Raw genomic sequence first — 112438 nt, forward strand, 5'->3', positions numbered from 1 at the left:
GACGAGTGCAGGGCATTGACGTTTCCGGGAGACGGAGTCCATCATCCTCGCCAGGCAGTGTCAACGATGACATAAGTCAACGATGACACCCCGGAATGCTTTTCAGGGGCGCGGGGAACTGCGCGATCAGCCCCCACCGGGCCCGCGGCCGGGGGTCGAAGGGGCGCAGCCCCTGGGAAGGGACGGGTAGGGGCGGCGGGGGCGGAAACGTACGCCCTACTCCCCCGCGGCAGCGGTCGCCTTCAACGCCAGCCACAACTCCATCCGCGCATCGGGATCATCCAGCGACCGCCCCACGATCTCCTCCACCCGCCTCATCCGATAGCGCAACGTATGCCGGTGCACCCCCAGATCGGCGGCAGCCGCATCCCACTGCCCATGCCGCGACAACCACGCCCGCAGCGAAGCGACGAGATCCCCCCGCCCGGTCGCGTCGTGCTCACGAAGCGGCCGCAGCAGACTGTCCGCGAACGCCCGCACCGCATCGTCACCGAGCAACGGCAACACGGACCCCGCCGCCAGCTCCTCGTGCTCGACGAGACAGCGCCCCCGCCTCCGGGCCACGGACAGCGCCTGCTCGGCCTGCTTGTACGCGGCGGCGGCCGCGATCGGCCCGGCGGGCGCCGACAGCCCGACGACAAGTTCCTCCTCCTCGACGGAGACCGGCACGGGGACGGGGCCGAGGCCGCCCCCGGACACCGGTTCCCGCCCGGCCGCCCGCGCCGTCTCCAGCCCCGCCGCGAACACCCCGCACGCGGCCACCGCCGCACCCCCGTCCACGGCGAGCACCACCAGCCGCTCCCCGTCGGGCACGACGAGCACCGCCTCCCCGGCCCGCGCGGCGGCCGCCTCGACGACCTCGACGAGCTGTCCGAGCAGATCGCCCCCCGGGCCGGTGGCGACCGATGAAGAGGTGGACTCCGCCAGGATCAGCCGGAAGGGGGCGTCCAGCAGCCCCCCGTACAGATCGCCGGCGACGGCGCGCGCATGGTCGCACTCCCCGGCCAGCAGCATCCGCAGCACCGCCGCGCCGATCCGCTGCTCGGCGGCGTGCAGCGGACGCGACCGCTCCGTGGTGAGGGTCAGCAGGGCGATCGCGGAGTGGACGGCGTACCGCTCGGCCGTGCCGAGGGCCGCCGCCGTACCCACGGCGAGGGCGGCACGGGCCCCGCGCCCGCTGCCGAGGGAGTGCAGTTCGACGCGGTCCTCGCCGCCGACGACCGCGCTGGCCGGCGCGGGCCGGTCGCGCAGCCGTTCGACGTCGGCGGTGAGCCGGCCGGCCCGCCGCTCCGCCCAGTCGGGCGCCACCGCGACGACCGCGCCGGAGGCGTCGTACAGGGCGGCCCACCCGTCGATCTGCCCGGCGAGCGCGCCGAGCAGCCCTTCGGGGCCGTCGGTCAACGCCTGCCGGGTGAGTTCCCGCTGGGCGGCGAATCCCGCCGTGACCGCCCGGTACTGCTCGGCGGCGATGGCGGCCGACACGGCCTTGCTGATGGCGAGGAACGGCGTACGCCGGGGCACTTCCAGCAGGGGCAGCCCCTCCCCCTCGGCCGCCGCGACGAGCGCCTCGGGGATGTTCTCGTAGTGCACCCCGACGGCGAAGCCGAGCCCGACGACCCCGGCGCCCACCAGCCGCCGCACATAGCGCCGCATCGCCTCCGGATCCTCCGCGTCCAGCTGCAGCGCGGTGATGAGCAGCAGCTCCCCGCCCTCCATGTACGGCACGGGGTCGGCCAGCTCACTGGCGTGCGCCCAGCGCACCGGTACGTCCAGGCGGTCCTCGCCCGCCCGCACGGTCAGCTTGAGCGTGGAGTGGTGGACGAGCGAGGCGAGCGTGGGGGGCATGGGACCTTCACGTCGACGGGAACTTTTGGCCGCCGCGTATGAACGGCTGCCCCGATTCTGCCTCACCGTACGGTCACGAGCCCCCCGCACCGCACACCGATCGGCTGGAACCGAACGGCGCTCCGGCCCGCCGTTCAGCCCCGCAGGTCCACCAGCAGCGGCGGCGCGTGCTCGCCCCGCACGGTCGTCAGCGACAGCACCGCGTGGCCCGGCGGCACGCCGTGCGCCAGTTCGGAGGCGGACCAGCGCTCCCGTTCGACCTGCCGTACGGTCACGGCCCGCGCGGTCGGCGCGTGGCCGGTGATCGCCCGGCGCAGCGCGTGCCAGGCCTTGCCCGCCGGGGAGTCGGCGATGATCTGCCGGTCGGTGACGTCCCGCGCCTCGGTCCACTCCTTGCCCCAGACCTCGGCGAAGTCCTGCCCGTCCCACGGGGTGAGCCCGGACAGCGCCATCCGGCAGCCGGTGGCGCCGAGGAGCGGCCCGCGCAGCGGCCGGGGCACGTCGTCGAGGGTGCGGAGGGTGAGGACCGTGCCCGCGTTGGTCGAGCGCAGCCGCTGGATGCCGCGTACGGCCTCCGGCGTGACGACCCCGGTCGCGTCGTCGAGCACGAGACAGGCGAACAGCGACCGGTCCTCCCGGACGGCGACGCTCGCGGTGAACTGCGCGAGCACCAGCCGGGCCAGGATGCGCGAGGCGTCGGAGTGGCCGCGCTCGGGGAGGTCGATACGGACCCGTACCGGGTGGTCGAGGGCGCGCAGGGAGAAGGGCCGGGACTGGCCGGAGGTGTCGAAGAACGTGGCGAAGGCGGGCCGGTCGAGGAGGGCGACCCGGTCGGCGAGGACGGAGCCGACGTCCCCGGGGTGTCCGAGCTGGCGTTCCCGCGCGTCCAGTTCCCGCAGCAGGGACTCCTGTCCGGCGGCCTGGAGGGCCTTGCGCAGCTCGCCCAGCGGGCCGGGCGAGCCGTCGAGCAGCTGGCGCAGCTGCGGCACCGACGGGAACCGCCCGTGCACCGCCCGGTAGGGGCCGAGCAGCTGGGCGAGGACGGTGGTGGAGCGCCGGCTGTCGCCGCCGGGGTGCGGGTCGGCCAGGTCGCCGACGAGCGCCTCCGCGAGGACGGCCGCGGCCTCGTCGGGGTCCGTGGTCCCCCCGTAGAGGTCGAGGTCGTAGACGGACTCCGGGTTCCCGATGCGCACCACGACGTCGTACGCGTCGGCCGGACCGAGGCCCGCTCCCGCCGCCCCCACGACCACCACCGCGGCCCGCCCGGCGAGCGCGTGCAGACACAGCGACTCGGCGACGGGCCAGACCACGCTGCCGGTCTTGCCCGATCCGGCGGGTCCGACGGCCAGCAGGGACGTGCCGAGCAGGTCGGGGCCCAGGGCGAGGCCCGTGCCCCGGTAGGCGTAGGGGTTACGCGGGTCGTCGACGGTGCCGCCCAGGCGGACCTGACCGGTGACCAGGTCGTGCCGGGCGAGCCGGGCGGGCAGGTCCCGCTCCCCGGACGGGTGCAGACACGCCGCCGCGCCGTCCTTCAGCACCGCCCCGGTGAACGTCGCCAGACTGTGCCGCCCGCTCCGCACGCCCTGCCACGCCCGCATGATCCGCGCATGATCCACATCCCGCATGAGCCCGGCCGCCCCCTCCACGACCAGCCGCTCGGCAGCGTCGACGGCCCCGGCCTCCCGGAGCTGGTTCCACTGGGCGGGGTCGTCCTCGGGCGGCGGTACCACCTGTCGGGTCCGGGGCTGCCGGAAACGCGGTGCTCCGTACCGGCGCCAGACCTCGCCCCAGCGGCCGAGCCGTCCGACACCGACCAGAATCGCCAGGGCGACGACGGTGTACCAGACATAGCTGATGACCACGGCGGAGTACGAGTGGGCCGGCGCCCAGGAGTCCGGGATCATCGCGAAGAGCGGCACCAGCCACCAGCCGCCGAGGTAGCCGTTCCAGAGCAGGGACCAGATCAGCCAGCCGACGAGGAAGGCGATCAGGGCGCCGCCGAGCAGCTGCCGGGCGGGGACGGTCTCGGGCTCCTCCTCCGGGCGGGGCCGGTGCCCGAACCGCCACACGCCGGGGGCCGCGTCGGGTCGCGGTGTCCGCAGCCAGGACAGGAAGGCGTTGCCGTCCGGCCTGGGCGGCGCCCCGGGAACCCCCGCGGGCCGGGGTGGCAGCGGAGGTGCCGCGGGCATCTCCGGCGACCCCGCCGGACGCGGCACGGGATTCGCATGTGTCCCTCGCGCGTCCCGCGTTCCGTCGCTGTCCATCGCGCCTGCCCCCTGACCAGCCGTTCCGTCCACCATCAGCGAGTCAATCTAACGCTCCCGCAAGGGGAGTTCACCGCTTACGCGGCCGGGTGTCCCGCCGTGCTCACCGTATTACGCGGTCGGACGCCCACCCGTGCCCCTGTTGCTCTCTGTCCAACGCGGACAAGACGAATCCTCGACAACGCCCACATGGAGCATGCCCACCCCCCGCCCGTCGCCCTAGCCTGCGAGAAAAGAAGGCAGGCGTCCGAGAAAACACCGTCACCGGTCGACGCGCGCGCCGACCCGCCCCCCGTACGCCCCAAGTCGTACATACGCACGATCACCAGGGAGCTCCCATGACCGCCCTTCCGCCGCTTCCCCAGGAGCGCCGCGTAGTCACCGCCATCCCCGGACCGAAGTCCCAGGAGCTGCAGGCCCGTCGTGTCGCCGCGGTCGCGGCGGGGGTGGGGTCGGTGCTGCCGGTGTTCACCGCGCGCGCGGGCGGCGGCATCATCGAGGACGTCGACGGCAACCGGCTGATCGACTTCGGCTCGGGCATCGCCGTCACGAGCGTCGGCGCCAGCGCCGAGGCCGTGGTCCGCCGGGCCACCGCCCAGCTCCAGGACTTCACGCACACCTGTTTCATGGTCACTCCGTACGAGGGCTACGTCGCCGTCGCCGAGGCCCTCGCCGAGCTGACCCCGGGCGACCACGCCAAGAAGTCCGCTCTGTTCAACAGCGGTGCCGAGGCCGTCGAGAACGCCGTGAAGATCGCCCGGTCGTACACCAAGAGGCAGGCCGTGGTCGTGTTCGACCACGGCTACCACGGCCGCACCAACCTCACGATGGCCCTGACCGCGAAGAACATGCCGTACAAGCACGGCTTCGGCCCGTTCGCGCCCGAGGTCTACCGCGTCCCGGTGGCGTACGGCTACCGCTGGCCGACCGGCCCGGAGAACGCGGGCCCCGAGGCCGCCGCGCAGGCCATCGACCAGATCTCCAAGCAGGTCGGCGCGGAGAACGTGGCCGCGATCATCATCGAGCCGGTGCTCGGCGAGGGCGGCTTCATCGAGCCGGCCAAGGGCTTCCTGCCCGCGATCCGCGAGTTCGCCGCCGACAACGGCATCGTCTTCGTCGCCGACGAGATCCAGTCGGGCTTCTGCCGCACCGGCCAGTGGTTCGCCTGCGAGGACGAGGGCATCGTCCCGGACCTGATCACCACCGCCAAGGGCATCGCCGGCGGCCTCCCGCTCGCCGCCGTCACCGGCCGCGCGGAGATCATGGACGCGGCGCACGCGGGCGGCCTGGGCGGCACCTACGGCGGCAACCCCGTCGCCTGCGCGGGCGCCCTCGGCTCGATCGAGACGATGAGGGAGCTGGACCTCAACGCCCGGGCGAAGAGCATCGAGACGACGATGAAGGCCCGCCTCACCGCCATGGCCGAGAAGTTCGACATCATCGGCGACATCCGCGGCCGCGGCGCCATGATCGCCATCGAGCTGGTCAAGGACCGTACGACGAAGGAGCCGAACCCGGAGGCGACCGCCGCGCTGGCGAAGGCCTGCCACCAGGAGGGCCTGCTGGTCCTGACCTGTGGCACCTACGGCAACGTGCTGCGCTTCCTGCCGCCGCTCGTCATCGGCGAGGACCTCCTGAACGAGGGCCTCGACATCATCGAGCAGGCCTTCACCCGCGCCTGACGCACGCCGGACGGTGCCGGACGCCCCTTCCAGCGGGGCGCCCGGCACCTTCTCGCGTGGCGCCCGCGCCCTTCATACGGAACGCCCGCCCTCTTCTTGCGGGGCGCCCGCATACGGAATGTCCCACCCGCCTCCGACGTCCCACACTTCACGGGACCTGAACCGGAACCGGAATCCGATCCCGGATTCCGGTCCCTGTGGACAAGCGTCGGAGCGCGTGAAGAAGGTGTGCAAGGTGCATGGCGGGTCGCGATTCCGGCTGTCGTGGCCGCGTCCCCTGTCGTAGGTTCTTGAGCAGATGAGAGATACACCCCGCCCACAGAGGACTGTGGGCGACACCGGGTCGGGGCCTCCCCAGCTTCGCCCTGGTCGTGCCCTCGCGCACACACCCGGAGCTTCCGGCTCCGGATCTCCTCACCGATCGGACGGCCGCCCGCCCCAAACCCCCCGGGGCGTGCGGCACACCGATCCGGACGGCCGTCCTCGAACCACCCCCCCTGTTCGAGGACGGCCGACCATCCTCCCGGGCCGCCGCGCCGCCCTCCTCCTTCTCGGCGCCTCGGCCCTCCTCTTCGCACTGATCACCTGGCAGGTCCTCGCGCACGGCCCCCTGGCCCGCGCGGACGAACGCCTCAGCGACGTGCTCGTCCACCGCGGCGCCCCCACACAGTTCCTCGCCGACCTCGGCAACATCACGGTCGCCGTCCCGGTCCTCGCCCTCGTCCTGCTGTACGTCGCGTGGCGTGCGCGGGCCGCAGGCCGGGACCACTGGTGGCGGCCGTCCGCCGCGGCCGCGCTCCTGCTGGCGGCCGTACCGCTCTGGGTGATCCCGCTGAAGGAGCTCATCGCCCGGCCCGGTCCGCCGGTCATGGGTCCGGGCACCGGTTTCTACCCGTCCGGCCACACCGCGACCGCCTCCGTCGCGTACGGCGCCGCCGTCCTGCTCCTGCTGCCCCTGCTGCGCGGCGCCCCCGCGCGCCGTGCGGCCGTCGTGCTCGCGGTCGTGCTGAACACAGGGGTCGGCTTCGGTCTGGTGCGCCAGGGCTACCACTGGCCGCTCGACGTGGTGGCGAGCTGGTGCGTGTGCGTGCCGCTGCTCTCCTCGCTGTGGTCCGGGGTACGCCGGAGTTCTCCCGCGTGACGTCCGCGTCGGCCGCACGGGCGGCCGACAGGTGCGCGCGGCCGGGCAGGGCCACCGTCACCACATCGGGGTGGCCGGGGGACGGCCGCCGTCACCGCACGGGGTCCTCAGTTCCCCGGCCGGCGCTCCTCGTCCCTGGCGAGGCTCGCCGCCGCCTCGTGCATCGCCAGTTCGAGCAGTGCCGGATCGGTGAGGGTGCCGCTGCCGTCCGGCGGGATCAGCCAGCGGACTCCGCCGGTCTGCCGCCCCGGGTACGGCACCACGATCCAGGTGCCGCCGCCCGCGCTGCGCACCCCCGTGCCGAGCCACCGCGACGCCGTGCCCGGCGGGACGAAGAACCCCATGCGGTCGTCGCCGAAGTCGGCGAGCACGGGTCCGGGCCGGTCGATGATGCGGGTCAGGACATCGAGGGTGGGATAGCCGAGCAGGCCCGGCAGGATCAGCACGTCCCACGCCCTGCCGGCCGGAAGCAGGGCGACCCCCAGGGGGTTGCGCTCCCACTCCCAGCGGCAGGCCTCGGGATCCGGTGATACGGATGCCAGCCACTCGGCCGCCGTCTTGGCCCCAGTCATGACAGGGACCTTCCTCTCTCTAGAGCTCCGTCGGACGCGTTTTCGCGTCAGGAGCACAGACAGAGGTTCCGGCCGGGCATTACGCGGGTTCCGCCCACTTCTTGGTGGTGAATGGAGTAGCACGGCCCAGCAGGGCGTACGCCCGTTGATCACGCGCACGCCTGCACGCCCCGCTGAGCACGGGATTCCGGTCCGCCCGCCTCAGCTGTCGAAGCCCAGCCCCAGCCGGTCCATGGCCTTCAGCCACAGGTTGCGGCGCCCGGCGCGGGAGTCGGCGCGGGCCAGGGACCACTTGGTGAGGGCGATACCGGTCCAGGCGAAGGGCTCCGGCGGGAACGGCAGCGGCTTCCTGCGGACCATCTCCAGCTCGGTGCGCTCCGTGCGCTCGCCCGCGAGCAGGTCGAGCATGACGTCGGCGCCGAACCGGGTGGCGCCCACCCCCAGCCCCGTATACCCGGCCGCATAGGCGACTTTGCCCTGGTGGGCGGTGCCGAAGAACGCCGAGAAGCGGGAGCAGGTGTCGATCGCGCCGCCCCAGGCGTGGGTGAAGCGGAGACCCTCCAGCTGCGGGAAGCAGGTGAAGAAGTGCCCGGCGAGCTTGGCGTACGTCTCCGGCCGGTCGTCGTACTCGGCCCGCACCCGGCCGCCGTACTGGTACACCGCGTCGTAGCCGCCCCAGAGGATGCGGTTGTCGGCGCTGAGCCGGAAGTAGTGGAACTGGTTCGCCGAGTCCCCGAGCCCCTGCCGGTTCTTCCAGCCGATCGACGCCAGCTGCTCGGCGGTCAGCGGCTCCGTCATCAGGGCGTAGTCGTAGACCGGGACGGTGTACGCGCGGACGCGCCTGACCAGGCTGGGGAAGATGTTCGTGCCGAGCGCCACCTGCCGGGTACGGACCTGACCGTAGGGAGTGCGCACGGCCATGCCGGGGCCGTACGCCTTCAGGTTCAGCGCGGGGGTGTGCTCGTAGACGCGGACGCCGAGGTTCAGGCAGGCCCGCTTGAGGCCCCAGGCGAGTTTGGCGGGGTGCAGCATGGCGACGCCCCGGCGGTCGTACAGGCCCGCCCGGAAGGTCGGAGAGGCGACCTGCTCGCGGACCGCGTCGGCGTCCAGGAACTCGATGCCGTCGGCGAGGCCCTTGCCCGCGATCTCGTCGTACCAGTCCCGCAGTTCCCAGGCCTGGTAGGTCTCGGTGGCGACGTCGATCTCGCCGGTGCGTTCGAAGTCGCAGTCCAGGCCGTGCCGGGCGACCGCCGCCTCGATCTCGTCGAGGTTGCGGGCGCCCAGTTCCTCCAGCTTGTGGATCTCGTCGGGCCAGCGGGCGAGCCCGTTGGCCAGGCCGTGGGTGAGCGAGGCGGCACAGAAACCGCCGTTGCGGCCGGAGGCGGCCCAGCCCACCTCACGGCCCTCCAGCAGGACGACGTCCCGTCCCGGGTCGCGCTCCTTGGCGAGCAGCGCCGTCCACAGTCCGCTGTAACCACCGCCGACGACCAGCAGATCGCAGGTCTCCGCGCCGGTGAGCGCGGGCTCGGGGCGGGGTTGGCCCGGGTCTTCGAGCCAGTACGGGACCGGCTGGGCTTCGGAGAGCGACTTCGTCCAACGGCTCATGGCGCTCGGGGCCATGATTTCAACTCCCTACGGAAGGTGCGCGAAAGGCCTATGCCTTCTGCTTGCTACGGCGATTGCCGATGACCATGGAGACCAGCACCAGCAGGACGGCGACCAGGAACATGGCCGTACCGATGACATTGATCTGGACGGGTGTGCCGCGCTGCGCCGAACCCCAGACGAACATGGGGAAGGTGACGGTCGAGCCCGCGTTGAAATTGGTGATGATGAAATCGTCGAAGGAGAGTGCGAAGGCGAGCATCGCGCCCGCGGCGATTCCGGGGGCGGCGATCGGCAGGGTGACCCTGAGGAAGGTCTGGAAGGGCCCGGCGTAGAGGTCCTGGGCCGCCTGCTCCAGGCGCGGGTCCATCGACATCACGCGCGCCTTGACCGCCGTGACGACGAAGCTCAGGCAGAACATGATGTGCGCGATGAGGACGGTCCAGAAACCCAGCTGGGCGCCCATGTTGAGGAACAGGGTGAGCAGCGAGGCCGCCATGACGACCTCGGGCATCGCCATCGGCAGGAAGATCAGCGAGTTCACGGCACCGCGGGCCCGGAAGCGGTAGCGGACCAGCGCGAAGGCGATCATCGTGCCGAGGACGGTCGCGCCGAGCGTCGCCCAGAACGCGATCTGGAGGCTGAGGGAGAGCGAGCCGCACATGCCGGCGACCCCGCAGGGGTCCTGCCAGGCGTCCGTGGAGAACTGCTGCCACTGGTAGTTGAAGCGGCCCTTCGGCTTGTTGAAGGAGAACACCGTGACGACGACGTTCGGCAGCAGCAGATAACCGAGCGTGCACAGTCCCGCGATGACGACGAGATGGCGCTTGAGCCAGTTGACGAAGGCCATTTAAACCAGATCCTCCGTCCCGGACCGGCGGATGTAGAGCGTGACCATGAGGAGAATCGCGGCCATCAGGATGAAGGAGAGAGCCGCGGCCGTCGGGTAGTCCAGGATGCGCAGGAACTGCGTCTGGATCACGTTTCCGACCATACGTGTATCCGTGGATCCGAGCAGGTCCGCGTTGACGTAGTCGCCGGCCGCCGGGATGAAGGTCAGCAGCGTGCCGGAGACCACGCCCGGCATCGACAGCGGGAAGGTCACCTTGCGGAAGGTGGTGACCGGTCTGGCGTACAGGTCGCCCGCGGCCTCGTGCAGCCGTCCGTCGATGCGCTCCAGCGAGGTGTAGAGCGGAAGGATCATGAACGGCAGGAAGTTGTAGGTCAGACCGCACACCACCGCGAGCGGCGTGGCCAGCACGCGGTCGCCTGCCGTCCAGCCGAGCCAGTCGGTGACGTCCAGGACGTGCAGGGTGTTGAGGGCGCCGACCACCGGGCCGCCGTCCGCGAGGATCGTCTTCCAGGCGAGGGTGCGGATCAGGAAGCTGGTGAAGAACGGCGCGATCACCAGGATCATGATCAGGTTCCGCCAGCGTCCCGCGCGGAACGCGATGAGGTATGCGAGCGGGTAGCCGAGGACGAGGCACAGGATCGTGGCGGCGCCGGCGTACAGGATCGAGCGCAGGAACTGCGGCCAGTACTCGGACAGCGCGTCCCAGTAGGTGGCGAAGTGCCAGGTGACCTTGTAGCCCTCCTCCAGGGAGCCCGTCTGCACGGACGTGGAGGCCTGGTAGATCATCGGCAGCGCGAAGAAGACGACCAGCCAGAGGATGCCGGGCAGCAGCAGCCAGTACGGCGTGAGCCGGCCCCTTCTGCGTGGCGGCTTCTTCTCGGGCGCGGTCGGGGTCAGAGGCGGCGGCGCCTCGGTGAGCGTCGCCATCAGAGCGTCGCCTCTTCCTGGATGCCGGCGTCGATGTCCTGGGCGGCGTCCAGGCCGAAGGTGTGGGCCGGGTTCCAGTGCAGGACGACCTCGGCGCCGGGCACCAGCCGTTCGTCCCGGTCGATGTTCTGGGCGTAGACCTCGAACTCGGGACAGACGGGGCTGTCGATGACGTACTGCGTGGAGACGCCGATGAAGGAGGAGTCGGCGATCTTGCCGGTGATCCGGTTGCGGCCCACGGGGATCTCGCCCGCCTCGTCGGCGTGGGTGAGGGAGATCTTCTCGGGGCGGACGCCGACCAGCACCCTGCCGCCGGTCGCGGTCGGCCCGGAGTACCGCGCCTCGGGCAGCACCAGCTTGCCGCCGCCCGCCTTCAGCACGATCTCGCCGCCGCTGCGGGAGTCGACCTCGGCCTCGATGAGGTTGGAGGTGCCGAGGAAGTTGGCGACGAAGGTGGTCTGCGGGTTCTCGTACAGGTCGGTCGGCGAGCCGAGCTGCTCGACCCTGCCGCCGTTCATCACGGCGACCGTGTCGGCCATGGTCATGGCCTCCTCCTGGTCGTGCGTGACGTGCACGAAGGTGATACCGACCTCGGTCTGGATGCGCTTGAGCTCCAGCTGCATCTGGCGGCGCAGCTTGAGGTCGAGGGCACCGAGCGGCTCGTCCAGGAGCAGCACCTTGGGCGTGTTGATCAGCGCCCGGGCGACGGCGACGCGCTGCTGCTGGCCGCCGGAGAGCTGGTGCGGCTTCTTGCGCGCCTGCTCCCCCAGCTGCACGAGCTCCAGCATGTCCTCGACCTGCTTCTTCACGCTCCTGATGCCGCGCCGGCGCAGCCCGAAGGCGACGTTCTCGAAGATGTCCAGGTGCGGGAAGAGGGCGTACGACTGGAAGACGGTGTTCACCGGCCGCTTGTAGGGCGGCAGCCGGGTGACCTCCTGGTCACCGAGGTGCACGGTGCCCGTGGTGGGCTCCTCGAGGCCGGCGATCATGCGCAGGGTGGTCGTCTTGCCGCAGCCGGAGGCGCCGAGCAGGGCGAAGAAGGAGCCCTGGGGAACGGTCAGGTCCAGCGGGTGTACGGCGGTGAAGCCGTTGTCGTAGGTCTTGCCGATGCCGGAGAGGCGGACGTCCCCGCTGTGGTCGGTGGTCTTGTTCGTCACGGTGATCACGCCCCCGTCAGCTTCGCGAACTTCTGTTCGAATATCGTCTCTTCCTTCGAGCTCAGCGAGCGGAAGGCGTGCGACTTCGCGGCCATGGCCTTGTCGGGGATGATCAGCGGGTTGTTCGCCGCATCCGGGTCGATCTTCTCCAGCTCGGGCTTCACCCCGTCGACGGGCGACACGTAGTTGATGTACGCGGCGAGCTCGGCGGCCGGCCGGGGCTGGTAGTAGAAGTCGATCAACCTCTCGGCGTTCGTCTTGTGACGGGCCTTGTTGGGGATCAGCATGTTGTCGGTCGACGTCATGTATCCGCTCTCGGGGATGATGAAGTCGATGTCCGGGCTGTCCGCCTTCAGCTGGACCACGTCACCGGCCCAGGCGACACAGGCCGCGAAGTCGCCGCTGGTCAGGTCGGAGGTGTAGTCGTTGCCGGTGAAGCGGCGGATCTGCCCCTTGTCGACGGCCTTCTGAAGCCGCGCGATCGCCGCGTCGTAGTCGTCGGCGGTGAAGTTCGCCGGGTCCTTGCCCATGTCGAGCAGGGTCATGCCGATGCTGTCGCGCATCTCCGACAGGAAGCCGACCCGGCCCTTGAGCTTGTCGTTGTCGAGCAGGTCGGAGATCGACTTCACCTCCTGGCCGTCGAGGGCCTTCTTGTTGTAGGCGATGACGGTCGAGATGCCCTGCCAGACATAGGAGTAGGCCCGCCCCGGGTCCCAGTCCGGGTCGCGGAACTGAGCGGACAGGTTGGCGTAGGCGTGCGGCAGGTTGGAGGCGTCCAGTTTCTGGACCCATCCGAGGCGGATCAGCCGGGCGGCGAGCCAGTCGGTGAGGACGATGATGTCGCGCCCGGTGTCCTGCCCCGCGGCCAGCTGCGGCTTGATCTTCCCGAAGAACTCGACGTTGTCGTTGATGTCCTCGGTGTACTTGACCGAGATACCGGTCCGCTTCTTGAACTGGTCGAGCGTGGGGTGGTGCTTCTCGCTCTCGTCCACGTCGATGTACTCGGTCCAGTTGGAGAAGTTGACGGTCTTCTCCTCGGCCGAGTGGTCCTCCGCGGAGACGCCGCCCCGGGTGGTGCCGGCCGCGGGGATGCCGCAGGCGCTCAGCGTCCCGAGGCCGCCGACCGCGAGCGCGCCGCCCGCGGAGGCCCGCAACAGGGACCGCCGTGTCATGGCGGCCCGGCCGTTGCGGAAGCTGCGCCGCACGGCGGCCACTTGGGCCGGCGACAGGCGGTCGGGCTCGTACTGCTCCATGCGCTGATGCCCTTTCGGGAAGGTGGGCGGCCGCGGGTCGGACGGCCTGAGAGTGGCTAGCGGTCCCCGAAGATCGTGCGGTGCCAGTCCTTCCTGGCAATCGCCGTATTGTCGAACATGACGTGCTTGATCTGGGTGTACTCCTCGAACGAGTACGCGGACATGTCCTTGCCCCAGCCGGATGCCTTGTAGCCGCCGTGCGGCATCTCGCTGATGATCGGGATGTGGTCGTTGACCCACACGCATCCGGCCTGGATCTCCCGTGTGGCGCGGCCTGCCCGGTACACGTCCCGGCTCCAGGCGGAGGCGGCGAGCCCGTACGGGGTGTCGTTCGCGAGCCGGATGCCCTCGTCGTCGCTGTCGAAGGGCAGGACCACGAGTACGGGTCCGAAGATCTCCGACTGGACGATCTCGCTGTCCTGGGCCGCGTCCGCCACGAGCGTGGGCCGGTAGTACGCGCCGTCCTTCAGCTCTCCCCGGGGCGCCTCGCCTCCGGTGACCACGCGCGCGTACGCGCGTGCCCGCTCGACGAACCCGGCGACACGGTCGCGCTGGACGTGCGAGATGAGCGGTCCGAGGTCGGTGCCCGGGGCGAAGGGGTCGCCGAGCCGGACGGTCTCCATGAGGGCGGCCGTCCGCGCGACGAACTCCTCGTACAGGGGCCGCTGCACGTACGCCCGCGTGGCGGCCGTGCAGTCCTGGCCGGTGTTGATGAGGGCGCCCGCGACCGCGCCGTTGGCGGCGGCCTCCAGGTCGGCGTCGTCGAAGACCACGAACGGGGCCTTGCCGCCCAGCTCCAGATGGAGGCGCTTGAGGGTCGCGGTGGCGATCTCGGCCACGCGCTTGCCGACGGCCGTGGACCCGGTGAAGGAGGTCATGACCACGGCGGGATGGCCGACGAGGTGCTCACCGGCCTCCTTGCCGGTCCCGGTGACGATGTTGATCACGCCGTCGGGAATGCCGGCGTCCGTGGCCGCCTGCGCGAACAGCAGCGAGGTGAGCGGGGTCGACTCGGCGGGCTTGAGCACGATCGTGTTGCCCGCCGCGACCGCCGGGAGGATCTTCCAGGCCGCCATCTGGAGGGGGTAGTTCCAGGGTGCGATGGAACCCACCACCCCGAGGGGCTCACGGCGTACGTAGGAGGTGTGGTCGCCCGAGTACTCGCCGGCCGACTGGCCCTGGAGGTGCCGGGCGGCGCCCGCGAAGAACGCGATGTTGTCGATCGTGCCGGGCACGTCGAACTCACGCGTCAGTTTGAGCGGCTTCCCGCACTGCAGGGACTCGGCCCGCGCGAACTCCTCCGCCCGGTCGGCCAGCACCGCGGCGAAGCGGTGCAGCGCGTCCGACCGCTCGCCGGGTGTCGTGGCGGCCCAGCCCGGGAAGGCCGCGCGGGCCGCGGCCACGGCCGCGTCCACGTCGTCCGGTCCGGCCAGCTCGTAGGCGAGGACCTCGTCACCGGTCGCGGGGTCGACGACCGCGTGGGTGCGGCCCGAAGTGCCCTTCGTCAGGCGGCCGGCGACGTACTGCGCGCCGACCGCGAAGCGGTCCTGTGCGGGGAATCGGTCCGGGGTCGCGGTGCCCGGGTTCTGCATGTCGCTCTCCTCCGCCTGTGCCCCCTCTGTCCCCGGGGGCGGGTGGCGTAGCTCCAGCTCGATTTGAGTGCCGATCCTGACAGAGCCATGCGGCACCAACAAGTGATTCCGTTGTTGCCTTTTGGTTACGCGACGGAATCTGTCGACCAGGTGTCGAGTCAGGACCGAAAATCAAGGACGGAATGTCAGTGGCGGCTGCCAGACTCGTCGACATGGAGAAGATCGATTCCTGGGACGCGCTGACGGAAGCGGTCCGCGCGGGGGCGAGGATCAGGTACCTGCACTTCTGGGGGCACCGGCCACGGCCCGACGGCCGGATCGGCGCGAGCTGTCTGAGTCAGTGGTGGCCCTCGCCGTTCACGGTGGACGGCGTGGAGTACGCCACGGCCGAGCACTGGATGATGGCGTCGAAGGCCCGGCTGTTCGGGGACACGGAGGCGGAGCGCAGAGCCGTCGCCGCGGCGGGCCCCGCGCAGGCCAAGAAGATCGGGCGGCTCGTCCGCGGCTTCGACGACGCCCTGTGGGAGCGGGAGCGCTTCGCGATCGTCGCCGAGGGCAGCTTCCACAAGTTCGCCGCCCACCCCGACCTGCGGGCCTTCCTGCTGGGCACGCACCACCGCGTCCTCGTCGAAGCGAGCCCCCTCGACCGCGTCTGGGGCATCGGCCTCGCGGCGGACGACGAACGCGCCATGGACCCCGCCCGGTGGCGGGGCCCCAACCTGCTGGGCTTCGCGCTGATGGCGGCCCGTGAGCGGTTGCTGAGCGGGGTCGACGCCTGAGCGCTCCGCCCGAGGGCGGGTGACGATGCGTCGTGGCTGCCCCCGCGGGCCCCTGCGCCCGGTGGGCGCGGGGTGTGGGACCCGCTAGAGCGAGAGCGAGAGAGAGGTGGAGTAGCCGTCGTCGAAGGGGTCGGTGTCCGAGTCGGTGTCTCCGCTGCCGGGCGCCACGACGAGCAGGACGATGAAGCCGATGCCCAGCAGGATGCCGACCACTCCGCAGATGATCCCGGCCAGGGCGTGCCCGGGGTTCGTCGCCTCGCCCCGGCGGGCCTTGACGCGGCCGATGGATCCGAAGATCACGGCCATGATCCCGAGCAGGATCGCCAGCGGCCACAGACAGAACAGCGCGGCGGCACAGATGCCGAGCACCATCGCCGCGATGCCCATCCCGTTGCTCGGCGGCGCGGCCGTCGCGGGCCAGGCGTAGCCCGCGCCGGGAGCGGGGTACGGGTACCCCATGCCGGGGTGCGCGTGGTCGCCCGGGTACGCCGCCGGGTACTGCGGCGGGTAGCCGTACGGCGTCGGCCCGGGCCCCTCGGGGCTGAGGGGCGGGGGCGGGACGGCGGCGTGGGGCACCCCGACCGCGGGCGGCGGGTAGGAGGCGTGGGGCGGGTAGGACGCGTGGGGCACGGGCGGGGCGAACGGGTCGGGGGCCGCGGCGGAGGGCACACCGGGCAGTGGGCCGCCCGGTGGCGCGAACGGGCCGGGGCCGGCCCAGGGCGCCGGCGTCCCGGGAGCCCGGGGAGGCGTCGGTCCGCCGGCACCGGCCGGTACCGGGCCGCCCGGCTGCACACCCGGCATGGACGTGACCGTCATCTGATCGTGCACCGAGGGTGGAGCGGGCGGGAGTCCCGCCCCCGGCGCGGCCTGCTTGTCCAGCGCGACCCTGGCCCCCGGTATCGCGTCCCCGGCACCGGCCGGCGTCGGCGGTGTCGGGGCCCGGTCCTGTGGCGGTGCCCACGGGTCCGGTTGCGGGTCGGCAGGTGTCTTCGGAATCGGTGCCTCGTCCGACGGCATGAGCGGTTCCCCCTGTTGTCACGTTCGTGCCGATCCGCGTCGGCTTTTCGGCCGCACGCGCTCAGCTGTACGTTCGGTCATGCTAGAGCCCGGGGTCAGCGCGGGGATCGCCGCCTACGATGATCCCGAGTCATCGATCAGCCGATCACCCGCGTCCCCCGACGCAGACCACGGTCCGGGGCGGACGCCGTTCCCGGGGAGGAACCTTGACCGACCGCCGCACCACGCAGGGCGTGCCCGTGACCCCCGCCGTTCCCGGCGCTCGTGGCACCCGCGACCTGTCCGACTTCATCGCCGGTCTGCCCAAGGCCGAACTGCATGTGCACCACGTCGGCTCCGCCTCCCCCCGCATCGTCTCGGAACTGGCCGCCCGCCACCCCGACTCCAGGGTGCCGACGGACCCCGAGGCGCTCGCGGACTACTTCACGTTCACGGACTTCGCCCACTTCGTCCAGGTGTATCTGTCCGTCGTCGACCTCATCCGCACCCCGGAGGACGTCCGGCTGCTGACCTTCGAGGTGGCGCGGGACCTCGCCCGGCAGCAGGTGCGGTACGCCGAGCTGACCATCACCCCGTTCTCCTCCACCCGGCGCGGGATCGACGAGCCGGCCTTCATGGCCGCGATCGAGGACGCCCGCAAGGCGGCGGAGGCCGAGTTCGGGACCGTACTGCGGTGGTGCTTCGACATCCCCGGCGAGGCGGGGCTCGAAGCCGCCGAGGAGACGACCCGGCTCGCGACCGAGGACCGGGTGCGCCCCGAGGGGCTGGTGTCGTTCGGGCTCGGCGGTCCCGAGATCGGCGTACCGAGGCCCCAGTTCAAGCCGTACTTCGACCGGGCGATCGCGGCCGGGCTGCACTCCGTGCCGCACGCCGGCGAGACGACCGGCCCCGAGACGATCTGGGACGCGCTGGTCGAACTCCGCGCGGAGCGCATCGGACACGGCACCAGCGCGGCCGGCGATCCGAAGCTGCTCGCCCACCTCGCCGAGCACCGGATCGCCCTGGAGGTCTGCCCGACCTCGAACATCGCCACCCGCGCGGTCCGCACCCTCGACGAACACCCCCTCGCGGACTTCGTACGGGCCGGAGTGCCGGTCACCATCAACTCCGACGACCCGCCGATGTTCGGCACCGACCTGAACACCGAGTACGCGGTGGCCGCTCGCCTGCTGGACCTCGACGAGCGGGGGCTGGCCGCGCTCGCGAAGAACGCCGTGGAGGCGTCCTTCCTCGACGCACCGGGCAAGGCCCGGCTGTCCGCCGAGATCGACACCTACACCTCGGCCTGGCTGACCCCCTGACCCGATCGGGACACCTCACCCCATGCGCACCCTGACAGCCGTCGCCCACCGCGGCGCCCCCTACCGCCACCGCGAGAACACGCTCGACTCGCTGCGAGCCGGGCTCGAACTGGGCGCGGACGCCGTCGAGTTCGACGTGCGCACGACCCGCGACGGCGTGCCCGTCCTGCTCCACGACTCGACGCTGAACCGGCTCTGGGAGGTGGAACGGCCGCTGTCGGCGCTCTCCGCCGCGGAGCTGCGCGGGCTGACGGCCGACGGGGTACCCACGCTGGCCGACGCGCTGCTCACCACCAAGGACAGCCGGGTGATGGTGGACCTGCCGGGCGCGGTGAACCGTCGGGCGGCGCGTCAGATCCTCGACGTCGTACGGGAGTACGACGCCGAGGACCGGGTCTACTACAGCGCCGATCCGCCCACCCTGCTGGCCCTCCGCGCCGCCGCCCCCACCGCCGAACTGGCCCTCACCTGGAAGACTCTCGCCCCACCCCGCCCCGCCCTCCTCGCCGCGATCCGCCCCCGCTGGCTCAACTACCGCTTCGGCCTCGTCACCCGCCCCCTGGCGGACCGCGTCCACCGGGACGGCTACCTCCTGTCCGTCTGGACCCCCGACACCCGGCGCTCCATGCGCCGCCTGATGGACCTGGGCGTCGACTCGATCACCACCAACCGGGTCGACGCGCTGTGCGAGCTGCGGCCGCGCGGGCACTGAGCCGGCTCCGGTGACGGCCCCTAGACCCGCGACCGCTGCGCCACCGTCGCCGCGTCCTGCGGCTCCTCCCGTGTGACGTACTGCGGTACCGGGGCCGAGTCCTCGCCGTTGTCGCGGACGAGGCCGTAGCGGATGGCGCCGCGGTCGGGGCCGTGGGCGAGGTCCTCGGTGACGGCGGTCCAGGTGGAGGGGGCGACGGTGATGCCGTAGTCGGCACCGCGCTCGTTCTGGGTGAGGGTGACGGTGCCGTCGAGGTAGAAGTACTCGTTCTGCCACATCTGCTGGGTGCCGTCGGGCAGGACGGTGTATCCCGTGGCGGGGCCGCCCATGCCGGAGGTCCGGCCGTCGGCGGAGAGCGGGTCGTCCATCCTGCGGCCGCCGCCCGAGGCGACATGGAAGAGCCTGCCCTTCAGGCCCGTCCAGGACGGCATGACCAGGCCGCCCGGCCGGTACTGGGGCGAGATCTGCCAGCGGACCAGGACATAGCCCTCGCCCGTGAAGGTCACGTGCTCGCCGCGGTGGTTCATCACGGTCCGCGGGCCACCGCTGCCGGTGATGCCGGACTCGGGCCGGCGCGGGAGGGCGGCGGGCGGGGTGTCCGGGTCCGGCGCACGGTCCACCGCGTCGACGACGGTGCCGTACGGATCGGCCTTCTCGGTCACGGACGGGGCGGCCGAGGGGGACGGGGACGGCGAGGGCGACCGTGACGCCGCGGGCGCGGGGGCGCGGGGCGCGGCGGCCACCGGCGCGCGGGCCGTGCTCAGCGCGGTCGGCGCGACCTGCGGGGTCCGCTCCCCCGGGGGTTGTGTGACCACGTACGCGCCCCCGGCGACCATCGTCGCGCCCGCGGTCACCGCGACGGCGGGCTTGGTGAGGACGCCGAGCACCTTGGCGGACCAGCCCACCGAGGCGGTCGCGGCGGTCGCCGCAGCGGCGGTCTTCCCGCCGAACGCCAGCGACAGGGTGAAGCCGACGGGGACGGGCACCAGGGCGAGGCCGACGAGGAGGCGTTCGGCGGGGACGACGACCTCGCCGGGGACGGCGTCGCCGTCGCAGCGGGCGCAGTCGCGGATGTGCCGGGCGATGCGCTTGCGCCACACCGAGTCGGGCCGTCCGCTCCAGCGGGCGGTGACCCGGCCCAGGTCGGAGCAGGAGGAGTCGAGGGCGCGCACGATGCCGCGCGCGGTCTCCAGGCGGGCCTTCATCCGCTGCACACGGACGGCGGCGTGCTGTCTGCTGATGCCGACGGCGGCGGCGAGTTCGCGCCGGGTCAGTTCGCCGGCGACCTCCAGCCACCACAGGGACAGCAGTTGGCGGTCCTCGTCGTCGAGCCAGCGGACGGCTTCCGCGACCTCCTTGCGCTGGCCCTCCAACTGCAGCCGTAGCACGGTCAGTTCGGCGAAGTCCGCCGCGCCGCGGGCGTCGGCGTCGGCGTCGGCGTCGTCGAGCCGGTCGGCGGTGCGGCGGCGCGCGCGGTCCCGTATCTGCCGCATCGCGATCGCGACCAGCCAGGAGCGGAAGCTGTCCGGATCACGCAGCGTGTCGAGGTTGTCGACCGCACGCAGCATGGTCTCCTGCACGACGTCGTCGACATCGGCGTGACCGTTGAGAGCCCGGCCGACGATGTTGTAGACGAGGGGCAGCCAGCCGGCGACCAGCTCGTCGAGGGCGCGCCGGTCCCCCGCCTGCGCGGCCGCGATGGTGGAGCGCCACTGCCGCCCGTCCACGTACGTTCCCTCCGGTCCCGCCGGCCTCACCTTGTTCACCCGGCCGCGTTCCGAACCTTCTCAGCCATCGCGGTGACGTGGGGAACCTCCGAGGCGGAGATCACACTGCTCATGGGGCTCGCTCCTGTGCGGGGGAGACAGGGGGTCCCTACGGAGACGGTGTGGAGGCGGCGGGGATAACAGTTTTCCGCGCGTCCCACCCGCCGGTGAGCGCCTCCAGCCGCTTGATCCGCTGCCGTACGACGTACAGCGGGATCACCCCGAGCACGCCGAACGACATGTCGATCACCGTCCACCAGAAGGGGATGCCGCGGATCGGCCCGCAGATCAGGGCCAGCGGGACGATCCCCGCGCAGGCGATCATCCCGAACTCGACCACCCAGATGTTGCGGACCGGGTCGCGGTAGGGGCCGTAGAAGGCCACCGCGATCACCAGGTGCGCGAAGGCCAGCCAGTCGGTGCCGTACAGGAGGAACGGGTACTCGGCGTCGGCCTCGTCGAGCCCGGCCCGTACGCGCTCGATCCAGTCCACGAACGCCGGCAGGTACTCCCCGACGGACAGCGACCGCAGCAACTCCTCGGTCCACCGCAGCTCGTGGACCAGCGGGAACGCCGTGGCGCCGCTCAGCACCAGACAGATGACGAAGAAGACCAGCCACGCACGGATGCCCTTCAACAGGGCGGCTCTGTCGCTCATACGGGGAGCGTACGCCCCTCCTTGAACGTGTTCAAAAATGGGGGCCCGGCAACGGCCGGGCCCCCACGAGAACGCGACAGGGCGTCAGCCTCCGGGGATCGAGCGGATCACGGCGAGGTCGAACTGCAGCCGCACCTTCTCGCTCACCATGGCACCGCCCTCCGCGAGCCGCTGGTTGTAGGTGAGGCCCCATTCGGAGCGGTTGATGGTGGTCGTCCCGTCGAAACCGACCCGCTCGTAGCCGAACGGATCCATCACGTGCCCTATGTAGGTGAGTTCGAGATCGACGGGACGGGTGACGTTCTTGATCGTGAGTTCTCCGGCCATGCGGTAGACATCGTTGCCCACCGGGCGCACGGCGGTACTCACGAAACGCATCCGCGGATAGGCCGCGGCGTCCAGGAAGTCGCGGCCCATGAGATGGCCGTCGCGTTGTTGCACTCCGGTGTCGACGGACGCGGTGGACAGCACGATCTCGGCCCGTGACCGCGCGGGATCACGACCGTCGAAGTAGAGCCGGCTCTGATATTCGGTGAACGCCCCGCGCACGGTCGTCACCAGGGCGTGCCGGACGGAGAATCCGATACGGCTGTGCGCCGCGTCGATCATCCATTCGCCGGTCAGCATGGCCAGGCCGGGAGCGGACGGGCCGGTGGAAGGGAACGCCTGCGACTCGTGGGGGAGTTGCGAGGCCGTGGGGGATGCCGGGCGGCGCAGGGACGCAGCACGGGTGAACAGGTTCATGGTTCACGTAACTACGGCACGACGGAATACGCCGCAACCCTTCTGCCGTGGATCCGTCGCGTCCTGATCGACTCCGAAAGGCTGATAAAGCGCCACCACGCGGCAGACAATTGCACTATCTCCACAACGTCGCCATGAATTACCCGTGATGATTCGCCTCGCGGTGACCGGAAATACACCCTCGGAAGCAGCGGCGCCGACCGAGCACCTTCTCGGCGCTCCGGAGCTACGGCCCAGGACCGGCACCGGCACCGGCACCGGCACCGGCGACCGTAGGGGCGGAGATCCGCGGCGCCGACCTGGCCGCTCCGGGGCGTACGCGGGCGGCAATGCCGGCAGAGGTGCGCCCGTATGCGGCGACGGAATCCAGCCGTCGTCCCGCTCGGCGACGGGGGTGACCGATCGGCAGATCGCCTCCGGTGCCGCGCGGGCGGTACCTGCGAGCGGCATGCCACCGCGGGTCGGTTCCCGCCCCACGGGCCGCAGCCACGTACAGGGCGGGGAGCGCACGACCGGCCGCGACGGAGACGCGGCCGGTCGGGGCAGGCCTCAGCCCAGCGACGTCATCACGTGCTTGATCCGCGTGTAGTCGTCGAACCCGTAGCCCGAGAGGTCCTTGCCGTACCCGGACTTCTTGAACCCGCCGTGCGGCATCTCCGCGACCAGCGGGATGTGCGTGTTGATCCACACGCAGCCGAAGTCCAGCGCCTTGGACATCCGCATCGCGCGCGCGTGGTCCTTCGTCCACACCGACGACGCGAGCGCGTACTCGACACCGTTCGCCCAGCCGACGGCCTGCGCCTCGTCCGCGAACGACTGCACCGTGATGACCGGCCCGAAGACCTCGTTCTGGATGATCTCGTCGTCCTGTCGCAGCCCGGAGACGACGGTCGGTGCGTAGAAGTACCCCTTGTCGCCGACCCGCTGACCGCCGGTCTCGACCTTCGCGTGGGCCGGGAGCCGCTCGATGAACCCGGAGACCTGCTTGAGCTGGTTGGGGTTGTTGAGCGGGCCGAACAGCACGTCCTCGTCGTCCGGCTGCCCGGTCTTCGTCTCGGCGGCGGCCTTGGCCAGCGCGGCCACGAACTCGTCGTGGATGGACTCCTGCACCAGCACGCGCGTGGCGGCCGTACAGTCCTGCCCGGCGTTGAAGAAGCCGGCCACGGAGATGTCCTCGACGGCCTTGGCGATGTCGGTGTCGGCGAAGACGACGACCGGCGCCTTGCCGCCCAGCTCCAGGTGGACGCGCTTGACGTCCTTGGCCGCGGACTCGGCGACGGACATGCCGGCCCGCACGGACCCGGTGATGGACGCCATCGCCGGGACGGGGTGCTCGACCATCAGGCGTCCGGTGTCACGGTCGCCCGTGATCACGTTGAAGACGCCCTTCGGCAGGATCGCCCCGATGATCTCCGCGATGAGGACGGTCGAGGCCGGCGTCGTGTCCGACGGCTTCAGCACGACCGTGTTGCCGGCGGCGATCGCCGGCGCGAATTTCCACACGGCCATCATCATCGGGTAGTTCCACGGCGCGACCTGGGCGCAGACGCCGACCGGCTCACGGCGGACGATGGAGGTCATCCCCTCCATGTACTCGCCGGCCGACCGGCCCTCCAGCATCCGCGCGGCGCCGGCGAAGAAGCGGATCTGGTCCACCATCGGCGGGATCTCCTCGGAGCGGGTCAGCCCGATCGGCTTGCCCGTGTTCTCCACCTCCGCCGCGATGAGTTCCTCGGCCCGGTCCTCGAACGCGTCGGCGATCTTCAGCAGGGCCTTCTGGCGCTCGGCCGGGGTCGTGTCGCGCCAGGCCGGGAACGCGGCCTCGGCGGCGGCCATCGCCGCGTCGACATCGGCCTGGCCGGACAGGGGCGCGGTCGCGTAGGCCTCGCCCGTCGCGGGGTTGACCACCTCGGTGGTCCGTCCGTCGACGGCGTCACGGAACTCACCGTCGACGTAGTTTCGTAGCTTACGCAGTCGACCCAGCTCGGTGCTCACTGCCGGCCCTCCAGATGTGGGTGTCCATTCCTTGAGACACCAGCCTAATCGGCGGCCCCACGTTTTCAACACCCCCGACACCTCACTTGCTGCGAAATCCGCAAGCTGCAGGCCCGTAAACAACGAATTACATCGATCCAGCCTTGCGGAACTGTCGAGACGTCGTGCACAGTGACCCCGTGGCCAGTCGAAGCTCAGACCAGAAGGACTCCAGGGAGCCCAGGAACGGCACTCCGCAGCTGGACGCCGTGTCCCTCGCCATCGTCGAGCAGCTGCAGGAGGACGGCCGACGGCCGTACGCCGCGATCGGCAAGGCCGTCGGCCTCTCCGAGGCGGCCGTGCGCCAGCGCGTCCAGAAGCTGCTCGACCAGGGCGTGATGCAGATCGTCGCCGTCACGGACCCGCTCACCGTGGGCTTCCGGCGGCAGGCCATGCTCGGCATCAACGTCGACGGCGACCTGGATCCCGTGGCGGACGCGCTGACAGCCATGTCGGAGGTCGAGTACATCGTGATCACCGCCGGCTCCTTCGACCTGATGGCGGAGGTCGTCTGCGAGGACGACGACCACCTCCTGGAAGTCATCAACAAGCGCATCCGGACCCTGCCCGGCGTGCGGTCGACGGAGAGCTTCGTCTACCTCAAGCTCAAGAAGCAGACCTACATGTGGGGAACCCGATAACCGTGAGGACGCGATACCCGTGAGCCCCAAGGATCTCAGCCAGACCGCGTACGACCACCTGTGGATGCATTTCACCCGCATGTCCTCGTACGAGAACTCCCCGGTGCCGACCATCGTCCGGGGCGAGGGCACGTACATCTACGACGACAAGGGCAGGCGGTACCTCGACGGTCTCGCGGGTCTCTTCGTCGTCCAGGCGGGCCACGGCCGCACCGAACTGGCGGAGACCGCGTTCAAGCAGGCGCAGGAGCTGGCCTTCTTCCCGGTGTGGTCCTACGCCCACCCGAAGGCCGTCGAACTGGCGGAGCGGATCGCCCATCACGCGCCCGGCGACCTGAACAAGGTCTTCTTCACCACCGGCGGCGGCGAGGCGGTCGAGACCGCCTGGAAGCTCGCCAAGCAGTACTTCAAGCTCACGGGCAAGCCGACCAAGTACAAGGTCATCTCGCGTGCCGTGGCCTATCACGGCACTCCGCAGGGCGCCCTGTCCATCACCGGTCTGCCGGCCCTGAAGGCCCCCTTCGAGCCGCTGGTGCCGGGCGCGCACAAGGTCCCCAACACCAACATCTACCGGGCCCCGCTCTTCGGCGACGACCCGGAGGCCTTCGGCCGCTGGGCCGCCGACCAGATCGAGCAGCAGATCCTCTTCGAGGGCCCGGAAACGGTCGCGGCGGTCTTCCTGGAGCCGGTGCAGAACGCCGGCGGCTGCTTCCCGCCGCCGCCCGGCTACTTCCGGCGGGTCCGCGAGATCTGCGACCAGTACGACGTGCTGCTGGTGTCGGACGAGGTCATCTGTGCCTTCGGCCGGCTCGGCACGATGTTCGCCTGCGACAAGTTCGGCTACGTCCCGGACATGATCACCTGCGCCAAGGGCATGACCTCGGGCTACTCGCCGATCGGCGCCTGCATCGTCTCGGACCGCATAGCCGAACCCTTCTACAAGGGCGACAACACCTTCCTGCACGGCTACACCTTCGGCGGCCACCCGGTCTCCGCGGCCGTCGGCGTGGCCAACCTCGACCTGTTCGAGCGCGAGGGCATCAACCAGCACGTCCTCGACAACGAGGACGCGTTCCGGTCCACGCTGGAGAAGCTGTACGACCTGCCGATCGTCGGCGACGTCCGCGGCAACGGCTTCTTCTACGGGATCGAGCTGGTCAAGGACAAGGCGACGAAGGAGAGCTTCGACGAGGACGAGACCGAGCGGATCCTCTACGGCTTCCTGTCGAAGAAGCTGTTCGAGAACGGCCTCTACTGCCGAGCCGACGACCGCGGCGACCCGGTCGTCCAGCTCGCGCCGCCGCTGATCTCCGACCAGTCGACCTTCGACGAGATCGAGCAGATCCTGCGTGCGACGCTGACGGAGGCGTGGACCCTGCTCTAGGTCCGGGCGGGCACCGCCGACAGGTGCGGCCCGCCGCCGAACCGGTGCGCACGGCCCGCGCCGCCACACGCCCGCGAACGGCCCGGGACACCCCCATCCGAGTGAGATGGGGGTGTCCCGGGCCGTGTGCTGTCCGGCCCCCGCCGCCCTGACTCCCTAGCGTGCCCCTGTAACCGATCGGCCCTGCCTTCGTTCCCCCGGACGGGGGGCTCCCCCGGCAATCCTGATCCGAACCGAGGTGTACGCCCATGGTGGCCCCGCCGGACAACGACGTGCTCTGGGCACGTGGTCTGACCTACGCGCACGACGGCTCGCCCGCCCTGCAAGGCGTGTCGCTGGGCGTCCGGGAGGGCGAGATCCTCGCCGTCACCGGCCCGCGCGGCAGCGGAAAGACCACGCTCCTGCGGTGCCTGTCCGGCCAGCTGCGGGCGCAGCGGGGGGAGGTGTGGTTCAACAGCGTTCCCGTGCACACCATGGGCCCGCTCGCCCGGGAACGCCTGCGCCTCGACCGCTTCGGCTGGATCGACCCCGAGCCGGTCCTCGTTCCTGAGCTGAACGCCTGGGAGAACACCGCCCTGCCGCTGATGCTGCGCGGCACCGGGCGCCGGGCCGCCAAGGCCGCCGCCCTGGAGTGGCTGGAGCGCCTCGACATCCGCGACACGGCCCGCAAGCGGCCCCACGCCCTCCTGCAGTCCGAGCGCCAGCGGGTGGTCGTGGCCCGGGCCCTGGTCGCCGCCCCCACGGTGCTCTTCGCGGACGAGCCGACCGCCGCGCTGCACCGCGCCGAACACGCCCACGTCCTGCGCACCCTCACCACCGCCGCCCGCTCGCACGACATCACCGTCGTCCTCGCCACCCACGACCCCGCGATCGCGTCCCTCGCGGACCGCACGCTGACCCTGCTGGACGGCCGCCGGGTGCAGACCCTCCAGCTGCCTCCGGCCTCGACGACCGCGGGCGGCCACCCACCGGCCGCCGCGCGGGATCCCCGGCCCACCGTGGTGGCGGAAGGGGGGTCCGCCGCCGGGCGAGGAGGCCGCTCGCCCGCCGGCCCCGGGCGGTCCACCGTCGACGGGGGCGACGAGGCCGTCGCCCGGCGGGGAGACGAGCCCTCGGGCGAAGGGGAGGCCCCGGACGTCGGGACCGCCGGGTACCGGGCCGCCGCCGACGGGGAAGGCCGGGCCGCGTGCTCGCTCTCCGCCTAGCCCGCCGGGCCCACCCCGTCGTCCAGCTCCGCCGGCTCCTGGTCGCCGCGGCCGCCGGGGGTACGGGATTTCTGCTGCTGTGCGCGCTCGGGCACGCCATGGCCCACCCGCACGCCCCGGCCGGCTCGGTGCTGCGGCTGGCCTGGTGCGTCGCGCCCGCCGCCGCGACCGTGTACTTCGCGGTGACGGTGGCCCGCACCGACCCCGGCACCCGGCCCCGCCCCGGCCTGTCCGCGGTCGGCCTGGGCCCCGGCCGGCTGATGGCCGTCTCGGCGGTCACGACGGCCCTGTCCACCGTCCTCGGCTCGCTCCTGGCCCTGCTGTTCTTCCTCCATCTGCGCGGCGACCTCACCGGCATGCCCTTCGACGGCGCCGCCGCCGACGTCCTCGCCGCCGACCGCCCCCTGCCCCTCCCGGCCGCCCTCACCCTCCTCGCCCTGGTACCCGCCGCCGCCTCCGTCGCGACCGCCCTCGTCCTGCGCCCCGCGAACACCGGACCCCGGCCCGCCGGCCTCCGGACGCGCTTCATGGCGTACGACACCTTCGCCGTCGGCCGACGCGCCGCGTCCCCGGCGGGCGCCACCCGGTACGAGGAGGAGCCCGACGACACGGTCGACGCCCCCTCGGCCGCCCACGAGCCGCCGGGACCGACGGCTCCGCGCTCCGCCCCCGGCGGCCTCCCCTGGGGCATCACCGTGCTCGCCGTCGGCCTCGCCGTCGAGACTTACGCGGGACAGTCCCACGACGGCTCCGGCCTCTCCCTCCCCGGCGGCTTCGCGGACAGCCCGGCCGGGGTCCTCGGCGGCTGGCTGCTCACCGCCCTGGGGCTGGTGCTCATCGGACCGGGGCTCGCCCACCTCACCGGGCGCCTGCTCCAGTCCGCCCGCCCCGGCGCGCTGCGCCTGCTGTCCGGGCGCGTGCTCCAGGAAGAGGCCCGGCGCATCGGGCGCCCGCTCGGGGTGGTCTGCGCGGTGGCCTCCGGGGCGTACGCCATGGTGACGCTGTCCTCCGGTGTGCGCCCCACGGTCGGCCCGCTCACCACGCTGGGTGCGCTCGTGGTGGCCGGCTGCGCCGTGCTCACCCTCGCGACGGCCGCCGTGGAGGCCCGGAGGGCGCGCGCGGACACCACGGCCGCGCTGGTGCGGCTGGGGGCGTCCAGCGCCCTGCCCCGGCAGGCGGCCCTGCTCCGCGCGGGAGCCCTGCTCGCCGTGTTCGGCCCTCTGACCTGGACGGTCGCCCAGCTGGCCGCGCTCCCGCTGGCAGCCTGAAAGCGCGTACGAAAAAGTTCGCGCGCACCGATGAGTTCCGCGGGGCACCCCGGTCTACCCCTTCGAACGGACCGGAACCGAACGGACCGCAACGGACGGAAGAGACCTCGCCATGTACCAGCAGATGATCTTCATCAACCTGCCCGTGAACGACCTCGACGCCTCGAAGAAGTTCTTCACGGAGCTGGGGTACACGCTCAACCCCCAGTTCAGCGACGAGAACGCGGCCTCCGTCGTGATCAGCGACACCATCGTGGCGATGCTGCTCACCAAGCCGTTCTACTCGTCCTTCACCAAGAAGGAGATCGCGGACGCCACCAGGACCAGCGAGGTGATGCTCTGTCTGAGCGCCGAGAGCCGCGCGAAGGTGGACGAGCTGGTCGAGAAGGCGGTCGCGGCCGGCGGCACCGCGTCGGAGAAGGTCCAGGAGATGGACTTCATGTACGGCCGCGCCTTCGACGACCTCGACGGCCACACCTGGGAGGTCGTCTGGATGGACCCGGCCGCGATCGAGGGCTGAGGCAGCCGCGCCGCAAGGGGCGCGGGGCACGGCGTGAGCGACCACCCGCCCACCCACGGCCGTTCACACGCGGTCGCCCCCACCCCCGTAGGGGCAGGTCCCTGCCCGCCGGAGCGCCCTAGCATGGGCGGGTGCAGACGATGCCCGCCCACGCGGCCCACCACGACGACCACGAGATCGAGACGATCGAGGAGTTCGACGCGATCGTCTCGGCACGTGCCACCCTCCGCGGATTCCGGGTCCAGGCCGTCGACCTGACGGACCGTACGCGCGAACTGCTCACCACCGCCACGGCCGGAGCCGTCTTCCTCGGCTGCCCGATGCGCGAGGAGGCCGCGGCGAAGATCCGCACGGACGGCGCCCTGGTCTTCCCGCCCGTCCCCGGCCTGCCCTTCGACCCGTACCGCGGCCTGCTCTACTCCCCCGACGAACTCTTCGCGTCCCTGGCGGACGGCGGCTACGAGACGACACCCGACGCCCTCGCGTACGCCTGGTTCCAGCGGACCAAGGCCGACCGGGACGTCTACGCCTCCCTGCTGCGCGCCGTCCACGACGACTCCGTCTCGGACGCCCTCGACGAACTCCTCTCCGGCGCCCGGGTGGTGGGCGTGATGGGCGGCCACGCGATGGCCCGCGGCACCGAGGCGTACGAGGGCGCCGCCCGCCTCGGCCGCACCCTGGCCCGCTCGGGTCTCACCGTCGCCACCGGCGGCGGTCCGGGCGCCATGGAGGCGGCGAACCTGGGCGCCTACGCGGCCCCGTACGACGACGGGATGCTCGCCGAGTCGCTGCGACTCCTGGCGAAGGCACCGAAGTTCACGCCCTCGATCACCGAGTGGGCGAGCGCCGCCTTCGAGGTGCGCGCCCACTGGCCGAGGGGCGGCACCTCCGTCGGCATCCCCACCTGGTTCTACGGCCACGAGCCGCCGAACCCGTTCGCCTCGCACATCGCCAAGTACTTCGCCAACGCCACCCGGGAGGACGGCCTCCTCGCCCGCTCGAACAGCGGCATAGTCTTCCTTCCGGGCGCCGCCGGAACCCTCCAGGAGATCTTCGACAACGCGACCCCCAACTACTACGAGTCGCGTGGCGAACCGACCCCCATGGTCCTCGTCGACCGCGCCCACTGGACCGAGAGGCTGCCGGCCTGGCCGCTGCTCCGGTCGCTGGCCCAGGGGCGCTCGATGGAGGCCCGGATCGCGCTGGTGGACCGGATCGAGGAGGCTCCGGAGGCACTGGCGCGTCTCGGGGGGTGAGATGCGCATGGGTCTTTGACCCCGCGTCAACCCCGCGGAGGGCCGGTCAGCGGGCACAGCGGGCCGCTCAAACAGTTCTTCGGATTGACAGTCCTTACAGCGCGCTTATAAACCTGTGAGGCACATGGGGAAGCCGCCCCTCCGGCGGCCCTCCGTCACCCCCACTCCCCCGTGCTTCCCGTGAAGGGCAAAAGTGTCCATATCTCTCCGTACCGCGCGGACTTCGCGCTATGTCGGTGTTGCCGTCGTGTCCGCCGCACTCGTGTTCGGCGCCGCGGGCAACGCCATGGCCTGCAGCATCAAGGACTTCTCCGCCGTCGCCGCGTGCGACGGTGACAAGGGCGTCATCCGCGTGACCGACGTGGACCCCCTGGGCGTCGAGGCCGAGGTCACCGTCTATCTGGAGAACAACGGGGCCGACCTGCGTCAGGTCGGCAGCAAGACGATCACGGACTCCACCGCCGACGGTGTCACCATCACCTTCGAGGAGGACTGGGAGCCGAAGGCCGAGTACCGCGTCCACGTCACGGCGGAGAACTACGTCGACGACGACATCGAGCCGAACCTGATCGCCCCCGCCAAGGCCTGCGGGACCAAGGCGGACACCCCGCCGGCCGCCTCCAAGGGCCCGGAGAAGCCCTCGGACGGCAAGGGCAAGGGTGAGGACAAGGGCAACGGCAAGGGCGAGGACGAGCCCTCCGAGACCAGGACGTCCCCCACGCCGTCCGCGTCCGAGGGCACCACCCCCGTCGACTCGAACGACAACAACGCCCCCTCCCCCGAGGGCGACTCCAGCCTCACCGAGACCGGCGGCGAGTCCAACCTCGCCGAGACCGGCAGCGACGCGAACACCGGCCCGATCGCCGGTGCCGCGGCGGCCCTGGTCGTCCTCGGCGCCGGCGCCGTGTACTACAGCATGCGGCGGCGTGGGGCCTCCACACGCTGATCAGGCGCTTGTCAGGGCTGTGGCCCGTGTCCCTCCCGGAGGGGCACGGGCCACACGCTCGTTCTCCCACGCATCGCCACGGCGCCTGCCTACGCGGCCGGACCGGCCCCCAGCACGACGATCTCGGCCGAGTCGAAGCTCACGCCCACCCGCTCCCCGGGCTCCGGCGCGTCCCGCAGCGCGCACGCCGCCTCCAGACGCGGCGCGCCCTCGGGCTGGAGGTGCACGGCGACATGGGTGCCCCGGAAGGTGCGCGCGGCGACGGTGCAGCGCAGTCCGTCCGCCGCGTCGACCAGACGCACCCCGGCGGGCCGCACGAGCAGCGCGCACGCCCCCTGCGGCGAGCCCTCCGGCACCGGTACCTTGCCCCACGCCGTGTCCGCGGCCGCCCCGGTCACGGTCGCCTCGACCACGTTGTCGAAGCCGAGAAAACGGGCCACGAACTCGTCGGCCGGCCGCTGCCACACGTCGAGAGGTGTGCCGGACTGGGCGATCCGGCCGTCCCGCATCACCACGACCCGGTCGGCCAGCGCGAACGCCTCACCCTGGTCGTGCGTGACCGCCAGCACGGTCGTGCCCAACTCCGCGAACAGCTGCCGCAGTTCGACGACCAACCGCTCCCGCAGCGAGCGGTCCAGCTGGCCGAGAGGCTCGTCGAGCATCAGCAGCCGGGGGTGCGGGGCGAGGGCCCGGGCCAGCGCGACCCGCTGCTGCTCACCGCCGGACAGCTCCCCGACCGGCCGCCGGGCCGCTCCGGGCAGCCCGACCAGCTCCAGCAACTCCCGCACCCGTAGCGCCCGTTCACCCTTCGCCGCGCCATGCATCCGGGGACCGAAGGCGACGTTCCCGGCGACGTCCCGCTGCGGGAAGAGCTGATGGTCCTGGAACATCAGACCGACACCGCGCTTGTGCGCGGGCACACCCGCCTGGTCGTTCCCCGCCAGCAGCACCCGCCCGCCGTCGAGCGGTTGCAGCCCGGCGACCACCCGCAGCAGCGTCGACTTGCCACTGCCGCTGGGCCCCAGCACACACACGATCTCGTGCTCGGCGACCTCCAGATCGACCGCGTCGAGCACGGGCCGCCCGTCGAACCGTACGGTCGCGCTCTCAAGCCCGAGCAACATCAGAACTCCCCCGTGCGATCGGTACGCAGGCGCTCCAGCACCAGCAGGGCCACCGCGCACACCACCATCAGAATCGTCGAAAGGGCCATCGCCTGGCCGTAGTTGAGGTCACCGGGACGGCCGAGCAGCCGTGCCACGGCCACCGGGAGCGTGGGGTTGTCGGCGCGTGCGATGAACACGGTCGCCCCGAACTCCCCGAGCGAGACGGCGAAGGCGAAGCCGGCCGCGATCAGCAGTGCCCGCCGCACCAGCGGCAGGTCGACCTCGCGCCACACCCGCCAGGGCGAGGCCCCGAGCACGGCCGCCGCCTCCCGCAGCCGTTCGTCCACCGCCCGCAGCACGGGCAGCATGGTCCGTACGACGAAGGGGACGCCCACCAGGGCCTGGGCGAGCGGCACGAGGATCCACGACGACCGCAGGTCCAGCGGCGGCTCGTCCAGCGCGATCAGGAACCCGAAGCCGACGGTCACCGCGGACACCCCGAGCGGCAGCATGAGCAGCGCGTCGAAGCCCCGGACGAGGCGGCCGGCCGTGGGGGTCCCCCCGTGCGGACGCCGCCGGGAGCCGGGGAGGGTGAGCGCGGCGGCGGCGAGCCCGCCGACCAGCAGGGCGATGCCGGTCGCGGCGAGCGCGTACAGGAGCGAGTTGCCGACCGCCTCGATCGGCGCCACCAGGAAGATCCCGCTGTCGTCGCTGGTCAGCGCCTTGTAGTAGCCGAATCCGGGCGCGTCGAGCGACCTCTGCACCAGCACGCTCAACGGCAGCAGGATCAGCACGACGACGGTGACGAGCACCCCGCCCAGCAGTGCCCACTGCCCGGCTCCGCGCGGCCGCCGGGCCGTCAGCGAGGCGTCCACCAGTCGCAGCGCGGTCTCCCGCCGCCGTACGGTCCACGCGTGCACGGCGAGGATCAGCCCGACGGCGACGAACTGCACGAGCGTCAGCACGGCGGCCGCCGACAGGTCGAAGATCTCCGAGGTCTGCCGGTAGATCTCCACCTCCAGCGTCGAGAAGGTCGGCCCGCCGAGGATCTGCACCACCCCGAACGAGGTGAAGGTGAAGAGGAAGACCATCAGGGCGGCTGCGGCGACGGCGGGCGCGAGCGCCGGGAGCGTCACCTTCCGCCAGGCGGCCAGGGGCGACGCCCCGAGCATCCGCGCGGCCTCCTCCTGCCGGGGGTCGAGCTGCGCCCACAGCCCGCCCACGGTCCGTACGACCACCGCGTAGTTGAAGAACACATGCGCGAGGAGGATGGCCCATACCGTGGTGTCCAGCCGTACGCCCCACAGCTCGTCGAGCAGCCCGCCGCGCCCCACCAGGGCCAGGAAGGCCGTGCCGACGACCACGGTCGGCAGCACGAACGGCACGGTCACGACCGCCCGCAGCAGGTCCTTGCCCCGGAAATCGAAGCGTGCGAACACATACGCGCCGGGGAGCGCGATCAGCAGCGTGAGCGCGGTCGAGACGAACGCCTGCCAGGTGGTGAACCACAGCACGTGCCGGATGCCGGAGTCCCCCAGCACCTCCCCGATCCGCCCGAGGTCCCAGGTCCCGCCGTCCTTCAGCCCCCGGACGACGATCGCGGCGACGGGATGGGCGAAGAACACCCCGAAGAACGCGACCGGCAGCACCATGAGCCCGAGCCGCGCCGCGCTCCCCGACCGACGGGGGCCGCGCGGCGCGGTCCCGGCCGACGTCTTCGCTACTTCAGTACGAGCGAGGTCCACGACTTGACCCACTGGTCACGGTTCTCGGCGATCTTCTTCGGCGCCATGGTCTCGGGGTCCTTCGCCGCGGGTCCGTACTCGGTGAACTCGGCGGGTACGGAGGCGCCTTCGACCACCGGGTACACGAACATGTTGAGCGGCATGTCCTCCTGGAACCTCTTCGAGATCAGGAAGTCGATCAGCGCCTTGCCGCCCTCGGCATTCTTCGCGTTGCTCAGCAGCCCCGCGAACTCGATCTGCCGGAAGCAGGTGCCCTCGGCGACCCCGGTCGGCGCGGTCTTCGGCCGCGGGTCGGCGTAGACGACCTCGGCGGGCGGCGAGGACGCGTACGACACCACGAGCGGCCGGTCGCCGCCGGCCTTCCTGCCGTCCGTCGACCCGGAGAACTCCTGGTAGTACGCCTGCTCCCAGCCGTCGACGACCTTCACGCCGTTGGCCTTGAGCTTCTCCCAGTAGCCCTCCCAGCCGTCGTCCCCGTACCGGGCGGCCGTACCGAGGACGAAGCCGAGCCCGGGCGAGGAGGTGGAGGCGTTCTCGGTGACGAGGAGATCCTTGTACTCGGGCTTGATCAGATCGTCGAACGACGTCGGCGGCTCGATCTTCTTCTCGCTGAAGTACGCCTTGTCGTAGTTGACGCAGATGTCACCGGAGTCGATGGGCGTCACCCGGTGCTCGGCCTTGTCCAGCTGGTAGGCGGCACCGACCTTGTCGAGTCCCTTCGCCTCGTACGGCTGGAAGAGGCCGTTGTCGAGCGCGCGGGAGAGCAGCGTGTTGTCCACGCCGAAGAAGACGTCGCCCTGCGGGTTGTCCTTGGTGAGGATGGCCTGGTTGACGGCCTGCCCCGCGTCCCCGCTCTTGAGGACCTTGACCTTGTACCCGGACTCCTTCTCGAACGCCTTCAGCACGTCCTTGGAGTAGGCGAAGGAGCCGTGGCTGACGAGCGTGACGGTTTTGGAGCCGCCCGACCCGGTGTCGTCGGACGAGGAGCCGCACGCGGACAGCGTGACGAGCCCGAGGCCGACGGCCGCGGCGACGAACGTTCTGATGTGCACTGGATTCCTCCTGGAGTGACCAGGAAGAGACGCGGCCCTGCCCGGGTGCCTCCGGCACTGGCGAAGGCACCCGGGCAGGGCGCAACAGCTTGAGTGATGACCGAACTTCCTACCCAGAATGACCTGGGCGAGGTTCAGAGGGTCTGCGGCCCGCTTGCCGCACTCTCAGCGCTGTGGCGCTCCCCTGTCGGAATATGAAGATGTGTGTACGGGGGTCAGAGTACCCCGTGGCCGGATTCCGACTCCTGCCGGTGGCCACGAGCTGACCCTCGTCCCCGTCCCCGCCCCCGGTTCCCCGGTCTGCGCGGTCTACCTCTCGGTGGCGGCCAACTGCCCGCACGCCCCGTCGATCTCCTGCCCCCGGGTGTCCCGGACGGTCACCGGCACCCCGTGGGCCGCGATGGCCTCGACGAACGCCTTCTCGTCCTCGGGCCGGGATGCGGTCCACTTGGACCCCGGAGTGGGGTTCAGCGGAATCAGATTCACGTGCACCGGCTTGCCCCTGAGCAGCCGGCCCAGCCGGTCACCGCGCCACGCCTGGTCGTTGATGTCCCGGATCAGCGCGTACTCGATGGACAGCCGGCGCCCGGACCTGGCCGCGTACTCCCATCCGGCGTCGAGGACCTCACGCACCTTCCACCGCGTGTTCACGGGGACGAGGGTGTCGCGCAGTTCGTCGTCCGGCGCGTGCAGGGAGATGGCGAGCCGGCACTTGAACCCCTCGTCGGCGAACCGGTGGATGGCGGGCACCAGCCCGACCGTCGACACCGTGATGCCGCGCTGCGACAACCCCAGCCCGTCCGGCTCCGGGTCGGTGAGCCGGCGAATGGCGCCGACGACCCGGTTGTAGTTGGCGAGCGGCTCGCCCATCCCCATGAAGACGATGTTGGAGAGCCGCGCGGGCCCACCCGGGATCTCTCCGTCCCGAAGCGCCCGCATCCCGTCGACGATCTGATGGACGATCTCGGCGGTGGACAGGTTCCGGTCCAGCCCCGCCTGCCCGGTGGCGCAGAACGGGCAGTTCATCCCGCACCCGGCCTGCGAACTGATGCACATCGTCACCCGGTCCGGGTACCGCATCAGCACCGACTCGACGAGCGTCCCGTCGAACAGCCGCCACAGCGTCTTGCGCGTGGTCTCCTGGTCGGTCGACAGATGCCGCACGACCGTCATCAGCTCCGGAAGCAACGCCTCCCGCAGCTTCTCCCGCGCCCCCGCGGGGATGTCGGTCCACTGCTCCGGGTCGTGCGCGTACCGCGCGAAGTAGTGCTGCGAGAGCTGCTTGGCGCGAAACGGCTTCTCCCCGATCGCGGCAACAGCCTCCTTACGCTCCACAGGCGAAAGATCAGCAAGATGCCGCGGCGGCTTCTTGGCTCCGCGGGGGGCGACGAATGTGAGTTCTCCGGGCTTCGGCATAACCCTCCCAGTGTCGCAGATCAACTCGGGGAGCCCAGGCCAGAGCGGGGTGGGGGTGGTCACCTGTGGGTGCCGACTGTCAGCGTTGGTCGACCTCGGACGGCCCAGGGACGGCCCAGGACTCAGCCGTGATCACTGCTCTGTGTTGGCCACTGTCAAAACCGGAGGAACTCAAGCCTGAGCCCGAGCATACTGGCGGCATGGAGATCACAACTGAGGCCGGACATCGACTCCTCGCATACATCAGTGCCGCCACTCGGCGCGGAGCCACGCTAAACCCCGAGCATTTGGAAGCTTACGCGAAGTCCCCTTTCCGGCGCGCGCGACGCCTCGGTTCGCTTCAAGACATGGTGGCCTCATTCGGCAACTTCGGTGGTCGGACTGAGTATCTTGAGACCTGGACCGATTATCTCAGCCGCGTAGGTTGGATCTCGATCTCTGACAACTCCGTGAAGCTAACAACGCTAGGCCACGCAATTCTGGCTGATCTTTCGGCACCCAAGATCGAGATGACGAGCGACGACAGCTCAGAGGTCATTCTTGACCCATCCGACCCATTCGCTTACGTCAAGGTTATTGGCGCTCTGGCGGACATCGGCGAGGGCCTATTGGTCGACCCGTACTTCCGATTCGATCAGCTGGAAACGGTGGTCGAGCACACCCAGATCAAGCGAATTCTTACCAGCAAAAAGATTGGGGCTCCAGCGATCTCGCAGCTGGCCCTCGCCCTTGCGGTCTTCGAGGAGTCACAGAGGCCCGAGGTGCGCGTAGCTAGCGAGCTTCACGACCGTTTTGCCATTTCGACGGGCGAAAAGGTGATCGCCATCGGAACTTCCCTCAACTCGGTGGGGCGAAATCTGAGCATCGTCGTCCCACTGGCAAGCATCGCGGGAAGCGCCATTCGGAGCAGTCACGAAGACCTCTGGGCCAAGGCGCAAGTTTTGGCGCCAAAGAATCCGCCGACTTCCAGTAATGCAAGCTCCTGATGGAGGCAACAGTCACCTCTGCAGCAGAAGATTACGCAACCAGTTTTATCGCAACGCGAGGTCGGCGGAGCGGCTTTGGGCTGGAGCCGCTTTGGGGCGAGTGATCATGGCTTCGTTGCTGTACTTCGCTGCTGCACCACACCGGCATGCCGTCTGCTACCGCTGTGGCCACGGACGGCACACAGAGGCACTGATGGCGTAAGCATGCAGGAAATCTATTAGACGTCTTCTGGACCTAGAATCCCAACTTCCTCGCACACGGCCAGATGCAGGTCGGTAGAGGCCTCCGAAAGCTCGCCTGCGATATCACGCCTACCCAGACTTCGGGGTGCGGGAAATGCGCTACCACTTAGCTCGTCGGCCCAGTCGCCCACGTGGTAAAAAATGGCACCAGCAATGCCATCAGCTCGGGTCCCTTTCCAGCGACTATGGAAGTCTAGTGCGGAAATAAATACACTCGCGAAAGTGTCCGCTGTCAGATGTCTCGCTTGTTCGACATCCTCAAGGGTTGCCTTCCGCTTTGACTTGACCGCACCGAACTCCTGCAAGCTGCGCACCCATGCGCCGAACTGGACCCTAAAATCTTGATATGCACCAATCCTCCGCATCTGGTCTCCTTTGTCAACTTCTAGCGACAGCAGCGGATTTAGATTGGCTTTATATTGCCGCATGGCCTTGCGGTCCAATGGGTTATGCGGATCATCGAATCGCGTGTGACATGTGGGGCACAAGGCGATCAAATTCTTGAACTCATGTTTTTGCACCTTCACCCACGGGGCTACGTGTGCAATTTCCACGGGCGTGGCCCGACATGCGGGAATCGCACAACGATGGCCAGCCTCAATCAGAACACGCCTTCGAAGCTCTCGCGGGATTGCAGGTCGACTGCCAGTCATGGCGGCATGCTAGCGACTGGTACTGACAGCTGAGCAGGGGTGCGCTTGAGGCTAACGCGAGGTCGGCGGAGCGGCTTTGGGCTGGAGCTGCTTTGGGGCGAGTGATCTTGGCCCCGTAAGCTGATGGCGAGTCGGGCAGTCTGTGGACCTGCCCGGTAAAGCACGACGTTGGGGCCAAGATCTTAGAGGCTCGCCCCAAAGTGGCTGCCTAAAGCCGTGGAGCCGACCGCCCCAGCCATAGAGGGTGTCTCCCACTTCATGCCCGCAGCCGCCGAGCGCGCCGCCGGGCGCGGCCAGCCGGGGCGCAGACAGGAGGCAGGCCGCGCCGCAGAGGCGGCGCGCGCCCGCGCCGTGCGCGGGCTCTTGATGATGTAGGGAAAGTTGTACCGCACCATGATCGAACTGCTCGATCGTGGCCTGTCGGCTCCGCGCCCGTCTCGGCTACCGTTTCATCCATGCCTTCTGCACTGGACACACCCCAAGGGGCGGCGGCACTCGCCGAGTCCCTGCTTCCTCCGCTCGGGAACCGCTGGCTGCACACTCAGTCTGTGGCCGCTCGGGCGCAAGAGATCGCCGTGGCTGTGTCTGAGGCTGACCGGAATCTCCTCGTCGCCGCCGCGTGGCTGCACGACATCGGCTACGCCCCCGAGCTGCGGGACACCGGCTTCCACCCCATTGACGGCGCTCGTCATCTGGAAACGTTGGGTGCGCCGGCACGCCTCGTACGGCTGGTCGCCCATCACTCGGGGGCAGTGTACGAAGCAGAGCAGCGAGGACTCACGGCGGAGCTGGCCGTCTACGAGCGGGAAGACTCGCCGGTCCTGGACGCCCTGATCATGGCCGACATGACGACGGGCCCCGCCGGGCAGTCCTTCGACTTCGACACCCGTATTGACGAGATCCTCGTCCGTTACGAACCGGGCAGCGAAGTGCACAACGCGATCAGCAAGGCGCGGCCGTACCTCAAGGACGCTGTCGAGCGGACCCGTGCCCGCATGGCTCATCAGCCGATGTAGGGCTCTGCCCGGTCGGCCAGGCCGTGATCGATCCTCATACGCATGGACGGGTGGATGTTCAGCTCGTCCAGCCTGCTCGGGTCGACGAACGCAACCTCCTTGCTCTCGCTGCTCGTCTGCGGTTGGCCGCCAATGATGCGAGCGTGGAAGCAAATGGAGAACTGCTGTCGGACCTCGCCGTCGTCGTACGCCATGACGTGGCCGGGGTTCGTGTAGATCCCGACGAGGCCGGTCACCTCCACGTCGAACCCTGTCTCCTCCTTCGTCTCGCGTACGGCCGCGCTGGGGGCAGACTCACCGAGGTCGATGCCGCCACCGGGGAGGGCCCAAAGGTCGTTGTCCGTCTTGTGGATCAACAGGACCTCCCCGGCCTCGTTAAGGGCCACTGCGGTCACGGAGGGGACGAGGCTGTTCGCCTTCGGGGCATTGGGGTCGTTGAAGTAGTCGATGCGGGCCATGCATCCAGCCTCGCACGGCTACTGAGGTAGTCAGGTTCGCTGTGCGGCTGGTCCGAGGTCTCTCCCGTCCAGAACCTCGATACCCACGATGACCGTCGCGGTCGGATCGAGACTGAGCCAGATCAGAACTTCGTCGTGTTCCTCAAGCTGGCAGAGAAAGGGAGTGGGCGAACCTTGCGCTGCCGTCAGGAGGCTGCGGCAGGTAGGCGCACACGTGCATACGCCGTGGTACCGCAAGGCTGGGATCTGCTCGATCAGGACCGTGTCATCGGGGTCGAGTAGGCGCAGGATGTCTGCCGTCAACTCGGGGAAGACGTCCGCGAGCAGCGGTAGACCTTCGGCGGTCACGGTGCAACGGGAGTCCCGCGCTCCCACGTGTAGTCGAAGCTCCGCATGTAGTGCCGGAACGTGCGGGCCCCCGGGATGTAGCGGAAGTGCAGTACCGGGTTCTGCCCGGCCGGGGCTCCGAGCACGTGCGGATTCACCAACACGTCCTCGTCGAACCGATAGATCGAGTTGTAGAGGATCGTGTCGTGCAGGCGGACTTCGACGCCCGGCGTTTTCATCGCTGGTACGAGGTACCGCCGCGTGATCCGCGCGCGTGCCGCCAGGTCATCGCCTATGCCTTCCTCTTCGCCGCGCTGCCGGACCATCTCCGAGTCGGGGTCGCCGAGGAGGACGCGTACCTGGGCACCGGCCTTGGCCTTCTCGGCCAACTCGTATGGCAGGTCCGGATGGTTGTCGAAGAGGAACAGTCCTGCGTACACAAGGATGTCCACCTGGTCCGCGGCCTTCTCGATGAGCGATGACCACAGAGCGGCCGGCACCGCGCCCCGGTGCGGGTAGTACGTGATCAGCTCGGACGTGCTCGCCGTCTCGGCTTGCTTCTCGACGGTGGGCCACAGGTAGACCTCGTCTACGCCTAGGAAGCTCGCGGCCTTCCAGCGGTGCCCCCGGTGCGGAGTGCGGTTGGTCGTGATCCATCGCTCCACGCTCTTGGGGTCGACCCCGACGTGATCGGCCGTGGACTGGATGGTCTCCCCCTTCGCTGAAATCGCCGCGCGCAGACGCTCGTTCGCCATGGCTGCCTCTCTCGGACGTTTCGGGGACGTTTTGACGATAACTCAGACGTCCCTAAACGTCCATACGGACCGTGATGCGTCCACCCCCTCTCGTCGTCTCCTTGTCTCACCGGCAGGCGCTGGACAACTCCCATCAACAGCAGGAGAACAGACGATGCGTCAGATCCCCGTTGACACCTCCGCCGCAACCGTGATGATCGCCAAGGCTCCGCAGCCGAAGGTCAAGGACCGCCGTACCGGTGAGATCGCCCTCGACAAGGACGGCGTGACCCTGATGACGGTGGAGGTGATGTTCTCCACCCCGGACGAGGTCGAGATCCTCAAGCTCACCGTTCCGCAGCCGGGCGTCTCCGAGGACCTGGCCATGGGCACCCCGGTCGCGCTGACGGGTCTGGTCGCCTCGGCGTGGGAGAACGAGTTCAACGGGCAGAAGCGCCACGGCATCGCCTTCCGCGCGGTCGCGGTCACCTCGCTGGCCGCTGCTGCCTCGAAGCCCAAGGCTGCCTGATCATGACCTGGTTCACGGTCGCTCTGGTGCTGGTCGCCGCTGCCGCAGTGATCCTGCGGTGGCGGCGCCCCGCCTGGTACTGGCTGACCTTCGGGGTCACCCTCGCCACGGTGCGGGTCCTGGTCCGCTACGCCTCGGTCATGGACGCCTGCGGGCTGACCGTTCCGCCTTCCCGCTGGCGTCTGGCCCTGGCCCGTATCGCCAACCGGGAGGTCCCGCAGTCCCGCCCGCCGCGCATCCTGCGTATCCGCCCGACCCGCACCGGCCTGGTCCTGCGCCTGGGCCTGCGCCCCGGACAGGACGCCTTCGACGTCGCGGCGTCCGCTGACCGGCTGCGCCACTCCTTCGGCCTGTACGGCGTCACCTCGCGTGAGCTGCGCTCGGGTGTGGTGGAGGTGCGGATGACCGGCTACGACGTGCTCAGGCGGGTGCAGATGCCCGCGAAGACCGACGCCCGCCCGACGCGGGTCCCGGTCGCCCTACGCGAGGACGGCTCGGTGCACTACCGCGACTACCGAACCGTCCCGCACGGCCTCACCCTCGGCGCCACGGAATCGGGAAAGTCCGTCTACCAGCGCAACCTGGTCGCCGGACTGGCCCCGCTGGATGTCGCACTGGTGGGCATCGACTGCAAACAGGGCGTGGAACTCTTCCCGCTGGCACGCCGGTTCTCCGCACTCGCCGACAACCCCGACACCGCCCTCGCCCTGCTCGAAGCGCTCGTCACGCACATGGAGGAGGTCTACCAGCTGATCCGGGCCAACCAGCGGATCACGGTGAACGTGCCGGATGCGGAGATCGCCGCCGACATCTGGGACCTGCCTGAAGACCTGCGCCCGGTCCCGGTCGTGGTCCTGGTCGACGAGGTCGCCGAACTCGCCCTCTTCGCTTCGAAGGACGACGAGAAGCGACGCGACCGCATCATCACCGCCCTGGTCCGGCTCGCCCAGCTCGGCCGCGCCGCCGGCATCTACCTGGAAATCTGCGGGCAGCGCTTCGGCTCCGAACTCGGCAAGGGCATCACCATGCTCCGCGCCCAGCTCACCGGCCGCACCGCCCACCGCGTCAACGACGAATCCTCGGCGAACATGGCCTTCGGCGACATCGCGCCGGACGCCGTCCTCGCCGCCATCCAGATCCCCACCGACACCCCCGGCATCGCCGTCACGGGCGACGCCTCCGGCGGCTGGGCCCGCATCCGAGCCCCGCACACCTCGCTGCGCGAGGCCGTGAACATCTGCAACAAGCACGCCGACCGCACCCCGGACCTGCCCGCCCTGGCCCCGTTCCGCCCGGCACTCGCCCCGGCGCCCTCGGCCCCGGTGCCGCTGTCCAAGACAGCCCCCGCCACCGCCTGACACTCCCGCTTCCCCCGCTCGGCGCGACCGCTTCGCGCCACGTCCCTACCCCCTCCATGCCTCCAGACAGGAAGGAGCGCCCCGTGTTCTGCGAGCACTGCGGCGACGTCGACGGCGAAGAGACCGGCATCGACCACGACGAACGTGACTGCCCCTGGTACGACACCGACAACGGCACGGTGACCATCGACCCCGACCAGCTGACCCTCACCCTCCAGACCAGCGCCGACGGCTCCCCGGCCCTGCGAGCCGCGATCAACCTCCTCATCGACCACGGCCTGTGGATCAAGCGCCTGGCGGAACGGCCCGAACTGCTCCTGATCGACTACTCCGAGCCCGACCCCGAGCCGTACGGCGTCGACTGGCTCAAGGTCGTCGAAGCCCTGGCAGCCAACGACCTGCCCGCCTCCAGCGGGGAACTGCGCATCCTGGCCCTCGCCGCATCGCTCGCCGACACCACCGCCCGCATCCCGCTCGGCGACGCCGTCACCGGCCTCGACACCACCAACCTCGCCCTGGTCCTGAAGGCCATCGTCACGGCCAACGGCCGCCCCGTGGCGGGGTGACCGTGATGGCCTCGCGACTGCGCATCGACGCCGTGCTGGTCCAGGCGGTCATTGCCGGGGCGCTGTCCTTCGCCCACCTGCACGACCTGGCCGCCGCTGCCGGACAGGACGGCTGGAAAGCCTGGGCCTACCCGGTCTCAGTTGACCTGCTCCTGGTCGCCGCCTGGCGACGCCTGCGCACCGATGGACCGTCCCGGCTGGCCTGGTGCTGGTTCGTGATCGCGCTCGTGGCCTCGCTCGGCGCCAACGTCGCCACCGCCGGACTCCTCGACCTCGGCCAGGTCCCGGCCTGGCTGCGGATTCTCGTCGCCGCCTGGCCCGCACTGGCCTTCATGGGCGGCACGCTCCTCGCCCACTCCGCCGAAGACCCGGTGCCGGATCCGCCGGCACCCGCGCTCCACCTCGACCCCGAACCCGAACCGGTCACCGAATCCCCGGAGTTGGACGCCTCGACCTCGCTGCCGCCTGCGGTCGAGGAAACTCCGGCCCTTCCCGCACCTGAGCCCGCCCCAGCTCCGCCCGCGGTTCCCGCTCCGCCGGTCCCGGCCGCGCTCGTCGACCACGCCCGCAAGGTCGCCGACGACCACCAGGCCCGGACCGGATCGCCGATCGACCCCGACACCCTGCGCGCCCGCCTCGGCGTCCCGCCGCAGCTGGCCGACGCCATCGCCGCCCAACTCGCCTGACCCGAAGGGAGAACCACCGACATGCCTGCCCGCGATCACTTCCACTCCGTCATGCGGATCGGCCCCGTGCAGATCGGCACCCACCGCGACCGCAACGGCCGAACCAAGCACGCCGCCGTGTGCACCAACGACCGCTGCGGCTGGTCCGCCGACTACTCCAGCCAGACCGCCGCACAGCTCGCCGCCCGCACCCACCGCTGCACCGCCCGATAGGAGGCCACCACCCGTGGACGTCCCCCTCTGGTTCGCCCTCGCCGCCATCGGCTACCTCGGCATCAAGCTCATCCGCCCGCCGCTCTGGCTGGTCCTGGTCCTCCTCCTCGGCGGCTACCTCATCGCCGACAGCCTCCTCGCCCCCGTCATCGACACCGCCGTCAAGTAACCCGCCGCGAAAGGAGATCCGCTGATGTTCCGCCCGAAGATCCCGACCATGCCCCAGCCGACCGGCCTGATCACCCCGCCCGCCGCCATCGAGCCGACCGCCGTCATCCAGCACCAGCCGACCACCACCCCGGTCGCCCCGGCCCCTGCTGCGATCTCGGCCCGGCCCACGGTCCAGCTCACCCCGGGCTCCGTGCTCGCCCTGGTCGGTGGCGGCACCGCCGTAGTCCTGGTGGTCGGCGCCGTTCTGGTCTCGATGCTCCTCGCGGTCGCCATCACCGGCGCCTCGGTCGCAATCTGCGCCCTGGTCATCCGCTCGCTCATCAACACCGAAGCCAAGCGCCACTGACCAGCCCCCGGGCGGCCTCAACCGCCAAGTCTCCGCCGCCCGGGAGCCCTGCCCCTGCCGAACCCCGAAGAGCCGGAAGGAACCCCCAGCATGACGCACCCCACCACGCCCCGCATCTGCCCCAACTGCGACGGACACGCCTCCGCCGCCATCACCCTCGGCGGCCGCGACCACCACGGCCACCTGCGCACCATCACCGCGCACTGCCCGGCCTGCCACGGCACCGGCACCGCCCGCACCCGCAGCACTCGGGAGGGCGCCCGTGCCTGACCTGCTGCTCGACCCGACCACCCTCGGCGACCTGCTGAGGGTGGCTTCGGCGTCCGACTACGACCGCTGGCACGAACAGATCCGCCGCACCGGCGGCTGCGCCGACCCCATCCACCTCACCGGCTGGACGATCGCCAAAGACAAGACCACCGGCGAGACCCTGCACCACTACTCCACCGAGAACGAGCCGGGCGGACGCCTCCGCCTCGCCTGCGGAAACCGCCGCGCCTCCCGCTGCCCCTCCTGCGCCTGGACCTACGCGGGCGACACTTACCACCTCATCCGTGCGGGTCTCGCCGGAGACGACCGCCGCGACATCCCCGCCACCGTCCGCGACCACCCCCGCGTCTTCGCCACCCTCACAGCCCCCTCCTTCGGCCGCGTCCACAACCGCCCCGACCGAGGAACCTGCCGCTGCGGCACGCACCACGCCGCCGACGATCCCGCCCTCGGCACCGCCCTCGACCCGACCAGCTACGACTACGCGGGCGCCGTCCTCTTCAACAACCACGCGGGCCAGCTGTGGCAGCGCTTCACCAACCGGCTCCGCCGCGAGATCGCCGCCCGCGCGGGCCTGACACAACGAGAACTGAAAGAAGCCGCTCGCCTGTCGTACGGCAAGGTCGCCGAGTTCCAAAAACGCGGCGCCCTGCACTTCCACGCCGTGATCCGCATCGACGGACCCGACGGACCCAACACCCCACCGCCGTCCTGGGCGACAGTCGACCTCCTCACCGACGCCATCCGCGCCGCCACCGCGCACAGCTACACCTCGGTCTCGGTCCCCGCCGCCGACGACCAACCCGCCCGCACCTTCCGCTGGGGCGGACAGCTCGACGTACGCCCCGTCAAGGCCTTCGGCGACGGCTCCGACATCACCGAACAAGCCGTCGCCTCCTACGTCGCCAAGTACGCCACCAAAGCAGCCGAGAACACCGGAACCCTGGACCGCCGCATCGGCGAACTCTCCGAACTCGACCGCCACCAGGTCCCCGACCACACCCGCCGCCTCATCGAGGCGTGCAAGCGGCTCGACCCGATCTACCCCGACCGCCGACTGTGGGCCTGGGCTCACATGCTCGGCTTCCGCGGCCACTTCTCCTCCAAGTCCCGCCGCTACTCGACCACCCTCGGCGCCCTCCGCCAGACACGCGCCGACTACCGCGCCGCCCAGGAACGCCAAGCCCTCGCCCTGGACGACCGCGAGCCGGACACCGTCCTCGTCCTCACCGACTGGCAGTACGCCGGACACGGCCACACCCCCGGCGAATCCGCCCTCGCCGCCACCATCGCCCGCGACCTCCAACGCAACCGCGAAACCGCCCGCGAAGCCCTACGCGACCAGCTCGCCGACGAAAGGGAGTGCTGACCATGGCCGCAGAGCTGCCGAACCGGTTCCTGACTCCCGAGGACCTGGTCGAGATGTTCGAACTTCCCAGTGTCGAGACGGTCTACCAGTGGCGTCGCAAGCGCACCGGCCCCCGCGGCTTCCGGGTCGGCCGGCACCTTCGCTTCGACCCGAGCGACATACGGGCCTGGGTGGATTCGCAGCTTGGGGAGGCTGCCTGATGGCTGGGCACATCCAAGACCGCTGGTACAAGACGGAGCCCGGGCCGGACGGCAAGCCGGTGAAGGTCAAGACCGACCGCTACGGCAACGGGCTCCGCTACCGGGCCCGGTACGTCGGACCTGACGGCACCGAGAAGAGCAAGTCCTTCCCGGACCGGCAGAAGCGCCGTGCCGAAGAATGGTTGGCCGAGACGGCTGCCGACATGTCCCGTGGTCAGTACGTCGACCCCAAGGCTGCGCGCACGACCTTCCAGCAGTACGCGGAACGCTGGCTCGCCGGGCAGACGACCGACCTCAATACACGCATCGGAACGGAGTACCGTCTTCGGCTGCACGCCTTCCCGCGACTCGGGGCGCGTCCTCTCGGTTCCTTCCGACCGGTCCACATCCGCGAGTTCGTGCGCGACCTGGAGAACGGCTCCATCGGCGGCACCTACGCCCGCAACATCTACGCCAACGTCCGCGCGGTGCTCTCGGCCGCCGTGGATGACGGCCACCTCGCCCGGAATCCTTGCTCGGCCGCGTCAGTCCGCCCACCCGCTGTCTCCTCCGCCCGGGTCGTCCCCTGGCTCCCCTCCCAGGTGCGTGCGGTCCGCAACGCTCTGCCCGAGCGCTACCGGACCATGGTCGACGTAGGCAGCGGCTGCGGGCTCCGACAGGGCGAGATCATCGGACTGGCCGAAGACACTTCGCAGCTCGACAGCGACACCCTTCGGGTCACCACTCAGGTCAAGCTGATCCGGGGCGTCGCCGTCTTCGCCCCGCCCAAGGGCAACAAGGAAAGGGACGTACCGCTCCCCTCCTCGGTCGCCTCCGCCCTGCGGCAGCACATGAAGAGTCACCCGCCCGTGACAATCAAACTGCCGTGGATGCGACCGGACGGCCCGCTCACCGAACGGCGTCTGATCTTCACCAACACAGCCGACGGGGTCGTCTGGCGCAGCAACTTCAACGCCTACGAGTGGAAGCGCGCCCTGGCCGCCGCCGGCCTTATCTCGACCCCCGAACCCGGCCAGCGGCACGCCTCCGCCCGGCACCACGGAATGCATGCCCTGCGCCACTTCTACGCCTCGGTCCTCCTGGACGCGGGCGAGAGCATCAAGGCCGTCAGCGAATACCTCGGGCACTCCGATCCGGCGATGACGCTGCGGGTGTACGCACACCTGATGCCGAGCAGCAGTGAGCGTGCCCGCCGGGCCCTGGATGGGGTCTTCGACACGGCCCAGGAGCCCTGACGGCCCAGAGACGGCCCGGCGGACACAAGACAGCCCCCTACTGGCGACATCATCGCTGGTGGGGGGCTTCTTCGTGCCCGGCGTACATCAGTTCTCCGGGCTTCGGCATAACCCTCCCAGTGTCGCAGATCAACTGCAGTGGCCCTCCCCGGCGGTGCGGCCCGAGGATCCCGCTCGTCCGCGGCTGCCTGCGCCGCCCGCCCCGCCCGACCCGACGGCGCCCCGAGCGGCAACAGCAGTGGGCCCCCGCCCTGGCGAACCAGAACAGGGGCCCACTCGCGTCCCGTACCTACGGTCGGCCCGTCAGCCGGAGCCCACGAACAGCACCAGCAGCAGCCACACCACGGGCGCCGTCGGCAGGAGGGAGTCCAGGCGGTCCATGATGCCGCCGTGGCCCGGCAGCAGTGTGCCCATGTCCTTGATGCCGAGGTCCCGCTTGATCATGGACTCGCCGAGGTCGCCCAGCGTGGCGCTGGCCGCGACGGCGAGGCCGAGGAGCAGGCCCTGCCACCAGGCTCCGCCGTCGATGACGAACTCCATCAGCAGCGCGCCCGCCACCATGGCGAAGGCGATCGCGCCGAGCAGTCCCTCACGGGTCTTGCCGGGGCTGATGCGCGGCGCCAGCTTGTGCGAGCCGAAACGCCAGCCGACGGCGTACGCGCCCGTGTCGCTGACCACGGTCAGCGACAGGAACACCAGGACCCGCTGCGGCCCGTCGTCGGCGGTGAGCATGAGCGCGACGAACGTGGCGAGGAACGGCACGTAGAAGGCCGCGAAGACCCCCGCCGTGACGTCCTTGAGGTAGTTCTCGGGCGGCTCGGTCATGCGCCAGACGAGGACGGCGAGTGCGGTGAGGGCCATGGCCACCCACGCGCCCTCGGGCCCGCGCACGTACCCGGCGACGACCATGGCGGCCCCGCCGACCGCGAGCGGTACGAGGGGCGCCTTGATGCCCTTGCGTTCCTGCAGACGTGAGGTGAGCTCCCACAGCCCCACCACCACGGCGACCGCTATCACGCCGACGAAGGCCGCCTTGACGATGAACAGCGACGCGACGATGACCACACCGAGGCCGACGCCGACTCCTATGGCGGCGCCCAGGTCACGGCCCGCGCTCTTCTTCGGCGGGGCGGGCTGCGGGGCGTGGGGCATGGGCTCCGGCTTCTGCGGCGCCTCCCCGTAGGGGTGCGCCGACGGCGTCTCGTCACGGAACGGGGGGCCGGCCTGCCGAGCCGCCCCCCGGTCGTCGTCCTGGTTCCCGCCATGCGCGGGTACGTCGGGCACGATGGGCATGGGCTGAGTCTGCATCGGATGCAGGCTCTCAGCCGCATCGTACGGGGGACCCGCCGGGGCATGCCCCTGGACAGGTCCCCGGTCGGTCGGCGCCCAGTACCCGGCTGGTTGCGGCGCGCCCCAGGAAGAGTCGTTCATCAGACCTCGAGGAGCTCCGCTTCCTTGTGCTTGAGCAGCTCGTCCACCTGGGCGACGTACTTCGCCGTGGTGTCGTCGAGCTCCTTCTCCGCACGACGGCCCTCGTCCTCGCCGACCTCGCCGTCCTTGACGAGCTTGTCGATCGCGTCCTTGGCCTTGCGGCGGACCGAGCGGATGGACACCTTGGAGTCCTCCGCCTTGCTCTTGGCGACCTTGATGTAGTCGCGGCGGCGCTCCTCGGTCAGCTCGGGGAACACCACTCGGATGATGTTGCCGTCGTTGCTCGGGTTGACACCGAGGTCGGAGTCGCGGATCGCCTGTTCGATGTTGCGCAGGGCGGTCTTGTCGAACGGGGTCACCACGGCCATGCGCGGCTCCGGCACGGAGAACGAGGCCAGCTGGTTGATCGGCGTCAGCGCACCGTAGTAGTCGGCCACGATCTTGTTGAACATCGCCGGGTGCGCACGACCGGTGCGGATCGCGGCGAAGTCGTCCTTGGCGACGACGACGGCCTTCTCCATCTTCTCCTCGGCCTCGAGGAGGGTCTCTTCGATCACCACTTGCTCCTGCGTGTCTTGAGTAGGCCCGGCAGCCGCACTTGGTCGGGTCGGCGGCCGGCTGCGTCGCGTCTTGTTCCTGCACGGTTCCCGACCGGCAGGACATTGTCCATCCCCCGGTCAGGCTCCGTCCCCCGGGCAGGGAAAGGACCCGGTCAGGCCCGGCTTCCCTGATCACCCACGAGAGTGCCGATCTTCTCACCCTTGACGGCCCGCGCGATATTGCCCTCCTTGAGAAGCTCGAACACAAGGATCGGGAGCTTGTTGTCGCGGCAGAGCGTGATCGCGGTGGCGTCGGCGACCTTCAGTTCGCGGGTGATGACCTCGCCGTAGCCGAGGGAGTCGAACTTGACCGCGTCCGGGTTGGTCTTGGGGTCGGAGTCGTAGACCCCGTCCACGCCGTTCTTGCCCATCAGCAGCGCCTCGGCGTCGATCTCCAGGGCGCGCTGCGCGGCGGTGGTGTCGGTGGAGAAGTAGGGCATGCCCATACCGGCGCCGAAGATGACCACGCGCCCCTTCTCCAGGTGGCGCACGGCGCGCAGCGGGATGTACGGCTCGGCGACCTGGCCCATGGTGATGGCGGTCTGGACGCGGCTGTCGATGCCTTCCTTCTCCAGGAAGTCCTGGAGGGCGAGGCAGTTCATGACCGTGCCGAGCATGCCCATGTAGTCGGAGCGGGCCCGGTCCATGCCGCGCTGCTGCAGTTCGGCGCCGCGGAAGAAGTTGCCGCCGCCGATGACGACCGCGATCTCCGCGCCGTCACGGACGACGGCCGCGATCTCACGGGCGATCGCGTGCACCACGTCGGGGTCGACGCCGAGGCCACCGCCCCCGGAGAATGCCTCTCCGGACAGCTTCAGCATGAACCGTCCGCGGTCCGCTTTGCGTACGTCGCTCTTCTCGGGCTTGGTGGTCATGGAGATCTCGCCTCTTCACGTGTCGCACATACGAAGAAGGCCATTGCCGCTGGGGTGGTGTTCGCATCCCATGCTCGGCAATGGCCTCCTCGTCAGATCTGCTGTCGTCCGCATCGCGTCACGCGCGCACGGGGCGGCGTACGCGAACGACTGCACCCGACCCTATCGGGGCCGGACGCCCGTCGCGTAACGGACTCAGATGCCGACCTTGATGCGCGTGAAGCGCTTCAGGGTGACACCGGCCTCGTCCAGGACCTTCTGGACCGACTTCTTGTTGTCCAGCGCGTACGGCTGGCCGAGCAGCGTGGCGTCCTTGAAGAAGCCGTTGAGGCGACCCTCGACGATCTTCGGCAGGGCGGCCTCGGGCTTGCCCTCGGCGCGGGTGGTCTCCTCGGCGACGCGGCGCTCGGACTCGACGACCTCGGCCGGCACGTCCTCCTTGGAGAGGTACTTCGGCGCGAAGGCGGCGATGTGCTGGGCGATGCCCTTGGCCACGGCGGCGTCGGCCTTGTCCAGCTCGACCAGGACACCGATCTGCGGGGGCAGGTCGGGCATGGTGCGGTGCATGTAGGCGAAGACGAAGCCGTCGGCGTACTGCGCGAAGCGGTCGAGGACGATCTTCTCGCCGAGGTTGGCGTTGGCCTCGTCGACGTACGCCTGGACGGTCTTGCCGGCCTCGATCTCGGAGGCGAGCAGCGTCTCCAGGTCGGCCGGGGAGGTCTTGGCGACGTGCTCGGCGATCGCGGAGGCGGCGGCCTGGAACTTCTCGCCCTTGGCGACGAAGTCCGTCTCGCACTTCAGCTCGACCAGGACACCGGAGGTGTTGTCGTCGGCGATGAGGGAGACCACGGCGCCGTTCTCGGCGGAGCGGCCCTCGCGCTTGGCGACGCCCTTCTGGCCCTTGATGCGCAGGGCCTCGACGGCCTTGTCCACGCTGCCCTCGGCCTCGTCCAGGGCCTTCTTGCAGTCCATCATGCCGGCGCCGGTGAGCTCACGGAGCTTCTTGACGTCGGCGGCGGTGTAGTTCGCCATGATCTGTGAATCTCTTCTCGGAGTTCGAAGTCTCGAAGTCGGCGTCCGCCGCCGCTCGTAGGGCGGGCGCCCGCCGAAGATCTACGGGCTGAGGGTGAACGGCGGGTGGCGCGCTCGGCGCCACCCGCCGTCGTCCCGACAGCGCTACGACCGTGAAGGTCAGGCCTGCTCGGCGTCCGCGGCCGGAGCCTCGGCGGCGGCCGGGGCCTCCTCGGTGGCGGGAGCCTCGGCAGCGGGAGCCTCGGCGGCAGCCTCGGCCGGAGCCTCGGTCTCGGCGGGGGCCTCGGCGGCAGCCGGAGCCTCAGCGGCGGCGGGAGCCTCGTCGGCCTTCTTCTCGCCCTCGAGCAGGTCGCGCTCCCACGCGGCCAGCGGCTCGCCCGCGGCCTTGTCGCCCTTGCCCTCGGTGGCGACCCGGGAGCGGGAGATGAGGCCCTCGGCGACCGCGTCGGCGATCACACGGGTGAGCAGCGTGACGGAGCGGATCGCGTCGTCGTTGCCCGGGATCTTGTAGTCGACCTCGTCGGGGTCGCAGTTGGTGTCGAGGATGGCGACGACCGGGATGTTGAGCTTCCGGGCCTCGCCGACCGCGATGTGCTCCTTCTTGGTGTCCACGATCCAGACGGCGCTGGGCACCTTCTGCATCTCGCGGATACCACCGAGGGTCTTCTCCAGCTTGGCCTTCTCGCGCGAGAGCACGAGAAGCTCCTTCTTGGTCAGACCCGACGCGGCGACGTCCTCGAAGTCGATCTGCTCGAGCTCCTTGAGGCGCTGCAGACGCTTGTAGACGGTCGAGAAGTTGGTGAGCATGCCGCCCAGCCAGCGCTGGTTGACGTAGGGCATGCCGACGCGGGTCGCCTGCTCGGCGATCGCCTCCTGCGCCTGCTTCTTCGTGCCGACGAACATGACCGTGCCGCCGTGGGCGACGGTCTCCTTGACGAACTCGTAGGCGCGGTCGATGTACGACAGCGACTGGAGCAGGTCGATGATGTAGATGCCGTTGCGCTCGGTGAAGATGAAGCGCTTCATCTTCGGGTTCCAGCGACGGGTCTGGTGACCGAAGTGGACGCCGCTTTCCAGCAGCTCCCGCATCGTGACGACGGCCATGGCCGTTCTCCTTGATTTGCTCGGTTGTGCCGCGGGAACCGGACGGCTCCCGCGCCTGACGCCCGCGTTGCGCCGTTGCCACTAGGGACCGAGGGGCGCTGATACGGACCACAGACGGGCCTCGTACCGGGGCGTGCGAAGTCGACCCGGTGACCCGGATCGCCACCAGAAGTGTACGGGACCCGCGAGGCCCCGGGTGACGCCGATATCCACAACCGGCCGGTACTCCACAGATCCCGGTTGTGATCGCCCGGTGCACGGGACGCTTCCCCCATGTCCGACGAGATGACCCAAGAGCGAACGGTCCGCCGACCCGCCGGAGTGTGGACGATCCTGCTGCTGTGCCTGACGACGACCCTCCTGGCCACGGCCTGGACGGCGGCCCCGCGTGCCGCCCCGGGGCCACCCGTTTCCGGTGATCCCGTACGCGGGGAGCCCGTACCCGGGGAGCCCGTCCCCGGCGTGGGCCGCGTCTGGCCGGTGGGCCTGCGCCCCCTGGTGGTCCGCGCCTGGGAACCGCCGCCCACCCCCTACGCGCGAGGGCACCGGGGCGTCGACCTGTCCGCCCCGGCCGGCTCCCCGGTACGGGCGGTGGCGGCGGGCCGTGTCTTCTTCGCCGGCCGGGTGGCGGGCCGGGGAGTCGTCACGGTCGAACTGACCGGCACCGGCGACCCGCCTCTGCGCACGACCTACGAACCGGTCAGGACCACGGTGAGGAAGGGCGACGAGGTGACCGCGGGCACCCTCCTGGGCACCCTGGAGGGTGCCCCCTCCCACTGCCCGACGGCCTGCCTCCACTGGGGACTGCGCAGAGGCGAGACCTACCTGGACCCCTTGTCGCTGTTGCCGCCGTGGCTGCTGCGCAGGGGCCCGTCACGCCTGCTGCCGGTGCCCGAGTAGCCGCCCTGCCGACCTCACCCCCGCCGACCTCACCCCGGGCGGCACGAGTGGGCGGGCGGCACGAGTGGGCGGGCGGCACCCCACGGCGTCGACGAATGCAGACTGCCCTTCCTGGCCCCGGCAGAGGGCACCGAACCACGAGGGCTCAGCCCCGCACACCCCGCAGTGCCATCCCCACGGCCGCCTCGGTGACCACGGAGGGATCCTCGGCGGCCCCCAGTTCGATACGCCGCACAGCCGCGTCCACGACCCCCTGCAAGAGCATCGCGGCCAGCCGGGGCTCCTCCTGCCCGAGGGCCGCGAGCGCCTCCACGATCATCGCGACGAGCCCACCGTGCGCGGCCCGGATCTTCTCCCGCGCCCCGGCGTCCAACTCGCTCGCCGAGATCGCCACCACGGCCCGGTGCCGCCGGTCCCCGACCAGCTCCAACTGTTTGCGGACGTACGCCTCGACCTTGTTCTCGGGCCGCTCGACCGCGGCCATCGCCGCCTCGACCTCCGCCGCCCAGAAGGGAAAGTCGACCTCGCACAGTTCCTCGACCACGGCGGCCCGCGACCGGAAGTACTCGTACACGGAGGACCGCGCCAGACCGGTCCGCTCGGCGAGCGCCGGGAAGGTCAACGCCTCCGTCCCGCCCTCGGACAACAGGCATCGCGCCGCGTCCAGCAGGGCGGCTCGCTGCATCGACCGGTGCTCGGCCACGGAGGCCGCTCGAATCCTTGGCACGTAAACCACTCTACGGACGGACCGCCGCGCACGGGAGTGCCTTCCCCCGGCCGGCCCCCCCACGGAAGCGTCCTCGACACCCACGGTCGCCGGTCGTCGGCCGTCGGCCATCGGTTCGCCGGACGCCGATCGCCGGACCCGGTCGCCGGTCGCCGGTCGCCGGTCGCCGGTCGCCAATGGCCGGACCCGTCCGCCCGCACCGCACCGCACCACGCCGCACCGCACCGCACCGATCCGTGCCCAACCAGGTCAACGGCCGAAACTCGCCAGCTTCGCCCGCAGCTGCAACACGGACTTCGTGTGGATCTGGCTCACCCGGCTCTCGGTGACCCCCAGCACGTTCCCGATCTCCGCGAGGGTGAGCCCCTCGTAGTAGTACAGAGTGACGACGGTCTTCTCCCGCTCCGGCAGCGTGTTGATGGCACGCGCCAGAAAGCGGCGCAGCTCGCGGTCCTCGGCGACCTCGACCGGGTTGTCCGCGGCGGTGTCCTCCAGCGTGTCCATCAGGCTCAGCCGGTCACCGCCCTCGCCCCCGACGTGCAGCAGCTCCTCCAGCGCCACCACGTTGGCCAGCGACAACTGGCTGAACACCGCGTGCAGTTCGTCGACCGCGATCCCCATCTCGGCGGCGACCTCGCCCTCGCTCGGGGTGCGTCTGAGCCGTGACTCCAGGGTGGCGTAGGCCCGCTCCACGTTGCGCGCCTTCTGGCGCACCGAACGGGGAATCCAGTCCAGCGCACGCAGCTCGTCGATCATGGCGCCGCGGATCCGGGTGATCGCGTACGTCTCGAACTTGATCTCGCGGTCGATGTCGAACTTCTCGATCGCGTCGATGAGCCCGAAGACCCCGGAGGAGACGAAGTCGGCCTGCTCGACGTTGGCCGGCAGCCCGACGCTCACCCGTCCCGCGACGTACTTCACCAGCGGCGAGTAGTGCAGGATCAACTGCTCGCGCAGCCGCTCGTCGCCGCTCGTCTTGTACGTCCGCCACAGCTCGTCGAGTGTGGAGGGGGCGGGCGGGCGCACGGTGCCGCGAGCGGCGGAGGGTGCCGCCGCCCGGTCAGACCCGGAGGTGTGCTGGGGCATACGTCGCCTTGTGCCGTTCTGCCGTGAACTGGGGATGCCTGGGTGAGTCGTCGGTCTGATGTCGAGTTGCCTGTCCTGAGTCGGAATCCTCGTGAGCGTAGCGTGACTGGGGAGTCGCAGTGCGCGAAGGCCGACGGATCGCCGGTGCGCAGATACGTTCCGCTGGACGACACGCTGGGCCCGGGTGAGCGGGCTGTGTGACCGGCACGAGAGGCCAACTGCCGGAAACCGCAAGGCTGTCGGCGTTCCCCCGGACGGCCGAACACCCTCGGTCAACTTCGTGCGCGATCCGGCGAGACGGAGATCATCGCCTGGCGTGTCAACTTCCAGCCGTCGCCGTGTCGTTCGACGTATCCGAGTGCGCGGAGTTCGTACAGTCTCCCGACCGCGTCGTCGACGGTCGTCCCCGCGCCCCGGGCGACCTCGTCGGCGGCCGCGGCCCCCCGCCCCGGCAACGCGGCGAGAACCTGCCGCGCGCCGGGTTCCAGCAGGTCACGGGGGAGCACGGGCCCCCGCCGGTCGGGCGCCAGCTCTCCCATGTCGCCCACCAGCTCGACGACTTCGGCGGCATCGGACACGAGCTCGGCCTCACCCCGCAGCAGTTCGTGCACCCCCGCCGAGAGGGCCGAAGTCGCGGGACCCGGCACACCCATCGTGATGCGGCCCAGCCGCTGCGCCGCCCGTGCCGTCACCAGCGCTCCGCTGCGGTAGGCCGCCTCCACGACCACGGTCCCCCGGGTGAGCGCGGCGATGACCCGGTTGCGCAGGATGAACCGGCTCTGCGTCGGATGCTCCCCCGGCGGCAACTCCCCCACCACCAGACCCTGTTCGGCGATCCGGCTGATCAACTGCACATGCCCCCTCGGGTACGGCCGGTCCACCCCGCAGGCCAGCACGGCGATCGTCGCCCCACCGGCCCCGAGCGCCCCCCGATGCGCGGCCCCGTCCACGCCGTACGCGCCGCCGGACACGACCACCCAGCCCCGCTCGGCCAGTCCCGCCCCCAGCGTGGCCGCCATATGGGCCCCGTACTCCGTACAGGCCCGCGCCCCCACCACAGCCACCGACCGCAGCGCCCACATCCGCACATGGGCCTTCCCCCGCACCCACAGCCCCACGGGCCGCCCGTCCCCGAGGTCATCGAGCTGCCCGGGCCACTCGGCGTCCCCGGGTACGAGGAACCGGACTCCGGACTCCCGCGCGGCGGCCAGGTCCCCTTCGGGGTCGGCGCGGGCGGAGCGGGCGCACAGCCCCGCCCACCGCTTCTCCGAGGCGCCCGGCAGGGGGCGCCCGCCGTCGGAGAGCCTGCGCACCAGTTCCCTGGCGCCGAGCTCCCGTAGCCACCGCCCACCGAGTTCGTCCCCGGGTTCGAGGACCCGGGCCAGGAAGGCCCGGTCGTGCCGCTCGGCATCCGGCGCCCCCTTGCCGGTCAGGGCGCATCCGCCGCCGGTCACGGCTCACCCGCCGACGAGCCCGGGTCCGCCGTCCTCATGTCAGCGCCCCGATCGCCATCGGCACGCCGCGCGGGACACCGGTGCGCAGTTGCAGGGCCAGGTTGACGTCCGACGCGTCCGGGCGGTCGTGGCCGACGAGGTCCGCGACGGTCCAGGCGACGCGGAGCACCCGGTCCAGGCCTCGCGCGGTCAGCACTCCCCGTTCCAGGCAGCGCTCGGCCTCGTCCATCGCACCCGGGGTCGCGTGCCACCGGCTGCGCAGTTCACGCCCCGGCACCTCGCTGTTCGTCCGCCAGGGCGTCCCGAGCAGACGTCCGGCCGCCCGTTCCCTGGCCGCGCGCACCCGGTCGGCCACGGTCGCCGTGGACTCGCCCCGGGCGCCGCGCCGGGTCAGTTCGGACCGGGTGACGCGGTCGATCTCGACCCGCAGGTCGACCCGGTCGAGCAGCGGCCCGGAGAGCCGGGCCTGGTAGCGGCGGACGGACGCGGGCGGGCACTCGCACAGGTCGTCCGTCCGCGAGAAGCGGCCGCAGGGACAGGGGTTCGCTGCCAGCACCATCAGGAACTTCGCCGGGAAGCGGACCACTCCCGCACTGCGTGCGATCACGACGTGCCCCGCCTCCAGCGGCTGCCGCAGGGCGTCCAGGGCCTGACTGCCGAACTCGGGGGTCTCGTCGAGGAAGAGGACCCCCCGGTGGGCCAGGGAGACCGCGCCCGGCCGCGCGATGCCCTGGCCGCCGCCGACGAGTGCCTGCATCGTGGCCGAATGGTGCGGGGCGCAGTAGGGCGCCTCGTCCACCAGCGGTTTCCCCACCGGCAGGAGACCGGCGATCGAGTGGACCGCCGTTACCTCCAGCGACTCCTCACGGGACAGCCTCGGCAGGATGGCCGGCAGCCGCTCGGCGAGCATCGTCTTGCCCGCGCCCGGCGGGCCTTCCAGGAAGAGGTGGTGTCCGCCCGCCGCCGCCACCTCCACGGCGGTCCGTGCCGCGAGCTGACCGACGACGTCGGCGAGGTCGTGGCCCAGGTCCTGCTGCGCGGCTCCCGCGGTGTGCATGCCGGTGGCCGCCCCCGTGCCGGGCAGCCGAAGGCCCGCCAGGAGGGGGCCCGGGCGGCCCTCGTCGGGTTCCTCGTCCGGCACCGGTTCGTCCGCCAGCACGGCGATCAGCTGCCGAAGGGTGCGCACGCCCAGTACCGAGACGCCGGGCACCAGCGAGGCCTCGGCTGCGGCGCACTCGGGCACCACCACCTGCTCGTATCCCGCTTCGGCGGCGGCCAGCACGGCGGGCAGGATCCCCCGTACCGGCCTGATGCGGCCGTCGAGTCCCAGCTCTCCGATCATCACGATGTCGGAGAGCACCCGCGGGTCGATCCGCTCGGAGGCGCCGAGGACCGCGCTTGCGACCGCCAGGTCGAACCCGCTGCCGGCCTTCGGGACCGAGGCGGGACTGAGCCCCACCGTCAGCTTCTTCTGCGGCCACTCGGCGCCCGAGTTGACCACCGCCGCCCTGACCCGGTCCCTGCTCTCCGTCAGGCTCTTGTCCGGCAGCCCCACCAGCGTGAAGGCCGCCACCCCCGGTTCCAGGTCGGCCTGGACCTCGACGACGACGCCCTCGACACCCACGAGGGCCACGGAGCACGTGCGGGCGAATCCCATCACGCCACCCCCCGTACGTGTTCCACGACGGGGGCGCCGCGGTCGGGGAGGAGGACGCCGACGACGTCGATGCGGACGCCGCCCGGCGGACTCCCTCCGTGTTCCTGGAGCCAGCGTTCGGCGAGGCCGCGCAGCCGTTGTGCCTTGGTGGTCGTGACGGCCGCCATCGGGTGTTCGAAGGAGCCGGCCCTGCGGGTCTTCACCTCACAGACGACCAGCGCGTCCCCGTCGCGGGCCACGATGTCGATCTCGCCGGTCCTGCCACCGCGCCAGTTGCGCTCCAGAACCGTCATCCCGGCCTGGACCAGCCGCCGCGCGGCCAGCTCCTCGCCGTATTTGCCGAGTGCACCTCGTGCCTTGCTCATGTCGGCACCACCTCCGGCGCCAACAGTGAGGGCAGCTCGATCCGCCGGGGGATCTTGGTGGACAACCAACCGATTGTGGACAACTTCGTCACCCACACGGATGGTGGCCCACCGCCCCCGAGGACCCGTCAGCTGCCCGGCAACTCCAGATCGCTCTTGTTCAGCTCCTCGATGTTCACGTCCTTGAACGTGAGCACCCGCACCTGCTTCACGAACCGAGCCGGCCGGTACATGTCCCACACCCAGGCATCCGCCATCGACACCTCGAAGAACACTTCACCCTGGACCGAGTGCACCTGCATCTCGTAGTCGTTGGTCAGGTAGAAACGCCGCTCGGTCTCGATCACGTATTTGAACAGACCGACGACATCGCGGTACTCCCGGTAGAGCTTCAGCTCCATCTCGGTCTCGTACTTCTCGAGGTCCTCGGCGCTCATGGCATGTTCCCCTTCAGCCGTGCGATCCCACCATTGTGCGCCAGTCCCGCGAGCCCCTAGACGATTTCGGTGTCGAGGACCACGGGTCTGGCCGGGGGACCCTCGTCGAGCAGTGTGCGAAGCAGTTCGGCGAGTCTGGTCGGGTACACCGTCTCATGCGCCCGGGCCAGTTCCCCGCACGTCCACCAGCGTGCTCCGGCGACACTGCGTCGCTCCAGCTCCGTGAGGCTCCCGTCGAGGGGCTCGACCTGGCGCGTATCGGTGGTCCGCGCCAGGTAGTACCACTCGTCCTGGTCCCAGCGCCGCCCGGCGAAGGGGAAGGAGCACCGCCGGCGCCAGAGCACGGGCCCCAGCTCCACGTCCGTGATCCCGGTCTCCTCCACGAGTTCCCGCAGCGCGGCCTCCTCACGGGTCTCCGTGCCCTCCACGCCGCCGCCGGGCGTGAACCACCAGTCGTCGGCCGGATCGTCCGGCTCGTGCCCGTGCAGCAGCAGGATGCGCTCCCGGGGGTCCAGCAGGATCACCCGGGCCACCCGGCGCAGCCCGCCCTCGTAGGTGTCCTCAGCCGACAACGGCCGGCTCCGAACGCGTCCGGCGGCCACGGCCGCCGAGCCGCTTGGCGACGGGTCCGTAGGCTCCGCCGCCCAGGACCAGCGCCATACCCACGACCAGCGCGGCGGTGATCAGCCGCAGCGGGCCGGGAGAGGAGAGCGCGCCGAGCTTCTCGAAGCCCGTCGGGCGGGCCAGCATGCCCTCCATGGGCCAGACGACGGCGTCCACGCGCGCGTCCACGTGGGCACGCGGCACCGTGCCGTTGCCGGCCTCCGTGAGGTGGGCGGTGGAGTCCAGCGAACCGCTGCGCTCGTCGCCGAGGAGGAACAGCCGGCCCTCGGGGACGGTGATCTCGGGGATGCCGGTCAGCTCGGCGTCCTCGCCCGGGGGCAGATAGCCCTCGTCGATCTTCTTGCCGTTGACGGTCAGCTTGCCGTCGGTGCAGCAGGCGACCGTGTCCCCGCCGACCGCGACGACCCGCTTGACCATGGGGGTGTTGCCCCAGGTCTCCTGCCGGAAGACGACCACGTCACCGCGCTTGACCTCGGCGCCGTCGACCCGCTCGGCGAGGATGCGGTCCCCGGAGGTGATGGTCGGGGACATGGAGTCGGTGGGCACGGTGTACGGGGCGTAGAGGATCGCACCCCAGACGAAGCCGCCCATGAAAAGCACACAGCCGAGGGCCACGGCCAGTCCCGACAGCTTGCTGCCGAGCCGTCCGTGGCCCTCGTCCGTACGATGTGCCGTCCCGCTCATCCCAGTGCTCCCCAGGTCGGAGAATCGACCGTCCCGGCCTCTCGCGGGCCGTGGAAGATCGGCGATCTGGGACCGCACCCTACCCGGCGGTACGCGTGCCAGTAACCCTCGGGCTTTCGGCGGCCAGAAGGCGGCGCCGGCGCCACAGCACCAGCGGCACCGCGCCCGCGAGGCCGAGCGCGCCGGGTGCGGCGGCGCTCAGGTTCTGGTCGAAGGTGTCGGGGATCGGCAGCGTGGACCAGCGGGTGGGCGGCCAGGCGACCACGATGGCGCGGCCCACGACCTGGCTCACGGGGACCATGCCCTTGTTGCTGTCGTTCTGGTGGTAGCGGGAGTCCAGCGAGTTCTGCCGGTGGTCGCCCATGACCCAGATTTTGCCCTCGGGTACCTTCACCTTGAACTGGCCGCCGGTGTCGTCGACGGTGCAGGGGGTGTTGCCCGGGTACACGTACGGCTCGTTCAGCGCCTTGCCGTTGACCTTGAGCGGGCCCGTGCCGTTGCACTCCACCGTGTCGCCGGCGACGCCGATGACCCGCTTGATGAGGTCCTTCTCCTCGGCGGACGGCATCAGGCCGATCCAGCCGAGGACGCGCTGCGCGGCGTTGGGCTCCAGGGTCGGCTCGCCGTTCAGCCAGCCGTCCGGGTCGTGGAAGACGACGACCTCGCCGCGCTCGGGCTCGGAGCCGAACCACGGGGTGAGCTTGTCGACCAGGACCCGGTCGCCCTCCTGCAGCGTGTTCTGCATCGAGTCGGACGGGATGGAGAACGCCTGCACCAGGAAGGTCTTGATCAGCAGGGCGAGCACCAACGCGATACCGACCAGGATCGGCAGTTCCTTCCAGAAGGAACGCTGCTTCTTCTTGGGCCTCGCCTGCTGGTCTCCGTCGTCGGCCGAGGTCCGGGCGTCCTCGCCACCGTCCGCAGCGCCCGGGGAGTCATTCCCGGAGTCGGCGGAACCCTCGGAACTCACGGCGTCCTCCACGTTCTCCGCGGCCGGGGAAGCCGCCTCGTCGGATCGCTCCGGCCGATCTTCGGAACCACCGTGTCCGGACCGTGCGCCGACCGCCAAATCCCCCACATCCACTCCTCACTCCGTACCGCCGCCCGCGCCACAGCCGGTGCAGGCCCACCACTCCCATAACGAGCGGGAGTTCCGCAGGGGTCGGGAGAGGGATCAATCCGTTTCGATCCGCGGACGCCACCCTATGCGAAGCGCCGAGGGCGGTGGTCGACCCGCTCGGCACGGCCGAGAACGTGTCCGGCTCCTCCAACTGCCCCCAGTGGCCGACCGGCCAGGCGATGACCACGGCACGGCCCACGACGGCGTCCTGGGGGACGGTACCGCCGAACTGCGCCGTTTTCGAATCGTCGTTCTGGTGGGCGCGCGAGTCCGCGGAGTTCTCCCGGTGGTCGCCCATCACCCACAACCGGCCCTGGGGCACGGTCACCTGGAACTGCTGTGTCGAGGGCTGGTTGCCGGGGTGGATGTACGCCGTCTCGTCCAGCGGCATGCCGTTGACGGTGACGCGTCCCTGGGTGTCGCAGCACTTGACGGTGTCGCCGCCGACCGCGACGACCCGCTTGATCAGGTCCTGCTCGTCGTCGGACGGAAGCAGTCCGATGAACTGCAGGCCTTCCTTGATCTGCTTGATGACGACGGGGTCCTCGCCGGACGCGGTGGTCTGCTCGTCCTCCAGCCAGCCGCCCGGGTCCTTGAAGACGACGACGTCACCGCGGGTGGGCTCGGAGCCGAACCAGGGCGTGAGCTTGTCGACCAGGACGCGGTCGCCGATCTGGATCGTCTGCTCCATGGATCCCGACGGGATCACGAAGGCCTGGACGAGGAAGGTCTTCAGGACCAGGGCTATGAGGACGGCGACGCCGACGAGGAGCGGGATCTCCTTGACCGCCGAACGACGCCTGCGCCGCTTGATCTTGCGGGCGAGCCTGCGCCGCTCCACCCGGCTCGGCCGGGCGGCCCCGCCGGACCGGCGCAGGCCCGTGGGCAGCAGGTTCTCGGCGGCGGTGGTCGGAGCGGCACCGCGGGGCCTGCCCCGGTTACCCATGCGCACCACCGGCGGCGGGCACCCGCGCGTAGGCGTCCGGACGGTCCAGACGCGTCCAGTGGCCGGCGGGCCAGGCGATCCAGTCGGCCCTGCCGATCACGGAGTCGAGGGGGACCATGCCGCCGCCGGGCGAACCCAGATGGTCGCGGGAATCGCTGGAGTCACTGCGGTGGTCGCCGAGGAGGAACAGTCTGCCCTCGGGGACGACCACGTCGAAGGGTACGTCCGACGGGCTGTCGCCCGGGTACAGAAACGACGACTCGTCGACCCACCGGCCGTTCACCTCAAGCCTCCCCTCCTGGTCGCAGCAGACCACCCGGTCTCCCCCCACGCCGACAACGCGCTTGACGTAGTCGGCGTTCCCGAAGTAGCCGGTGCCGTCGAACACGACGACGTCACCGCGCTGCGGATCAGATCCGAAACGGTACGCCAACTTATTTACGAGAACGCGGTCCCCGATCCTCAATGAGTCGGCCATGGAGCTGCTGGGAATCTGGAAGGGCTGCATCACGAAGTTGCTGAACAGCGCCAGAAAAAGCAGGCAGATCAGCACGGTCAGGGTGTATCTCCCGCCCGGCACCAGGGCCGTGGTCCGGTCCACCCATGCGAAACGCGACCGCTCCTCAAGCCCTCCTGTGTCGGAGATCTCCTCGGAGACCTCGTCGCGGGAAGGGCGAGGGGAACGGTCGCGCTCCATGTGCTGCTGTGCGTCGGTGTCCATCGGGGCCAGATCGTATCCGGCCCCGCTGTGACGACCTCCGGTGACGCGTGCGCGCGATCAGTTGTCGCGCTTCTCCTTGATCTTCGCGGCCTTGCCGCGCAGCTCGCGCAGGTAGTACAGCTTCGCGCGACGGACGTCACCGCGGGTGACGAGCTCGATCTTCTCGACGATCGGGGTGTGCACCGGGAAGGTGCGCTCGACGCCGACGGAGAACGAGACCTTGCGGACCGTGAAGGTCTCGCGGACACCGGCGCCCTGGCGACGGATCACCACGCCCTTGAACTGCTGCACACGGGAGCGGTTGCCCTCGATGACGCGCACGTGGACGTTGACGGTGTCACCCGGGCGGAAGGCCGGGATGTCGCTGCGCAGCGACGCGGAGTCGACGGAGTCGAGCAGGTGAGACATTTCGTCTGCTTTCTTCGCCCATGCCACAGGTCATAGGCGGGAGCTAGGTGTTCGAGAGGATGCTGTCCGTGTCGGGGCGGGCGTCGTGTCCCCCTGCGGCAGGGGCGCGCGCCGGACGACGCACAACAGCGGCCTATTCTTCCACGCCCTCGGGCCGCCGCCAAAATCGGCCGTGCGACTCCCCTGCCGGATCCGGGGCCCAGCCCAGGATGGAGAGCATCTCGCGGTCCTTCTTGTCGAAGGCCTTGGGGTCGCAACGCTCGATGAGGTCGGGCCTGTTGGCCGCGGTTCGCCTCAGCGCCTCGTCGCGCCGCCAGCGCGCGATCCTGCCGTGGTGGCCGCTGAGCAGCACGTCGGGGATGTCACGGCCGCGCCACTCGGGGGGCTTGGTGTAGACCGGCCCCTCCAGGAGGTTGGCCATGGGGCCGGGCGCGAAGGAGTCGTCCCGGTGGGACTCGGCGTTGCCGAGGACGCCGGGCAGCAGCCGCGCCACCGCCTCGGTGACGACGAGCACGGCCGCTTCGCCGCCGGCCAGCACGTAGTCGCCGATGGACACCTCGTACACGGGCATCCGGGTCGCGTACTCGTCGATCACACGCCGGTCGATTCCCTCGTAGCGCGCCGGCGTGAAGACCAGCCAGGGGCGCTCGGAGAGTTCGACGGCGAGTGCCTGGGTGAAGGGGCGGCCGCTGGGAGTGGGGACGATGAGCGCGGGCTCACCATCCCCGGCCTCGTAGCCGTCAGCGAGGACGGAGTCCAGGGCATCGCCCCAGGGGTCGGTCTTCATGACCATGCCGGGACCGCCGCCGTAGGGGGTGTCGTCGACCGTGTTGTGCCGGTCGTACGTCCATTCCCGCAGGTCGTGGACGTGCACGTTCAGCTGTCCACGCGCGCGCGCCTTGCCGACGAGGGAGACGTTCAGGGGTTCGAGGTAGTCGGGGAAGATCGTGACGACGTCGAGCCGCATCAGGCCTCGTCCCCGGCCGGTCCGGCGGAGCCGGTGGCGGACTCCTCGGCGGCGTCCCGGGCGGACGCGATCTCCGCCCGGTCGTCGATCAGTCCCGGCGGCGGGTCGATGACCGCCCGCTGTTCGGTCAGGTCGATCTCGGTGACGATGGTCTCCACGAACGGGATCATCACCTCGCTGCCGTCCGGCCGCTCGACGATGAAGAGGTCCTGGGAGGGAAGGTGCGAGATCTCCGTGATCCGGCCGACCGCGACCCCGTCCTTGGTGACCACGTCCAGGTCCATCAGCTGGTGGTCGTAGTACTCGTCCTCTTCCTCCGGCAGCTCCTCCGGGTCCACCTCCGCGATCAGCAGGGTGTTGCGGAGGGCCTCGGCGGCGTTGCGGTCGCGGACGCCCTCGAAGCGCAGGAGCAGCCGGCCGCTGTGGACCCGGCCGGTCTCGATGGTGAGCGGGCCCGTCGAGGCGGGGTCCGTGAGCAGGACGGCGCCGGGGCCGAGCCGGAGTTCCGGCTCGTCGGTGCGGACCTCGACGGTGACCTCGCCCTTGATGCCGTGGGCGCGGCCGATCCGTGCGACTACGAGCTGCACTGTGCTTGATCTCCTGTCATACGACTACGGGCCGGGGACGGCCCAGTGGCCTTCCCCGGCCCGAGCCGGTGCTGCGCATGTTCGTCAGCGGACGTGATCCACGTCGACCAGGTCGACACGGACACCGCGGCCGCCGATGGCACCCACGACGGTACGCAGGGCGCGGGCGGTACGGCCGTTGCGGCCGATCACCTTGCCGAGGTCGTCGGGGTGGACCCGGACCTCGAGCACACGCCCGCGGCGCAGGTTGCGGGAAGCGACCTGCACGTCGTCGGGGTTGTCGACGATGCCCTTGACGAGGTGCTCGAGAGCCTCCTCGAGCATGCTCAGGCCTCGGTCGACTCGGACTCGGCGGCAGCCTCGTCCTTCTTCTCGGCCTTCTTCTTCTGGGTGATCGCCTCACCCTTGCCCTCGTCGTCGCCGCCCAGGGCCTCGAACGACGGGCGCGCGGACTTCGGCTGAGCCACGAGGAGCGGCGCCGGAGCGGGCTCACCCTTGAACTTCTGCCAGTCGCCGGTCTTCTTCAGGATGGCGAGAACGGGCTCGGTCGGCTGCGCGCCGACACCCAGCCAGTACGCGACGCGGTCCTCGTCGACCTCGATGACCGACGGGTTGTACGTCGGGTGGTACTTGCCGATCTCCTCGATCGCACGGCCGTCACGGCGGGTGCGGGAGTCGGCGACGACGATGCGGTAGTGAGGCGAACGGATCTTGCCCAGACGCTTCAGCTTGATCTTGACTGCCACGGGAGTGGGTTCTCCTGGTTTTGACGTGATTGGGCACGGCGAGAAAGGCCGCGTGGGGTTGCGGTACCCGAGTGCCCGATGGACGCGTCAGCCGGAGGAGAGAGGGGTCCTGTGCGACTGTCGAGTACAGCTAGCCATTGTGCCACACGCTGGGGATCGTCTCTCACCGGGGCTGTGCGAACCCATGCCGAAGCGGCACCCGGCGCCGGGTGGCTTTCGCCCCGGTCACCGGGTGCCGCCTGCGCCCCGCGCCGCCCCAGCGGCACGACTGCCCGCAGCGAGGGCGGCCCCGTCGACCACGAACCGGATACGGCTGCCACGAGCAGCCGTCGCCAGTCGGTTCGCCGTCTTCTCGGCTCACCCTCGTCTCACGCCGCGCCCATGACCTCCGGGATCCGGAAGGGCTTGCCGCAGCCGCCGCAGACGATGGGCGCCTGGGCGAGGACGGAGGGGACGACGCGGACGTTGCGACCGCAGTCGCAGACGGCCTTGACGCGGACACCGCCGCCCGAGGAACCGTGGCGGGCGGCCGGGCCCCGGAAGCTGCGGGCCGTGTCCGCGGAGGTCGCCGCGGTGTGTGCCTTGAGAGCGCGCTGCAGTCTCTCGATGGTCGGGCGGTAGCGACGCTTGGCCTCGGGATCGAGCGTGACCAGCGAGAAACCGCTGCTGGGGTGCGGTTCCTCGGGGTGGTCGAGGCCGAGCTCCTCGGCGATCGCGAGGAATCTGCGGTTGTGGTACCGGCCGGCCCGGGAGGTGTCGCGGACTCCACGCGCGGCGGCGATGCCATGGACTGCCTCATGCAGCAGTCGCTCGAAGGAGAGTGCGTGCCCGCATGCGGACGACGACTCCCCGATCAGGGACTCGGGAGCGGCAAGATCCGGCAGCTCGGGGTGGTGCCGTTGAATGTCGGCCCACGCCTGTGCCAGTTCTGCGGCGAGAACGGGTGGTGTCTGTGTCGTGCTCACGTAATGACAACGAGCCGGAGTGCCCGTGTGTTCCGATTCCGGGCCATCCCAAATAATTTGCACGTACCCGTCAGTTGCCACTAGTGCGTCCTGACGAGGGCGGGTGCGCTGATCTGCGGAGAAGCCTCACAGCTCACCACAAGGCGGTACGTAGCAACACGTACGCCCCGGCGCGTAGACAAGGTCCGCGCGCCGGGACATCTGTGATCCGCGGATGCGCAAGGGACCTTTCGGTCGCGCTCCCGGCGGAACGGGGTGCTCTAGTAAGCGCGCGCCACGACGGCGACGTTACCGGGTGCGTCGTAGGAGTCGGGCACCGACCCGTCCTCGGCTACCAGACACCGTACGGTCACGGCATGCTCGCCGAGCCTGGCCTCGCCCTCCTCCCCCAGCGTCGACCAGGGGATACGCGCCCAGCCGCCGGACACGGCGGCCTCGATGGCCTCGTCGGGCGTCGCCACCTCGGTCGTACGGGACCGGCGGCGCTCGCGGGACTGCGTCAGCAGGAGTGCCTGGTCCTCTTCGAGCATCGCGGGAAGCAGGGGTACCAGCGAGTCGATCGCGACGGGTGCCTTGCCGCCGGGGATGCGGCGGACGAGCATCGCGGTGCCGTTCTCCAGGTCACGGGGGCCGACCTCGACGCGTACGGGGACGCCCTTGAGTTCCCAGTCGACGGCGCGGCGGCCGAACGGGATGTCCGTACGGTCGTCCACCCGGACCCGCACGCCCGCGGCCTTCAGCCGGTCGCCCAGCTCGCGGACCTTGGCCAGAACGGCCTCGTCGCCCTTGATCGCGAGGACGACCACCTGGGTCTGCGCCAGCCGGGGCGGGACCCTCAGTCCGTGGTCGTCGCCGTGCATCATCACCAGGGCGCCGATCATGCGGGTGGTGGAGCCCCAGGAGGTCTGCCAGACGAGTTCCTGGCTGCCGTCCTTCGACAGGTACCGGGTGTTGAAGGCCTTGGCGAAGTTCTGGCCCAGTTCGTGACTGGTGGCCATCTGGAGGGCCTTGCCGTCGCCCATCATGCCTTCGAGGGTGAGGGTGTTGACGGCGCCCGCGAAGCGCTCCTTCACGGTCTTGCGGCCGGGGACCACGTCCATCGCGAGCACGTTCACCATGAAGTCCTCGTAGACCTCCCGATGGATGCGCGCGGCGAAGTCGCGCGCCTCCTCGTAGGTCGCGTGCGCCGTGTGGCCCTCCTGCCAGAGGAATTCGGAGGTGCGCAGGAACAGTCGGGGGCGCAGCTCCCAACGGACGACGTTCGCCCACTGGTTGATCAGCAGCGGCAGGTCGCGGTAGCTCTGCACCCACTTCGAGAAGGAGGCGTTGATGATCATCTCGGAGGTGGGACGGACGACGGCGGGCTCTTCGAGCTCCTTGCCTCCGCCGTGGGTCACCACGGCCAGCTCGGGCGCGAAGCCCTCGACGTGCTCGGCCTCGCGCGTGAGGTAGGACTGCGGGATCAGGAGCGGGAAATACGCGTTCTGCGTGCCCGTCTCCTTGATCCGGGCATCCATCTCCTGCTGCATCCGCTCCCACAGCCCGTACCCGTACGGTCGGATCACCATGGTGCCGCGCACCGGGCCGTTGTCGGCCAGCTCGGCCTTGGTGATCAGATCCTGGTACCAGCGCGGGAAATCGTCCGCCCGGGGTGTGAGTACGGGTGCCTTTGCCATGGCGCGATAGTACGGGGGCATATTGCGGTGATGTGAATTCTTTTCGCCGGGCCCCACACTCCGCAAAACCGATGTCCGAGACCCCTGGACGGCGCGCCGGGTGCGGAGTTACCTGGCATACGGGGGGTGTGCGAACGCGCACTGCCACGGGGGCCAGGAAATCCGGCAACGGCAACTCACGGCGGATTGGGGCGCTTTCGATATGACACCTACGCTCGTGCGGCAGCAACTGCCTCGCGCGGGGGCCTTACCTCGCGTGGACCGGTGTGCACGCGCGCGTGACTGGGCCGAGATCCAGGAACGGATGCTGGTACCGCTGTACGAGGCCGTCCACCGGCGGCTCGACGTCGGCTCCGGCACCCGACTGCTCGGGCTCGGCTGCGGCTCGGGGCTCGCGCTGCTGATGGCGGCGTCCCGGGGCGCCGCGGTCACCGGCGTGGACGCGGGGGCGCCCGAGAGAGTGGCACTCGCGCGGGAGCGGCTGCGGCCGGAGCCATGGGGCACACGCGCGCGTACCGGCGCCCGTGTCGTCGAGGGCGACCCCGAGGGCGCGGCCCGCGCTCCCGGTGACCCGCTGTACAACCTGGTGACCGCCTTCGAGCCGATCGGCTGTCTGGACGGGGACTCCGAGGGACTCGGTGAGCTGCTCGCCTCGGCGACCCCGCTCGCGGAACGCGGCACCCCCGTGGTCCTCGCCGGCTGGGGCCCGCCGGAGCGCTGCGCCACGTCGGCGGTACTGCGGGTGGCCGCGAAGCTCGCCGACCCCCTGCGCGGCGGGGGCAGTTGGCGCCCTGCGCTCAGGGACGACCTGGAGGAGGTGGCCCAGCGGGCCGGCCTCCGGCCGGACGGCTCCGGACGCGTGGCCTGTCCCTTCGGCTACGCCAACGTGGACAACGCGGTTCGGGGACTGCTGTCGACCGGCCTGTTCGACGCGGCGATCGCGGCCACCGACCAGGTGCAGGTGGACAAGGAACTCACCGAGGCCCTGCACCCGCACCGCCGCCGGGACGGCACGGTGTGGATGCCGAACGTGTTCCGCTATCTGATCGCGCGGACGCCCTAGCCCGCCGGGGAGCGTTCGCGTGGTCAGGGGAAGGGGGACGGCCGGAGCCGTTCGGGGACGGCCTGGGAAGGTCTTCGAGACATCTGCCGACGCGGGTGTGAATGGTGTGAAGAAAGCGGGTCGGTAGCGCTTCGGGCTTGGCCAAATGCCGTACGGCAGCCATAGCCTGACGCATCGTCCAGGGGAACAACACATCTGCGTACGGGGGTTGCAACCACCAGCACCACGAGCGACATCACCACACATGCCGTCCACGCAACGGCACCCGGCGCCGCGCGCCCGGCCACACCCCCCGGCCGGCACGCGGCGTCCGCCGTATGGCGGGTCAGCCCATGAACTTCTTGAACTCGTCCGGCAGCTCGAAGTCCTGAGGGGCCTGCTGGCCCGGCAGCCCCAGAGCACCGCCCTGCGCTGCGGCGGCCCGGCGGGCGGCCTCCTCCTGCTCCTGCTGCTTGCGCTTCATCGGGTTGCCGGAGCGCTGCTTGCCCTTGGCCTGCTTGGGCTGCTTCTTGCTGCGACCCGGCCCGCCACCCATGCCGGGCATACCTGGCATCCCGGGCATGCCGCCGCCCTGAGCCATGCGGGACATCATCTTGCGGGCCTCGAAGAACCGCTCCACGAGGTTCTTCACCGCGCTGACCTCGACACCGGAACCCTTGGCGATGCGGGCGCGACGCGAGCCGTTGATGATCGTCGGCTCCTGGCGCTCGGCCGGGGTCATCGACTTGATGATCGCGGCCGTGCGGTCGACGTCACGCTCGTCGATGTTGTTGATCTGGTCCTTGATCTGCCCCATGCCGGGCAGCATGCCGAGCAGCTTGCTGATGCTGCCCATCTTCCTGACCTGCTCCATCTGGGCCAGGAAGTCGTCGAGCGTGAAGTCCTGCCCCTTCTTGGACGCCAGTTTGCCCGCCATTTTGGCGGCCTCTTCCTGGCTGAAGGTCTTCTCCGCCTGCTCGATCAGGGTGAGGAGGTCACCCATGTCGAGGATGCGGGAGGCCATCCGGTCCGGGTGGAACTGGTCGAACTCGTCGAGCTTCTCGCCGTTCGACGCGAACATGATCGGCTTGCCGGTGACCGAGGCGATCGACAGGGCGGCACCACCGCGGGCGTCACCGTCGAGCTTGGAGAGGACCACGCCGTCGAAGCCGACGCCGTCCCGGAACGCCTCGGCCGTGTTGACGGCGTCCTGGCCGATCATCGCGTCGACGACGAAGAGGATCTCGTCCGGGGAGACCGCGTCCCGGATGTCGGCGGCCTGCCGCATCATCTCCTGGTCGATGCCCAGGCGGCCGGCGGTGTCGACGACCACGATGTCGTGGACCTTGGACTTCGCGAACTCGATGGAGTCCTTGGCGACCTTGACCGGGTCGCCCACGCCGTTGCCCGGCTCGGGGGCGTAGACCGCGACGCCTGCGCGCTCGGCGACGACACTGAGCTGGTTCACCGCGTTCGGGCGCTGGAGGTCGCAGGCGACGAGGAGCGGCGAGTGGCCCTGCTCCTTCAGCCAGCGGCCCAGCTTGCCCGCGAGGGTCGTCTTACCGGCACCCTGCAGACCGGCGAGCATGATCACGGTGGGCGGGTTCTTGGCGAACCGCAGACGGCGGGTCTCGCCACCGAGGATCCCGACCAGCTCCTCGTTGACGATCTTGAGGACCTGCTGGGCCGGGTTGAGCGCCTTGGAGACGTCGCTGCCGAGTGCCCTTTCCTTGACGTTCTTGATGAACGTCCGGACGACGGGCAGCGCGACGTCCGCTTCGAGGAGCGCGATACGGATCTCGCGCGCCGTGGCGTCGATGTCCGCCTCGGAGAGGCGCCCCTTGCCGCGCAGGTTCTTGAACGTCGCTGAGAGGCGATCGGAGAGCGTATCGAACACGGCGGTGTCGGTCCTCGGAGTCGGGGGCAGGGTGGGCTGCCCTCCAGGGTATCTGTCTGGGTGTGGTCGGGTCTCCACCCCTGTGGATAGTCGTGAACGCAGCGGGACCCGCACGGGTACGGGGCCGGGCGGGCCCCGTACCCGTCGTGCTCAGCCGCGCAGGGTCTCCTCCAGCTTGCGCGCCACCGACGCCGCCTCGTCGCCCGGCAGCGGCGCCCCGTCCGTGCCCGTGACGTAGAAGGCGTCCACGGCGTTGGCGCCCAGCGTGCTGACGTGCGCGCTGCGCACCCGTACGTGCGCGTCCTCCAGGGCACGCCCGATCCGGTGCAGCAGCCCGGGGGCGTCCTGGGCGCGGACCTCGATGACCGTGGCGTGCCGGGAGGCGGCCGGGGCCACCGCGACGCGGGGCGGCGGTGCGACGACGCCCCGCCGCCGGGGATAGGCCGCGTCCCGCTCGGCCAGCCGCCCGGCGATGTCCAGCGACCCGTCCAGGGCCCGTACGAGGTCCGCGCGGAGTCTGGCCGCCTGGGGCAGCGAGCCGTACTCCGCGGCCACCCGCCAGTTCAGCAGCAGCACCGAGCCCTCGACACCGTCGGGCAGGCCGAACGTCCCGAGTTCGGCCGTGCGCACGGTCAGCCGGTGCATGGCGAGTACGCCGGCGACCGCCGGCAGGACGCCCGCCTGGTCGGGTACGGCGATGAGGAGTTCCACGCCGAGCGGTTCGGGATCGGCCTTCTCGTCCTTGTCGTCGGCGGCGGCCTCCGTCTGCGCGCGCAGCGACAGCACCGGCCCGCCCGTGCGGAACGCCTCGATGGCGAGCCGCTCCTGTTCGGCGCTGGTCTCCCCGGGCTCCGGCTCCTCGGGAGCGTCCCCGGCGAACAGCGCGTCGACCCGCTGCACCAGCTCGGACACGAGCGAGGCACGCCACGACGACCAGGCGGCGGGTCCGGTGGCCAGCGCGTCCGACTCGGTGAGCGCGTGCAGCAGTTCGAGCGTGCCCGGCGATCCGACGGCGTCGGCCACGGACCGTACGGTGGCCGGATCCTCCAGGTCGCGCCGGGTGGCCGTGTCGACGAGCAGGAGGTGGTGGCGGACGAGGGTGGCGAGTACCGCCACGTCCTCGCGGTCGAAGCCGATCCTGGCCGCCACGTCCCTGGCGATGATCTCGCCGGCGACGGAGTGGTCGCCGGGCCAGCCCTTGCCGATGTCGTGCAGCAGCGCGGCCACGAGCAGGAGGTCGGGCCGGTGCACCCGGCGGGTCATCTCGGAGGCCTGGACCGCGGTCTCGATGAGGTGCCGGTCGACGGTCCAGATGTGCACGGCGTTGCGCTGCGGCCGGCAGCGCACCCGCTCCCAGTCGGGCAGCAGATGCGTGATGAGGCCCTCGGCCTCCAGGGCTTCCCAGACGTCGACGGTCGGGCGCCCGGAACCGAGCAGGGTGACGAGCTGTTCGCGCGCCTCGGCGGGCCAGGGCGTCGGGAGCGGCCGGGCGACGGCCGCCAGGCGCCGTACGGCGTGCAGCGAGAGCGGCAGTCCGGCCTGGGCGGCCGCGGCGGCCGCGCGCAGGGGCAGCACGGGGTCCCGGTCGGGCTTGGCGGCCCGAGCGAGCACGACCTCGCCGTCCTGCTCGACGACGCCTTCGGCCAGCGGTGACCGCTCGGGGGCGGGCTTCCCGCCGCCCAGCATGGCGCGCAGCCGTGGCCGCACGGCGCGCGACCGGAGCACGCGACCCACTTCACGCCAGGTCACATCACTGGCGTACGAGATCACGCGGGCGGCCTCGTACACCTGGCGCAGCAGGGTGTCGGCGTCCAGCAGCCCCAGTTCGGCGGCGACCTGGTCCTGTTCCTGGAGCGCGAGCCGGTCCGTCGCGCGCCCGGTGGTGAGATGCAGCGCGTCCCGCACGTCGAGGAGCCGGCGGCGGGCGTCGGCGAGACCCTCGCGCGGGGCGTCGGCGAGCCATGAGGCGGCGACGGCGCGCAGGGCGGTGGCGTCGCGCAGCCCACCGCGCGCCTCCTTGAGGTCGGGCTCCAGCAGGTACTGCAGCTCCCCCTGCCGCTCGGCCCGCTCGGCGCACAGCTCCTGCAGTTCCGGGAGGCGTTTGGGCGCCTGGTTGCGCCAGTCGGCGAGGACGGAGGTCCGCAGCCCCGCGGTCAGGCCCAGATCACCGGCGATGTGGCGGGCGTCCAGCAGCCCGAGTTGCACCTTGAGGTCCTCGCCGGCCGTTCTGCGGGCCTCGGCGGGGGTGCGCACGGAGTGGTCGAGGGCCAGCCCCAGGTCCCAGACGGGGTACCAGATGCGGTCGGCCAGCGCGGCCACCGCCCGTTCGTCGGACCCGTCGTGCAGGAGCAGCAGATCGAGATCGCTGCGGGGCGAGAGTTCACCGCGCCCGTATCCGCCGACGGCCACGAGGGAGACCCCGCGCGGCTCGGCGGCACCCGCTCCGAAGAGGCCCGCGAGCCAGTCGTCGGTCAGCTCCGCGAGGGCCGAACGGCGCGGCGGCCCGGACTGCGCCTCCTCCTGGAGGAGGCGCAGCCGGGCCGCCGCATAGCCGCTGGGTCCCGAGTCCTCTGCATCCGTACGTACGTCCGTACTCGTCACCCAGCGACTCCTGTTCTTCTCTTCGATCAGAGCGCGTCCGGGCCGCGCTCGCCGGTCCGGACCCGAACGGCCGTCTCGACCGGGAGGGACCAGACCTTGCCGTCACCGATCTTGCCGGTGCGGGCGGCCTTGACGATGACGTCGATCAGCTGCTCGGCGTCGTCGTCCTCGGCGAGCACCTCGATACGGATCTTGGGAACCAGGTCCACCGTGTACTCGGCACCCCGGTACACCTCCGTGTGGCCGCGCTGCCGACCGTACCCACTGGCCTCGGTCACCGTAAGGCCGTGGACCCCGAAGGCCTGCAGGGCTTCCTTGATCTCGTCGAGCCGGTGCGGCTTGACGACGGCGGTGATCAGCTTCATGCCTCGACCTTCTTGCTCTCAGGGGCAGCGACGCTGCTCGGGGTGCTGCTGGAGATGTGCGAACCGGCGGCCGAGGAGAAGTCGTACGCGGTCTCGGCGTGCAGGGCCTGGTCGACACCCGTGACCTCGTCATCCTCGGACGCCCGGAAGCCGATCGTCTTCTGGATGGCGAAGGCGATGAGCCAGGTCACCACGAAGGTGTAGCCCATGACCGAGAAGGCGCCGGTGGCCTGCTTGCCGAACTGGTCCAGGCCGCCGATCCCGTCGGTGGCCAGGAAGCCGACCATCAGGGTGCCGAGCACACCGCCGACCAGGTGGACACCGACGACGTCGAGGGAGTCGTCGTAGCCCAGCTTGTACTTGAGGCTGACGGCCCAGGAGCAGACCGCGCCGGCGACGATGCCGATCAGGATGGCGCCGAAGGCGTTGACGTGACCGCCGGAGGGGGTGATCGCGACGAGGCCGGCGACGGCGCCGGAGCAGGCACCGAGGGTGGTGAACGCGCCGTGACGGATGCGCTCGTAGATCAGCCAGCCGATGATGGCCGCGGCCGTCGCGATCTGCGTGTTGATGGCCATACGGGCGGTCGTGCCGTCGACACCGAGCCAGGAGCCGGCGTTGAAGCCGAACCAGCCGAACCACAGCAGGGCGGTGCCGATCAGGACCAGCGGCAGGCTGTGCGGCCGCATCGGGTCCTTCTTGAAGCCGATCCGCTTGCCGACGACGAGGACCGCGGCGAGGGCGCCGATACCGGCGTTGATGTGGACCGCGGTACCACCGGCGAAGTCGATGACGCCCATGTCGAAGAGCCAGCCGCCCGGCGCCCAGACCCAGTGCGCGACCGGGAAGTACGCGAGGGTGACCCAGAGCGCGACGAAGATCATCCAGGCGCTGAACTTGACGCGGTCGGCGAGCGCGCCGCTCATCAGGGCCGGGGTGATCACCGCGAACAGCATCTGGAAGAGGATGAACGAGAACGCGGCGATCTGGTGCGGCTCGCCCTTGGCGTTGGTGACGAAGCTGTCGACCGTGCTCGTGACGTCGATGCCCTTGAGACCGATGGCGTCGAGGTTGCCGATGAAGTGGCCGACGTCACCGCTGAAGGCGAGCGAGTACCCGAACAGCACCCACAGGATGCTGACGATACCCAGCGAGATGAAGGACATCATCAGCATGTTCAGCACGCTCTTGGCACGGACCATGCCGCCGTAGAAGAGCGCCAGGCCCGGCGTCATCACCATGACGAGCGCCGCACTGATCAATACGAATCCGGTATCTGTGCCGTTCAATGCCGGTATCTCCTCGTGGTCGGAACGGCCCGTGCGGATGCGGAAGCTGGGGAGCTATCGGGGAGGGCCGACTGTGCTGAGGAGACTGACGCAGCACCGTTTCGCCGGGAGTTTGGAAATGTTTCCCGGACGTGACGAAGGCACCCATCACGTTACAGACAGGTGAAACGTGAATCGCGGAGGATGCATCCCGTGTGGGGCCCAGCCTCTGCGGGGCCCTTCGCGGATAACGGTTTCGTATCCGATGGAACTTCCGGTGGAGCCGCCCCGAACGGACCGGCCACGGCAGACCATCCGATGACCTGGCATGGGGGAGCCGAGTCGGGCAGTCGGGATGGCCGGCCGTGGCCGGAGCAGGGGTGGCCCGCGGAGCGCGGGGCCGGGGTCAGACCGCCTCGGCGGTCTCGGGGAGGTGGACGGCGAGCTGGTCGGTGAGGTCCACGACCTCGGCGAGACCGCCGAACTCCTGTACGGCCGTGTCGACGGTCTTGCGGATACGGGTGTTCACCCGCTCCGAGCGCACCTTCTTCGCGGTCTCCATGGCCTGCTTGGCCATGTCCGCCCCCTGCTCGGGCTCACGCTGGAGCAGATGCACGGTGGCCATGCCGATGAGGTTCAGCGCGTAGGACCGCTGGTGTTCGGTGTCCGTGGAGAACAGCTCGACGGCCCGGCGCATCACGGGCTCGGCGAGGGAGGCGTAGGCGGGGCTGCGGCCGGCGACGTAGGCGAGGTCGCGGTAGGAGTGGGAGTTCTCTCCGTGCAGTTCGGCCTCGTTGAAGAAGCGGATCCAGTCGGGGTCCGGGTCGTCCCACTCCTCGGCGTCGGCGAAGACGTCCTCGGCCATCCGCACGGCCCGTTTGCACTTTCCGGGCTGGCCCATGTTGGCGTAGGCGCGGGCCTCCATCGCATACAGCATCGACTGGGTGCGCGGGCTCGCGCACTCACGGCTGCCGTACTGGGCGAGATGGATCAGTTCGAGGGCGTCGTCGGGCCGGCCGAGGTGGATCATCTGGCGGCTCATGCTGGACAGGACGTACGAGCCGAGGGGCTTGTCGCCCGCCTCCTTGGCCGCGTGGAGGGCGAGGACGAAGTACTTCTGCGCGGTGGGCTGCAGGCCGATGTCGTAGCTCATCCAGCCGGCCAGCTCGGCCAGCTCGGCGGCGACCTTGAACAGCCGCCGGGTGGTGGCCTCGGGCTGGGGCTCCTGGAGGAGGTCGGTCACCTCGTGCAGCTGACCGACGACGGCCTTGCGGCGCAGACCGCCGCCGCACTGGGCGTCCCACTGCCGGAACATCACGGTGGTGGATTCGAGGAGGTCCAGCTCCGGCTGGGAGAGCCGGCCGGCGCGGCGCGCGGCGGCCGACGGCTCGGGCTCCGCGCGCGGGGCGGCGGGAGCGGGGACGAGCCAGCGCTGCATCGGCTCGATGAGGGCCGGGCCCGCGGAGAGGGCGAGCGAGCTCCCGAGGAAGCCGCGCCGCGCCAGCATCAGGTCGCTGCGCGAGAACTCGCTGATCAGCGCCACGGTCTGCGGGCCCGTCCAGGGCAGGTCGACACCGGAGACGGAGGGGGACTGATGGGCCGCGCGCAGCCCCAGGTCCTCCACGGCGACGACGCAGCCGAACCGCTCGGAGAACAGCTCGGACAGGATCCGGGGAATCGGCTCGCGCGGGTTCTCGCCGTCGAGCCAGCGCCGTACGCGCGAGGTGTCGGTGGAGATGTGGTTGGCGCCGAGCTGACGCGCCCGACGGTTCACCTGCCGGGCCAGCTCGCCCTTGGACCAGCCGCTGCGGACGAACCACGAGCCCAGGAGTTCGTTCGGGCGCTTCTCAGCGTTCGTACCACTTCCGCCGTTGCCGCCCACTGGAACGCCCCCATCCCTGAAACCACCTGTGCGCTGTGTGCGCCAAGCCCTAACAGAATGCCGGTTACCCCGCCGTACGTCCGACCCCCGTCACCCATCGAACGGAAAGACGACTTGCCTCCGGCATACTCACGAGCGCGGGCGCCCCCAAGTCCCGTGCACTCAAAGTAGTCCTACGATCACGCGTCCGGCCACGGCGATTCCGGAAACGCCACCATTCGCCACCCCTTCGAATGAACCTACGGTCGCCCGTACGCGATTCACTTGACATCAGACGGCCAGGAGTGGGCGGAGCGATGCATTCAGGGGCGCGCGCCATCGAGCGCGCCACCGGGAGCGCGGTAGTGCGCCGCCCACGCGGAGCGCCCGCGCGGAAGCAGAGCGTCGCCTTCCGACTCCGTCGCGTAACCACCGGCGCGCTGGACCCGTTGGAGGGGGCATGGGCTTCACGATCGGCGGCATTCGGGAGATGCGATCCGGCACACGTCGGCGCGGCCGTTCCTCGGAGTGCACGGCTGTGGCCGAGTACACCGGGCTCTGGGGATGGGATGTCGTCCCCGGCGCGCGGACGGCTTCGGGCGCGTGCTCGTGCGGCAGGACGACCTGCTCCGCGCCCGGCGCGCATCCACTCGATTTCGCTGCCCCCGTCCGCGCCGGAGCGACGCTCGACGAGGTGACCGCGGCCTGGGCCGAGTTCCCCGGCGCCGCCGTAATGCTGCCGGCGGGCCGCTCCTTCGACGTGATCGAGGTCGCCGAGTCCGCGGGCCGGCACGCACTCGTGCGTCTCGAACGCATGGGCCTGCCCGTCGGCCCCGTGATCGTCACCCCCGAGGGCCGCGCCCACTTCTTCGTCGCCCCGGGCTCCGCCGCCGAGCTGTCCACGCTGCTCTACCGCATGGGCTGGGACGACCCGTCCGCTCTCGACCTGCGCGGGCTCGGCCCCGGCAGCCATGTCACCGCCCCGCCCTCCGACCGCGGCGGCCTCGGCCCGGTCAGCTGGCTCCGCTCCCCCGACCTCGACTCGGCGACGAAGCCGCCGGCCGCGCGCCTGCTGCTGGGGACCCTGGCGTACGTGGCCCACCGGTCACGGGCCTGACCTCGGCCGCCCCTGGTACGTACACGGCGAAGCGCCCGTCCCCGACTCCGTCTCGGGGGCGGGCGCTTCGTCGAGCGCCTACGACATCGCGTAAGTGGTCCGCGGGGTCATTCGCCGATGAGCGCATCCACGAACGCCTCCGGCTCGAACGGCGCCAGGTCGTCCGCGCCCTCTCCCAGCCCGATGAGCTTGACGGGCACGCCCAGCTCGCGCTGGACCGCGATGACGATGCCGCCCTTGGCGGTGCCGTCGAGCTTGGTGAGGACGATGCCGGTGATGTCGACGACCTCGGCGAAGACGCGGGCCTGGACGAGACCGTTCTGACCGGTGGTGGCGTCGAGGACGAGCAGGATCTCGTCCAGCGGCGCGTGCTTCTCGACGACCCGCTTGACCTTGCCGAGCTCGTCCATGAGACCGGTCTTGGTGTGCAGCCGGCCGGCCGTGTCGATGAGGACGACATCGGCGCCCTCCTCGATGCCCTCCTTGACGGCGTCGAAGGCGATGGAGGCGGGGTCGCCGCCCTCGGGACCGCGCACGGTACGCGCCCCGACCCGCTCGCCCCAGGTCTGCAGCTGGTCGGCGGCGGCGGCCCGGAAGGTGTCCGCGGCACCGAGGACGACGTTCTTGCCGTCGGCGACGAGGACGCGGGCGAGCTTGCCGGTGGTGGTGGTCTTGCCGGTGCCGTTGACGCCGACGACCATCACGATGCCCGGGGTGTCGAGCGGCGAGTCGGTGTTGACCGCGCGGTCGAACTCGGGGACGAGGATCTTCAGCAGTTCCTCGCGCAGCAGGGTGCGCAGCTCGGCCGGGGTACGGGTGCCGAGGACCCTCACCCGCTCGCGCAGCCGTTCGACCAGCTCCTGGGTGGGCTGGACGCCGACGTCGGCGGTGAGGAGGGTGTCCTCGATCTCCTCCCAGGTGTCGTCGTCGAGGTGCTCGCGCGAGAGCAGCGTGAGCAGCCCCTTGCCGAGCGCGTTCTGCGAGCGGGAGAGCCGGGCCCGCAGCCGCACCAGACGGCCGGCGGTCGGCTCGGGGATCTCGATCGCGGGAGCCTCCACGACCGACGGCTCCTCGACGGCGACGGGCGGGGTCGCCGTGCCGTCCGGGAGGTCCACCTCCTCGATCGTTCTGCGCGGCTCGTCGCGCGGGGTCTCGGCCTCGTCGCCGACGTGCGGCTCGGCCGGAGGGGCGGTGATGTCGGGTGTCGTGGGGGGCGCCGGGGGCAGCGATTTCCTCTTGCGGCCGCCTACGACGAGCCCGCCCAGCACGCCGAGCACGACCACGGCGATGACTACAGCAAGGATGAGTTCCATAACGGCACCAGTATGCGGGACCACCCCGCGCGGTGTTCGGTCGCCGTACGGGGGCACGCTGCCCTTCCTCGCCCCTGGATACCTGACGAGCCGTCAGCTAACGTCCCCCTCCACAGTCGCCCGAAGGGGGTCCCCCATGCCCGTCACGGTCGTCCGTTTCAATCTGGTCGAGCCCGGCGCCACGCCCGCCTCGCTCCGGGCCCGCTACCGGGCCGCCCTGGAGATGGCCGCGTACGCCGATGAGCAGGGCATCTCCACCATCCAGACGGAGGAGCACCACGGGGTCGAGAACAACTGGCTGCCGTCGCCGTTCGTGTTCGCGGGAGCCGTGTTCGGGGCCACCCGTCGGATCGCGGTCACGGTGTCGGCGGTGATCGGCCCGCTGCACGACCCGCTGCGGCTGGCCGAGGACATCGCCGTACTGGATCTGGTGAGCGGCGGACGGCTGGTGACCGTCGCCGGGATCGGGTACCGGCCGCAGGAGTACGCGCAGTTCGACGTCGACTGGAAGAGTCGCGGGAAGCTCCAGGACGAGGTGCTGGAGACGCTGCTGCGGGCGTGGACGGGTGAGCCGTTCGCGTATCGGGGGCGCACGGTCCGGGTCACCCCGCGTCCGGGGACCGAGCCGCATCCGCTGCTGCTGGTCGGCGGCTCGTCGAAGGCCGCTGCCCGCAGGGCGGCCCGGCTCGGGCTCCCCTTCTTCCCGAGCGCGCACCTGCCGGAGCTGGAGGCGTACTACAAGGAGCGGCTCGTGGAGTACGGCACCGAGGGGTGGACGATGATGCCCGCCGCCGAGACCCCGCTGCTGCACGTCGCGGAGGATCCGGACCGGGCGTGGGCCGAGTACGGCGCGCACTTCCTGCACGAGGCGCGCACCTACGCCTCCTGGCAGTCGGCCGGCATCCGCTCGGCGGTGCGGTCGGGGGCGGCGACGGTGGCGGAGCTGCGGGCGGAGGGCGTGTACCGGATCGTCACGCCGGACGAGTGCGTGGCGCTGGGCCTGGACACCTACGTCCTGCATCCGCTGGCCGGCGGGATGCCGGTCGAGGAGGGCCGGCGGGGGCTGCGCCTGTTCGCCGAGCGGGTGCTGCCGCGTCTCGACGGCTGAAGCAACTCGGCTGCCGAGCAACTCGGCTGCTGAGCAACTCGGCTGCTGAGCTCGAAGGGGTACGAGGAGAGGGGCGGCGGGGATGTGGCCCCTCTCCTCGAACTCGGGGATGCGGGTGGCCGACGGGCTAGCCCATCTCCTCCAGCGCCTTGCCCTTCGTCTCCTTCACGAACTTGAGCACGAAGGGGATGGAGAGCGCGGCAAAGACCGTGTAGATCACGTACGTCACCGAGAGGTTCCAGTCGGCCAGGGACGGGAAGCTGGCGGTGATGGCCCAGTTGGCGATCCACTGCGCGGAGGCGGCCACGCCCAGGGCGGCGGCACGCAGCCGGTTCGGGAACATCTCGCCGAGCATGACCCAGACGACCACACCCCAGGAGAGGGCGAAGAAGAGGACGAAGACATGGGCTGCGACCAGGGCGACCCAGCCCTGCGTGGCGGGGAGCTTGCCGTCGACGAGGTCGAAGGAGAAGGCCCAGGCCTCCAGCGCCAGGCCCACGACCATGCCGACGGAGCCGATCAGGGCGAGCGGCTTGCGGCCGATCCGGTCCACGAAGATCATCGCGATGACGGTGCCGACGATGTTGATGATCGAGGTCGTGAAGGAGTAGAAGAACGACTCGCTCGGGTCGACGCCGACGGACTGCCAGAGCGTCGCGGAGTAGTAGAAGGCGACGTTGATGCCGACGAACTGCTGGAAGACCGACAGTCCGATGCCGATCCAGACGATCGGCTTGAAGAGGAAGCTGCCGCCGAGCAGGTCCTTGAAGGTCGACTTGTGCTCGCGGTGCATGGCCGACTCGATCTCGGCGACCCGGGCGTCCAGGTCGACGTCCTTGCCCTCGACCTCGGCGAGCACCTCACGGGCGCGCTCGTCCCTGCCGACGGAGATCAGGAAGCGCGGGGACTCGGGGATCGCGAAGGAGAGCAGGCCGTACAGCACGGCCGGGACGACCATGACGCCGAGCATGATCTGCCAGGCCTCCAGGCCGAGCAGCTCACCGCGCTGGTCGCCGTCGGCGGCGTTCAGGATGCCCCAGTTGACCAGCTGGGAGATGGCGATACCGACGACGATCGCGGCCTGCTGGAACGAGCCGAGCCGTCCCCGGTAGGCGGGCGGGGCGACCTCGGCGATGTAGGCGGGGCCGATGACCGACGCCATGCCGATGGCGAAGCCGCCGACGATCCGCCAGAAGGCGAGGTCGTACAGCGCGAAGGGGAGCGCCGAGCCGACGGCGCTCACTGTGAAGAGGGCCGCCGCTATCTGCATGCACCGGATACGGCCGATGCGGTCGGCTATCCGGCCGGCCGTGGCCGCGCCGACGGCGCAGCCGATGAGCGCGACGGCGATGACCTGGGCCAGAGCCGTGGAGCCGATGTCGTAGCGGTGCCGGATGGCTTCGACGGCGCCGTTGATCACGGCACTGTCGTAGCCGAAGAGGAAACCGCCCATCGCGGCCGCCGCCGCGATGAAGATCACGTGCGAGAGATGGTCGGGCTGGCCTTCGCGCGCTCCTGACTTGGACGTCTGCGCAGTGCTGGTCACGTGGGGGAACCTTCCGCTTTGAAGGTAAAGGCAACGCCGCAGAGAATATGCCTTCAAGTTTCGAAGTCAATAGAGGGGTAGGGGATGCCTTTGTGGGGGATGCGGCGAGCCGGTGAGGAGTTTGGATTCAAGTATTGAAGAGACTGAACCGAGACCCGGTACAGACGCGGGGAACCCCGCGACGGCGCTCGTCTACCCGTGGACCGGAACGGCTAACGCAGCCGCTGGCTGATGACCTTCGACACACCGTCACCCTGCATCGACACGCCATACAGCGCGTCGGCGACCTCCATCGTCCGCTTCTGGTGGGTGATCACGATCAGCTGTGAGGCCTCCTGCAGCTCCTGCATGATCCGGATCAGCCGCTGCAGATTGGTGTCGTCGAGGGCCGCCTCGACCTCGTCCATCACATAGAAGGGGCTGGGGCGGGCCTTGAAGATCGACACGAGCATCGCGACGGCGGTCAGCGACCGCTCACCGCCGGAGAGCAGCGACAGCCGCTTGACCTTCTTGCCCGGCGGCCGGGCCTCGACGTCCACGCCCGTGGTGAGCATGTTGTCCGGGTCGGTGAGGATCAGCCGCCCCTCCCCGCCGGGGAAGAGCCGGGAGAACACCCCCTCGAACTCCCGTGCGGTGTCCCAGAAGGCCTCGGTGAAGACCTGCTCGACGCGTTCGTCGACCTCCTTGACCACCTGGAGCAGGTCGGCGCGGGTCTTCTTCAGATCCTCCAGCTGCTCGCTGAGGAACTTGTGCCGCTCCTCCAGCGCCGCGAACTCCTCCAGCGCCAGCGGATTGACCTTGCCGAGCTGCTGGTATGCCCGCTCGGCCGCCCGGAGCCGCTTCTCCTGCTCGGCCCGGTGGAAGGTCTTCGGCTGGTTGCGGGGGTGCTCCGGGTCCTCCGGCAGCTCCTCGCCCTCGGCCGGCGGCGACGGCGGTACGAGCTGGTCGGGCCCGTACTCCGCGACCAGCCCCTCCGGCTCGACGCCCAGCTCCTCCAGCGCCTTGGTCTCCAGCTGCTCGATCCGCATCCGCTTCTCGGCGCCGAGCACCTCTCCCCGGTGGACGGAGTCGGTCAGCTTGTCCATCTCGGCCTTGAGATCGCGCCCCTCGCCACGGGCCCGCGCGAGCTCCTGCTCCCGGCGCGCCTTGGCGGCGTCGGCGGCGGTGCGTTCCTCCGCCGCCCGGGCGAGGGAGACCTCGACATGGCTGAGCAGTTGCCGGGCGCCGGACGCGACGGCTTCGGCGACGGCCGCCTCGTGCCGCAGCCGGGCTCTGCGCTGCTCGGCGCGCGCCCGCGCCTCGCGCTCGGCGCGCGCGGCCCGGTCGAGCGAGTCCGCGCGCCCCGCGAGCCCCTTGACCCGCTCCTCGTGCGTCCGCACCTGGAGCCGGGCCTCCATCTCGGTCTGGCGCGCGTTGGCCCCGTCCGCCGCGAGCCGGTCCCGTACGGAGGTGTCCGGCTCCTCCTCCACGGGCATCTCCTCGGCCACCGCGAGCCGTTCGGCCAGTTCCTCGGCTTCCTCCATGGCCCTGTCGAGCGCGTCCTGGGCGCGTACGGCGGCGGCCGTGGACCGCTCGGCCTCCCCGGCGGCGCCCCGCGCCTGCCCGGCCAGCCGCCCGAGCTGCTGGGCGACCGCGGACTTCTCCCGCTCGGCAGCCCGGCGCCGCTCGCCCAGCTCCTCCACGAGCGCGGCCCGGTCCCGCCGCGACTCGACCGCGCTCCGCTGGACCTCGGCCAACTCCTCGCACCGTACGGCCAGTTCCTCCAACTCCGCCGCCGCCTCGTCGACGGACGCCTGCACCTCCAGCAGGCTGGGCGCGCCGGCGGACCCGCCGTGCGCGAAGTGCGCCCCGAGGAGGTCGCCCTCGGCGGTGACGGCGGTGAGGTCGGGGCGCGCGTAGACGAGCTCCTCGGCGTCTTCGAGGGTGTCGACCACGACGACGCGGTGAAGCAGGCGGCGTACGGCGGGCATGAGGTCGGAGGGGCCGCGGACGAGGTCGGCCGCGACGTGTGCGGTGGGGGACGCGGGGAGCGGCCGGGGCCCGCGCGCGGCTTCGCCTAGACCGGTCGCGCGGTCCCCCGCGTCCCTCCGGGACGGCTCCGGGTCCTCCGGTGCCCCCGCCAGCAGCAGTGCGGCCCGCCCCGCGTCCTGTTTGCGCAGCAGACGGATGGCCTCGGCGGCCGAGGCGGGGGTGGTCACGGCGATCGCGTCGGCCGCCGCGCCGAAGGCCGCCGCCAGGGCGACCTCGTGGCCGGGAGTGACCGTCAGCAGCCCGGCGGCCGGCCCCAGCAGACCACCGAGCCGGTCCTTCGCGGCGAGCAGCGCGCCCGTGCCGTCCTTGCGGCGCAGGCCCAGCGCGAGGGCTTCATGGCGGGCCTGGGTGGCGGCGCGGCGGCGCTCGACGGTGGTGGTGGCCTCCCGGGCCGCGGTGACGGCGGACTCGGCCTCGGCGAGGGCGCGCTTGGCGGCGTCGTGCAGCTCGGCCAGTTCGGAGTCGCCGGCGTCGAGGCCGTCGACCTCGGCCTGCAGCGCCTCGTACTCCTCCTGGGCGGTGACGGCACGCTCCTGTGCCTCGTCACGGGCCGCGGCGAGCCGGTCGATCTCGGCCTGGGCGGAGGCCGCACGAGAGCGGGCGGCGTTGACCTGGCCGTTCAGCCGGGCGAGGCTCTCGCGGCGGTCGGCGATGGACCGGGCCACGTCCTTCAGCCGGCGCTCCTCGACCATCAGTTCGCGCTCCAGCTCGGCCCGGTGCTCGACCGTGTCCTCCAGGGCGCGCTCGGCCGCCTCCAGGGCCGCTTCGAGTTCGGCCTCCTGTTCGCGGACGCGGGCGGCCTCGCGCTCCATGTCCTCGGGGTCGCGGCCGCGCCGCTCCTCGGGGGAGGCGGACGTGGCGCTCTTGACCCGGGCGTCGGCCAGGGAGATCGTGCCGCGCACGCGTTCGGCGAGCTGCGACAGTTCGTACCAGGTCTCCTGGGCCCGCTGGAGGCGCGGGGCCAGCCGCCGTACCTCGCCCTCCAGTTGGGACTCGCGCAGGAGCGCCTTCTTCAGCTCGGTCTCGGCGGCCTCCTTGCGCGCTTTGAGCGCGGCCTCGTCGGCGACCTCGGTGCGCAGCGCCGCCTGGAGCCGTACGAGGTCGTCGGCCAGCAGCCGCAGCCGTGCGTCCCGCAGGTCCGCCTGGATGACCGCGGCCCGGCGGGCGACGGCGGCCTGCCGTCCCAGCGGCTTGAGCTGGCGGCGGAGTTCGTCGGTGAGGTCCTGGACGCGGGCCAGGTTGGCCTGCATGGCGTCCAGTTTCCGCAGCGCCTTCTCCTTGCGCTTGCGGTGCTTGAGGACTCCGGCGGCCTCCTCGATGAAGGCGCGGCGGCCCATGGGGTCGGCGTGCAGGACGGAGTCGAGCTGGCCCTGGCCGACGATGACGTGCATCTCGCGGCCGATGCCGGAGTCGGAGAGCAGGTCCTGGATGTCGAGGAGGCGGCAGGTGTCACCGTTGATCTGGTACTCGCTGCCGCCGTTGCGGAACATGATCCGCGTGATCGTGACCTCGGCGTACTCGATGGGCAGGGCCCCGTCGGAGTTGTCGATGGTCAGGGACACCTCGGCGCGGCCGAGCGGGGGGCGCCCGGTGGTGCCGGCGAAGATGACGTCCTCCATCTTGCCGCCGCGCAGTGATTTCGCGCCCTGTTCGCCCATGACCCAGCTGAGCGCGTCCACGACGTTGGACTTGCCCGAGCCGTTCGGTCCGACGACGCACGTGATGCCCGGCTCGAACCGGAGCGTGGTCGCCGAGGCGAACGACTTGAACCCGCGGAGGGTCAGGGCCTTGAGGTGCACGCCGCCGGACTCTACCTTCCGGCCTTGTCCCACTCCATGAACGCGCGGTTTCGCACATGAACGTGCAGGGCACATCAGACGTTAAGGAGTGTGAGGAAGTTCGGGGGTTCTTCTGCAGTCTTCCGGGGGTCGTCGGTCTTCGGACACGTCAAGGAGTCGGGCGTCGGTCAGGGACGCCGGTCGAGGGGTCGGGAAAGAAAGAAGGGACGCCTCGTGAGAAGGCGTCCCTTGCAGATCTGACAACTTAGCGGTTGATACGGGCAGCCCAACCACTGCTGTCTGTCGTGTGCGATGCAGTGATCAGGTGAGCGCAGGCTCCGCCTGGCGTGCGTCGAGCTCCATGAGCGAGTCGTGAGAAGCGGCAGCCGTCAGCGCGTCGTTCTCCGCCTGGATGCGTCCGAGCTCGGATTCCAGGTCCTGGACACGCTGCTGGAGCCGTCGCATCTCGGCGAGGAGTCGCGGGTCGGAGCCGCCGACGTAACCGAGAAGCGCCTTTGCCATGATGGATGGTCCTCCACACTGAGTGACCGACCGAAGCGGTGTGGGTCGTGAGGGAATCGCACCCGCGATGCTTGGCACTGTTGAGTTTTTGCTGCCGTCTTCATGCCAAACAGCTAAGGTGCGCGGGGTTGCTTTTAGCGTCTCACCAAAAAGTTTGACGGTCAACACGATCACGCCCCGCATTGACGGGCATCCCTCTGCCGCGCGGCCCCGAGCGGGCGACGCTGCGGCGGTTCGGGGACCTCTCCTGACCGGCGGAGCGAGGGGATCATCGTCTCTTCGGAGAGTGCCATGACAAACCCGCCTTGGCAATCACCTGCACATTTCTGTTGTGTGCATGCTCCTGGCATATGCCGGTGGCGCACCGCTCCCCCTCACCCAGCCCGCTCCGCACGACACGGTCAGCGGATGGCGAAGCCGTCGTAGCCCCCTCGGGGTGTGTCCCAGATCTCGGTGACGCCGTCCACGCGCCCGGGCGTGTCGTCACTCTGGAGCCACCCCAGGAGCCCTTCGCACGCCTCGCGGGGGCCTTCGGCGACCACCTGGACCCGTCCGTCGGCCAAATTGAGAGCAAAACCACTCAGTCCGCCGATCTCCAGCGCCCGAGCCCGCGTGAACCAGCGGAAACCCACCCCTTGCACCCGTCCGCGGACCCAGGTGACCAGCCGTACATCCTCGCTCATGCCTGCACGCTAACGGGCCAATGTCCCACGGGTCTCTCCCTCCCCCGGCGCCATGCTGTACCGTCCCGACCCAATGAATCTCATATGAAACTCACTCCTTCGTGTGAGATTCGTGAAGGCGACGATCACAACGTTGACAACACCCCCAACGTTGACGCAGGACACCGCAAGGACGAGGAAGGCCAAGACATGGGACGCCACCGACGCTCCGCCGCCGGCCGCGCCGCCAGGGGGGGCCGCGCCGCCGGGGTCACCGACACGGGCTTCACTTCCGAAGAGCCCCACTACGGTCCGGAGAACCTGTACGGGTTCGCCGCGGTCCTGGAGGCCGACGCCCAGGCCGCAGCGCGCGGCGGTGGCTCGCGCCGCCGCAAGAAGCGGACCGTGACCCCGGTGAAGACCGGCCTTCTCGGTGTCTCCGCCGCCGTCGCCCTCGGCACCGTCGCGGTGGCCACCGGGGTGCTGCCGGGCGGCGACAAGTACGCGGTCAGCGGGGGCAGCAGCAACGAGACGGTGGTGCCCGCCGGCTCGCCGACCGGTGCGGCCACCCAGCAGGGCGGTACGGACGGCGCCGCGCAGGAACAGCGCGAGGACGAGTCCACCAGCCGTGACGCCGAGCGCGAGGCCTCGCCGTCCAGCACCCCGGCCCCCTCGCGGACCCCGTCCGAGAAGGCTCCTTCCGACAAGGCGGGCAAGGGCTCCGGCTCCGAGAAGACCAGGACGCCGTCCTCCGAGCCCACCAAGGAGAAGGGCAAGGAGAAGGAGAAGGAGAAGACGTCTCCGGTGGAGATCTCCACCGAGACCCAGGCCGAGGCCGCGGTCCTCCTGCTCGTCAACGAGGAGCGGGCGAAGGCCGGCTGCAGCCCGGTGGCGGCCGACAGCGACCTTTCCCGGCTGGCCGAGACCTTCAGCAAGGACATGGCGCTCCGCGCCTTCTTCGACCACACGGACCCCGACGGCGCCGACCCGTGGGACCGTGCGGCGGCCCTCGGGATCACCGGGCTGGGCGGCGAGAACATCGCCCGCGGCCAGGCCACCGCCGAGGCGGTCATGGAGGCCTGGATGAACAGCCCCGGCCACAAGGCGAACATCCTGAACTGCGACTTCAAAACCCTCGGCGTCGGTGTCCACCTGGGCGACGGCGGACCGTGGTGGACGCAGGACTTCGGCTACTGAGACATCGCCCGGAAGACACCCGCTAACCAGAAGTTAGTGCGACCTTCTGGTTAGCGCTGCGTCGGAGTATGCTCGGCGTATGGAATCAGCCGCGCAGAGTGCCGTGACGCCCGCGCAGGCCGCCGCGGGCGCGGACGCCTGGAACCTCGATCAGCTGGCCTTCGACGTGTTCGCCAGGAACTGCCCGTCGCGGGGCACCCTGGAGCACATCACCGGCCGCTGGGGCGGACTCACGTTGGGCGCGTTGCACGACAGCTCGCTCCGGTTCAACGAGCTGCGGCGCCGCGTCGACGGCGTCAGCGAGAAGATGCTCTCCCAGACCCTGCACGCCCTGGAGCGGGACGGCCTGGTGCACCGCGAGGCCCAGCCCACCAACCCGCCCCGCGTCGACTACAGCCTCACTCCGCTCGGCCGCGAGGTCTCCGAGCGCCTGCTGTCCCTCATCACCTGTGTGGAGGACCGCATGGAGGACGTGCTCAAGGCCCGTGCGCGCTACGACGAGGCGCGCGGGGCCCGCTGACACGTCGGGCAGAAGTAGCTGGACCTGTTCATCCAGGGCCGCCGCCGCATCGGTGTGGCGCAGCGGCGGCAGGGCAGGCCCTCGCGGCCGTACGCGTCCAGTGAGCGGTCGAAGTACCCCGACTCGCCGTTCACGTTGACGTACAGGCTGTCGAAGCTCGTGCCGCCCACCGCGAGGGCCCCGTTCATCACGTCCCGTACGTGGCCGAGGAGTTCGGTGGTGCGGGGGCGGGTGAAGCCGGCGGTGGGGCGCTCGTAGTGCAGCCTCGACCGCCAGAGCGCCTCGTCGGCGTAGATGTTGCCGACCCCGCTGATCAACGACTGGTCCAGCAGGGCCCGTTTGATGGTCGTACGCTTCCGACGCAGCGCCTGGTGGAAGGCCTCCGCGTCGAACAGCGGGTCGAGGGGATCGCGGGCGATGTGCGCGATGACGTCCGGCAGGCCGTCGGGGGTGGTGTCGTGCAACGACAGTCCGCCGAAGGTGCGTTGGTCGACGAAGCGGAGTTCGGTGCGGAGGTCGTCCGCGAAGCGGACGCGGATCCTCAGGTGCTTCTCGTCCGCCGTCTCGTGCGGCTGCACGAGCAGTTGGCCGCTCATGCCGAGGTGGGCGAGGACGGCGATCCCGGTGTCCTCCACAGGCAGCCACAGGTACTTGCCGCGCCTGCTGGGCTCCCCGATGCGGTGGCCCTTCAGCCGGAGCGCGAAGTCCTCCGGGCCGGCCAGGTGACGGCGGATCGCCCGGGGGTGCAGCACCTCGACGTCGGCGACGGTGCGGTGCGCCACCCAGCGCTCCAGGCCTCGGCGGACGACCTCGACCTCGGGGAGTTCTGGCACGGGGTCCTCCGGAGGTTGGGCGGGGGGGTGGGGGGTTGGTGGTGTCGTGAGTCGGGTGCGGGTGTGTGGGGCTTCTCGCGCAGTTCCCCGCGCCCCTGAAAAGCAGGGGCTGCGCCCCTTGCTTTTCAGGCCCGTAGGCCGTGGCCTTCGGGCCCGTAGGCCGTGGCCTTCGGGCCCGTAGGCCGTGACCTTCAGGCCCGTAGGCCGTGACCTTCAGGCTCGCAGACCGTGACCTTCAGGCCCGCAGACCGTGACCTTCAGGCCTGTAGGCCGTGACCTTCGGGCCCGTAGGCCGTGACCTTCAGGCTCGCAGGGTCCGGGCTTTCAGGGGCGCGGGGAACTGCGCGAGAAGCTCCCGGCCACCCGCACTCGACAACACACCGAAACCGCCCCCGCGTCCCCTCGCGGGGGCCCGGGGGCGGCAGCCGTCGGTGTCAGGCCGGGGCGGCGTCCGAAGGAGTCTCGACGGATTCGTCGGGTACGAGCGCCGCGGCCTCGGCCGCAACCTTCGCCCGCTCGTCCGCCGCGGAGCGGATCGCCCGCCAGGCGGACTCGGCCGCCTGCTGCTCCGCTTCCTTCTTGCTGCGGCCGGTGCCGGTGCCGTACGAGACGCCTCCGACGCGGGCGGCAGCTGTGAAGGTCTTCTCGTGGTCGGGGCCGGTCTCCGTGACCAGGTACTCGGGCACGCCGAGCCCCTCGGTCGCGGTGAGCTCCTGGAGACTGGTCTTCCAGTCCAGGCCGGCTCCGAGATTCGAAGACTTCTCGATCAACGGGTCGAACAGGCGATGCACCAGCTCCGCCGCCGAGTCGAGCCCCTGGTCGAGATAGACCGCGCCGATCACCGCTTCGAGGGTGTCGGCGAGGATGGATGCCTTGTCCCGGCCACCCGTGCCCTCTTCACCGCGGCCGAGCCGGATGAAGGAACCGAGGTCGAGCCCGCGGCCCACCTCCGCCAGCGCACGAGAGTTGACCACCGCGGCCCGCAGCTTGGCCAGTTGGCCTTCGGGCAGGTCGGGGTGGGTGCGATACAGCGTGTCCGTGACCACCAGACCGAGCACGGAGTCCCCGAGGAACTCCAGGCGTTCGTTGGTGGGCAGACCGCCGTTCTCGTACGCGTACGAACGGTGGGTCAGCGCACGCACCAGAAGGGCGGACTCGAGCTTGTAGCCGAGCCGCCCTTCCAGAAGCGTGTGGGACGAGGCTGTGTTCTCCGCCTTTTTCTTGGCGTTGGTCTCCGCCTTGGCGTCAGACATAGAGCCTCTCACCAGCCGCTCAGACCTCGAGGACCTGGCGCTTGTTGTAGGTGCCGCAAGACGGGCACGCGATGTGCTGCAGCTTGGGCTCGTGGCAGCGCTCGCACGCAACCAGGGTGGGGACCGCAGCCTTCCACTGCGACCGGCGGTGGCGCGTGTTGCTGCGCGACATCTTCCGCTTCGGAACAGCCACGGCTACTTCTCCTGCTTCTCGTCGACGTGCGCTGATGGAAGCGCGCCGCCGCTCAACTCGTCCTTCTCGCCATCTTCGAGTGAACCGGCGAGTCCCTGCAGTGCCGCCCAACGGATGTCGACGGCGTCGTGGTGGTGGTCCGGGTCGTCCGCCAGCCGCGCTCCGCACTCGGAGCACAGGCCGGGGCAGTCGTCCTGGCACACCGGCTGCATCGGCAGTGCGAGCACCACCGCATCGCGCAGCACGGGTTCGAGGTCGAACAGGCCGTCCTCGAGGAAGAGCCTGTCCTCGTCGTCCTCGGCGTCGGTGTCGGGCTCCGCGATCACGCGGCCCCGCTCATCGGCGTCGGGGTACGAGAACATCTCCTGGAAGTCCGCTGCGAGCTCCAGCTCCAGCGGCTCCAGACACCTTACGCACTCCCCCTCGGCCAGTGCACGGGCGGTGCCTGTGACAAGCACCCCTTCCATGACCGACTCCAGACGGAGTTCGAGCTCCACCGGGGCGCCTTCCGGCACTCCGACGACCCCTTTGAGGCCGAGATCCTTCGGAGCGTCGACCGAGCGCGTCAGGCGCTGTTGCGCACCGGGCCGCCGACCCAGCTCGTGCGTGTCGAACACGAGGGGGTTGCGGTGGTCGAGGCGGGCGTTCAGAGCCATTTCTGCTTTCGATCTTCGGGACTCGGAGGAGGAGCGCCGCCCCTGGTGTTCCGGGCAGCGCTCGATCGCGGGCGTCTGTTGCGGACAGCATGAACGCACTCGCGACCGAACATCCAGGATACTGGACCTTTCGCCATCGGCCCAATCCGCTGTCAGCGGCCCTGTTCGTACCGGCGCAACTGCTCTGCCGTGATCATGGTGGTGTCGAAGAGGCTGGTCTCGTCGAGCACGTTCGCCTGCTGCTGCGCGTATCCCTGCTGGTCCTGCGGCACCTGGTCCTGGTGCCCCTGGTTCGGGTCGTACGCGGGCTGCTGGGGGTAGCCGGCCGCGTACGGGTCGGCCTGCTGGTAGCCGTAGGGGTCCGCGGCCTGCTGGGGCTGGGCGTACTGCTGCTGGTAGCCGCCGTACGGATCCTGCTGGTACGCCGTCGCCTGGTAGGAGTCCTGCTGCCCGCCGTACGACTGCTGCTCCGGCGCGGGCCGGGACTGCTGGGCGGGGGTGTCGGAGAGGTTGGCGAGCTCGGCCAGGTAGTCGGCGTCGCTGGTGAGCTGCGGGGAGGTGCCGTCGTCGTGCAGGGCGAGGGCGCCGAGGTCGTCGGTGGCGATCCGGCCGTGGAGCTTCTGCCGGCCCCGGCCGACGGCCTCCAGGGTCTTGGCGAGGACCGCCTCGAAGGCGCCGAGCTTGGCGTCGACGTAGGCGTCGGCGTCCTTGCGCAGCGTCTCGGGGTCCTGACTGCGCTCGGGGGCGTCCTCGTCCGCGTAGCCCCGCTCGTCGAGGCCGGGGCCCGTGCCGAGGAGCTTCTCGCGGCCGCGGCCCACGGAACCGAGGGTCTTGGTGAGGACGACCTCGAAGTTGGCGAGCTTGGAGTCGACGTAGTCGTCGGCCTCGGCGCGGACCTCCTCGGCCTCCTGGCGGGCCTCGCCGAGGATGCGGTCGGCCTCGTTCTGGGAGCGGCGGGCGACCTCGGTGTCGGAGATCAGGGAGCCGCGCTCGGCGTGCGCGTTCGCGACGATCCGCTCGGCCTCCTGGCGGGCCCGCTCGACCATGTGGTCGCGGTCGCCGATCAGCTCGCGCGCCTGGGCGAGGGAGTCGGGCAGGGCCGCGCGCAGTTCGTCGAGCAGGGAGAGCAGTTCGGCGCGGTTGACCACGCACGAGGCCGACATGGGCATGGATCGGGCGCCGGAGACCACCGAGACGATCTCGTCGAGCTTCTTCTGCACGTCCACCGTGTGGTCCACCGTGTGCTCGCCACTCTCTACGACTGTGTTGGAGACGGTCGGGTCGACTGTACGGCCAGCGGGGGAGGTTCGTCCGCTCAGTCCTGCTTCAGGCGTTCGCCGAGGGCTTCGAGGACGAGCGGGGGCACCAGGTGGGAGACGTCGCCGCCCCAGGTCGCGACCTCCTTGACCAAGGAGGACGACAGGAAGCTGTAGGTGGGGTTGGTGGGGACGAAGAGGGTCTCCACGCCCGACAGGCCGATGTTCATCTGGGCCATCTGCAGCTCGTAGTCGAAGTCGCTGACCGCGCGCAGGCCCTTGACGATGGCCGGGATGTCGCGCTGCTTGCAGAAGTCGACGAGCAGGCCGTGGAAGGCCTCCACCCGCACGTTCGCGTACTCGGTGGTGACCTGGCGGATCAGCTCCATCCGCTCCTCGACCTCGAAGAGGCCCTTCTTCGACTTGTTGATCATCACCGCGACGTAGACCTCGTCGTACAGCTTGGAGGCGCGGCCAATGATGTCGAGGTGTCCGTTGGTGATGGGGTCGAACGACCCGGGACAGACGGCACGGCGCACTTGGGCTCCCTCGATCTCCGGTCCGGTCATCGTGCGTCTTCGCACGGAGAGGCGGCGCGACCGTACCAAAACGTTCCCTCGCCGTAGCGACGGGCCCTGATGGCGTCGAAACCGGTCGGCCAGGCGAATTCACCGCCTCTGGTGCTGCGCTCCACGGTGACGAGGGCTTCGCCGTCGAGCCAGCCCCCGGTACGGAGTGTGAGCAGGATCTCTCGAAGATCGTCGTCCGGGACGGCGTACGGGGGGTCGAGGAAGACGAGGCCGTACGGCTCGTCCGGGGCCGGCCCCTGGACGATCTGCTCCGCTTTGCCGGATCTCACCTCGGCGCCGGGGAGGCCGAGCGATCTGACGTTGTCCCGGATCGTGCGGGCCGCTCGCGCGTCGGCCTCGACGAGGAGGGTGTGGCCGGCGCCTCTGGAGAGTGCCTCCAGGCCGACGGCGCCCGAGCCGGCGTACAGGTCGAGGACCCGCTCGCCGTGCAGCGGGCCGCCGAGGAGGGATTCCCAGGTGGAGAAGAGGCCCTCGCGCGCGCGGTCGGAGGTGGGGCGGGTGCCGTTGCCCGGCGGGACGGCGAGGCGGCGTCCGCCGGCTGCGCCGGCGATCACGCGGGTCATCTTGGGTCCTTGGGGAGGAGGAGGCGACAGTGGGTCCAGTCTGGCAGTCGGAGGTGAGGGGCGCGTTGTGCCGTGGGCGGCTGCGGGGCGGCGGCGGTCTCGCCTGGGGTGCCTCTCGATCGACGTAGGCGACCGCGGGTCCGTCGTGGTTGTCCGCGCAGTTCCCCGCGCCCCTTCGGGCGCGCTGCAGCTCAGCCCTTGTCCAGGTACTGCTCCCTCTCCTCGTCCAGCAGGGCGTCCAAGGCCGTGCGCAGGCCCGGGAGGTGCTCCAGGTCCGGGTCGGCCGCCACCACCGCGGTCGCCTCCTCCCTGGCCTCCGCGATGATCTCCTCGTCGTCGATGACGGTCAGCATGCGCAGGCTGGTGCGGGCGCCGGACTGGGCCTGGCCGAGGACATCGCCCTCGCGGCGCTGTTCGAGGTCGATGCGGGAGAGTTCGAAGCCGTCGAGGGTGGAGGCGACGGCGACCAGACGCTGACGGGCCGGGCTCGCCTCCGGCATCTCGGTGACCAGGAGGCAGAGGCCGGCGGCGGAGCCCCGGCCCACCCGGCCGCGCAGCTGGTGGAGCTGGGAGACGCCGAAGCGGTCGGCGTCCATGATCACCATGGCGGTGGCGTTCGGGACGTTCACGCCGACCTCGATGACCGTGGTGGCGACCAGGACATGGGTCTCGCCGGCGGCGAAGCGGCGCATGACCGCGTCCTTGTCGTCGGGGTGCATCCTGCCGTGCAGGACCTCGACCCGCAGGCCCTGGAGCGGGCCCTTGGCGAGCTGGTCGGCGACGTCGAGGACGGCGAGGGGCGGGCGCTTCTCCGCCTCGTCCTCGGGGGACCTCCCGCCGGCCTTCCTCGAACCTGCGGGTTCGTCGATGTCGTCCCCGATGCGGGGGCAGACGACGTACGCCTGGTGGCCGTTCTCCACCTCCTCGCGGACGCGCTCCCACGCGCGGGCGAGGAAGTGCGGCTTGTCCGCGGCCGGGACGACATGGCTGGCGATGGGCGAGCGGCCGGCCGGGAGCTGGTCGAGGACCGAGGTGTCCAGGTCGCCGAAGACGGTCATCGCGACCGTGCGCGGGATGGGGGTGGCCGTCATCACGAGGAGGTGGGGCGGCTGTTTGCCCTTGCCGCGCAGGGCGTCGCGCTGCTCGACGCCGAAGCGGTGCTGTTCGTCCACGACGACCAGGCCCAGATCGTGGAACTGCACCTTGTCCTCGATCAAGGCGTGCGTGCCGATGACGATGCCGGCCTCGCCGGTGACCAGGTCGAGCAGCGCCTGACGGCGGGCGGCCGCTCCCATGGAGCCGGTGAGCAGCACCACCTTGGTGGCGTGCTCGACGCCGCCCAGCATGCCGCCTTCCGCCAGGTCGCCCATCATCTCGGTCACCGACCGGTGGTGCTGCTGGGCGAGCACCTCGGTGGGCGCGAGCATCGCGGCCTGGCCGCCCGCGTCGACGACGGCGAGCATGGCGCGCAGCGCCACCATGGTCTTGCCGGAACCGACCTCTCCCTGGAGCAGCCGGTGCATCGGGTGCTCGGTGGCCAGGTCGTCGAAGATCTCCCGGGAGACCTTCTGCTGGCCGTCGGTGAGGGTGAAGGGGAGGCGGGCGTCGAAGGCGGTGAGGAGACCGTGGGGGGCGGGGCGGCGGGCGACGGCGGGGAGTTGGGAGTCGGCGTGGCGGCGGCGGGCGAGGGCGACCTGGAGGACGAAGGCCTCGTCCCACTTGAGGCGGTCGCGGGCGCTGTCCCTGTCCGCCTTGGTGTGGGGACGGTGGATCTTCAGGAGGGCCTCCGGCAGGGAGACCAGGCCCCTGCCCTCCCGCAGCGGCTCGGGCAGCGGGTCCACGGCCTCCTGGGCGCTCGGCAGGACCGTCTGGACGGCCTTGGCGATCTTCCACGACTCCAGTTTGGCGGTGGCCGGATAGATCGGGATGAGGGCTCCGGCCCAGGTGTCGACGGTCTCGGTGACGTCGTCCCCGCGCAGCAGCTCGTAGGCGGGGTGGGCCAGTTGGAGGCGGCGGTTGAAGACGGAGACCTTGCCGGCGAAGAGGGCGCGGGTGCCGGGGAGGAGGTCCTTGTGGGGCTTGTGGACGCCGTGGCCGAAGAAGACGAGCTGGAGGCGGCCGCTGCCGTCCGTGATGGTCACTTCGAGGCGCTGGCCCTTGCCCCGGGGGGCCTTGGCGGAGGCGAAGGTGTGCAGGCGGGCGTCGGCGACCTGGGCGACCACCGTGACGTGCTCGTCCATGGGCAGGTCGGCGAGGTGGGTGAGCTGGCCGCGCTCCTCGTACCTGCGGGGGTAGTGGTGCAGGAGATCCCCGACGGTGTGCAGGCCGAGGTGCTCGGCCATCACCTTCGCGGTGGCGGCGCCGAGCGAGTTCTTGAGCGGTTCTTCGAGCGCGGGCACGAGATCCATTGCACACCACGGCACTGACAATCCCGTAGAGGTCCTTGAAATCCGCTGGTCAGGCGGGTCGTTCGCGCCTAGGATGACGCTCTCCCGGGCCCAGCCGAGTCAGGGTCCGTACCGCCTCCCGTCCGCGGTCACCTTCTCCCGGGACCGCCCGACCCCGCCGCCGTCGCCAGAATCCCCTCCACCGGCGCTGCGACGATGGATTCAATGACCTCACAGTCATCCCAGGCACCCCAGACCCCTCCGGCGCCGCAGTCGCCTCATACCTTCCAGGTCGATCTGCGTGGCCTGGTCGATCTGCTCTCGCACCACCTCTATTCCAGTCCGAAGGTCTACCTGCGCGAGCTGCTGCAGAACGCCGTGGACGCGATCACCGCCCGCCGCGCCGAGCAGCCCGGCGCGCCCGCCCGGGTGCGGCTGTTCGCCGAGGGCGGCGCGCTGCGGGTGGAGGACTCGGGCATCGGGCTCACCGAAGCCGATGTGCACAGCCTCCTCGCCACGATCGGGCGCAGTTCCAAACGCGACGACGGCGGCATACAGGAGGTCCGTTCGGACTTCCTGGGGCAGTTCGGCATCGGGCTGCTGGCGTGTTTCGTGGTCGCCGAGCGCATCCGCGTGGTCAGCCGCAGCGCCCGTACGCCGCAGGCGCCGCCGGTGGAGTGGACGGCGGCGGACGACGGCTCGTACACCGTGCGGACCCTGCCCGACGAGGCGCGTCCCGAGCCGGGCACGACCGTGCACCTGGTCGCGCGGCCCGGAGCGGCCGAATGGCTCGCCCCCGCGCGCGTGCTGACCCTGGCGCGGGACTTCGGGTCGCTGCTGCCCTACGACGTCCGGGTGGGCGACGAGGCGGTCACCGATCTGCCGGCTCCCTGGGACCGCGCGTACCCCTCCCCCGCCACCCGGCGGGTGGCCCTGGCCCGGCACTGCCACGACCTGTTCGGGTTCACCCCGCTGGACTCCATAGAGCTGAACGTGCCGCTGGCCGGGATCCGGGGCGTGGCCTACGTCCTGCCGGCCGCCGTCAGTCCCGCCCAGCGGGCGAGCCACCGGGTGCACCTGAAGGGCATGCTGCTCACCGAGCGGGCCGAACAGCTGTTGCCCGACTGGGCGTTCTTCGTGCGGTGCGTGCTCGACACGGACAGTCTGCGGCCCACGGCGTCGCGGGAGTCGCTGTACGAGGACGAGACCCTGGCGGCGGTGCGGGAGGCCCTGGGCGAGCGGATCCGCTCCTGGCTGAGCGGGCTCGCCGCGGGTGATCCGGAGCGGCTGGCGGCCTTCCTGTCGGTGCACCACCTGGGCGTGAAGTCCCTGGCGCGGCACGACAGGGAGATGCTGCGCACGATGCTTCCGTGGCTCCCCTTCGAGACGACCGACGGGCGGCTGTCCCTGGAGGAGTTCGCGCAGCGGCATCCGGTGGTGCACTTCACGCGGACGGTCGAGGAGTACCGCCAGGTGGCGCCGATCGCGTCCGCCCAGGGCGTCGGGGTCGTCAACGGCGGTTACACGTACGACAGCGAGTTGGTCGAGGCACTGCCGTCCGTGCGGCCGGGGACGGTGGTCGCCGAGTTGGACGCGGAGACGGTGACGGCGCACCTGGACACGCTGGACCCGGACGAGGAACTGGCTCTCGCGGGTTTCCTGTCGGCCGCGCGGGCCAAGCTCGACCCCCTGGGGTGCGATGTGGTGCTGCGGGCCTTCCATCCGCTGTCGGTGCCCGCGCTGCACCTGGACGACCGTTCCGCCCGGCACGAGCAGGCCCGCGCGGAGGCGGAGGAGCGGGCGGACGACCTGTGGGCGGGCATCCTCGGCTCGCTGCGGGGCAGCGCCCCGCGTGCGCGGCTGGTGCTCAACCACCTCAACCCGCTGATCCGGCGGATCAGTTCCCTGTCCGACCGGGAGCTGATCGGCACGGCCACCGAGTCTCTGTACGGGCAGGCCCTGCTGATGGCGCAGCGTCCGCTGCGGCCTGCGGACTCGGCGCTGCTGAACCGCGCCTTCATCGGCCTGCTGGAGTGGGCCACGCACCCCGAGGGGGACGGCCGCCCGTGAGAGACGTCATGGACTTCGACGAGCTGCGCCGGGCCATGGCGGAGAACTACGAGCAGCCGGAGGGCCCCGCGCGCAACGCGCGCGCGGAGGTGCTGCTCGCCGAGGCGGAGAGGCTGAACGAGCCGCTCGCCGTGATCGAGGCGCTCGGACACCAGCTGAAGGTCTACAACTACAGCTCCGAGAAGGACAAGATGTTCGTCCCCTTCGCGCGCCTGCTGCGCATGTGGGACGAGCGCCCGGAGGACTTCGACGAGTACGAGATCCACTCCCTGCACTGGGTGTTCAAGTGGATGTCGGTCGGCATGCTGAACCAGCCGCACGTCCCGCTCGCCTCCATCGAGAAGTGGCTCGGCGAGATGGAGCACCGCTACCGGCTCGCCGGGCACTCGGAACGGGCGGTGCGCAGCGCCGAGTTCAGCGTGGCCGCGCACATCGGCGACCTGGCGCGGGCCGAGCGGGCGTACGGGGCGTGGCTGGCCGCCGACCGGGACGCGATGGCCGACTGTCACGCGTGCGAGCTGCACGGCCAGGGCTGGTGGCGGGCCCGGCGGAGCGAGGACACCGAGGCGCTTCGGCTGTGGGCACCGGTGCTGGAGGGCGAGTACACCTGCGCCCACGAACCCCACACCGTCCTGGCGTCCTCCCTGCTGCCGTTGCTGCGGCTGGGGCGCCACGACGAGGCCCGGGCCCACCATCTGCGCGGTTTCCGGCTGGTGCGGGCCATGGAGAGCATGCGGGGCGCGTACGCGGACCACGTGGAATTCTGCGCCCTGACCGGCAACGAGGCGCGTGGTCTGGAGCTGCTGGCGGAGCGTCCGGCGTACTTCACGGACTCCGGCGATCCGCGGAGCAAGCTGAACTTCATGAGCGTGGTGGCCCTGCTGATGGACCGCCTCTGCGCCCGCGGGTTCGCCGATCAGACGGTCCCCGGTCCCGCCGGACGCACCTGGACCGCCCGCGAACTGGCCGCCCACGCGCGCGAGGAGGCCCTTTCCCTGGCCGCCCTCTTCGACGAGCGCAACGGCACGGCGTACGTCAGCGGCCGGGTCCGGGAGCGGATGGACCAGGTGCCGCTGCTGGACCGGCTGCCGCTGGGCGTGCGCTCGGCGCGGCCCGTGGTCCCGGTGCCGGCTCCCCGGCAGCCGGCCGCCGTGGAGCGGACGGACACCGCCGCCGTGCCGGAGGACGATCTGCCCGCTCTCCTCGCGGAGGCACGGCGGCTCTCCGAGTCCCTGCACCCCGGTTCCGTCGCCGCCTGGGCGGCCGTGGCGCGGGCCGCCGAGGCCGAGGGCGTGGAGCTGGACGCCTTCGACCTGGCCGAGATGACCGACCACGAGGCGATCGGCCTCGGGCCGGAGGGCCGCGCTCGCTTCGAACGGGCGGCCGAACTGTACGAGGAGGCCGGGGACCCGGGCGAGGCGTGGGCTGCACGCGCGCGCGGGGCGAACGTGCACGCCCTGACGGGCCACCCGGACGCGGCCCTGGAGTTGATCTCCGAGCCGTACGAGAAGATCCTCGCCCTCCGGGCGGACGGCGGGACAGGTGTCCGGCAGACGGCGTCCGTGCTGGTGGGGCGGGCCCGAATACTGGTGCAGCGGATGCACGAGAGCGAGGACGCCGACGCGGTCCCCGCGGCCGAGGCCGCGGTGCGCGAGCTGGCGGACTTGGTCGAGCCGCGCCGCGAAGAGGATGTACGGCTGGCCTCGCGGGCGGCGGAGGCGCGGGCGATGCTCGGGGAGCTGGCCGCGCGGAGCGGGGACCCGGAGGCCGCCGCCGACCTGTTCGCGGAGGCCGCGCAGCGCTATGTGACGGCCGGGCTGCCGTGGTTCGCGGTGCAGTACGAGGCCCGGCTCGCCGGGGTCGCGCAGCACCTCGGGGACCTGGAGAGGGCCGAACGCGCGGCGCTGGCGGCCCTGGAGCACGGCGGGTCGGATCTGGAGCCGGTGGGCCACGCCCAGCTGCATCTGCAGCTGGCCGAGCTGCTCGGCGCCGGCGAGCGGGTGGAGCCGGCCTTCGCGCACGCCCTGGAGGCGGCGCACTGGGCCGACGAGGCGGGCGAGGGGCCGACGCTCGGCGCCTGGGCCCGGCATCTGCTCGGCGGGTTCCTGCTGCGGCTGGGGCGGTGGGCGGAGGCGGCCGAGGTGCTGGAGTCGGCCCTGTCGGATCTCACCGCCGAGACGCACGGGGACGGGGCCCTCGCCCAGACCCTGTGGTGGCTCGGCGACTGCCACACGGAACTGGGTGAGCACCGCGAGGCCGCCGAACGGTGGCTGCGGGCCGCCGACATCGCCCGGCACTGGCCCGAGCAGCGCGACCACGCCATGCTCGCGCACCTCGCGGCGGAGGCACTCGCGCGCGCGGGGCTGCCCGCCGAGGCCGACCGGGCGTACGCCCGTGCCGTCGACCTCTGGGGCGAGCTGGGGAACGTCCACGGGTACGTCCGGGCGCTGCGGGCGCGGGCCTGGTACGCGGCGCGGGAGGGCCGCGAGGGTGCGGGGGGCTCCGCCCCGGAGGAGGCGCGGGAGCTGATGGGCGACGCGGTGGTGGGCTGCGAGGCGGCGCTGTCCGACGTGAGCGGTGAGGAGAACCGGCGGCGGATCGTCGCGGAACTGGGTGAGACGTACCGGCAGTTCGGCGATCTGCTGGCCCGTTCCGTGGCCGAGGACGCGGAACTCGTCACCTTCGGGCCGGTGTTCGAGGAGGCGCTCGGGTTCGTCGAGCGGGCGGTGGCCGTGTACGGCTCCCTGGGTGGGGAGTTCCTCGACGCGCGGACCGCGGCCGAGCTTGCGGCGGGGTGGCTGGAGGTCGATCTGGGGCGCTCGGAGGACGCCGTGGGTCGGGCTCGGGGGGTGTCGGCGGCGTTCGGTGATCGTGAGGACGAGACGGCGGGGGCTCGGCGGGCGGAGGCGGAGCGGTTGATCGTGGCGGCGGGGGCGCCGGGCTGAGCCGGGAGGGTGGGGGTGTCCCGGGGATTTCGCCCCCCGCCGCCCCTTCACCCCTCGGCACCGACTCGGGGCTCCGCCCCGGACGGGCTGCTACTCCACGCCGATCAGCAGCAGCGCGCCCTGACGGCCGCCCCGGTACACCACCGTGTCCACCGCCAGGTGCTCCCGTACCCGGTTCTCCACGTGGTCGACGACCTCGGTGGGGGCCTCGTCGCCCAGGACGAGGGTGACCATCTCGCCGCCGGCGGCGAGCATCCGGTCGACCACGGCGGCCGCGGTGAGCGTGACGTCGGAGCCGATGACGGCGACATCGCCGTCGATGAGGCCGAGGACGTCGCCGGCCTGGCAGATGCCGGCCATGGTCCAGGACTGGCGTTCGGCGATGACGACCTCGGCGTAGCGGGTGGCGCCGGCGGCGGACGTCATGGAGACGACGTCCTCGTCGAAGCGGCGGTCCGGCTCGTGGACGGCCAGGGCGGCGATGCCCTGCACGGCCGAGCGCGTGGGGATGAGGGCGACGCGGACGCCCTCCGTACGGGCCTGCTCGGCGGCGGCGGCCGCCGTGTGGCGCAGGTCCGCGTCGTTGGGCAACAGCACCACCTCGCGCGCGTGGGCGCGCCGTACGGCCTCCACCAGCTCCCCGCTGGCGGGCGGCTCCCCGGGGCGAGCCAGGACCGTGGTCGCGCCCGCCTCGGCGTACAGTCCGGCCAGCCCCTCCCCCGGCACGACGGCCACGACGGCCCGCTGGGCGCGCTCGCGCGGCGGCCGTCCGGCCTCACCGGTCACATGGGCGTCCTCGGCCCCGAAGTGCGTGATCCGGATGCGGTACGGCCGCCCGGCCTCGACGCCCGCCTCGACGGCGGCCCCGGCGTCGTCGACGTGCACGTGCACGTTCCACAGTCCGTCGCCGCCGACCACCACGAGCGAGTCGCCGAGCGCGTCGAGCCGGTTCCGCAGGCGGGCCACGGCCGCGTCGTCCGCCTCCAGGAGATAGATCACCTCGAACGCGGGGCCCCCCGCGTCGGGCCGGTCGTCCACGCACACCTCCGCGCCCTCCGCGCCCTCGGCCACGCGCGCGCGGGCCTCGGCGAGGGCCACCGCCCTCGGCGCCTCCCCCGTGAACGTCTCCACCAGCGCCGCCAGCACCGCCACCAGGCCCCGTCCGCCCGCGTCCACGACGCCGGCGCGGGCCAGGGCCGCGAGTTGGTCCGGGGTCGCCGCCAGGGCCGTACCGGCGCCCTCGTAGGCGGCGCGGGCGACCGTGCCGCAGTCGCCCTCGGTGCCGGTGGCCGCGTCGGCCGCCGCGGCGGCGACGGTGAGGACGGTGCCCTCGACGGGATGGGCGACGGCGTCACGGGCGGAGTCGGCGGCGTGCCGCAGCGCGAGCCGCAGACCCCGGCCGTCGGTGTGAACCGCCTCACTGTCGTCGGAGAGGACCTGGGCCATGCCCCTCAGGAGCTGGGCGAGGATCGTCCCGGAATTCCCCCGGGCCCCGATCAGGGCCCCGTGCGCCATGGCCCGCGCCGCCTCGGCGAGCGTGGGTCCCCCCTCGCCGGCCTCGGAAGCGCCGGCCGCGTGGCCGGCGAAGACCGCTTCCACGGCCGCCGCCGCCGACTCCATGGTCAGGTACAGGTTCGTGCCGGTGTCGCCGTCGGCCACCGGGTACACGTTGATGGCGTCGATCTCCTCGCGCGCGCGTCCCAGCGCCGCCAGCGCGAGCCCGCACCAGGTGCGTACCGCGAGAGCATCGAAGAATGTCTGCGGCACCTGCGGCACCTGCGCCTCCTTGAGCTGCTTGGCTGCTGGACGTGGGACCGGGGGACGCCGCACGTCGCTCGCAGCGTAGACCCGCGGTGGTGACCGCCGGTAAGGGGGCCGGGACGAGGCCCCGACCAGCCATGCTGATTTCGTTGTACCGACGCAGTCGTTGTATGCTGCTCCGGTTGTCTGGTTCGGATCGATGATCCGGGTCGGACTCTCCCCCCGGCAGCGCCACTCAGATCCCAGTCAATAGGATCGTGATCCCGGCATGCCGGGATCAACCGTAAGCGCATCTGAAGTCTTTGGAGTGACCCGTGGCTGCCAACTGCGACGTCTGCGGCAAGGGGCCGGGCTTCGGCAACAACATCTCGCACTCGCACCGCCGTACGTCCCGTCGCTGGAACCCGAACATCCAGCGCGTGCGTACCGTGGTCGGTGGGACGCCGAAGCGCGTGAACGCCTGCACCTCGTGCATCAAGGCCGGCAAGGTCTCGCGCTGACGCTCAGCTAAGCGCGCGGCCACTGCTGGTTCGCTGCTCAGAGCCGGTCCACCGTCAGGTGGACCGGCTTTTTGCCATGCCCCCGGCTCTTCGCCGACCGCTCGGTGCCCGCACGCCCTTCCCCGCCCCGGTGGCGGGCGTCAGGCGGTCGGAGCACCCCGCGTGAGGGCCCAGCCGTGGTCCACGGGGCCGATCCCGTCGCCGAGCGCGAACCCGGCGGCGATCGCCCCGGTGACGTACTCCTTGGCCGCCGTCACGGCCTCCGGCACGCTCAGTCCCCGCGCGAGGTGCGCGGCGATCGCGGAGGCGAGGGTGCAGCCCGTGCCGTGCGTGTGCCGGTTGTCGTACCTGGGGGCGCGCAGCCAGTGCTGCTCCGAGCCGTCGGTCAGGAGGTCCACGGCGTCACCCGGCAGATGCCCGCCCTTGATCAGCGCCCACCGGGGCCCGAACGCCAGGACGGCCTCGGCCGCCTCGCGCATCCCGGCCTCCGACCGGACCCGGACGCCGGTGAGCTGGGCGACCTCGTCGAGGTTCGGGGTGGCGACCGTGGCCGTCGGCAGCAGTCGCGTCCGTACGGAGTCCAGCGCGGTCGCGGCGAGGAGCGGGTCTCCGTGCTTGGAGACGCCGACCGGGTCGACGACGACCGGCGCGTCCGTGGCCGCCAGCAACTCGGCGACCGCCTCGACGAGTTCGGCGGAGGCGAGCATGCCGGTCTTGACCGCCTGGACGCCGATGTCGTCGACGACACTGCGGTACTGGGCCCGTACGGCTTCGACCGGCAGCTCCCAGGCTCCCTGCACGCCCCGGGAGTTCTGCGCGGTGACCGCCGTGACGACGCTCATGCCGTGCACACCCAGCGCCAGCATCGTCTTCAGGTCGGCCTGGACGCCGGCCCCGCCGCCGGAGTCGGACCCGGCGACCGTGAGGACCCGTACGGGAGCCGGGGTCATGACTCGATGTCCCCGAAGTGGTCCCAGCCGCCCTTGCTGGTCCAGGGCGCCCCGTCCACGGTCACCTGGGGCAGTGCCGAGGGGTTGAGGACCTCGCCGATCACCTTCCATCGCGCGGGCAGCTTCACGTCGGGCGGGAAGGTCGCCACGATCGCGTGGTCCTCGCCGCCGGTGAGCACCCACTGGAGGGGGTCGACGCCGACGGCCTGGCCGATGTCGTGCATCTGGGTCGGGATGTCGATCGTGCCGGAGCGGATGTCGATCCGGCACTTGCTCGCCTCCGCGATGTGCCCCAGGTCCGCGATCAGCCCGTCGCTCACGTCGCACATCGCGGTCGCGCCGAGGGAGGCGGCCGCCGGGCCCGCGTGGTACGGCGGTTCGGGGCGCCGGTGGGCCTCCACGAAGGCGCGCGGCGAGCGGAAGCCGCGGGAGAGCACCGCGTGCCCGGCGGCGGACCAGCCGAGCCAGCCGGTGACGGCGACGACGTCACCGGGCCGGGCTCCGCCCCTGGTCACGGGCTCGTGGTTGCGCAGATCACCGAGGGCGGTGATGGAGATCATGATGGTGTCGCCGCGGACGACGTCACCGCCGACCACGGCCGCGCCGGCGACCTGGCACTCGTCGCGCAGGCCGTCCATCAGCTCGGTGGCCCAGGTCACCGGAAGGTCGGCGGGCGCGACCAGACCGAGCAGCAGGGCGGTGGGCACGGCCCCCATGGCGGCGATGTCCGCGAGGTTCTGGGCCGCGGCCTTGCGCCCGACGTCGTACGCCGTGGACCAGTCGCGCCGGAAGTGCCGCCCCTCCAGGAGCAGGTCGGTGCTCGCCACGACCCTGCGGTCCGGCGCCGCCACCACGGCCGCGTCGTCGCCGGGGCCGACCCGGACCGCCGGGGTGGTGGTGAGCCGGGAGGTGAGCTCCCTGATGAGCCCGAACTCCCCCAGCTCTCCCACGGTGCCCTTCATCGTCGTATCGCCCCTTCTCGTGGCGTTTGCAGTGTCACTCGCGCCCGGTCGCGGGCCGTTGTCGTCCTCGGTACGGTCGAGTGGACCGTCAACTTCCGTCGTCCGCGCCCCCCGGTGCGTGCGGCGCGGCCTCCAGGGGTCTCCCCCCGGCGCCTGACGACGCGATACCGTGGCGTTCCTTTTCCCGACATGATCCACATGATCCTCGTGGCCGCCCTGGAGGTTCCGTGGTACAGGCGTACATCCTGATCCAGACGGAGGTCGGCAAAGCGTCGACCGTCGCCGACACGATCAGCAAGCTCCCTGGCGTCGTCCAGGCCGAGGACGTGACAGGTCCCTACGACGTCATCGTGCGCGCCCAGGCCGACACCGTCGACGACCTCGGTCGGCTGGTGGTCGCGAAAGTCCAGCAAGTGGACGGGATCACCCGCACCCTGACCTGCCCGGTCGTGCACCTGTAGCCCCCGTCTACCCTTGGCCGGTGAACTCGTTCCGTCACCGGCGCGCCGCTCGCCTCGGGCTGCCCGTCCTGGCCGTGTCGTTGTCGTTGATCGCCGTCGTGGGCTGCTCCTCAGCAGACGACGGCGGCTCGGCGGCGGTTCCCAGCGCTGGGGCTGCCGCCGTGAAACTGTGCCGGAACCTGGACGAGATGTTGCCGCGCGAGGTGGACGGTCTCGACCGCCAGGATCCGCAGCCGGCCTCCGACCTGACGGCGGGCTGGGGTGACGCGGTGATCATACTGCGCTGTGGTGTCCCTCAGCCGCCGAAGATGATCGACCCCAAGGTGGCGGAGGGACGCGATGCCGATGCCGTGGCCGGGGCCGTCGACGGGGTGGACTGGCTGATGGAGAAGCGGGACGGTGGCGCCTACCGCTTCACCACCGCCAATCGCTCCGTGTACGTGGAGGTGACGGTGGCGGCCGAGCGGGCCGCCGAGGACACGTCACCGATCCTGGTGGGGCTGGCGCCCGCTATCAAGAAGGCGGTTCCCGAAGGGGTGGCTTCCTAGGCGGACCCGAGCGGGGTGCTTCCCAAGAGAGTGCCTCGGGAGGCCGTAGGGAGGCGGCGGGCCGTTCGTGGCTGGTCGCGCCCACGCGGCGGAGCCGCACATCGATACAGCCCCGCGCCCCTTCGGGGACCGGCGGCGCACAGGGCGCCCCTCTACCTCAGACCCGTCGAGCGGTGCAGCGCCGCCTGGATCAGGCGGTCCACCAGCTCCGGGTACGCGATGCCGCTCGCCTTCCACATCGCCGGGTACATCGAGATCGGCGTGAAGCCGGGCAGTGTGTTGATCTCGTTGATCACGAACTCGCCGTCCTCCGTGAGGAAGAAGTCCGCGCGAACCAGGCCCTCGCAGGACGCCGCGTCGAAGGCGTCGACGGCGAGCCGCCGCACCTCGGCGGTCTCCTCCGGCGTCAGCGGGGCCGGGACGATGCCGGGGGTCGAGTCGATGTACTTGGCGTCGAAGTCGTAGTAGGCGTGCGCCTCGGGCGGCGGGATCTCGGCGGGGACGGACGCGCGGGGACCGTCCTCGAACTCCAGGACGCCGCACTCGATCTCACGGCCGCGCAGGGCCGCCTCGACCAGGATCTTCGGGTCGTGACGCTGGGCCTCGGCGATCGCCTCGTCGAGACCGGCGAGGTCGTCGACCTTGGTGATGCCGATGGAGGACCCCGCGCGGGCGGGCTTCACGAAGAGGGGCCAGCCGTGCTCACCGGCGAGGTCGATGATCTTCTTGCGGGCGGCGGCCTCGTCCAGCTGCCACTCGCGCGGCCGGATGACCACGTACGGGCCGACCTTCAGCCCGAAGGAGGTGAACACCCGCTTCATGTACTCCTTGTCCTGGCCGACCGCCGAGGCGAGGACGCCCGAGCCGACGTAGGGGACCCCGGAGAGCTCCAGCATGCCCTGGAGGGTGCCGTCCTCGCCGTAGGGGCCGTGCAGGACGGGGAAGACGACGTCGACCTCGCCGAGCGCCTTGGGGACCGATCCGGGCTCGCTGTAGACGACTTCGCGGTTGGCGGGGTCGACGGGGAGCACCACGCCGCCCTCGCGCGACTCGGCGAGTTCCTCGACACTGGGCGTACGGCGGTCGGTGATCGCCATGCGGTCCGGTTCGTCGGCGGTGAGGAACCAGCGGCCCTCCCGGGTGATGCCGATCGGCAGGACGTCGTACTTGGTCCGGTCGATGGAGCGCAGCACGGCGCCGGCCGTGACCACGGAGATCCCGTGTTCCGAGCTGCGGCCGCCGAAGACGACGGCCACGCGCGGCTTGCGGGACGGCTGCTCAGGGCTCTGGGGGAGGTTCTCGGTGCTCATATCGCGTCGAGAGTACCCGTTGGTACTGGGCCAGTCAGTGCCCATACGGCCGCTTTCGCTCAGCGTCGCTCCGGCTTGGCGCTGCGCGACATCATCTCCTTGAGGGCGACGACGGGCGGCTTGCCTTCGTGCACGATGTCGACGACCGTCTCCGTGACGGGCATGTCGACGCCGTGCCGACGCCCCAAGTCCAGTACGGACTCACAGGACTTGACACCCTCGGCGGTCTGCTTCGTGACCGCGATGGTCTCCTGGAGGGTCATGCCCTTGCCGAGGTTGGTGCCGAAGGTGTGGTTGCGGGAGAGCGGCGAGGAACAGGTCGCCACCAGGTCGCCGAGTCCCGCGAGTCCGGCGAAGGTGAGCGGGTCGGCGCCCATCGCGAGGCCGAGGCGCGTCGTCTCGGCGAGACCGCGCGTGATGAGCGAACCCTTGGCGTTGTCGCCGAGGCCCATGCCGTCCGCGATGCCGACGGCGAGACCGATGACGTTCTTCACCGCGCCGCCCAGCTCGCAGCCGACGACGTCGGTGTTGGTGTAGGGGCGGAAGTACGGGGTGTGGCAGGCGGCCTGGAGCCGCTGGGCGACGGCCTCGTCGGTGCAGGCGACCACGGAGGCGGCCGGCATCCGGGAGGCGATCTCGCGTGCCAGGTTGGGCCCGGTGACGACGGCGATCCGGTCCTGTCCGACCTTGGCGACGTCCTCGATGACCTCGCTCATCCGCATGGCGGAACCGAGTTCGACGCCTTTCATGAGCGAGACGAGGACGGTGCCGGGCGCCAGCAGCCCGGTCCAGTCGGCGAGGTTGGCGCGCAGCGTCTGGGAGGGCACGGCGAGGACGGTGAAGTCGGCGTCGGCGGCTGCCTCGGCGGCGTCGGTGGTGGCCCGCAGGTTCTCCGGGAGCCGCACCCCGGGCAGGTAGTCCGAGTTGGTTCGGGTGGAGTTGACCGCGTCCGCGAGTTCCGGACGCCGCCCCCACAGCACGGTGTCGCATCCCGCGTCGGCGAGCACCATGCCGAAGGCAGTGCCCCACGAACCGGTGCCGAACACCGCCGCCTTGACCGGCTTGCTCACTTGCCCTGCCCCTCTTGCTGACGTCGCTGTCCCCGCAGTGCCCCATTGTGCGGCTCGGGCCGCCGGTGCTCGACGGCGGCGCTCCTGCGCCGCTGCTCGATCCGCTCCCTCTTCGGGTCGTACGGGATCTCGGGCGCCCGCTCGCCGCGGATCTCCTCCAGCTGGCGGGTGACGGCGGCCATGATGACCTCCGTGGCGTCCTTCAGCAGGTCCGGACTCATCTCCTGGCCGTAGAAGCGCGTGAGGTCGACGGGCGGGCCCGCGAGCACGTGGTGGGTCTTGCGCGGCAGGAGACGGGGCTTCTTCGCGTACGGCGGCAGCAGTTCGTTGGCGCCCCACTGTGCGACCGGGATGACCGGGCACCTGGTCTGCAGGGCGACCCGCGCGGCGCCGGTCTTGCCGGTCATGGGCCAGCCGTCCGGGTCGCGGGTCAGGGTGCCCTCGGGGTAGAAGGCGACGCACTCGCCGCGCTCCACGGCGTCGATGGCGGCCCGGAAGGCGCTCAGCGCGTCGGTGCTCTCGCGATAGACGGGAATCTGGCCGGTGCCGCGCATCACGGCGCCGATGAATCCCTTGCCGAAGAGACCGCTCTTCGCGAGAAAACGCGGAACCCGGCCGCTGTTGTACTGATAATGGGCGTACGCAAAGGGATCGACATGCGAATTGTGGTTCACGGCGGTGATAAATCCACCCTCGGCCGGAATGTTCTCCATTCCACGCCAGTCCCGCTTGATCAGCACCACCAGGGGTGGTTTGGCGATCACCGCGGCGAGGCGGTACCAGAAGCCAATTCTCCGGCGGGGCACACGGACACCTTCCTCTAGGACTTCCCAGGGCCTGTTCCGGGGGCCCGGAGCCGCACAAGTGTCGCCCCGGGCTGCCGGTCTGTCGAGAACACCGTACGCCCCGCCCTACGGCCGCCCATTGCTCCCAGGTGACAATGGCGGCGACAAGAGAGGGACGGAACGCCCGTGCAGTGGACCCTGGTCGTACCCGTGAAGCCCCTGGCGCGGGCCAAGAGCAGGCTCTCGGACACCGCCGCCGACGCGGTGCGCCCCGGCCTGGCTCTCGCCTTCGCCCAGGACACCGTGGCCGCGGCGCTGGCCGCCACGGCGGTGTCCGGTGTGGTGGTGGTCACGGACGACCCCCTCGCCGCGCGCGAACTGGCGGCCCTGGGCGCCCGCACCGTCCCGGAGGACCCCCGCGGCGGCTCCGGGGACGGTCTGAACGCCGCCCTGCGGCACGGAACGGCCGTCGTGCGCGATGTACGCCCGCAAAGCCCCGTGGCAGCTCTGAACGCCGATCTGCCCGCGCTGCGCCCCGGGGAATTGACCCGGGTCCTGAACGCGGCCGCCGCATTCCCCCGCTCTTTCCTCCCGGACGCGGCCGGCACCGGCACCACTCTGCTCGCCGCAACTCCGGGTCACGATCTCTCCCCCGTCTTCGGTCCCGGTTCCCGGGTGCGCCACCGTCGCTCCGGTGCCGTGGAACTCGCCGTCACCGCCGTCGACTCCGTGCGCCAGGACGTCGACACCGGCGACGACCTCCGCGCCGCGCTCGGCCTCGGCGTCGGCCCCCGGACGGCCGCGGCGGCCGCGCGCCTGCTGATCCCCGGCCAGTAGGCTGCGGCCATGCAGGCCACCGCGTACACCTACGACCCCGCCACCCGCACCGGCCAGGTGCTCCTGGACGACGGCACCCCGGTCCCGTTCGGCGCCCCGGCCTTCGACGCGGGCGCCCTGCGTCTGCTCCGCCCGGGCCAGCGCGTCAGGATCGAGACGGAGGGCGAGGGGGAGGCCCTGCGCATCACCCTGATCACCTTGCAGACGTTCTGAACTCCTGCCTGGATCTTCCCCGGAACACGCCGCGGGCCGGGCTCCACCATCAGGAGCCCGGCCCGGCGCGTGTGAGTACCAGGCGCGCTATGCCTGGCGGGCGGCGGTCTTCTTCGCGGTCGTCTTGCGAGCCGTCGACTTCTTGGCCGGGGCCTTCTTGGCCGTGGCCTTCTTCGCCGGCGCGCTCTTCGCGGCCGTCTTCTTGGCGGCCGTCGACTTCGACGCCGTGGTCTTCTTCGCGGCGGTCGACTTCGCGGTCGTCTTCTTCGCGGTCGCCTTCTTCGCCGTGGTCTTCTTCGCGGCGGCCGTCGTCTTCTTGGCGGCGGCCGAGGTGGTCTTGCGGGCGGTCGTCTTCTTGGCGGCCGTCTTCTTCGCCGCCGCCTTCTTGACCGTCGCCGAAGCCCCACCGCTCAGGCTGCCCTTGGGCGCCTTCTTGACCGCGACCTCGCCACCACGGGGCAGCTTCTTCGAACCGCTCACCAGGTCCTTGAAACCCTGGCCCGCGCGGAAACGCGGCACGGAGGTCTTCTTGACCCGAACCCGCTCACCCGTCTG

Annotated in this window: 106 protein-coding genes and 2 pseudogenes (1 of these 108 cut by a window edge); 38 read left to right on the top strand and 70 right to left on the bottom strand. The window is 70.9% G+C overall.

Annotation, left to right across the window (positions count from 1 at the left end):
* Positions 1–216: 216 nt before the first annotated feature.
* Both ACWCRJ_RS31775 and ACWCRJ_RS31780 read right to left on the bottom strand, forming a co-directional pair.
* The gene (locus tag ACWCRJ_RS31775; RefSeq protein WP_450942538.1) at positions 217–1845 is read right to left on the bottom strand and encodes a PucR family transcriptional regulator; all 1629 of its coding nucleotides are present in this window, start codon (positions 1843–1845) and stop codon (positions 217–219) included.
* A gap of 134 nt (positions 1846–1979) precedes the next feature.
* The gene (locus ACWCRJ_RS31780) at positions 1980–4109 is read right to left on the bottom strand and encodes an ATP-binding protein (protein WP_450942539.1); all 2130 of its coding nucleotides are present in this window, start codon (positions 4107–4109) and stop codon (positions 1980–1982) included.
* Positions 4110–4447: 338 nt separating this feature from the next.
* Between ACWCRJ_RS31780 and gabT the strand changes: the two genes are divergently transcribed.
* Together gabT and ACWCRJ_RS31790 are read left to right on the top strand one after the other, a co-directional pair.
* On the top strand, positions 4448–5791 hold the full coding sequence (gene gabT / locus ACWCRJ_RS31785) for a 4-aminobutyrate--2-oxoglutarate transaminase (RefSeq protein ID WP_450942540.1): 1344 nt from the start codon (positions 4448–4450) through the stop codon (positions 5789–5791).
* 454 nt (positions 5792–6245) lie between these two features.
* The gene (locus ACWCRJ_RS31790) at positions 6246–6932 is read left to right on the top strand and encodes a phosphatase PAP2 family protein (RefSeq protein WP_450942541.1); all 687 of its coding nucleotides are present in this window, start codon (positions 6246–6248) and stop codon (positions 6930–6932) included.
* 107 nt (positions 6933–7039) lie between these two features.
* Here ACWCRJ_RS31790 and ACWCRJ_RS31795 read toward each other — a convergent pair whose 3' ends face one another.
* From ACWCRJ_RS31795 to ACWCRJ_RS31825, 7 genes are all read right to left on the bottom strand, one after another.
* The gene (locus ACWCRJ_RS31795) at positions 7040–7504 is read right to left on the bottom strand and encodes a hypothetical protein (protein ID WP_450942542.1); all 465 of its coding nucleotides are present in this window, start codon (positions 7502–7504) and stop codon (positions 7040–7042) included.
* A gap of 201 nt (positions 7505–7705) precedes the next feature.
* The gene (locus ACWCRJ_RS31800; RefSeq protein WP_450942543.1) at positions 7706–9124 is read right to left on the bottom strand and encodes an NAD(P)/FAD-dependent oxidoreductase; all 1419 of its coding nucleotides are present in this window, start codon (positions 9122–9124) and stop codon (positions 7706–7708) included.
* A 34-nt stretch (positions 9125–9158) separates the two neighbouring features.
* Entirely contained in the window at positions 9159–9959 is an 801-nt protein-coding gene (locus ACWCRJ_RS31805) for an ABC transporter permease (protein WP_450942544.1), read from the bottom strand.
* Positions 9960–10889, bottom strand: a complete 930-nt coding sequence (locus tag ACWCRJ_RS31810) for an ABC transporter permease (protein WP_450942545.1) — start codon at positions 10887–10889, stop codon at positions 9960–9962.
* Positions 10889–12055, bottom strand: a complete 1167-nt coding sequence (locus ACWCRJ_RS31815) for an ABC transporter ATP-binding protein (RefSeq protein ID WP_450942546.1) — start codon at positions 12053–12055, stop codon at positions 10889–10891. The genes ACWCRJ_RS31810 and ACWCRJ_RS31815 overlap by 1 nt, the downstream gene beginning before the upstream one ends.
* Positions 12052–13299, bottom strand: a complete 1248-nt coding sequence (locus tag ACWCRJ_RS31820) for an ABC transporter substrate-binding protein (protein WP_450942547.1) — start codon at positions 13297–13299, stop codon at positions 12052–12054. Before ACWCRJ_RS31820 ends, ACWCRJ_RS31815 begins: the two co-directional genes overlap by 4 nt.
* A gap of 56 nt (positions 13300–13355) precedes the next feature.
* Positions 13356–14891 carry a gamma-aminobutyraldehyde dehydrogenase gene (locus tag ACWCRJ_RS31825; RefSeq protein WP_450942548.1) on the bottom strand — a complete coding sequence of 512 codons (1536 nt, stop codon included), beginning with the start codon at positions 14889–14891 and terminating at the stop codon, positions 13356–13358.
* Positions 14892–15073: 182 nt separating this feature from the next.
* Here ACWCRJ_RS31825 and ACWCRJ_RS31830 point away from each other — a divergent pair, with 182 nt between their 5' ends.
* Complete coding sequence (locus ACWCRJ_RS31830; RefSeq protein ID WP_450942549.1) at positions 15074–15670, top strand: NADAR family protein; 597 nt, start codon at positions 15074–15076, stop codon at positions 15668–15670.
* Positions 15671–15754: 84 nt separating this feature from the next.
* Here the strand turns inward: ACWCRJ_RS31830 and ACWCRJ_RS31835 are convergent, their stop codons facing one another.
* The gene (locus tag ACWCRJ_RS31835) at positions 15755–16339 is read right to left on the bottom strand and encodes a DUF4190 domain-containing protein (RefSeq protein WP_450942550.1); all 585 of its coding nucleotides are present in this window, start codon (positions 16337–16339) and stop codon (positions 15755–15757) included.
* Positions 16340–16766: 427 nt separating this feature from the next.
* Here ACWCRJ_RS31835 and ACWCRJ_RS31840 point away from each other — a divergent pair.
* A pseudogene (locus ACWCRJ_RS31840) lies at positions 16767–17988 on the top strand (adenosine deaminase).
* A 22-nt stretch (positions 17989–18010) separates the two neighbouring features.
* Positions 18011–18700, top strand: a complete 690-nt coding sequence (locus tag ACWCRJ_RS31845) for a glycerophosphodiester phosphodiesterase (protein WP_450942551.1) — start codon at positions 18011–18013, stop codon at positions 18698–18700.
* Between the two features lie 20 nt (positions 18701–18720).
* On the opposite strand, the gene ACWCRJ_RS31850 is transcribed toward ACWCRJ_RS31845, so the two are convergent.
* From ACWCRJ_RS31850 to ACWCRJ_RS31865, 4 genes are all read right to left on the bottom strand, one after another.
* Positions 18721–20466 (bottom strand): RNA polymerase sigma factor, encoded by a 1746-nt coding sequence (locus ACWCRJ_RS31850; protein WP_450942552.1) that lies wholly within the window; start codon positions 20464–20466, stop codon positions 18721–18723.
* Positions 20467–20575: 109 nt separating this feature from the next.
* Positions 20576–21124 (bottom strand): hypothetical protein, encoded by a 549-nt coding sequence (locus ACWCRJ_RS31855; protein ID WP_450942553.1) that lies wholly within the window; start codon positions 21122–21124, stop codon positions 20576–20578.
* An 84-nt stretch (positions 21125–21208) separates the two neighbouring features.
* Positions 21209–21868: a YceI family protein gene (locus ACWCRJ_RS31860; RefSeq protein WP_450942554.1), complete on the bottom strand. Its 660-nt coding sequence runs from the start codon at positions 21866–21868 to the stop codon at positions 21209–21211.
* 549 nt (positions 21869–22417) lie between these two features.
* The gene (locus ACWCRJ_RS31865; RefSeq protein ID WP_450942555.1) at positions 22418–23863 is read right to left on the bottom strand and encodes a gamma-aminobutyraldehyde dehydrogenase; all 1446 of its coding nucleotides are present in this window, start codon (positions 23861–23863) and stop codon (positions 22418–22420) included.
* Between the two features lie 164 nt (positions 23864–24027).
* Between ACWCRJ_RS31865 and ACWCRJ_RS31870 the strand changes: the two genes are divergently transcribed.
* From ACWCRJ_RS31870 to ACWCRJ_RS31900, 7 genes and pseudogenes are all read left to right on the top strand, one after another.
* Complete coding sequence (locus ACWCRJ_RS31870; RefSeq protein WP_078531442.1) at positions 24028–24543, top strand: Lrp/AsnC family transcriptional regulator; 516 nt, start codon at positions 24028–24030, stop codon at positions 24541–24543.
* Positions 24544–24562: 19 nt separating this feature from the next.
* Positions 24563–25927 (top strand): aspartate aminotransferase family protein, encoded by a 1365-nt coding sequence (locus tag ACWCRJ_RS31875; RefSeq protein ID WP_450942556.1) that lies wholly within the window; start codon positions 24563–24565, stop codon positions 25925–25927.
* Between the two features lie 248 nt (positions 25928–26175).
* A pseudogene (locus ACWCRJ_RS31880) lies at positions 26176–26886 on the top strand (ABC transporter ATP-binding protein); the annotation flags it as partial.
* A gap of 227 nt (positions 26887–27113) precedes the next feature.
* Positions 27114–28400 carry a hypothetical protein gene (locus ACWCRJ_RS31885; protein ID WP_450942557.1) on the top strand — a complete coding sequence of 429 codons (1287 nt, stop codon included), beginning with the start codon at positions 27114–27116 and terminating at the stop codon, positions 28398–28400.
* Positions 28401–28512: 112 nt separating this feature from the next.
* Positions 28513–28920, top strand: coding sequence for a VOC family protein (locus ACWCRJ_RS31890; RefSeq protein WP_005479758.1), 408 nt, complete (start codon positions 28513–28515; stop codon positions 28918–28920).
* 131 nt (positions 28921–29051) lie between these two features.
* Positions 29052–30176: an LOG family protein gene (locus ACWCRJ_RS31895; RefSeq protein ID WP_450942558.1), complete on the top strand. Its 1125-nt coding sequence runs from the start codon at positions 29052–29054 to the stop codon at positions 30174–30176.
* A gap of 193 nt (positions 30177–30369) precedes the next feature.
* Positions 30370–31122: an LAETG motif-containing sortase-dependent surface protein gene (locus ACWCRJ_RS31900; protein WP_450942559.1), complete on the top strand. Its 753-nt coding sequence runs from the start codon at positions 30370–30372 to the stop codon at positions 31120–31122.
* A gap of 89 nt (positions 31123–31211) precedes the next feature.
* Here ACWCRJ_RS31900 and ACWCRJ_RS31905 read toward each other — a convergent pair whose 3' ends face one another.
* From ACWCRJ_RS31905 to rlmN, 4 genes are all read right to left on the bottom strand, one after another.
* Complete coding sequence (locus ACWCRJ_RS31905; RefSeq protein WP_450942560.1) at positions 31212–32246, bottom strand: ABC transporter ATP-binding protein; 1035 nt, start codon at positions 32244–32246, stop codon at positions 31212–31214.
* Positions 32246–33973, bottom strand: coding sequence for an ABC transporter permease (locus ACWCRJ_RS31910; RefSeq protein ID WP_450942561.1), 1728 nt, complete (start codon positions 33971–33973; stop codon positions 32246–32248). The genes ACWCRJ_RS31905 and ACWCRJ_RS31910 overlap by 1 nt, the downstream gene beginning before the upstream one ends.
* Positions 33949–35025 carry a thiamine ABC transporter substrate-binding protein gene (locus ACWCRJ_RS31915; protein WP_450942562.1) on the bottom strand — a complete coding sequence of 359 codons (1077 nt, stop codon included), beginning with the start codon at positions 35023–35025 and terminating at the stop codon, positions 33949–33951. The genes ACWCRJ_RS31910 and ACWCRJ_RS31915 overlap by 25 nt, the downstream gene beginning before the upstream one ends.
* A gap of 309 nt (positions 35026–35334) precedes the next feature.
* Positions 35335–36441: a 23S rRNA (adenine(2503)-C(2))-methyltransferase RlmN gene (gene rlmN / locus ACWCRJ_RS31920; protein WP_450942563.1), complete on the bottom strand. Its 1107-nt coding sequence runs from the start codon at positions 36439–36441 to the stop codon at positions 35335–35337.
* Between the two features lie 200 nt (positions 36442–36641).
* On the opposite strand from rlmN, the gene ACWCRJ_RS31925 reads away from it, so the two are divergent.
* A complete protein-coding gene (locus ACWCRJ_RS31925; RefSeq protein ID WP_450942564.1) occupies positions 36642–37427 on the top strand; it encodes a hypothetical protein in 786 nt (261 codons plus the stop codon).
* Positions 37428–37645: 218 nt separating this feature from the next.
* Here the strand turns inward: ACWCRJ_RS31925 and ACWCRJ_RS31930 are convergent, their stop codons facing one another.
* Complete coding sequence (locus ACWCRJ_RS31930; protein ID WP_450942565.1) at positions 37646–38323, bottom strand: HNH endonuclease; 678 nt, start codon at positions 38321–38323, stop codon at positions 37646–37648.
* A gap of 455 nt (positions 38324–38778) precedes the next feature.
* Between ACWCRJ_RS31930 and ACWCRJ_RS31935 the strand changes: the two genes are divergently transcribed.
* The gene (locus tag ACWCRJ_RS31935; RefSeq protein WP_328224113.1) at positions 38779–39339 is read left to right on the top strand and encodes an HD domain-containing protein; all 561 of its coding nucleotides are present in this window, start codon (positions 38779–38781) and stop codon (positions 39337–39339) included.
* Here ACWCRJ_RS31935 and ACWCRJ_RS31940 read toward each other — a convergent pair.
* Genes ACWCRJ_RS31940 through ACWCRJ_RS31950 form a run of 3 tightly spaced genes read right to left on the bottom strand, consistent with a single transcriptional unit; the run spans position 39327 to position 40879 of the window.
* Entirely contained in the window at positions 39327–39797 is a 471-nt protein-coding gene (locus ACWCRJ_RS31940; protein ID WP_328224112.1) for an NUDIX hydrolase, read from the bottom strand. The genes ACWCRJ_RS31935 and ACWCRJ_RS31940 overlap by 13 nt on opposite strands.
* 30 nt (positions 39798–39827) lie before the next feature.
* Entirely contained in the window at positions 39828–40145 is a 318-nt protein-coding gene (locus tag ACWCRJ_RS31945) for a hypothetical protein (protein WP_450942566.1), read from the bottom strand.
* Complete coding sequence (locus ACWCRJ_RS31950; RefSeq protein ID WP_450942567.1) at positions 40142–40879, bottom strand: XRE family transcriptional regulator; 738 nt, start codon at positions 40877–40879, stop codon at positions 40142–40144. The genes ACWCRJ_RS31945 and ACWCRJ_RS31950 overlap by 4 nt, the downstream gene beginning before the upstream one ends.
* A 154-nt stretch (positions 40880–41033) precedes the next feature.
* On the opposite strand from ACWCRJ_RS31950, the gene ACWCRJ_RS31955 reads away from it, so the two are divergent.
* The 11 genes from ACWCRJ_RS31955 to ACWCRJ_RS32005 all read left to right on the top strand — a co-directional run bounded on the left by ACWCRJ_RS31955 (position 41034) and on the right by ACWCRJ_RS32005 (position 47801).
* Entirely contained in the window at positions 41034–41387 is a 354-nt protein-coding gene (locus tag ACWCRJ_RS31955) for an SCO3933 family regulatory protein (RefSeq protein WP_257565087.1), read from the top strand.
* Between the two features lie 2 nt (positions 41388–41389).
* A complete protein-coding gene (locus ACWCRJ_RS31960) occupies positions 41390–42745 on the top strand; it encodes an FtsK/SpoIIIE domain-containing protein (RefSeq protein WP_450942568.1) in 1356 nt (451 codons plus the stop codon).
* Between the two features lie 83 nt (positions 42746–42828).
* Complete coding sequence (locus ACWCRJ_RS31965; protein ID WP_450942569.1) at positions 42829–43311, top strand: hypothetical protein; 483 nt, start codon at positions 42829–42831, stop codon at positions 43309–43311.
* 5 nt (positions 43312–43316) lie between these two features.
* Positions 43317–43997, top strand: coding sequence for a DUF2637 domain-containing protein (locus ACWCRJ_RS31970; protein WP_450942570.1), 681 nt, complete (start codon positions 43317–43319; stop codon positions 43995–43997).
* Positions 43998–44018: 21 nt separating this feature from the next.
* Positions 44019–44210, top strand: coding sequence for a mobile element transfer protein (locus ACWCRJ_RS31975; RefSeq protein ID WP_046704488.1), 192 nt, complete (start codon positions 44019–44021; stop codon positions 44208–44210).
* A gap of 13 nt (positions 44211–44223) precedes the next feature.
* Positions 44224–44379, top strand: coding sequence for a hypothetical protein (locus ACWCRJ_RS31980; protein ID WP_351979077.1), 156 nt, complete (start codon positions 44224–44226; stop codon positions 44377–44379).
* Positions 44380–44403: 24 nt separating this feature from the next.
* Positions 44404–44727 (top strand): SpdD-like protein, encoded by a 324-nt coding sequence (locus ACWCRJ_RS31985; protein WP_450942571.1) that lies wholly within the window; start codon positions 44404–44406, stop codon positions 44725–44727.
* Between the two features lie 90 nt (positions 44728–44817).
* A complete protein-coding gene (locus ACWCRJ_RS31990; protein WP_450942572.1) occupies positions 44818–44997 on the top strand; it encodes a hypothetical protein in 180 nt (59 codons plus the stop codon).
* Positions 44990–46366, top strand: a complete 1377-nt coding sequence (gene repSA / locus ACWCRJ_RS31995) for a replication initiator protein RepSA (RefSeq protein ID WP_450942573.1) — start codon at positions 44990–44992, stop codon at positions 46364–46366. The genes ACWCRJ_RS31990 and repSA overlap by 8 nt, the downstream gene beginning before the upstream one ends.
* 2 nt (positions 46367–46368) lie before the next feature.
* Entirely contained in the window at positions 46369–46566 is a 198-nt protein-coding gene (locus tag ACWCRJ_RS32000; RefSeq protein ID WP_184899872.1) for a helix-turn-helix transcriptional regulator, read from the top strand.
* Positions 46566–47801, top strand: a complete 1236-nt coding sequence (locus tag ACWCRJ_RS32005) for a tyrosine-type recombinase/integrase (protein ID WP_450942574.1) — start codon at positions 46566–46568, stop codon at positions 47799–47801. The genes ACWCRJ_RS32000 and ACWCRJ_RS32005 overlap by 1 nt, the downstream gene beginning before the upstream one ends.
* Positions 47802–48104: 303 nt before the next feature.
* On the opposite strand, the gene ACWCRJ_RS32010 is transcribed toward ACWCRJ_RS32005, so the two are convergent.
* The 5 genes from ACWCRJ_RS32010 to rpsB form a co-directional block, all read right to left on the bottom strand.
* Positions 48105–49232: a phosphatidate cytidylyltransferase gene (locus ACWCRJ_RS32010; protein WP_450942575.1), complete on the bottom strand. Its 1128-nt coding sequence runs from the start codon at positions 49230–49232 to the stop codon at positions 48105–48107.
* Positions 49232–49789 carry a ribosome recycling factor gene (gene frr / locus ACWCRJ_RS32015; RefSeq protein ID WP_045561444.1) on the bottom strand — a complete coding sequence of 186 codons (558 nt, stop codon included), beginning with the start codon at positions 49787–49789 and terminating at the stop codon, positions 49232–49234. Before frr ends, ACWCRJ_RS32010 begins: the two co-directional genes overlap by 1 nt.
* 155 nt (positions 49790–49944) lie before the next feature.
* The gene (pyrH, locus tag ACWCRJ_RS32020; protein WP_013000392.1) at positions 49945–50706 is read right to left on the bottom strand and encodes a UMP kinase; all 762 of its coding nucleotides are present in this window, start codon (positions 50704–50706) and stop codon (positions 49945–49947) included.
* Between the two features lie 195 nt (positions 50707–50901).
* Complete coding sequence (gene tsf, locus ACWCRJ_RS32025; protein ID WP_450942576.1) at positions 50902–51738, bottom strand: translation elongation factor Ts; 837 nt, start codon at positions 51736–51738, stop codon at positions 50902–50904.
* A 159-nt stretch (positions 51739–51897) separates the two neighbouring features.
* On the bottom strand, positions 51898–52842 hold the full coding sequence (rpsB, locus tag ACWCRJ_RS32030) for a 30S ribosomal protein S2 (protein WP_450942577.1): 945 nt from the start codon (positions 52840–52842) through the stop codon (positions 51898–51900).
* Positions 52843–53115: 273 nt separating this feature from the next.
* Between rpsB and ACWCRJ_RS32035 the strand changes: the two genes are divergently transcribed.
* Positions 53116–53742 carry a murein hydrolase activator EnvC family protein gene (locus tag ACWCRJ_RS32035; protein ID WP_450942578.1) on the top strand — a complete coding sequence of 209 codons (627 nt, stop codon included), beginning with the start codon at positions 53116–53118 and terminating at the stop codon, positions 53740–53742.
* A 145-nt stretch (positions 53743–53887) separates the two neighbouring features.
* Here ACWCRJ_RS32035 and ACWCRJ_RS32040 read toward each other — a convergent pair whose 3' ends face one another.
* The 18 genes from ACWCRJ_RS32040 to proS form a co-directional block, all read right to left on the bottom strand.
* Positions 53888–54445 carry a TetR/AcrR family transcriptional regulator gene (locus ACWCRJ_RS32040; protein ID WP_450942619.1) on the bottom strand — a complete coding sequence of 186 codons (558 nt, stop codon included), beginning with the start codon at positions 54443–54445 and terminating at the stop codon, positions 53888–53890.
* Between the two features lie 273 nt (positions 54446–54718).
* On the bottom strand, positions 54719–55555 hold the full coding sequence (whiG, locus tag ACWCRJ_RS32045) for an RNA polymerase sigma factor WhiG (protein ID WP_450942579.1): 837 nt from the start codon (positions 55553–55555) through the stop codon (positions 54719–54721).
* 272 nt (positions 55556–55827) lie between these two features.
* Entirely contained in the window at positions 55828–57009 is a 1182-nt protein-coding gene (gene dprA / locus ACWCRJ_RS32050) for a DNA-processing protein DprA (RefSeq protein WP_450942580.1), read from the bottom strand.
* Positions 57010–57043: 34 nt separating this feature from the next.
* A complete protein-coding gene (locus ACWCRJ_RS32055; protein ID WP_450942581.1) occupies positions 57044–58666 on the bottom strand; it encodes a YifB family Mg chelatase-like AAA ATPase in 1623 nt (540 codons plus the stop codon).
* The gene (locus tag ACWCRJ_RS32060) at positions 58666–59031 is read right to left on the bottom strand and encodes a YraN family protein (RefSeq protein ID WP_450942582.1); all 366 of its coding nucleotides are present in this window, start codon (positions 59029–59031) and stop codon (positions 58666–58668) included. Before ACWCRJ_RS32060 ends, ACWCRJ_RS32055 begins: the two co-directional genes overlap by 1 nt.
* 128 nt (positions 59032–59159) lie before the next feature.
* Complete coding sequence (locus ACWCRJ_RS32065) at positions 59160–59468, bottom strand: DUF2469 domain-containing protein (RefSeq protein WP_005311352.1); 309 nt, start codon at positions 59466–59468, stop codon at positions 59160–59162.
* A gap of 56 nt (positions 59469–59524) precedes the next feature.
* On the bottom strand, positions 59525–60040 hold the full coding sequence (locus ACWCRJ_RS32070) for an NUDIX hydrolase (protein ID WP_005479801.1): 516 nt from the start codon (positions 60038–60040) through the stop codon (positions 59525–59527).
* A complete protein-coding gene (gene lepB / locus ACWCRJ_RS32075) occupies positions 60030–60776 on the bottom strand; it encodes a signal peptidase I (protein ID WP_450942583.1) in 747 nt (248 codons plus the stop codon). The genes ACWCRJ_RS32070 and lepB (ACWCRJ_RS32075) overlap by 11 nt, the downstream gene beginning before the upstream one ends.
* A 79-nt stretch (positions 60777–60855) precedes the next feature.
* Positions 60856–61746, bottom strand: coding sequence for a signal peptidase I (gene lepB, locus ACWCRJ_RS32080; protein WP_450942584.1), 891 nt, complete (start codon positions 61744–61746; stop codon positions 60856–60858).
* Positions 61712–62842: a signal peptidase I gene (gene lepB, locus ACWCRJ_RS32085; protein WP_450942585.1), complete on the bottom strand. Its 1131-nt coding sequence runs from the start codon at positions 62840–62842 to the stop codon at positions 61712–61714. The genes lepB (ACWCRJ_RS32080) and lepB (ACWCRJ_RS32085) overlap by 35 nt, the downstream gene beginning before the upstream one ends.
* Complete coding sequence (gene lepB / locus ACWCRJ_RS32090; protein ID WP_450942586.1) at positions 62835–63563, bottom strand: signal peptidase I; 729 nt, start codon at positions 63561–63563, stop codon at positions 62835–62837. Before lepB (ACWCRJ_RS32090) ends, lepB (ACWCRJ_RS32085) begins: the two co-directional genes overlap by 8 nt.
* 57 nt (positions 63564–63620) lie before the next feature.
* Positions 63621–63971, bottom strand: coding sequence for a 50S ribosomal protein L19 (rplS, locus tag ACWCRJ_RS32095; RefSeq protein ID WP_013000407.1), 351 nt, complete (start codon positions 63969–63971; stop codon positions 63621–63623).
* A 133-nt stretch (positions 63972–64104) separates the two neighbouring features.
* Positions 64105–64938: a tRNA (guanosine(37)-N1)-methyltransferase TrmD gene (gene trmD, locus ACWCRJ_RS32100; protein ID WP_450942587.1), complete on the bottom strand. Its 834-nt coding sequence runs from the start codon at positions 64936–64938 to the stop codon at positions 64105–64107.
* On the bottom strand, positions 64938–65525 hold the full coding sequence (rimM, locus tag ACWCRJ_RS32105) for a ribosome maturation factor RimM (protein WP_450942588.1): 588 nt from the start codon (positions 65523–65525) through the stop codon (positions 64938–64940). The genes trmD and rimM overlap by 1 nt, the downstream gene beginning before the upstream one ends.
* Positions 65526–65609: 84 nt before the next feature.
* Complete coding sequence (locus ACWCRJ_RS32110; RefSeq protein ID WP_003973401.1) at positions 65610–65849, bottom strand: RNA-binding protein; 240 nt, start codon at positions 65847–65849, stop codon at positions 65610–65612.
* A 2-nt stretch (positions 65850–65851) separates the two neighbouring features.
* Complete coding sequence (gene rpsP, locus ACWCRJ_RS32115; RefSeq protein WP_450942589.1) at positions 65852–66271, bottom strand: 30S ribosomal protein S16; 420 nt, start codon at positions 66269–66271, stop codon at positions 65852–65854.
* A 368-nt stretch (positions 66272–66639) separates the two neighbouring features.
* On the bottom strand, positions 66640–67236 hold the full coding sequence (locus ACWCRJ_RS32120) for a hypothetical protein (RefSeq protein ID WP_450942590.1): 597 nt from the start codon (positions 67234–67236) through the stop codon (positions 66640–66642).
* 260 nt (positions 67237–67496) lie between these two features.
* Positions 67497–68912 (bottom strand): proline--tRNA ligase, encoded by a 1416-nt coding sequence (proS, locus tag ACWCRJ_RS32125; protein WP_450942591.1) that lies wholly within the window; start codon positions 68910–68912, stop codon positions 67497–67499.
* Between the two features lie 304 nt (positions 68913–69216).
* On the opposite strand from proS, the gene ACWCRJ_RS32130 reads away from it, so the two are divergent.
* On the top strand, positions 69217–69975 hold the full coding sequence (locus ACWCRJ_RS32130; RefSeq protein ID WP_450942592.1) for an SAM-dependent methyltransferase: 759 nt from the start codon (positions 69217–69219) through the stop codon (positions 69973–69975).
* Between the two features lie 325 nt (positions 69976–70300).
* On the opposite strand, the gene ffh is transcribed toward ACWCRJ_RS32130, so the two are convergent.
* From ffh to nsdA, 5 genes are all read right to left on the bottom strand, one after another.
* Positions 70301–71851: a signal recognition particle protein gene (gene ffh / locus ACWCRJ_RS32135; protein ID WP_005479823.1), complete on the bottom strand. Its 1551-nt coding sequence runs from the start codon at positions 71849–71851 to the stop codon at positions 70301–70303.
* A 150-nt stretch (positions 71852–72001) separates the two neighbouring features.
* Positions 72002–74452, bottom strand: a complete 2451-nt coding sequence (locus tag ACWCRJ_RS32140; RefSeq protein ID WP_450942593.1) for a [protein-PII] uridylyltransferase — start codon at positions 74450–74452, stop codon at positions 72002–72004.
* A 26-nt stretch (positions 74453–74478) separates the two neighbouring features.
* A complete protein-coding gene (locus ACWCRJ_RS32145; RefSeq protein WP_003997576.1) occupies positions 74479–74817 on the bottom strand; it encodes a P-II family nitrogen regulator in 339 nt (112 codons plus the stop codon).
* Positions 74814–76058: an ammonium transporter gene (locus ACWCRJ_RS32150; protein ID WP_450942620.1), complete on the bottom strand. Its 1245-nt coding sequence runs from the start codon at positions 76056–76058 to the stop codon at positions 74814–74816. The genes ACWCRJ_RS32145 and ACWCRJ_RS32150 overlap by 4 nt, the downstream gene beginning before the upstream one ends.
* 433 nt (positions 76059–76491) lie before the next feature.
* Positions 76492–77967, bottom strand: a complete 1476-nt coding sequence (nsdA, locus tag ACWCRJ_RS32155) for a transcriptional repressor NsdA (RefSeq protein ID WP_450942594.1) — start codon at positions 77965–77967, stop codon at positions 76492–76494.
* A gap of 439 nt (positions 77968–78406) precedes the next feature.
* On the opposite strand from nsdA, the gene ACWCRJ_RS32160 reads away from it, so the two are divergent.
* Entirely contained in the window at positions 78407–79063 is a 657-nt protein-coding gene (locus tag ACWCRJ_RS32160) for a bifunctional DNA primase/polymerase (protein WP_450942595.1), read from the top strand.
* A 107-nt stretch (positions 79064–79170) separates the two neighbouring features.
* On the opposite strand, the gene ftsY is transcribed toward ACWCRJ_RS32160, so the two are convergent.
* Complete coding sequence (ftsY, locus tag ACWCRJ_RS32165; protein WP_450942596.1) at positions 79171–80376, bottom strand: signal recognition particle-docking protein FtsY; 1206 nt, start codon at positions 80374–80376, stop codon at positions 79171–79173.
* A gap of 136 nt (positions 80377–80512) precedes the next feature.
* Here ftsY and ACWCRJ_RS32170 point away from each other — a divergent pair, with 136 nt between their 5' ends.
* The gene (locus tag ACWCRJ_RS32170) at positions 80513–81484 is read left to right on the top strand and encodes an LLM class flavin-dependent oxidoreductase (protein ID WP_450942597.1); all 972 of its coding nucleotides are present in this window, start codon (positions 80513–80515) and stop codon (positions 81482–81484) included.
* Between the two features lie 127 nt (positions 81485–81611).
* Here ACWCRJ_RS32170 and ACWCRJ_RS32175 read toward each other — a convergent pair whose 3' ends face one another.
* The 4 genes from ACWCRJ_RS32175 to ACWCRJ_RS32190 all read right to left on the bottom strand — a co-directional run bounded on the left by ACWCRJ_RS32175 (position 81612) and on the right by ACWCRJ_RS32190 (position 88044).
* A complete protein-coding gene (locus ACWCRJ_RS32175; RefSeq protein WP_450942598.1) occupies positions 81612–83030 on the bottom strand; it encodes a sugar porter family MFS transporter in 1419 nt (472 codons plus the stop codon).
* Between the two features lie 212 nt (positions 83031–83242).
* Complete coding sequence (gene smc, locus ACWCRJ_RS32180) at positions 83243–86860, bottom strand: chromosome segregation protein SMC (RefSeq protein ID WP_450942599.1); 3618 nt, start codon at positions 86858–86860, stop codon at positions 83243–83245.
* A gap of 300 nt (positions 86861–87160) precedes the next feature.
* A complete protein-coding gene (locus tag ACWCRJ_RS32185; protein ID WP_005479841.1) occupies positions 87161–87361 on the bottom strand; it encodes a hypothetical protein in 201 nt (66 codons plus the stop codon).
* A 401-nt stretch (positions 87362–87762) separates the two neighbouring features.
* On the bottom strand, positions 87763–88044 hold the full coding sequence (locus ACWCRJ_RS32190; RefSeq protein WP_005479842.1) for an acylphosphatase: 282 nt from the start codon (positions 88042–88044) through the stop codon (positions 87763–87765).
* A gap of 189 nt (positions 88045–88233) precedes the next feature.
* On the opposite strand from ACWCRJ_RS32190, the gene ACWCRJ_RS32195 reads away from it, so the two are divergent.
* A complete protein-coding gene (locus ACWCRJ_RS32195; protein ID WP_450942600.1) occupies positions 88234–89220 on the top strand; it encodes a CAP domain-containing protein in 987 nt (328 codons plus the stop codon).
* A gap of 79 nt (positions 89221–89299) precedes the next feature.
* Complete coding sequence (locus tag ACWCRJ_RS32200; RefSeq protein ID WP_237547573.1) at positions 89300–89740, top strand: winged helix-turn-helix transcriptional regulator; 441 nt, start codon at positions 89300–89302, stop codon at positions 89738–89740.
* On the opposite strand, the gene mutM is transcribed toward ACWCRJ_RS32200, so the two are convergent.
* From mutM to recG, 8 genes are all read right to left on the bottom strand, one after another.
* Complete coding sequence (gene mutM, locus ACWCRJ_RS32205) at positions 89713–90573, bottom strand: bifunctional DNA-formamidopyrimidine glycosylase/DNA-(apurinic or apyrimidinic site) lyase (RefSeq protein WP_450942601.1); 861 nt, start codon at positions 90571–90573, stop codon at positions 89713–89715. The genes ACWCRJ_RS32200 and mutM overlap by 28 nt on opposite strands.
* Positions 90574–91007: 434 nt before the next feature.
* The gene (gene rnc, locus ACWCRJ_RS32210; protein ID WP_450942602.1) at positions 91008–91826 is read right to left on the bottom strand and encodes a ribonuclease III; all 819 of its coding nucleotides are present in this window, start codon (positions 91824–91826) and stop codon (positions 91008–91010) included.
* A 19-nt stretch (positions 91827–91845) separates the two neighbouring features.
* Positions 91846–92019, bottom strand: a complete 174-nt coding sequence (gene rpmF / locus ACWCRJ_RS32215) for a 50S ribosomal protein L32 (RefSeq protein ID WP_007493396.1) — start codon at positions 92017–92019, stop codon at positions 91846–91848.
* A gap of 2 nt (positions 92020–92021) precedes the next feature.
* Positions 92022–92675, bottom strand: a complete 654-nt coding sequence (locus ACWCRJ_RS32220) for a YceD family protein (RefSeq protein WP_005479851.1) — start codon at positions 92673–92675, stop codon at positions 92022–92024.
* 152 nt (positions 92676–92827) lie between these two features.
* Positions 92828–93901 (bottom strand): cell division initiation protein, encoded by a 1074-nt coding sequence (locus ACWCRJ_RS32225; RefSeq protein WP_450942621.1) that lies wholly within the window; start codon positions 93899–93901, stop codon positions 92828–92830.
* 89 nt (positions 93902–93990) lie between these two features.
* On the bottom strand, positions 93991–94470 hold the full coding sequence (gene coaD, locus ACWCRJ_RS32230) for a pantetheine-phosphate adenylyltransferase (protein ID WP_450942622.1): 480 nt from the start codon (positions 94468–94470) through the stop codon (positions 93991–93993).
* Positions 94471–94496: 26 nt separating this feature from the next.
* The gene (gene rsmD, locus ACWCRJ_RS32235; RefSeq protein WP_450942603.1) at positions 94497–95084 is read right to left on the bottom strand and encodes a 16S rRNA (guanine(966)-N(2))-methyltransferase RsmD; all 588 of its coding nucleotides are present in this window, start codon (positions 95082–95084) and stop codon (positions 94497–94499) included.
* A gap of 191 nt (positions 95085–95275) precedes the next feature.
* Positions 95276–97492, bottom strand: coding sequence for an ATP-dependent DNA helicase RecG (recG, locus tag ACWCRJ_RS32240; protein WP_450942604.1), 2217 nt, complete (start codon positions 97490–97492; stop codon positions 95276–95278).
* A 195-nt stretch (positions 97493–97687) separates the two neighbouring features.
* Here recG and ACWCRJ_RS32245 point away from each other — a divergent pair, with 195 nt between their 5' ends.
* Together ACWCRJ_RS32245 and ACWCRJ_RS32250 are read left to right on the top strand one after the other, a co-directional pair.
* Positions 97688–99541, top strand: coding sequence for an HSP90 family protein (locus ACWCRJ_RS32245; RefSeq protein WP_450942605.1), 1854 nt, complete (start codon positions 97688–97690; stop codon positions 99539–99541).
* Positions 99542–99549: 8 nt separating this feature from the next.
* The gene (locus ACWCRJ_RS32250; RefSeq protein ID WP_450942623.1) at positions 99550–102486 is read left to right on the top strand and encodes a tetratricopeptide repeat protein; all 2937 of its coding nucleotides are present in this window, start codon (positions 99550–99552) and stop codon (positions 102484–102486) included.
* A 90-nt stretch (positions 102487–102576) separates the two neighbouring features.
* Here the strand turns inward: ACWCRJ_RS32250 and ACWCRJ_RS32255 are convergent, their stop codons facing one another.
* On the bottom strand, positions 102577–104262 hold the full coding sequence (locus ACWCRJ_RS32255; RefSeq protein ID WP_450942606.1) for a DAK2 domain-containing protein: 1686 nt from the start codon (positions 104260–104262) through the stop codon (positions 102577–102579).
* Between the two features lie 299 nt (positions 104263–104561).
* On the opposite strand from ACWCRJ_RS32255, the gene rpmB reads away from it, so the two are divergent.
* The gene (gene rpmB / locus ACWCRJ_RS32260) at positions 104562–104747 is read left to right on the top strand and encodes a 50S ribosomal protein L28 (protein WP_003993230.1); all 186 of its coding nucleotides are present in this window, start codon (positions 104562–104564) and stop codon (positions 104745–104747) included.
* 140 nt (positions 104748–104887) lie between these two features.
* Here the strand turns inward: rpmB and thiD are convergent, their stop codons facing one another.
* Both thiD and ACWCRJ_RS32270 read right to left on the bottom strand, forming a co-directional pair.
* Positions 104888–105697, bottom strand: coding sequence for a bifunctional hydroxymethylpyrimidine kinase/phosphomethylpyrimidine kinase (gene thiD, locus ACWCRJ_RS32265; RefSeq protein ID WP_450942607.1), 810 nt, complete (start codon positions 105695–105697; stop codon positions 104888–104890).
* The gene (locus tag ACWCRJ_RS32270; RefSeq protein ID WP_450942608.1) at positions 105694–106659 is read right to left on the bottom strand and encodes a thiamine-phosphate kinase; all 966 of its coding nucleotides are present in this window, start codon (positions 106657–106659) and stop codon (positions 105694–105696) included. Before ACWCRJ_RS32270 ends, thiD begins: the two co-directional genes overlap by 4 nt.
* 227 nt (positions 106660–106886) lie before the next feature.
* Between ACWCRJ_RS32270 and ACWCRJ_RS32275 the strand changes: the two genes are divergently transcribed.
* Both ACWCRJ_RS32275 and ACWCRJ_RS32280 read left to right on the top strand, forming a co-directional pair.
* On the top strand, positions 106887–107120 hold the full coding sequence (locus tag ACWCRJ_RS32275; protein ID WP_005479877.1) for an Lrp/AsnC family transcriptional regulator: 234 nt from the start codon (positions 106887–106889) through the stop codon (positions 107118–107120).
* A gap of 20 nt (positions 107121–107140) precedes the next feature.
* Positions 107141–107668, top strand: a complete 528-nt coding sequence (locus tag ACWCRJ_RS32280; RefSeq protein WP_450942609.1) for a DUF3515 family protein — start codon at positions 107141–107143, stop codon at positions 107666–107668.
* 152 nt (positions 107669–107820) lie between these two features.
* Here the strand turns inward: ACWCRJ_RS32280 and ACWCRJ_RS32285 are convergent, their stop codons facing one another.
* Genes ACWCRJ_RS32285 through ACWCRJ_RS32295 form a run of 3 tightly spaced genes read right to left on the bottom strand, consistent with a single transcriptional unit; the run spans position 107821 to position 110854 of the window.
* Positions 107821–108978, bottom strand: a complete 1158-nt coding sequence (locus ACWCRJ_RS32285; RefSeq protein ID WP_005479881.1) for a D-alanine--D-alanine ligase family protein — start codon at positions 108976–108978, stop codon at positions 107821–107823.
* 59 nt (positions 108979–109037) lie between these two features.
* Entirely contained in the window at positions 109038–110048 is a 1011-nt protein-coding gene (locus tag ACWCRJ_RS32290) for an NAD(P)H-dependent glycerol-3-phosphate dehydrogenase (RefSeq protein WP_450942610.1), read from the bottom strand.
* The gene (locus ACWCRJ_RS32295; RefSeq protein ID WP_450942611.1) at positions 110045–110854 is read right to left on the bottom strand and encodes a lysophospholipid acyltransferase family protein; all 810 of its coding nucleotides are present in this window, start codon (positions 110852–110854) and stop codon (positions 110045–110047) included. The genes ACWCRJ_RS32290 and ACWCRJ_RS32295 overlap by 4 nt, the downstream gene beginning before the upstream one ends.
* 165 nt (positions 110855–111019) lie before the next feature.
* Between ACWCRJ_RS32295 and cofC the strand changes: the two genes are divergently transcribed.
* Positions 111020–111670: a 2-phospho-L-lactate guanylyltransferase gene (gene cofC, locus ACWCRJ_RS32300; RefSeq protein ID WP_450942612.1), complete on the top strand. Its 651-nt coding sequence runs from the start codon at positions 111020–111022 to the stop codon at positions 111668–111670.
* A gap of 9 nt (positions 111671–111679) precedes the next feature.
* On the top strand, positions 111680–111883 hold the full coding sequence (locus tag ACWCRJ_RS32305) for a hypothetical protein (RefSeq protein ID WP_013000447.1): 204 nt from the start codon (positions 111680–111682) through the stop codon (positions 111881–111883).
* A gap of 87 nt (positions 111884–111970) precedes the next feature.
* Here ACWCRJ_RS32305 and ACWCRJ_RS32310 read toward each other — a convergent pair whose 3' ends face one another.
* A protein-coding gene (locus tag ACWCRJ_RS32310; protein ID WP_046913018.1) for an HU family DNA-binding protein crosses the window boundary here: on the bottom strand, positions 111971–112438 show its 3' portion. It continues 186 nt past the right edge of the window; 468 of the gene's 654 nt are visible here — the last part of the coding sequence; its start codon lies beyond the right edge, outside the window; its stop codon occupies positions 111971–111973.

Source organism: Streptomyces sp. NPDC002324 (genome assembly GCF_053593335.1).

What these genes read in the sequence shown, in the direction of transcription:
- ACWCRJ_RS32185 (WP_005479841.1), bottom strand. Translation starts at nt 87,361, where the DNA reads ATGGCAAAGGCGCTTCTCGGTTACGTCGGCGGCTCCGACCCGCGACTC.
- ACWCRJ_RS32130 (WP_450942592.1), top strand. Translation starts at nt 69,217, where the DNA reads ATGCTGGTACCGCTGTACGAGGCCGTCCACCGGCGGCTCGACGTCGGC.
- ACWCRJ_RS31990 (WP_450942572.1), top strand. Translation starts at nt 44,818, where the DNA reads ATGACGCACCCCACCACGCCCCGCATCTGCCCCAACTGCGACGGACAC.
- rlmN (WP_450942563.1), bottom strand. Translation starts at nt 36,441, where the DNA reads ATGCCGAAGCCCGGAGAACTCACATTCGTCGCCCCCCGCGGAGCCAAG.
- ACWCRJ_RS31985 (WP_450942571.1), top strand. Translation starts at nt 44,404, where the DNA reads ATGTTCCGCCCGAAGATCCCGACCATGCCCCAGCCGACCGGCCTGATC.
- thiD (WP_450942607.1), bottom strand. Translation starts at nt 105,697, where the DNA reads ATGACCCCGGCTCCCGTACGGGTCCTCACGGTCGCCGGGTCCGACTCC.
- ACWCRJ_RS32110 (WP_003973401.1), bottom strand. Translation starts at nt 65,849, where the DNA reads ATGCTCGAGGAGGCTCTCGAGCACCTCGTCAAGGGCATCGTCGACAAC.
- ACWCRJ_RS32055 (WP_450942581.1), bottom strand. Translation starts at nt 58,666, where the DNA reads ATGGGATTCGCCCGCACGTGCTCCGTGGCCCTCGTGGGTGTCGAGGGC.
- ftsY (WP_450942596.1), bottom strand. Translation starts at nt 80,376, where the DNA reads ATGGAACTCATCCTTGCTGTAGTCATCGCCGTGGTCGTGCTCGGCGTG.
- ACWCRJ_RS32245 (WP_450942605.1), top strand. Translation starts at nt 97,688, where the DNA reads ATGGATTCAATGACCTCACAGTCATCCCAGGCACCCCAGACCCCTCCG.
- ACWCRJ_RS31820 (WP_450942547.1), bottom strand. Translation starts at nt 13,299, where the DNA reads ATGGAGCAGTACGAGCCCGACCGCCTGTCGCCGGCCCAAGTGGCCGCC.
- ACWCRJ_RS31825 (WP_450942548.1), bottom strand. Translation starts at nt 14,891, where the DNA reads ATGCAGAACCCGGGCACCGCGACCCCGGACCGATTCCCCGCACAGGAC.
- tsf (WP_450942576.1), bottom strand. Translation starts at nt 51,738, where the DNA reads ATGGCGAACTACACCGCCGCCGACGTCAAGAAGCTCCGTGAGCTCACC.
- pyrH (WP_013000392.1), bottom strand. Translation starts at nt 50,706, where the DNA reads ATGACCACCAAGCCCGAGAAGAGCGACGTACGCAAAGCGGACCGCGGA.
- ACWCRJ_RS31800 (WP_450942543.1), bottom strand. Translation starts at nt 9,124, where the DNA reads ATGGCCCCGAGCGCCATGAGCCGTTGGACGAAGTCGCTCTCCGAAGCC.
- trmD (WP_450942587.1), bottom strand. Translation starts at nt 64,938, where the DNA reads ATGCGGCTCGACGTCGTCACGATCTTCCCCGACTACCTCGAACCCCTG.
- whiG (WP_450942579.1), bottom strand. Translation starts at nt 55,555, where the DNA reads ATGCCCCAGCACACCTCCGGGTCTGACCGGGCGGCGGCACCCTCCGCC.
- ACWCRJ_RS31805 (WP_450942544.1), bottom strand. Translation starts at nt 9,959, where the DNA reads ATGGCCTTCGTCAACTGGCTCAAGCGCCATCTCGTCGTCATCGCGGGA.
- ACWCRJ_RS31780 (WP_450942539.1), bottom strand. Translation starts at nt 4,109, where the DNA reads ATGGACAGCGACGGAACGCGGGACGCGCGAGGGACACATGCGAATCCC.
- ACWCRJ_RS32060 (WP_450942582.1), bottom strand. Translation starts at nt 59,031, where the DNA reads ATGAGCAAGGCACGAGGTGCACTCGGCAAATACGGCGAGGAGCTGGCC.
- lepB (WP_450942585.1), bottom strand. Translation starts at nt 62,842, where the DNA reads ATGGGTAACCGGGGCAGGCCCCGCGGTGCCGCTCCGACCACCGCCGCC.
- ACWCRJ_RS31970 (WP_450942570.1), top strand. Translation starts at nt 43,317, where the DNA reads ATGGCCTCGCGACTGCGCATCGACGCCGTGCTGGTCCAGGCGGTCATT.
- rpsB (WP_450942577.1), bottom strand. Translation starts at nt 52,842, where the DNA reads ATGGCCGTCGTCACGATGCGGGAGCTGCTGGAAAGCGGCGTCCACTTC.
- ACWCRJ_RS31930 (WP_450942565.1), bottom strand. Translation starts at nt 38,323, where the DNA reads ATGACTGGCAGTCGACCTGCAATCCCGCGAGAGCTTCGAAGGCGTGTT.
- ACWCRJ_RS31890 (WP_005479758.1), top strand. Translation starts at nt 28,513, where the DNA reads ATGTACCAGCAGATGATCTTCATCAACCTGCCCGTGAACGACCTCGAC.
- ACWCRJ_RS31830 (WP_450942549.1), top strand. Translation starts at nt 15,074, where the DNA reads ATGTCAGTGGCGGCTGCCAGACTCGTCGACATGGAGAAGATCGATTCC.
- lepB (WP_450942583.1), bottom strand. Translation starts at nt 60,776, where the DNA reads ATGAGCGGGACGGCACATCGTACGGACGAGGGCCACGGACGGCTCGGC.
- ACWCRJ_RS31795 (WP_450942542.1), bottom strand. Translation starts at nt 7,504, where the DNA reads ATGACTGGGGCCAAGACGGCGGCCGAGTGGCTGGCATCCGTATCACCG.
- ACWCRJ_RS32000 (WP_184899872.1), top strand. Translation starts at nt 46,369, where the DNA reads ATGGCCGCAGAGCTGCCGAACCGGTTCCTGACTCCCGAGGACCTGGTC.
- ACWCRJ_RS32195 (WP_450942600.1), top strand. Translation starts at nt 88,234, where the DNA reads ATGGGACGCCACCGACGCTCCGCCGCCGGCCGCGCCGCCAGGGGGGGC.
- ACWCRJ_RS32220 (WP_005479851.1), bottom strand. Translation starts at nt 92,675, where the DNA reads ATGGCTCTGAACGCCCGCCTCGACCACCGCAACCCCCTCGTGTTCGAC.
- ACWCRJ_RS32285 (WP_005479881.1), bottom strand. Translation starts at nt 108,978, where the DNA reads ATGAGCACCGAGAACCTCCCCCAGAGCCCTGAGCAGCCGTCCCGCAAG.
- ACWCRJ_RS32005 (WP_450942574.1), top strand. Translation starts at nt 46,566, where the DNA reads ATGGCTGGGCACATCCAAGACCGCTGGTACAAGACGGAGCCCGGGCCG.
- proS (WP_450942591.1), bottom strand. Translation starts at nt 68,912, where the DNA reads ATGGCAAAGGCACCCGTACTCACACCCCGGGCGGACGATTTCCCGCGC.
- rsmD (WP_450942603.1), bottom strand. Translation starts at nt 95,084, where the DNA reads ATGACCCGCGTGATCGCCGGCGCAGCCGGCGGACGCCGCCTCGCCGTC.
- ACWCRJ_RS31960 (WP_450942568.1), top strand. Translation starts at nt 41,390, where the DNA reads ATGACCTGGTTCACGGTCGCTCTGGTGCTGGTCGCCGCTGCCGCAGTG.
- ACWCRJ_RS31955 (WP_257565087.1), top strand. Translation starts at nt 41,034, where the DNA reads ATGCGTCAGATCCCCGTTGACACCTCCGCCGCAACCGTGATGATCGCC.
- ACWCRJ_RS31810 (WP_450942545.1), bottom strand. Translation starts at nt 10,889, where the DNA reads ATGGCGACGCTCACCGAGGCGCCGCCGCCTCTGACCCCGACCGCGCCC.
- ACWCRJ_RS31860 (WP_450942554.1), bottom strand. Translation starts at nt 21,868, where the DNA reads ATGAACCTGTTCACCCGTGCTGCGTCCCTGCGCCGCCCGGCATCCCCC.
- ACWCRJ_RS32150 (WP_450942620.1), bottom strand. Translation starts at nt 76,058, where the DNA reads ATGGTGATGACGCCGGGCCTGGCGCTCTTCTACGGCGGCATGGTCCGT.
- ACWCRJ_RS31950 (WP_450942567.1), bottom strand. Translation starts at nt 40,879, where the DNA reads ATGGCGAACGAGCGTCTGCGCGCGGCGATTTCAGCGAAGGGGGAGACC.
- ACWCRJ_RS32250 (WP_450942623.1), top strand. Translation starts at nt 99,550, where the DNA reads ATGGACTTCGACGAGCTGCGCCGGGCCATGGCGGAGAACTACGAGCAG.
- ACWCRJ_RS31935 (WP_328224113.1), top strand. Translation starts at nt 38,779, where the DNA reads ATGCCTTCTGCACTGGACACACCCCAAGGGGCGGCGGCACTCGCCGAG.
- ACWCRJ_RS32170 (WP_450942597.1), top strand. Translation starts at nt 80,513, where the DNA reads ATGCCCGTCACGGTCGTCCGTTTCAATCTGGTCGAGCCCGGCGCCACG.
- recG (WP_450942604.1), bottom strand. Translation starts at nt 97,492, where the DNA reads ATGGATCTCGTGCCCGCGCTCGAAGAACCGCTCAAGAACTCGCTCGGC.
- ACWCRJ_RS31855 (WP_450942553.1), bottom strand. Translation starts at nt 21,124, where the DNA reads ATGAGCGACAGAGCCGCCCTGTTGAAGGGCATCCGTGCGTGGCTGGTC.
- lepB (WP_450942586.1), bottom strand. Translation starts at nt 63,563, where the DNA reads ATGGACACCGACGCACAGCAGCACATGGAGCGCGACCGTTCCCCTCGC.
- ACWCRJ_RS32010 (WP_450942575.1), bottom strand. Translation starts at nt 49,232, where the DNA reads ATGAACGACTCTTCCTGGGGCGCGCCGCAACCAGCCGGGTACTGGGCG.
- ACWCRJ_RS31845 (WP_450942551.1), top strand. Translation starts at nt 18,011, where the DNA reads ATGCGCACCCTGACAGCCGTCGCCCACCGCGGCGCCCCCTACCGCCAC.
- ACWCRJ_RS32305 (WP_013000447.1), top strand. Translation starts at nt 111,680, where the DNA reads ATGCAGGCCACCGCGTACACCTACGACCCCGCCACCCGCACCGGCCAG.
- ACWCRJ_RS31905 (WP_450942560.1), bottom strand. Translation starts at nt 32,246, where the DNA reads ATGTTGCTCGGGCTTGAGAGCGCGACCGTACGGTTCGACGGGCGGCCC.
- ACWCRJ_RS32065 (WP_005311352.1), bottom strand. Translation starts at nt 59,468, where the DNA reads ATGAGCGCCGAGGACCTCGAGAAGTACGAGACCGAGATGGAGCTGAAG.
- rnc (WP_450942602.1), bottom strand. Translation starts at nt 91,826, where the DNA reads ATGTCTGACGCCAAGGCGGAGACCAACGCCAAGAAAAAGGCGGAGAAC.
- ACWCRJ_RS31775 (WP_450942538.1), bottom strand. Translation starts at nt 1,845, where the DNA reads ATGCCCCCCACGCTCGCCTCGCTCGTCCACCACTCCACGCTCAAGCTG.
- ACWCRJ_RS32270 (WP_450942608.1), bottom strand. Translation starts at nt 106,659, where the DNA reads ATGAAGGGCACCGTGGGAGAGCTGGGGGAGTTCGGGCTCATCAGGGAG.
- ACWCRJ_RS31940 (WP_328224112.1), bottom strand. Translation starts at nt 39,797, where the DNA reads ATGGCCCGCATCGACTACTTCAACGACCCCAATGCCCCGAAGGCGAAC.
- rplS (WP_013000407.1), bottom strand. Translation starts at nt 63,971, where the DNA reads ATGTCTCACCTGCTCGACTCCGTCGACTCCGCGTCGCTGCGCAGCGAC.
- ACWCRJ_RS31975 (WP_046704488.1), top strand. Translation starts at nt 44,019, where the DNA reads ATGCCTGCCCGCGATCACTTCCACTCCGTCATGCGGATCGGCCCCGTG.
- ACWCRJ_RS32145 (WP_003997576.1), bottom strand. Translation starts at nt 74,817, where the DNA reads ATGAAGCTGATCACCGCCGTCGTCAAGCCGCACCGGCTCGACGAGATC.
- ACWCRJ_RS31925 (WP_450942564.1), top strand. Translation starts at nt 36,642, where the DNA reads ATGGAGATCACAACTGAGGCCGGACATCGACTCCTCGCATACATCAGT.
- ACWCRJ_RS32200 (WP_237547573.1), top strand. Translation starts at nt 89,300, where the DNA reads ATGGAATCAGCCGCGCAGAGTGCCGTGACGCCCGCGCAGGCCGCCGCG.
- ACWCRJ_RS32035 (WP_450942578.1), top strand. Translation starts at nt 53,116, where the DNA reads ATGTCCGACGAGATGACCCAAGAGCGAACGGTCCGCCGACCCGCCGGA.
- gabT (WP_450942540.1), top strand. Translation starts at nt 4,448, where the DNA reads ATGACCGCCCTTCCGCCGCTTCCCCAGGAGCGCCGCGTAGTCACCGCC.
- ACWCRJ_RS32160 (WP_450942595.1), top strand. Translation starts at nt 78,407, where the DNA reads ATGGGCTTCACGATCGGCGGCATTCGGGAGATGCGATCCGGCACACGT.
- ACWCRJ_RS32190 (WP_005479842.1), bottom strand. Translation starts at nt 88,044, where the DNA reads ATGAGCGAGGATGTACGGCTGGTCACCTGGGTCCGCGGACGGGTGCAA.